Raw genomic sequence first — 105,715 nt, 5'->3', positions numbered from 1 at the left:
CGACGACCAGATCGTGCCGATCGACGGCGCGGCGCGACTGTCGGCCAAGCTGGTGAAGAACGCGACGCTGAAGGTGTATGCCGGCGCGCCTCAGCCATTAACGGCATTAACAGCTAACAGCATCAGCTCTGCAGGAACTCCAGCAGATCGGCATTGACCTTATCCGCGTGCGTCGAGCACATGCCATGCGGCGCGCCGGCATACACCTTCAGCGTCGCGTTCTTCACCAGCTTGGCCGACAGTCGCGCCGCGCCGTCGATCGGCACGATCTGGTCGTCGTCGCCGTGAAGGATCAGCGTGGGCATGTCCATCTTCTTCAGGTCCGGTGTGTAGTCGACCTCGGAGAACTGCTTGATGCATTCATACTGGCCTTTGATCGAGCCGAGCATGCCTTCGCGCCAGAACTCGTCGATCAGGCCTTGCGACACTTTCGCGTTCGGCCGGTTGAAACCGTAGAAGGGCACCGCGAGGTCCTTGTAGAACTGCGAGCGGTTCGCCGCCACGTTCGCGCGAATGCCGTCGAACACGGACATCGGCAGGCCGTTCGGATGCACTTCGGTCTTGACCATGATCGGCGGCACTGCGCCGATCAGCACGGCCTTCGCGACGCGCGCGCTGCCGTGGCGGCCGATATAGTGAACGATTTCGCCGCCGCCCGTCGAATGGCCGACGAGCGTCGCTTCCTTCAGATCGAGCGCGTCGATCACCGCCGCCAGATCGTCCGCGTAGGTGTCCATGTCGTTGCCATGCGACGGCTGGTCCGAGCGGCCGTGGCCGCGGCGGTCATGAGCGATCACGCGATAACCCTTCTGCACGAGGAACAGCATCTGCGGGTCCCAGGCGTCCGCGTCGAGCGGCCAGCCGTGCGAGAACACGACGGGCTTACCGGTGCCCCAGTCCTTGAAAAAAATCCGCGTGCCGTCTTTCGTCGTGACCGTGTTCATGCTGTGTCGCTCTCCGTGATGTGAGTGAGATGAGTTGCCCGCATGGCTCGCGCCGCCGGCCGATGCCGCGGCCATCGCGGCGCCGGGCGCGGCAAACGCGGCAACGGCCGCGCTTGCGCCCGCTGCGAGCAACTGGCGGCGATTTGCCGATGGAACTGCGGATGAGTTAGCCAAATTATTCTCCGTACCTGTGACGTTGTTGTGTGCCGCTTTCAATGCTACGGGCGCGCATAGTCGCCGTACTTCAGATTGCTTAATTGTTGTTAACCTCGTGTTGTTAAGCGCGTGTCGCCCGCCACGCGTCATCACGCATGCCGTCCCGACTCGAACAGGAACCACACGCGCTGTTCGGCTTCGTCGATCCAGTTTTCGAGCAGGCTTGCCGTCGCGACATCGCCATACTCGTCGCACAGCGAATGCGTTTCGCGCATATAGCCGGCAAGCGCCAGGTTGTCCTCGCGCAACTCGGCGAGCATGTCGTCGGGCGTGACGAAGTCCGCGTCGTTATCGGCGATGCGCTGCAGCTTCGTGATGTGTCCCGCCGAGCGCAGCGTCTTTCCGCCGATCTTGCGCGCGCGCTCCGCGATGGGATCGGTGGTCGCGTAGATCTGGTCCGACTGTTCGTCGAGCAGCAGGTGATAGTCGCGGAAGTACGGGCCGGACATATGCCAGTGGAAGTTCTTCGTCTTCAGATAGAGCGCGAACACGTCGGCGAGCAGCGTGGTCAACGCGGCGGCGATGTCGCGCGTCGCGTCTTCGCTGAGGCGGGTCGGCGTCTTCAGCGGCGCCGCGCGATGCGCTGCGGCCTCTTTGATGTCTTTCATGGCGATTCCTTTTTAAAGGCGAGTGAGCAGCGGGTCGAACGTGTCGAAGCATTCGGTTTACCGCGCTGCCAGTGTAAAAACGCCGCCCGCAAAAAGTCCTGCAAAAAAGATGAAAAGTTCTGAGGCGCATCACCGTCTCGCCACGCCTCGCCGGACAGTTCTTTTAAGAACTATTAAGGGCTTGCACAAGGACTCGGCAAAACCCCGCCGATAGACTGCCTCCCAGTTCGACTCGCCGTGAGTGCGAGCCCCGCACTCATCCCAGTCTGCCTGTCCTTTCCCACTGGAGCCCGTCATGTCCCAGGACCCGTCAACCGGATTCACCCCGGCCGAAGTCGTTTTCTTCAACGGCAAAATCGCGACGCAGGACGACAAGCGTTCGTTCGCGGATTCGCTTGCCGTCGCGAACGGCCGTGTGATCGCCGCAGGTTCGCGCGATGCCGTGATGCGTCACGTGAACGACGCCACCCGCCATGTCGATCTGAAAGGCCGCACGGTCATTCCGGGTCTCAACGATTCGCATCTGCACATCATTCGCGGCGGCCTGAACTTCAACATGGAACTGCGTTGGGACGGCGTGCCGTCGCTCGCCGATGCACTCGACATGCTGCGCAAGCAGGTCGCGCGCACGCCGGCGCCGCAGTGGGTTCGCGTGGTCGGCGGCTGGAACGAATTCCAGTTCGCCGAGCGGCGCGGCCCGACGCTCGAGGAAATCAACGCGATCGCGCCGGATACGCCGGTGTTCATCCTGCATCTGTACGACAGCGCGCTGCTGAACGCGGCGGCGCTGCGCGCGGTCGGCTACACGAAGGACACGCCCAATCCGCCGGGCGGCGAGATTCAACGCGACAAGCGCGGCAATCCGACCGGCATGCTGATCGCGCGGCCCAACGCCGGGCTGCTGTATGCGACGCTCGCGAAGGGTCCGAAGCTCGCGCTGGAAGACCAGCGCAATTCGACGCGCCACTTCATGCGCGAACTGAACCGCCTCGGCGTGACGAGCGCGATCGATGCGGGCGGCGGCTATCAGGCCTATCCCGACGACTACGCGGTCATCATGGAGATGGCCAGGCGCAATGAACTGACCGTGCGCATCGCGTACAACCTCTTCACGCAGAACGCGAAGAAAGAGATCGAGGACTTTGCGAAGTGGGTGAAGATGACGAAGCCCGGCGAAGGCGACGACTTCCTGCGCGTGAACGGCGCCGGCGAAATGCTGGTGTTTTCCGCAGCCGACTTCGAAGACTTTCTCGAGCCGCGGCCCGATTTGCCCGACACGCTCGAAGTCGAACTCGAGGCGGTGGTGAGACTGCTGGTCGCGAACCGCTGGCCGTTCCGTCTGCATGCCACGTATAACGAGTCGATCGAGCGCTTCCTGAATGTGTTCGAGCGCGTGAACGCCGACATTCCGTTTAACGGCCTGCGCTGGTTCTTCGACCATTGCGAAACGATCACGCAGAAGAACATCGAGCGGGTGCGCGCGCTCGGCGGCGGCATCGCCATTCAGCATCGGATGGCGTATCAGGGCGAGTACTTCATCCAGCAGTACGGCGAAGAAGCGGTCAAGCACACGCCGCCGATCCGCCAGATGCTCGACGCGGGTCTGCCGGTCGGCGCGGGCACGGACGCGACGCGCGTCGCCAGTTTCAATCCGTTCGTGTCGCTTTACTGGATGGTGTCGGGCAAGACGGTCGGCGGCACGGCGATGTATTCGAGCGCGAACAAGCTCGACCGCATGGAAGCACTGCGCCGCTACACGGTGGGCAGCGCGTGGTTCTCGAACGAGGACGACCGCAAGGGCGCACTCATGCCGGGCCACTTCGCGGACTTCGCGGTGCTGAGCGACGACTATTTCAGCGTCGACGAAACCAGCATCAAGTACCTCGAATCGGTGATGACGGTGGTGGGCGGCAAGGTCGTCTATGCGGCCGACGAGTTCGCGCCGCTCGCACCGCCCGACCTGCCGGTGAGCCCGTCGTGGTCGCCGGTCGCCGAGTTCGGCGGCTACAGCCGTTATAAGCCGACCGCGGTGGCCTGCGTGGACGGCTGCGTGAATCTGTGCGGCGTGCACGCGCATGCGCACGGCTGGGCGTGGCGCAAGAACGTGCCGGTCAGCGATTCGAACGGCTTCTGGGGCGCGCTCGGCTGCAGTTGCTTCGCGTTCTGACGCGCGCCACACGCACCAGGCACTTCATGTTGCGCCCGGCTCTTTAATACATCGTCGCAAGCGGGAACCCTCATGCCGACTCTGACCGATGGCGTGCTCTATGGGCTCGGCATTCTGGTTCTCGACTTCCTCGCGTGGCGCTTCATGGGCCGGCGCAGCGAGCAGGCGCGGCTCGCGTTGCGCGCGCTGATGTTCGGCCTGTCGAGCTACGTGCTGTTTAGCCACGGGATGAATCCGCTGCGTGAGGCGCCGTGGTCCGCGGAACCGGTGCGCCATCTGCTCGCGCAGATTCTCGAGGTCGTGTGGTGGCTGCAAGGCGCGCGGCTTGTCACCGTCGTGCTCGACCGGATGGTGTTGCCCGACACCTGGCACAAGGAGCGTCTCTTTCAGGACGTGCTCGGCGCGCTGGTGTTTCTCGCGGCCGCGGTCGGCGCGATCGCGTTCGTGCTGCAACTGCCGGTGCGCGGGCTGCTCGCCACTTCGGGAGCGGTCGCCGTGGTGCTGGGTCTCGCGATCCAGAGCACGCTGAACGACGTGTTCTCCGGCATCGTGCTCAATGCGACGCAGCCGTTTCGCATCGGCGACTGGATCACCATCGGCGAAGTGGAAGGCCGGGTCGTGGAGAGCAACTGGCGCGCGACGAGCCTGCTCAACTCGCAGGGCAACATCGTCGTGATTCCGAATAGCGTGGCGGCACGCACGAACATCGTCAATGCAAATCAGCCGATGCACACGCACGGCGTGAGCGTGGTGCTGCCGGTCAAGCCGTCGGTTCGTCCCGCGACGGTATTGCAGGCGCTGATGCACGCCGCGGCGAGTTCGCCGGAAGTGCTGACCGAGCCCAAGCCGCTGGTGAGCGTGAAGCGCGCGACCAACGACGCGATCGAGTACGAGATCGTCTGCTATGTCGACGCGTGGACCAAGAAGATCGGCGTGCGCAACGACCTTTACGACCTCGCGCACCGGCATCTGCTATCGCGCGGTGTGGTGTTGCGGCCGTTGTCGGTGGCCGAACCCATAGGCGAGCCCGCCGACGAAAAGCAGCGACTGCTGCGCAACGTGCTGATCTTCCAGACGCTCGACGACGGTGAAATCGCCGAGCTTGCCGCGCAATTGACGCCGCACGAGTTCGACGCCGACGACACCATCTACAGCGCCGCCGACGAGGGCGGCCACGAGTTGCATATTCTCGCGCGCGGCGTCGCGAAAGCGGTCGTGACGAAAGAGGGCGTCGAGGTCGAGTTGCGCAGGCTCGCGCCAGGCGACTCGGTCGGCCAGTCCGGAATACTCGCCGGCGTCAGAACCGGCGTGATCGTGCGCGCACTGACGCGGGCCACGGTGTTCCGGCTCGACAAGGACGCGCTGACACCGATCCTCGCGCGGCGGCCGGACGTGGCGCGCGAAATGTGCCGGCTGCTTTCCGTCCATCACGAAAGCGAAAAGATGCTGCTCGCGCCGTCCGCGAATGCCGATGCGGGCAGCGGCGGTTTGCTGCAATGGATTCGCGACGGCGTGCGGCGTTTTCACGAACTCGCGCTGTGAGCGCGGGTGTGCGCTTGCGCTTATTTCCGCTTCAGGCTTTTTAAGTTTGCGCCAAGGCTTTTATCGGCGGCAATCGTTACGCTGTTCAAGGCTCGGTCGATGGCCTGCCGATGGCAGCCTTTCGCGTGTTCGCAGGAATCGCGCGAGGACTACGGCCCGATGAAGAGGCCCGCGCGGAGGCCCGCGCGATGCGCTACGTGGAGGAGATGAGATGAACAGGACCATAGCGGGCATCGCGATGCCGGACAGTGCGATGGCTCGCGGGGCGACCGAACGGGTCCGCGCGACGGAATCGGCGCTGATGTTCCATCACGCGCAGCGGGCGTTTTTATTCGGCGCGTTGACCGGCTATCGCGAGAACCTGGTGTTCGACATCGAACTGCTGTACGTGGGCGCGATGTTTCATAACGTGGGCCTGAATATCGTGCATCGCGGATCGTCGTGCCGCTACGAGGTCGATAGCGCGAACGCGGCGCGCGACTTCATGCGCGAGCACAAGGCCGCGGCGAGTGCGATCGACGAAGTCTGGCTGGCGGTCGCGTTGCATACGACGCCGGGCATTCCCGAGCATCTCGCGCCGCTCGCGGCGTTGCTTGCCGCGGGTGTGCAAATGGACGTGCGCGGCGCGTGCTACGACGAATTCGCCCCGCAGCAGCGCGACGAAATCGTCGAGGCGTGTCCGCGGGAAGCGGGCTTCAAGAAGCGGATTCTCGAGGAATACGCGCGCGGCATGGAGTTTCGTCCGCATACGACGTTCGGCACCGTGAACGCCGACGTACTGGACCGGTGGGACCCGAACTACCGGCGTCTGAATTTTTGCGGGCTGGTGCTCGGTTCGGAATGGCCGAACTGAGCATGGCCCCGATAGGAGATTGACATGGGCTACATCATTTCATTGGGCGTCGGCTTCGGCGTCGGACTGCTCTACTGGCTGCTCAAGGTGCAGTCGCCGGCACCGCCGTTGATCGCGCTCGCCGGCCTGCTCGGCATGGTGCTCGGCGAACACGCGATCCCTGTCGTGAAGGGCCAGCTCTTCACGCCGAGCGCGGCGGTCCAGAGCGCGCCGCCCGCAGCGGATGGCGCCGCGCAAAAACCGCTCGCGCCGGGTGCCGCGAAAGAGGGTGGTTGATTCCAAGTTAGTGCGCAGTTGATTCCCACGTTAGTGCAGCGATTCCTCCGCTCCATTGCACACGCATTTTTCCAACACGATCAGGTCATGCATATGTTCCATTCGCTCCAGCGTTTTCGTCCTCTCGCGGCGGTGTCCGCCGCACTGCTCATCGGCCTGACCGGCCTCACGCCGTTCACATCCGCATTCGCCGATGCCGGTCCGCCCGAAGTCGCGAGCGCGAAGACCGCGCTTGCCGCGCGTCATCCGGACGTGTCGGTCGGTCCGCAATACGACACGACCCACGTGTATGTCGCTTCCGCGGATCTCGACGCGTTCGTCAACAGCTTCATCGCGACGTTCGGCGGCAAGGCGTCGCCGCGCGCGGTCTTCACCGTCACGCCGACGCCGAGCCGCACCGCTTCGCAATATGTGCAGACGCCGGTGGGCATGCTCTCGGTGTTCGGCTTCGAAACGCCGGTGCCGTATCCGTTCGGCAATGAGCGCACCGGCTACCTCGTTACCAATATCGATCAGGCCGTGAAGGCCGCGCGCGCGGCGGGCGCCGACGTGCTCGTCGACAGCTTCGACGATCCGATCGGCAAGGACGCGATCATCCAGTGGCCGGGCGGTCTGACGATGCAGCTCTACTGGCACACGAAGGCGCCGAACTATGCGCCGCTGCAAAGCGTGCCGGATAACCGCGTGTACGTGTCGCGCTACGAGGCCGACAACTTCGTGCGCCGCTGGGTGCACTTTTCGCACGGCAAGGTGCTGTCCGACAATCCGCGCGCCGATGGCGGCGTGATCGGCCGTCCGGGCGAAACGATCCGCGAGATTCACATCGCTTCGGGCTTTGGCCGTATGGTCGTGTTCGTCACCGACGGCAAGCTGCCGTTCCCGTTTGGCCGCGACACCACCGGCTATGCCGTCGACGATGTCGCGCAGACGCTGCAACGCGCGCAAGCGGCCGGCGCCAAGGTGCTGTATGCGCCGTACGCGTCCAATGGCAGCGCGGCGGGCAAGACCGCGATGCTCGAATTCCCGGGCGGATATATCGCCGAAGTACACGATGGCCGCTAAAGCGACCGCGATGCAGATGACGCAGACGATGCACGCAACGTCGGCGGCGAGTTCACGCAAGGTGGAGACGACGGCGCGTGCTCGAACGGCGCGCCGTACCGCGCTGCGCGCGTGGCTTTTCGCCACGAGCGTGACGACGGGACTGGCGACGGGTCTGACTGCCGCAACGCCGGCTTTTGCCGTGGAGAGCGCATCGGGCAGCGCCGCGAATACGGCGAGCACCGCCACCAACACGGCGCTAGGCAGCGCCGACGACACAGCCCTCGTCAGCGCTCCCGCCACCAGCACGTCGTGCACGCGCCCAGCCGTGATGTTCAACCGCTGGCAGGAAAACTGGTCGGCGCTCGCGAATCCGTGCGTCCCGAAGCGTCCGTTCGATTCGCTGAAATACATCCCGCTGTTCGGCAATCCCGACGCGTACGTGTCGCTCGGCGTGGTGCTGCGCGAGCGGCTCGAAACCAACGACGCGCCGCTCTTCGGTCTCGGCTCGGGGCATGCCGACACGTATCTGCTGCAACGCCTCGAAGTGCATGCGGACGTGCGCCTCGGTCCTCACGTGCAGATCTTCACGCAGTTGGAGGACGCGCATCCCTACGGCAAGAACACGGTCTCGCCAGTCGACAAGAATCCGCTCGACTTGCGTCAGGCGTTTGTCGCCATCGTGGAGCCGCTCGGGCCTGGCGTGATCAAGTTCCGCGTCGGCCGCCAGGAGATGGCGTTCGACTTGCAGCGCTTCATCTCCGTGCGTGACGGCCCGAACGTGCGCCAGGCGTATGACGCGATCTGGGCCGACTACGAGACCGGTCCGTGGCGCTGGATCGCCTACGCGACGCAGCCGGTCCAGTACCGCGACAACAGCGATTTCGACGATGTGTCGAACCGGCATCTCACGTTCAGCGGCGTGCGCGTGGAGCGCCAGGGCGTCGGTCCCGGCGACGTGTCCGCGTATTACTCGCGCTACAACCGCAGCAACGCGCGCTTTCTCGACGCGACCGGCGACGAGCATCGCGACGTGTTCGACGCGCGCTATGCGGGCAAGCTCGGTCACGTCGACTGGGACGTCGAGGGCATGTATCAGTCAGGGCATGTGGGCACGAAGACGATCGGCGCATGGGCGGTCGGCTCGCTCGCCGGCTACACGTTCGCGTCCGCGCCGTGGACGCCGCGCGTCGGCATCCAGGTCGATGCGGCATCGGGCGACAACCATCCGGGCGACGGCCGCGTCGGCACCTTCAATCCGCTGTTTCCGAACGGTTATTACTTCGCGCTCGCCGGCTACACCGGCTACGCGAACCTGATCCACGTGAAGCCCTCGCTCGTCGTCAAGCCGACCAGCAAGCTCTCGCTGCTCGCGGGCGTCGGCCTGCAATGGCGCGAGACCACCGCCGACGCGGTCTATCAGCAAGGCTCCGCGGTCGTGCCGGGCACGGCGGGACGCGGCAGCCGATGGACCGGTTTCTATACGCAACTGCGCGCCGACTGGGCCGTCACCGCGAATCTCGCGGCGGCGCTCGAAGCCGTGCATTTTCAGGTGGGACCGTCGCTGCGCGAACTCGGCGCGCGCAATGCCGACTATGTCGGCGCCGAGCTGAAGTTCGGCTGGTAGGTAAGAGAGAAGAAGAGAGCGGCAACGGGTCACGCATACAAAGGTCATCGCAATGAGCACTTCCGGTTTTTCGCTCGACGCCTCGCAACCGTCGGAGCTCGAGTTTCCTTATTCATCGCTCGAATACCGGCAACATCAAATGTTTCCGCGTTTGTCGGCGGCGGAGATTCAGAGCGTGCGGCGCTTTGCGCGGCCGATGAGCTTCAAGGCCGGCGAACTCATCTTCAAGACGGGCGAAGTCGCGCTCGGACTCTTCGTGCTGCTGCATGGACGCGTGCGGATTTTTTCACGCGACAGCTTCGGCCGCTCGACGCTCGTCACCGAACACGACGACGGGCATTTCATGGCGGAGATGGCGCAACTGTCCGGCAAGCCGGCGCTGATCGACGGTCTCGCGCTGACGGACGCCGAGACGCTCGTGATCGAACCCGAGCGCCTGCGGGCGCTGATCGTCGCCGATGCGCAACTCGGCGAGCACATCATGCGTGCGCTGATCTTGCGGCGGCTCGGACTGATCGAGCAGGGCCTCGGGCCGATCATCGTCGGCAATGGCGACGATGCGCGGCTCGTCGGCCTGCAAGGCTTCCTGCGCCGCAATGCGTATCCGGCGACCGTGATCGACGCGCGCTCGGACCCGGAGGCCGTCGCGCTGCTCGGCGGCATGACGACCGGCCCCGGCGATTTTCCGCTGGTGTTCTGCCCGAACGGACATGTGCTGCGCGCGCCCGATGAAGCGCAACTCGCGTCGTGCCTCGGACTCGTGCCGACCTTCGAGCAGTCGCATCGCTACGACGTCGCGATTGTCGGCGCGGGTCCGGCCGGACTCGCCGCGTCGGTGTATGCGGCGACCGAGGGACTGTCCGTCGCCGTGTTCGATCAGCGTGCGCCTGGCGGCCAGGCGGGCGCGAGCTCGCGCATCGAAAACTATCTCGGCTTTCCCACCGGCATCTCGGGTCAGGCGCTCGCCGCGCGCGCATTCCAGCAGGCGCTCAAGTTCGGCGCGCATCTCGCGATTCCCGGCAAGGTCACGGAGGTGCGCCGCGATGACGGCATGTTCGCGCTGACGCTCGTCGACGGCCAGCGCATCAGTGCGCGCACGGTCGTGGTGGCGAGCGGCGCCGCGTATCGCAAGCCGACGGTGCCCGGCTTCGAGCGCTTCGAGGGACGCGGCACCTACTACTGGGCATCGACGATCGAAGCGAAGCTCGTCAAGGGGCAGGACATCGTGTTGATCGGCGGCGGCAATTCGGCGGGGCAGGCCGTGGTGTTTCTCGCCAACTTCGCGCGCAGCATCCGCATGCTGATTCGCGGCCGCGATCTCAACGCGAGCATGTCGAAGTATCTGATCGACCGGATCGGTTCGCTGCCCAACGTGTCGTTGTGCACAGGCTGCACGCTGAGCGAGCTCGAAGGCGACGAAGCGGGCCTCACTCAAGTGCGCGTGCGTCACGAAGCGAGCGGCGACGAAGAAGTCGTGGCCACGCGGCATCTGTTTCTCTTTATCGGCGCGGACCCGAAAACCGATTGGCTCACGGCGAGCGGCGTCGAACTCGACAATCGCGGCTTCGTCGTGACAGGAATCGCAAGAAGCGACGCGGGCGGCTCCGCGGCGGGCCTGCGCTATCCGCTCGAAACGAGCGTGCCGGGCATGTTCGCGGTCGGCGACGTGCGCTCGGATTCGGCCAAACGCGTGGCCGCGGCGGTCGGCGACGGCGCGGCGGTCGTCGCACAGATTCATGCGTATCTCAGCCAGCCGGCGAAAGTCGCGGCTCATTCCTGACGGAGCAGAAGATGAAGTCGTTTCAACGTAGCTGGACTTTGCATGCGGCCGCGCGTTGCATGATGATTTTGGGCATGGCCGCGAGCTTTTTATGCAGTGCGGCGTTCGCGGCCGCGCCGCAAGTCAAGACACAAGGGCCGGGCTTTTACCGGCTCATGCTCGGCAAGTTAGAAGTCACGGCGCTGCTCGACGGCACGCATCCGTTTCCCATCGACACTGTGATTGAAGACGTGTCGAAGGCGGAGATCGCGCGCGACCTCGAACGCGATTTTCTGAGCGCGCCGGTGCAAGGCTCGATCAACGCGTTTCTGATCAACACGGGTTCGAAGCTGATCCTGATCGACACCGGCGCGGGGGTGCTGTACGGCGATTGCTGCGGCAAGTTGCTCGGGAATCTGCGCGCGGCCGGGTATCGGCCCGAACAGATCGACGAAGTGTTGCTCACGCATCTGCACAAGGATCATGTGGGCGGGATCGTGATCAACAGTGCGAGCAGCGGCACGATGGCGTTTCCGAACGCGCTCGTGCGAGCAAGCCGGGCCGAAGCCGACTACTGGTTGAATCCGGCCAACAAAGCGAAAGCGCCGGCTTTTCTGAGCACCTTCTTCGACGCCGCGAGCGCAAGCGTCGCGCCGTATATCGCGGCGGGCCGCTTCAAACCGTTCGATGTCGACGTCGATAGCGATATCGAACTCGACGCAGGCATCCGCGCCATCGCGTTGCCTGGACACACGCCTGGCCACACCGGTTATCTGATCGAGAGCGGCACGGAGCATCTGCTCGTGTGGGGCGACATCGTGCATGTGGCCGCGATCCAGTTGCAGAACCCGACAGCCTCGGTCGAATACGACACCGACGCCGCCGCTGCACAACGCTCGCGCCGCAGCGCGCTCGAACTCGCCGCGAATCGGCGCTACCTGATCGGCGCCGCGCATATCGCGTTTCCAGGCCTCGGGCATATTCGAAAAAACGGCGGCACGTACGACTGGGTGCCGGTCAACTACGAGGCCGCGCCTGGCCACTGATGCGGCCACTGATGCGGCCACTGATGCGGCCACTGATGCGGCCACTGAAGCAGCCGACGTTGCGAGGCGAGCCGCCTGCAACGTGGACCACCGGCGCATAGTCAACACTCGAGGAGAATCGCGATGCACATCGAATCCCCCGCCAAGCAATGCACGAATGCAGCCAGGCACGAAGCGGGCGTGCATCGTGACGAATGCCGTGCAGCGCGCGACGAGTGCGAGCATGAACTCGAACATGAGCAGGAATACAGGCACGACGGCACCAGCGCGCCCATCTGGAATCACGTGATCGAGCGGCTTCTCGCCGGCTATCGCGGCGACGCCGAAGGCGAGCCGTATCGCGTGCTGCCGCTCACGCGCGAGGCCGCCAACGGGCCGTCGCGGCATCGGCAGGTCGAAGTGATCGAGCGCCTGTCGGAGACGTCGATTGCGGTCCTCTGGCAGGACGCCACGCTCTGCCGTTACGCGGACCAGGTGTGGATCAGTTGCCGCGCGCGACTGAAGGGACGCTGCGCGCTGAGCGGCGCGACGATCCGCCGGAACGACATGATCTACAAGCCGAGAGTGCGCAGCGCGGTGCCGGTCAACGCCGCGGCGATGATTCTCGCGTCGGTGGTCGAGCTTCAGCATCCGCTCGTTCAGTACAAAAATTTTGAACGATAGGTTCAGTTTTTTCCGCGCATGCGTGATTACTGTTGGTCTAGACTTCGGGGACTCATCGCCGGGTAGCCATTGCCCGGCAGCATCTTCATCCCTCGTGCTCTGGATACCGCCTCATGATCCGCATCGGCCCGCTTCAGGTGGACCTGACCAGTCGGGAACTGCTTCTCGACGGACAACCCGTGCGCATCGGCAGCCGCGCATTCGACATGTTCGCCGTCCTGATCGCCGCAAAAGGCGAACTGGTGTCGAAGAACGACATGTTGAAGGAAGTGTGGCCCGACACCATCGTCGAAGAAAATAATCTGCAGGTTCATATGTCCGCGCTGCGCAAGGTGCTTGGCGAGAGCCGCGGACTCATACAGACGGTCTCGGGCCGCGGCTACCGGCTCGTCGCGCGGCAATCGCCGGTGCAGCACGCGAGCGGCGTGACGTTGAGCGGTTTCGGCCGCGACCTGCAGGCGGCCAACGACCGCCAAAGCGCGGCCGCTCACATCCCGCACAATCTGCCCGCGAGCTTCTCGCCGCTGATCGGCCGCGACGACGCGCTGCGCGACGTCGCGCAGGCGCTCGCATCGGCGCGTCACGTCACGCTGCTCGGCGCGGGCGGCATCGGCAAGACGCGTCTTGCGGTCGAAGTCGCGCGCCGCCTGCTCGACGCGTATCCGGACGGCGTCTATCTGATCCCGCTTGCATCGACGTCGGACGCGAACAGCGTGCTCGCGATGTTCGCCGCGAGCGTCGGCGTCAGCAAGGCGAGCGGTCCGCTCACGCTCACGCGCGTCAGCAGCGAGTGGGGCGAGCGGCGCGTGCTGTGCGTGATCGACAATTGCGAGCATGTGCTCGGCCCGGCCGCCGAACTCGCCGACGCGCTGCTGAATGCCGGTCCGGGCGTACGCGTGCTGACCACGAGCCGCGAGCCGCTGCGCCTCGCGCAAGAGCACTTGTACTGGGTCGCCTCGCTCGATGTCCCCGCGCACGACGATCAAAGCCAGCAGGTACTCGAGCGCAGCGCCGTGCAGTTGTTCCTGTCGCGCGCCCGCGCAATGGATGCGCGTTTTTCGTCCGACGAACGCAGCATTCAATTGACCGGCACCGTATGCCGCCGGCTCGACGGCATACCGCTTGCGATCGAACTTGCGGCCGCGCGCGCGGCCACACTCGGCATCGAAACACTCGCGGATCATCTGGACGACCGCTTCGACATGCTGACGGGCGGCAACCGCACGGCGCTGCCGCGGCATCAGACCTTGAAGGCCACGCTCGACTGGAGTCACGGCCTGCTCGACGACGCGGAGCGCGCGACGCTGCGCAGGCTCGGCATCTTCGTCAACAGTTTTTCGATCGACGCGGCCATCGCCGTCGCCGCGGACTCTGGCTTGCAGCAAGCCGCGGTGATCGCGGCGGTTTCAGGGCTCGTCGAAAAGTCGCTGGTGGTCGCGCGCGTGGAGCGCGGCAAGGCGAGCTATCGGCTGCTCGAAACAACGCGTGCGTACGCGCTGCAAAAGCTCGACGACAACGGCGAGCGGCGCGCGGTCACGCTCAATCACGCGCGCTATTTCACCGGCTTGCTCGAGCGTCATATGTCGGCAGAAGCGCGCTTGTCGGAAGGCGATGCCGATGCCGACGCCGACCGCTGGCATGCGCGCATGCGCGGCTGGCTCGACGATCTGCGCGCGGCGCTCGGCTGGGCGCTTTCGTCGAAAGGCGACGACGCGCTCGCGGAAAAACTCGCGGTCAAGGTGGTCGGGTTGTTGTACGAGCTTTCGCTGGTGGACGAATGCTGCGCGTGGGCGCGCCGCGCGCTGGAAAGCGTCGCGCATACGCATGGCGCGTCGGGGTCGACCCGGCATCTGCGGGTGCGCATGCAACTGCTCGCGGCGCTCGGTGCGGCGCTCGTCTACGTCAACGGACCGAACCGCGAAACGCTCGCGGTCTGGGCCGAGGTGCTGGCGCTCGCCATCGCGCTTGCCGATCGCGCATTCGAAGCGCGCGCGTTGTGGGGCATGTGGAACGCGAGCCAGTCGTCGGGCGCGGCGCGCAATGCGCTGGCGTTCGCGCATCGGTTTGCGTCGCTCGCGGCGCAGACCGGCGACACGAGCAACGGCATTCTCGCCGCGCGGCTTCTCGGCATAGCGTGGCACTACGCGGGCAATCAGCAGCAGGCGCGCGCGTCGCTCGAACGCTTTCTGCTGCAAGCGGATACGCTGCAGCACGGTTTGCCGCTCGGTCAATCCATCGATCAGGGCGTGGTCGGCCGCGCGACGCTTGCACGGCTGCTGTGGTTTCAGGGCGCGCGCGACGAGGCGCTCGATCTCGCGCAAGCCTGCGTCGCGAGCGCGTGCGCGGAAGACCAGGCGATCGTCACCTGCTACGTGCTCGTCGAAGCGGAGATTCCGCTCGCGTTGCTGTCGGGTCAACGCGAGCGTGCCGCAGACGCCATCGCGTTGCTGCGCGATGTATCGGCGCGCACGGGCCTCGGTGTCTCTCAAGCGTGCGCGCGCTGTTTCCAGGAGTACCTGCGTTCATTCGACGACGTGAGCCCCGCGCGTCTCCAGGCATTTCGCGCGGCGCTCGACGAACTCGACGCGCTCGAATACGCCGCGCAACGCGCGATGCTGGTCGCGCAGTACGCGCTCGCATTGGGCCGCGCGGGACGGCGCGAGGAAGCCATCGCCGCGGTGACGCGCGCGCTGGCCCAATGCGACGAAAGCGGCGACCATTGGTATGTGGTCGAACTGCGGCGCGTGCAGGGCGAGTTGCTGCTTCAGGATGCCAATGTGTTTTCAATTGGCAGCGCCGCGATGGATGCGAACGCGTGCCTGACGGCGGCCATGGAGGAATCGCTCGCGCAAGGCTGCGCTTCGTTGCAGTTGCGTGCGGCCACCAGTCTCGGCCGCCTGTGGTGCGCGCAAGGGCGTGCTGCCGATGCGGTGCGCCTGATCGAATCGGCGTGCGCGAAACTCACGCAGGGGCTCGATTTCGACGATTTCCAGGCGGCGCTGCAACTGCTCGAAACCGCGAGAGCTTCGGCCGCGATGGTGCCGCAATGCGCGCACAGAGAAGGCGAGGCGAGTGCGCCGCCGCCTGTCGGGCGTTCGCGGCAGCCGAGAGTGAGCGAAGGATGCTAGCCGGCGCGCGGCATTGGCTTTGAGCGGCCTGGGTTATGCCTGAGTCACGCCCGCGTCACGCCCGCGTCACGGGTGCGTCTGCATCACGGCGGACTGATCTGCATGTCGAGCATTTGCCGTTGCACGGCCTGGTCGACCAGGTCGGGATGATCGAGGCGCTCGACCCACCAGCGCAGCGCCTTGCCCGTCTCGTCGTCGCGCCATGCCAGATAAAAATGCGTGATCTCGCGCATGCCGAGCACTTCTTTCTGCACCAGGTCGCCGTTCCTGAGCGCCTCGACGGCGAGACATTCGGGGATCGTGCCGGCAGCGAGCCCGCGCAACTGCGCGGCGAGCTTGGTTCCGAGCGTCGGCACGGTCAGCACTTCCTGATTGTCGGCGAGCGCGATGGTGCGCGGCGCGAGTTTGCGCGACGTATCGCCGATCGCCACCGCGCGATAGCGCGCGACCACGTCGAGCGTCAGCGGTCCGGGCATGCTTGCGAGCGGATGATCGGGCGCGACCACGAAAACGTGCCGCAAAGAGCCGATCGGCTTTGCGACGAGATTCGGAATCGGCGGCGGATCGCCCGCGGCGCCGACAATCAGATCCGCGCGGCGCGTGAGCAGCGCGTCCCACGAACCGCCCAGCACTTCCGTCGACAGATTCAGGCGCGTGTCGAGCTTGAGCTTATAAAACTCGCCGACGTGATCCCACAGCAGCGCGAACGGAATGATCTCGTCGACGGCGACGTACAGGTCGGACTCCCAGCCTTGCTCGATGCGCTTCGCCTTGCATTCCAGATCTTCTGCTGCGGCCAGCAAACGGCGGCCTTCCTCGACGACGACGCGCCCCGCATGCGTGAGCGTGGCGCGCCGGCCACTGCGATCGAACAGCTTGACGCCGAGATCGAGCTCGAGCTTCTGCACCAGATACGTGAGCGACGACGGCACCTTATGCAGCGTTTCCGCGGCGCTCGCGAAGGTGCCGGTTCGATCGACGGCGTCAAGCACCTGAAGGACTTCAAAGGAAAGATTCATGACGAAGAAGGGCGAAGGACGACATCCATTCGAGCCGGGCGGCTGAAGCGCTCAGCATACTGGATTTCATCGCAGGCGCGGTGGCCTGGGCGCCGGCTTCTTCGTTGTTGTCTGTTCTTTTGTTGACGGCGCTATGCCGTGCGATTGTCGGACGACCAGGCCGCGTGCGGGGCGGCAGAGGTGTCGACGGCCCGGCGCGCCGGCATGTTCGCGGGACGCTTCGCGAGCCGTTCGAACTCGGTCACGTCGTGACTGCAAAACACGCTCACCGCCTGGCTCGTCAATGCGAGGTCGCGCAACCGGCTTTGATTATCGAAGCGCGCCGCGCGATCTTTTTCGAGCATCCACTGATAAAAGCGCAGCCCCGGCGTGCAATGCGGCTCTGCATGCATTTCGGCGTGATGGAAATAAGCATCGGCGGCATTGAACAGCCACCGGTCGCCCGTCGTATTCACGGCGATGCCCGCATGACCGAACGTGTGTCCGCGCAACGGCACGACGAGCAATTCGGGCGGCAGTCCGTCGAATTGCTGCACGCGCGAAAAGCCATTCCACGTTTCGCCTTCGCTTGCCTGATACACGCGCCATTTCGCGGACGTCGACCACTGCTGCGGACGAAACCGCTGCCGGTCCATCCACGTTCTTTGCTCGAACGCGTAATCGCGCTCGACGCGCAACAGGTGCACGGTGGCGTGCGGAAAGTCGTCGAGGCCGCCCGCATGATCGAAGTCGAGATGGCTCAGCACGATATGCGTGACATCGCGCGGATCGAAACCGAGCCGCTGAATCTGCCGGATCGCGGTCATTTCCTCGCGGAAATCCGGGCTCACGAGTCCGAGAAAGAAACGGCTGATCCGCGAGCGCGGATCGGCGACGTCGCGCAGACCGAAGCCGGTGTCGACCAGCACGAGCCCCGCGGAAGTTTCGACCAGCAGGCAGTGGCAGGTGAGCAGCCCGCGCTCGGCGAGCGAACGCGTGCGTCCGTCCATCAGGCGGCCGCCCAGCGGGCAGGTCGAAATGCAGTTGAGATGGTGCACGATCATCGCATTCGTCCCGTAACGGAAGGGGAAGGAGTGATGCAACGTCGCGCAAGCGCTATACCTGATCGTGCGAGAGCGGCTATGGGTTCGGCGCGGCTTGCTTCGCGTTCGTGACGTTCGCCGCATTCGCCGCATTCGCGAAATATTCCGCGGCCATCAGGCGGAATGCGGTGACGGCGGGATTGTCCTGATCCGCGCGCCAGGCCATGCTCATTTCCGCGTGAATCGTGTTGCCGGCGATATGCCGGAACTCGACATTGTCGTAATGAAACCGTTGCGCAGACGCCGGCAGAATCGCGAGCCCGAGTCCCGCGCGAACCAGCGACAGAATCGTGGGCGTCTGATCGATGTATTGCGCGATGTTCAGATTCACGCCTTCGGCCGCGAGCATGCCCATGATGCGGTCATGAAAGTACTTGCCTTGCGCGGGCGAATGCATGATGAACGGCTGCTCGTCGAGTTGCTTCAGTTCGATCCGCTCGAACTGGCACAACGCGTGGCGCCTCGGCAGCGCGACGATCAGCGGCTCTTCGTCGACGAGAAGAAACTCGAGCTTTTGCCTCGATTGCAACGGACGCAGAAAGCCGAGGTCGATTGCATTCGCGGCGAACGCTTCGATCTGCGCGGCGGAAACGAGTTCGAGCAATACGACGTCGATCTCGGGCAGCACGTCGGCGGCGGCGACCAGCAACTCGGGAATCAGCTCATAGCCGGCCGCGCCGGTGAAGCCGAGCCGCACGCGCCCGGTCTTGCCCTTGCTCGCGCGCCGCACGGTGCTTTCGGCCTGCTCGGCAAGATTGAGCAGACGCGTCGCGTCGGCGAGAAACACGCGGCCTTCGGTGGTCAGCTTGACGGTGCGGCCAATGCGTTCGAACAGCTTCACGCCGAGGTTGTCCTCGAGCAGTTGAATCTGTCTGCTCAATGGCGGCTGTGTCATGTGCAGCAGCGCGGCAGCGCGTCTGAAATTCAGTTCTGTCGCCGCGGCGACGAAGCAACGCACTTGTCCGAGATCGAGCATTCTTGTATCGGCATGGAAGGGAAGTCGACGCTCATTATAGGTGCGCGCGCTCCCCATCCGATCCGGACGCCGCGGCGAGCCGCGGGCCGGTGCTGCATCACGTTGCTGCGTCAGGTCGCTGCATCACGTCGTGAGACTGCCCTCGGGACGCTGCCCTGCAAGCGCCTGTTCGAGGCTTGCCAGCACCATTTCGCCCATCGCGGTGCGCGATTCGACCGTGGCGCTCGCGCGATGCGCCTGCAAAACAACGCGGTCCGTGTCGAAGAGCGCGGGCGGCACGTTTGGTTCGTCGACGAACACGTCGAGTCCCGCGCCCGCGATCACGCCGCCTTGCAGCGCCTGCACGAGGTCGCTTTCCACCACGAGCTTGCCGCGCGCGACGTTGATCAGGTAGCCGTTCTTGCCGAGCGCATCGAGCACGGCGGCATTGACGATGCCTTGCGCCTTGTCGGCGGCGGCGGCCAGCACGAGAAAATCGCAACCGCGCGCGAGCGACAGCAGATCGGCGACGAACGGATGCGGCACATCGTCCATGCGGCGCAAATCCGTGTAGGAGATCGGGCAGTTGAACGCGCTCGCGCGCTGCGCAATCGCACGCCCAACCTTGCCCATTCCGACGATGCCGACGCGCTTGCCGCTCAAGCGGCGCGACAGCGGCAACGCACCCGGATGCGGATTCTTCTGCCAGTTGCCCGATTTGACGAACTCGTTGCCCGCGCAGATTTCGCGGCATACCGCGAGCATCAGGCCGATCGCGAGGTCGGCGACATCTTCCGTCAACGCGCCGAACGTCGCTGTCACCGGAATGCCGCGCGAGCGCGCGAATGCGAGGTCCACTGCATCGGTGCCCACGCCGTTGACCGCGATCACTTCCAGAGCGGGCAAGCGCTCGATCAGGTCGTTCGAAATGCCGGTGTGGCCGCCTGTGATAACGCCTCGGATCGACGCGCCGTGCTCGCTGATATAGGCATCCTTATCATTTTGTTCAAAGAGGCGATGCACCGTGTAGCGCGATGCGAGCGTGTCGTTGATCGCGGGAATCAGAATGGGGTTCAGTTGCAGAATGTTCGGTTTCAAAGCGGCGCTCCTTGTTGTAGTCGACGATCCGGCCGGCGCGGCGAGCGGCGCACGCATCCAGTCGCGATGTCGGCGGATGATGGGCCCTTTCACGAATCGCGTCCAATCCCAAAACGCTATCAGTTGATCCACGGATCGAAGCGTAACGGCGCACTCGCCGGTGATTCAATCCAGGCATCAATTAATAGCGAGAAAAGATTGGACGGCCCATGACACCGCCCGCAGAATCGAAGCGTCGGAAGGAGCATTCCTTCGCCTGCTTCCTCAAGGGAAGCGGCTAATAAGTTCTAAATACATCGGAGACAAAGCGTGAAAACATGCCGCTGCATGACGCCTCTCGCTGCATCAGGTTTTTTACCGATGCACCCGCTGTTGCACTCGCAATTGCATTCCCGTCCCGACGCAAGCTCGCGAGGGATTCGCCATGAATAATGCGGAGAGTGTCGTCGCGGATGCGAAAGCCGCACCGCTTGCGCAAAAGCGCACGGGCCACCGCTGGATCGTGATGGGGCTGATCTTCTGCATCTGGGCGATTGCCTGCGCGGACCGCGCCAATTTCGGCTTTGCGCTGCCGTACCTGAAAAAGGAATACGGCATCACAAACACGCAGGCGGGACTCATCGTGAGTCTCTTTTCGTTTGCGTACGGCTTCGTGCAGATACCCGTCGGCCTGCTTTACAAGCGGCTCAGTGAAAAGACCACGGGCTTTCTGTTTTCGGTCTTCATGATTCTCACGTCGGTATTTACCGGGCTGATGGGCACGACGTCGTCGGTGTTTCTGCTCCAGGCGTACCGCGTCGGTCTCGGGTTGTCCGAGGGTCCGTTGGGGATCGGCTGCACGAACGTGATCAACCGCTGGTTTCCCGCGAAAGAGAAGGGCACGGCCACCGGCCTGTGGATCGCCGCGTCCAAGCTCGGGCCGCTGATCGTGCCGTCGGTGTGCATCGTCGTGATCCAGTTGTGGGGATGGCGCGAGATCTTTTATGTCTTCGCGGTGCCGGGCCTTGTGCTTGCTGTCGTGTGGATGGTTCTCGTCACGAATTCGCCCAGTGAAAACCGCTTCTGTTCGGAAGCCGAGCAGCGCTATATCGCCGACGATACCCCGCGCCAGGGCCGGGGCGCCACCGCGTCGCGCCGCAATGAAGTCGCGCGTATTCCGTATCTCGATGCGTTCAATCGGACCAAGCCTGTCGCGCAACTCGAGACGATCCGCCAGGTGTTCGGATCGTGGAATATTCTGGGCGTCGCGATCGGCTATGGCTGCATGATCGGCATCAGCAACATCTTCATGTCGTGGATGCCGACGTATCTCGTCACGGTCAAGGGTTTTGCGTCGGTAAAAATGGGCTTTCTCGCGTCGGCGCCGTTTATCGGCGCGGTGGCCGGCAACATGCTCGGCGGCGTCATATCGGACCGGCTGCTCGCCGGCCGCCGCAAGCCGATGATGATGCTCGGCGCGCTCGGCACCATGCTGATGATGCTGCTGCTGATCGACGCGCCGGACAGCGTCGCGTATCTCGGCGTCGCGCTGATGCTCGCGGGCCTCATGCTCGGCATCGGCTTCGCCGGCTATTCCGCGTACCCAATGGGACTCGCGACGAAATCCACTTATCCGACGGCCTTCGGCATCGTGAACTGTGTCGGGCAGATTGGCGGCGCATGCGCTCCGCTTGTCGTCGGCATTCTGCTCGACAAGTTCAGTTGGACGAGCGTGTTTCTGTATATGGTCGGCACGGCGCTGCTGTGTCTGCTGCTGCTCTTCAGCGTGGCCGAGCCGATTGCGACGCGGCGCGGCGACGGGCCGCAAGCGCGCGCGAAGTAGCAGGGCCACGCGAGGCGTATGACGCAGGTTTAAGCGCTCAATCGAAGTCGAACACGTCGAAAATCGAGCGCTTTTTCTTGTGCGTCCGATAACCCGATCGATGATCGTCGTAACGGCGTTGATCGTCGTAGACATGCCCGCGATCGCGATCCCGATAGTCGTCGTGGCTCGGGCGCGCGTGAGCGGGCGCGGCTGGCGCGGCTGTTTCGGCGGCGTCTTGCGCGATCAGCTTGTCGAGCTCGCCGCGGTCGAGCCACACGCCGCGGCACTGGGGACAGTAGTCGATTTCGATCGAGCGGCGCTCGGTCATCAGCAGGTCAGGCGTTTTGCAAGCAGGGCATTTCATGGTGTCGCTCCTTGTTACGAGAGGTGGAAACGCTCATCGAGCGGTGCCCGCAGCGCGCTTCGACTTCGAGCGGCGCACGAGCATGTTCACTGCCTCGACGAACGCGGAGAAAGCCATCGCCACGTAGATATAGGCCTTCGGCACATGCGTTCCAAAGCCTTCCGCAATCAGCGTCATGCCGATCACGAGCAGGAAGCTCAATGCGAGCGTGACGATGGTCGGATTGCGGTCGATGAATTGCGACAGCGGGCGCGCCGCGAACAGCATCGCCATGACCGCGCTGATGACCGCGAGGAACATGATCGGCAAATGGTCGGTCATGCCGACCGCCGTGATGATGCTGTCGACTGAAAACACGATATCGAGCAGCAGAATCTGGCCGATGGCGCTCGCCACGGTCAACTGAACGGTGCTGCCCGCGCTGCGGTCTTCGTGGTCCGCCTGCGCGTGCACGACGTGATGGTGCATTTCACGCGTCGCTTTCCACACGAGGAACAGGCCACCGCCAAGCAGAATCAAATCGCGCCATGAAAACGCGTGGTCGAACAGCGTGATCGCGGGCGCGGTCAGTTGCGCGATCCATGCGACCGTGCCGAGCAGGCCGAGCCGCAGCACGAGCGCGAGCATGATGCCGAGACGCTGCGTGCGCGCACGCTGCGCCACGGGCAGCTTGTTGCTGAGGATCGAGATGAAGATCAGGTTGTCGATGCCGAGCACGATCTCCATCACGACGAGCGTGAGAAGCGCGACCCATGCGGCGGGATCGGCAGCGAGTGTGAGCAGGGTGTCCATGAGTTCGTCGGCGAATGGGGTTGAATAGCGGTGGAATAGCGATGCAATAGCGATCATGATCGCCCAATGCGTGGATCGGATAAACCAGTGTTAAGCTGATCGACATATCGGTTTTTCCGAAGCTAATTTATATCGGCCGTGCCATGCTCAACTACCGTCATCTGTACTATTTCTGGATCGTCGTGAAGGAGGGCGGCTTTGCGCGCGCAGCCGAGCGGCTCGATATGGCGGTTCAGACCATCAGCGCGCAGGTCCGCGAACTCGAAAAATCCATCGGGCGGCAATTGCTGAAACCGGCCGGCCGCGGCGTCGCGATGACCGAAGCCGGCGAGACCGCGTTCAGCCGCGCCGAGCAGATTTTTCAGCTCGGCGAGGCGCTGCTCGACGACATGCAAGAGGCGGGCGGCGAAGGCGTCGCGCGCCTTGCGGTCGGCCTGTCCGATGGCATTTCAAAGCTCGCGGCGCATGCGCTTCTCGCGCCCGTGCTCGGCACGCCGTCGCTCAGGCTGCTGTGTCACGAGGGAGAGCCCGCGCAGTTGCTGTCCGAGCTCGCGCTGCATCGGCTCGATCTGGTGCTCGCTTGCCAGCCGGCGCCGCACAATTCCGATCTGCGTGTGCTGAGTCAGCGGCTCGTCGGCTCGCCCGTCGACTGGTACGGTCCTGCGGAAATCGTGCGCAAATCCGCGCGCGCGAGTTTTCCGCACTGTCTTGCCGATTTGCCCGTGCTACTGCCCACGCGTCACGCCGCGTTGCGCGCGCGGCTCGATCGCTGGTTCGATTCGCACGGCATCCGGCCGCGCGTCGTCGGCGAGTTCGAGGACAGCGCGCTGATGGCGGTGTTCGCCGCGCGCGGCCTCGGCGTGTTTCCGCTCGCCGAACTGGGCGCGGAAGAGTTGTCGCTGCTGCGCGGTTTGCGCCCGCTCGGCCGCGCGGACGGCGTGGTCGAAGAGATTCACGCAATCCGCTCGCGCCGCGGGCAGCATCATGCGCTGGCTTCTCAGGTGATGGCGAGCGCGCGCTCGTAATTGCGCATCACATGCGACGGAAAGCCGTGGCGACGTGCGACCGGTTTCAGTTCGTGTCCCCATGCATCGAACACCGCGGCGAGCAGCGCGATTTCGCCGTCCGCGAGGTAGTCGTCGGCGACCGTCACCGCGACGCATAGGCGGATGACCTTGCGGCGCAGCGCGGGATCGTCGATTTCGTCGATCAGCGTGGCGAGCAACGCGGTGTCCAGGCGGCCCATCGGTGGCGCGGACGATAACTGCGCGATCGAGCGGTCCTCGCACAGCGTCTGCAGGATCTGCGCGAACTGCGCCGGCGCGAGGCCGAGTTCGCCGGCTATGTCGAGCTTCTCGAGCGCGCGCTCTTCCGAACTGCACACATGGCCGTCCGAAGTGAGCGCAAGCGCGACGATACGGGCTGCTGCCTCTTTGCTGTTAAGCGGATAGCTTCGCATGATCGGGTCCTTTCGCGGACAATGTCCGTGTTGATGATGAGCCCAGTCTGCGGCAGTATCCATATCGGATAAACCTGTTAATCGCGAAGTTAAGGTGCGGAAAATGCGAAGTGTCACCAACCGCCGTTGCCGCGCGTTTTTCAGCGTCAGCGTCAGCGTCAACGTGAGCGTCAGCGGCATGCGCGTGCCTGACGCCTACGCGCATGCCTGAAGCCGCAATCGGTTATAAGAGGCCCAGTTGCCGCGCTGTCGCATCGACGGCCTTTTTCGCCTTCGCAACGATCTCGTCGATTTCCTCCCTGCTGATCACGAGCGGCGGCGACAGCAGCATGCGGTCGCCGGTTGCGCGCATGATCAGATTGCCGTTGAAGCAGAAGTCGCGGCAGAGCGTGCCGACATCGCCGCCATTCGCAAAGCGTTTGCGCGATGCAGGTTGTTCCGCGAGTTGCACGCCGGCCACGAGTCCGGCGCCGGCAATCTCGCCGACAACCGGATGATTGGCGAACGTCTCACGCAGTTTTTTCTGGAAGTACGGACCGGTGTCCGTCTTCACGCGCTCGACAATTTTCTCGTCGCGCAGCAACCTGAGGTTCGCTACCGCAACGGCGGCGGCCACGGGATGACCGGAGTAGGTGAGGCCGTGATTGAACTCGCCGTTGTCGATAATCGCGGTTGCGATGCGATCGTGCAAACCGACGGCGCCCATCGGCACATAGCCGCTCGTGAGTCCCTTGGCGAGCGTGATGAGATCGGGTTCGAAACCAAAGTGCTGATGAGCGAACCATTCGCCGGTGCGACCAAATCCGCCGATCACTTCGTCCGCGACTAGCAGCACGTCGTATTTGCGGCAAATACGCTGAATTTCCGGCCAATAAGTCGACGCGGGAAAGATCACGCCGCCCGCGCCCTGGAACGGCTCGCCGATAAACGCGGCCACGTTTTCAGCGCCAAATTCGAGGATCTTTGCTTCGAGTTGCTGCGCGCGAGCCAGCGCGAATTCCTCGGGCGTCTGGCCGCTTTCTGCTTCGCCGAAAAAATACGGTTGATCGATATGCACGATGTTCTCGACTTTCGACGGCATCTGCTCATGCATATAACCCATGCCGCCGAGCGTCGCGCCTGCGATGGTCGAGCCGTGATAACCGTTTCTGCGCGCAATTACGATCTTCTTCGAATGCCGGCGCTGCGTGGCCCAGTATTGATGAACGATGCGCAGCACCGTATCGTTGCCTTCCGAGCCGCTATTGCAGTAGAAAAAGTGATTGAACGGCTCGGGCGCGAGTTCGGCGAGTAAGGCAGACAACTCGATTATCGGCGGGTGCGTGGTCTTGAAGAACGTGTTGTAGTAGGGCAGTTCCTGCATCTGCCGATAGGCCGCATCCGCGAGTTCCTTGCGACCGTATCCGACGTTGACGCACCAAAGACCCGCCATGCCGTCGATAATTTTGTTGCCGTCCGAATCCCACAGATACACGCCGTGCGCTTTCACGATCACGCGACTGCCGCTGCGATTGAGCGCGCCCATATCAGAGAACGGATGAATGTGGTGAGCGGCATCGAGTGCGCGGAAATCGGCGGTAGTGCGTTGCTGCGCGGCAGGCGTGTTCGCCGCGGATTGCGCCGGCTGCACATAAGCGATGTCTTCTGTCCGGTAACTCATGTTGCCTCCAGTGTTTGGCTTGTTGGCTTTGTGTGCGTTAGACGTGCAGCAGCAAATGCCGGCGTTCCCACGAACTGATCACGCGGAAAAACGCTTCGTATTCGGTCTCTTTCAATGCGAGGTAGGCCTTCACGAATTTTTCGCCGAGTACTTCGGCAATGGGTTCGCATGCGCTCATCAACGTTAGACCCTCTTCGAGACTGCGCGGCAATTGATAGGGCAATTCATAGCCGTCGCTAAGCAGCGGCTCGGTGGCTTCGAGTCTTTGCGTGATGCCCAGATAGCCGGCCGCGAGCGTCGCCGCAATCGCAAGGTACGGGTTGCAATCCACGCCCGGAATGCGGTTTTCTATGCGGCGCGCGGCGGGCCCGGAATGCGGAATACGAAAGCCGACTGTGCGGTTGTCGTAGCCCCACGCGACGTTGATCGGCGCGGCCATGAAGCGCGACAGCCGCCGATACGAGTTGATGTACGGCGCGAAAATCGGCATCAATGCCGGCGTGTATTTCTGCAAACCGGCGATATAGCTCGTGAAAAGCGAGGTCGGCTTGCCGTCCGCGGCGGTGAAAAGATTGCGGCCGGTTTCTTCATCGACGAGGCTCTGGTGCATATGCATCGCCGACCCCGGCTCGCTTTCCATTGGCTTCGCCATGAACGTCGCGTACATCTTGTGACGCAAGGCGGCTTCACGCACCGTGCGCTTGAAGAGGAACACGCTGTCCGCGAGTTTCAGCGGATCGCCATGCATGAAGTTGATCTCCATTTGCGCGGCGCCCACTTCGTGAATCAGCGTATCGACTTCGAGTTCCTGCACCTCGCAGTACTCGTAAATATCTTCGAAGAGCGGGTCGAACTCGTTGACCGCTTCGATCGAATACGACTGGCGTCCGGTCTCGGGACGTCCGGTTCGGCCGATCGGCGGTTGCAAGGGCAGGTCCGGGTCCTTGTTCATGTCGACCAGATAGAACTCGAGTTCGGGCGCGATGACGGGCTTCCAACCTTTCGCGCGATACAGCTCCAGCACGCGGCGCAACACGCGGCGCGGCGAGATGGCAACGGGCGTGCCGTCGAAGTGCACGCAGTCGTGAATCACCTGTGCGGTTGGATCGACGGCCCAGGGAATCATTCGAATCGTCGTGGCGTCGGGAACGCACACCATGTCGGGGTCGGTGACGCCGGTCAGCGTGCCGTCGTCCGGATAATCGCCGGTGACGGTCTGGATCATTACCGCTTGCGGCAAGCGCATCGACTCGCCGGATTCGAACTTGCTGCGCGGAATGATCTTGCCGCGCGCGATGCCGGCCATGTCGGGAATGATCGCTTCGATTTCAGTCACATGGTGCTTCTTCAGAAAATCGTCGATGTCATGCATGATTTTTCTCTCGGTTTTATAGCGCTACTGTTAGCCTTGCTTCGCGGCGACGGATGACGCGCCGTAACTCGTCGTCATGCGTAGCCGGTTGCGGCACGCGTCGCCGAAGGCACGAAAAATCGCGGTGGAGAGCGCGTCGCTCGCATGCTTCCACTCGGGGTGCCACTGCACGCCAAGCGCGAAAGCACGCGCGTTTTCTACGCTGACCGCTTCGATCAATCCGTCCGGCGCAGTGGCTTCGATCGCGAGGCCCGCGCCCAATCGCTCGATGCCCTGGCCGTGCAATGAATTCACGCGCGCTTCATTTGCGCCGCATGCGAGGCGCTGCAATAAGCCGCCTGGCGCGAGAGAAATAGAATGAGAGGGCGCGTATTGCACGTCGAGGCTGTCTGCCTTGTTCTCGCGATGGTCGGCAAAGCCCGCACTCGTATGCACGCTTTGGTGCAACGTTCCGCCGAATGCCACGTTCATTTCCTGGAACCCTCGGCATACGGCGAGTACGGGCACGCCCGCTTCGATTGCGGCGCGCAGCAAAGGCAGAGTCGTTGAGTCGCGGGCCGCGTCGTACAGTGTGCCCGGTTCGTGCGGCTCCCCGCCGTAGCGGTGCGGCTCGACATTTGAATAGCTGCCGGTGAAGAGGAGGCCGTCGACAGTGGCCAGTACGTCTTGCGCCGATTGACGCTCGCCGAACGCGGGCAGCAGCATGGCGAGCGCTCGCGAGCCGTCCACGATCGCCGCGATGTATTTTTCGCCGGCCACGTGTGATGGATGCATGCCTATCGTCGTTCTGTCGGCGGTGATGGCAACCAGTGGTTTAGTTCGCATAACGAATAGATGTGTTTATCCGGCCGCGAAATGCGGCGCGACATTCTTCGAAACACGGCGGGGCGCGAGTTCGCGGCCGCGCGGCCTGCTTCAAGGCTGCGGAGCAGGGCAGGCGGTCGCCGTCAACGGAACGCGCCGCGCGTGACGATCTGATGAGCCGTTCGATGCCGCCCGCCGCGATGCGCGAGCGGGCGCACGCGTGCGCGACGGATGGACGTCAGGCAACGGCGCACGCAAGCAAACGCGCGATTCAGGCGAACGCGTTCACGCAGACGGACGGATCGAACGGCAAAAAGGAGGGAGGCGCTAGGGCAACAGCGACGCGACTTCGTCTGTACGCACCGCGATGAAGGCGCGCGCGGAGATAGAGTTGTGACGCCGAACTGAACGGCGGGAGATGATTGTAAAGACGATCTTGAAGACGGACAGGAAGCGGCGGAACGCAAGGCTGCCGCTGCTGCCGTTGGCGATGGCGCCGTCAGCGCGCGGACAACTCGCGTGACTGCGGTTCCATCTCACCAAAGGGCCACGGACTGTCACGATGACACTCGATTAGCGACGTTGAACGTATTGAACACGCTGCCTTGATCGCACGGGGCATTGACAGAAGCTGCGCGTCGGATGATCGTGTATTCGCTGCGTCGGAAAACATGATGAACGTGTTTTCCGACGGCGGTATCACGATCGCCTGTTAACCAGCATATACGAGCCGGTGATGCCGTCAAATTGTTTTCTGGATTGGTGAGCGTGGATGCATTGTTGGGATGTATGCACTCGGCAATTTTGGAGCGCCGAAAAATCGTGCATTACCGACCTAAGTCAGCAAGCCCCCGTCGACCGTGAGAATTGTTCCAGTGACATGCCTTGCCGCCGGGCTTGCGAGAAACGTGACGGCCGCAGCGATGTCAGCCGGCGCGGCGAAGCGCCCCAGCGGCGCGAGGCTGCGTTGCAAGTCCGCGCTCTCGCCATTAGCCGGGTTCATTTCGGTATCGGTCGAGCCCGGTTGAACGAGGTTGGCAGTGATGTCTTTCGGGCCCAGTTCCTGAGCCAGCCCGCGTGTGAACGACTGTAGTGCGGACTTGGTCATGTAGTAGACCGTTCCCGCTGCGCCCACGATGCGATCAGCTCCGGCGGAGCCGATCGTGATGATCCGACCGCCCGCTTTGATGTGAGGGATGGCTGCCTGCGTCGCGAGAATGGGACCGCGGATGTTGACCGCAAGGAGAGCGTCGATGTCCGCCAGGCCGAAGTCGGCGATCGTGTTGTAGCGAGCGATGGCAGCGTTGTTGACGAGAATGTCGAGCCCGCCCAGCGCGCCAACGGCCTCATCGATCGATCGCCTGATGGCGGCCGGATCGGCAATGTCGGCTTTGATCGCGACACCGCGGCGGCCTAGCTTCTCAATTGAAGCCACGACTGCCTGCGCGCGCTCGGCTGAGTTCTGAAACGTTAGCGCAACGTCCGCGCCTTCTTCTGCAAGCGCAAGTGCGATCGCGGCGCCGATGCCCCGGGAGCCGCCGGTGACCAATGCCCGTTTTCCGACTAGATCGTTATTCATTGCCCGCCTTTTATGTAGTGATCGATGCATAAATGGTAAAATCGGCGGCACAGACAGTCAAGATATTTGTGTAGTGATCGATGCAAAAAAAATCAGAGAAATCTCCGAGCACCGTTGGACGCCCACTTCGTGGCCGCGGCAGGCCACGCGCTTTCGATCGCGAGGCTGCATTGGCGCAAGCCATGAGGCTTTTTTGGATCAAGGGTTATGAGGCGACCTCAATCGCAGACCTGACCAATGCGCTCGGCGTCGGCCCGACCAGCCTCTATGCCGCTTTCGGATCGAAAGACGAGCTATATGCCGAAGCGATGCGGTTTTACTCGGAGACCTACGAGCATCTGGTCCTGGGAAGCTTTCGCAAGGCGGTCACAGCACGCGAAGCGGCGTTCGCCTATCTGTGGGACTCAGCCGTGGCGATGACTGGGGCAGATTGCGGTCTGCCGCACGGCTGCATGGTCACACTGGGGAGCGTCGGGAGCGACGGCCATGCCGAGCTCGGCGACTTGATGCGGGCCGCGCGAGGTGGAGCGTTTGATGTGCTCGTGTCGCGCCTGGAAAGGGCCGTTGCCGAGGGTGAGTTGCCGGGGTCCGTGGATATAGCGAAACTCGCGAGGTTCCTGCAAACAGTACAAAGCGGTATGGCGATCCGGGCGCGGGACGGCGCCGAAAGAGCAGAACTCCAGGCCGTCGCTGAGATGACGATGGCGGGATGGGAGGCGCTGGTTCGTCACTGCGACACACGTGCAAAGCCTGATTAACATTGATTCGGGCAGCGAAGTATTTTCGCTGGGCTTGAAAACCGGCTTCGCGTCGCGTCAAGGTGTTTTCAGGCGCGCAGAATTTCGCTATTCCGGCTTCTTTCGACTGGAACGGAAACGTGCTTTAGAGGCACGCTCGCGCGTATCGGTCATTCGACCGATACCTCAGCGATCAGTCGGCTGCCATGATGCCGTTGGAGCCGCGGCGACACAACACGCTACTGACTCGCATCGGAGAATGAAATGAATGACAACGATATTCCGCTTGCCAACGGCAAGGTGCAGTACAAGACGCTATTGCGCGAGGAAGGGTGCTCGATCCTGCAAACGACGGTTCAAGCCGGCGGTGAAACGCAATGGCATCACCACACGAATGTCAGTGACCGGTTTCTCGTGATCCGGGGCGTCTTGACCGTCGAGTTGAATATCGACGGTCAGGTTCAGAGCACCGAGGTGCGCGAATTTTACTCGGTTGATCCGGGCACCGTTCACCACGTCAAGAACGAGACGAATGAGGATGTCGTCTATCTCACGGTCCAGGCGGGCGGCGTCCCGGACATTGTGCTGGCCGGATCGTCTCGCTGAGGGCAGGGCAACGCCATGCAGCTAGATCAGGCCCATCGTCGACGCCTTGAGTGTTGCTGCCGCGCGTGTCGAACACTCGAGCTTGCGAAACACGCTCTCCACGTGGGTGCGCACCGTGCTCGGACTCATCGTCAATTCCTGCGCGGCTTGCTTGTTGCTCGCACCTCGCGAGATCGCACGCAGGACGTCGATCTCTCTCGCAGACAGACGCGGACCATGTGACACACTTCTTGCCGCGCGCCTTGCGACGGGGATCCGTTCCGCCACCAGCGCGTCCACCACCTCGCGGCATAGCCGGCCATTGGCAGCCTCGTCTTGCAGCACGTGTGCGGCCGCCTCATCGGTCAGCGCGGCGCGCCACGGGCGCGGCGAGCGCAACGCAACCCATGCCACCGACGCAGCCAGCACACGAGCCTCCAACGTCAATGCCGGGTCGCGCACGCCGCGAAAATACCCCGAGCCGTCTTGCCGCTCGTACGCATGGGACGCAAGCACGGTGGCTTCGCCGAGCGAGCCGGTTTGCTTGCCGGCGCGCTCCGTCCAGTAGGGCACGAGCCGCACCTTTTCCCAGGCGCTCGGCGACAAGCGAGTAGGTAGGTTCCACACTTCATTCGGCACGGCGGCCCTGCCGATGCCATGAATCAATCCAGCCCGATAGACAAGCGCGCCTGCTGCGTCATCCGACGCGAATCGTGCGTAGCATTCGGCGGCCGTCATTGCGACCGCACGTGAAAAGCCCGTCATCCACGGCAATTTCAGATCGATGATGTCGGCGATCAATTCCGCCGACGTGGTCCGTTGCATATCGGCGGTCGCGAGCACGACGTCAAAATCATTCAGCGCCTGGCGCTCCAGTTCCGTCAGCCAACTGCCGGCGTGGCGTGTCGCGACTGCGACGAGGCTCTCCGGATACCGCGCGCCGGAGCGTTGTTCGATCAGCGCAAGCGCCGCTTCGACTCCATATGTGCGGCTGAACACCTCCAGGTCGCCAGCAAGCGCGACGACGAGTACGGATATCGGCACCGCCTCGCGGGCGAGTTGTGCGGGCACGCCGCTGCCGTCCCAGGTTTCGAAAATGTGGCGCAGCGCCGTTTCGGTCCCACTCGAAAGCCCCATTATTCGCGCGACCTCGCCGGATACTTCGCAGTGAGTTTGCGCGAGAGGCATCATCGCGGCGCCGACGCCGCCAATCGTCTCCGCGATGCCGGGCCTGCTCTCGAGCATCGCTGTCCGGACCGCGATATCGTCGCCGAACACTGTTGCGAACCCTGCCGCGTTTGCCGTGCAACCCGACCAACGTAGCAGCGACACCTCGCGGACCGCGTCGCAGGCCGAGGCCTCGAGTCCGGCCGCTTCTGCGAGCCGTACTGCTAGCCACCCGGTGCGCAACGAATGATCGGTCGGCTGTCCCATGCTCAGATCACCGATGAAAGCGAGGGCTCTCACCGCATCGAAAATACGCAGCGTGGCGTGGCTGGTCTGAAGGTCGAACATCGGATGGGATAGGGTACGTCGCCGGAATGGGCTAACAATCATACGCGACGGTTCGAAGCGCTGCACCGCAGTGCCTGGTGGATCGGAGGTGATGAGATGTGCGCGCCGTCGAATAGTTGATTTGACATAAGATAAATTATCAACGAATCGCATGACAGAGCTTTTTAGAAATGTCCGCCCGCCGACGCGAACTGGCCACCTCAATTTCTCAAAAACCGGTCATTTCCGAAAGCCACTCCAGGCACTAATCTGACATCACCCATTCAACCCTGAAGGAACCGACGATGAAGCTCATGCATGTCGATGCCAGCGCGAAACGCGAGCGTTCGAACTCGCGGGCGTTGAGCCGTTTTTTTGTGGAACGTCTGCGCGCCGGGCACCCGGACTTGGAAGTCGATTATCTCGATGTCTCCGTCGATACGCCGTCGCACGTCGACGAAGCGTTCGCGATCGCAATCTACGCGGCGCCGCACGAGCGCACGCCGGCCATGAAGGCGCGGCTCGCGGCGTCGGATGCGCTCTGCCAGCGCGTGCTCGCCGCCGATGCGCTCGTGTTCGCGATGCCCATGTACAACTGGTCGATGCCGTCCGCATTCAAGACGTTCGTCGACGCGATTTCGCGCGCCGGCGTTACCTATAAGCATGGCGACGACGGCCGCATCGTCGGCCAGCTCGCGGGCAAGAAAGTGCTGTTCATCACGAGCCGCGGCGCGGACTTGCGGCCGGGCTCGCCGTACGCGTCGATGGACGCGCTTACGCCCGCGCTCAACGCCGCGTTCGGATTTCTCGGCGTCGCGGCGCCGGCGTTCGTCGACGCGCAGCCGTTGCAGTTCGCGAATCAGGAAGCACGAGCCGAAGCGCTCGAACGCGCACGCGACGAATTATCGGCGGTGGCGGCTAGCTGGGCCAATTCGGCAAACGCGGCTTCGCATGCGAATAACGCAGACGCCGCACAACATGAAGACGCAGACTCGGAGATGACGCAATGAAACTACACACCCTGATTGCCGCGGCAACGCTCGCCGGTTTCGGCATGCTCGCCACCTCGCAAGCCGCGCTTGCCGCCGACTCAACCGGCCAAGCCGCCGCCGCTGCCGCTGCCGAGACCATCACGCCTGCCTTCGCCGAAGCGATCGCCAACGTGCCCGGCAAGAAAATGACGGCGCTGGTGGTCGATTACGCGCCGGGCGGCAAGTCGTCGCCGCATCGGCACGGAAAGGCTTTCGTGGTCGCGTATGTGTTGTCGGGCACAATTCGCAGCGGCGTCGACGGCAAAGAAGCGCAGGTGTTCCATGCGGGCGAGCACTGGATCGAGAAGCCGGGCGCGCATCACACCGTCAGCGAAAATGCGAGCGATACCGAGCCGGCCCGCCTCCTCGCCATTTTCGTGGCGGACACAAACGACAACAAGCTCGTCACATTCGACCACAAGAAATAAGCTACAAATAAGCCGCAAAATAAGCGCAAACCGCAGCGCAAACCGCGCAACACCCCTGCCGCACGCGCTTCGTTCTAGAACTTCGGATGACATTCGAAGTTCAGCGAAGACGCGTGCGTCGTCAGCATCGCCACCCCGCTCACCGATTCTTCCTTGACACTGCTTTGCATGCCGAGGCGCTCGCAGTAATCGCGCGCTTCGTTCAGCGCCTCGCCGTGTGCGCGGGCCCATGCCATGCGCCCGCCCGTCGCGCTCGCGGCGACCGTATACGTGCCGGGTTTATCGGTTGCGACGACATGCGTCGACGATGCGCAGCCGGCAAGCGCGCCGCCTGTCGCGAGCGCTGCGAGAGCGACGCGCGCCCAATCGCGTAGCTTATTCAACATGATGTACCTGAGTTTGCTGATCGTTGCGTGATCCGCCGACGGAGTCGTCGCGGATCGGTTAGATGGTTTTTCCGCGAATCGAATTATCCTGAATCTGCCGCTGGAGATCAGCCTCATGGGTCGAAAACACTGTTGCCTTCGCCCGGACAATCCGCGTGCGCTTACTGACCGCGGCCTCGACGCATTGGCGCGCGCGGACTGTTTAAAGCACTTCCCGAAACGTGGCCGAGCGACTAGTCTGTAACGGCATCTTCTGAACCATCCGGACAATGAACTGGAGGAGACATCGATGGAACTCGAAGCACGTACCATGAAACGTGTGACGGTTCGGCTCGTGCCGTTCCTGATCGTCTGCTATTTCATCGCCTATCTGGACCGCGTGAACGTCGGCTTCGCCGCGCTGCAGATGAACAAGGCGCTCGGGCTTTCCGCGAGTGCATTCGGTTTCGGCGCGGGGATTTTCTTTATCGCGTACTTCTTTTTCGAAGTGCCGTCCAACCTGCTGCTCGAGAAGTTCGGCGCGCGTCGCTGGATCGCGAGAATCATGTTCACGTGGGGCCTGCTCGCCGGCGCGATGGCGTATATCCCACATATCGCGCAATACACGGGGTTTTCGGCGGCGCATGTTTTTTACGGCTTGCGCGTTCTGCTCGGCGTGGCTGAAGCGGGCTTCTTTCCCGGCGTTATCTTCCTGCTCACATTGTGGTTTCCGGCCGCCTATCGCGGTCGCGTGGTCGGCTATTTCATGGCGGCGATTCCGTTATCCACGGTGATAGGCGGGCCCATTTCAGGCGCCCTGCTCTCCATGGATGGCTTCGGCGGGCTCGCCGGCTGGCAATGGGTTTATCTGATCGAAGCGGCGCCCGCGCTGCTGCTCGCGTTCGCGGTCTGGTTCTACCTGACCGACAAGCCGGCCGACGCAACCTGGCTTGCCGACGACGAACGCGAATGGCTCGTCGCGCGTCAGAAGCAGGAGCGCGAACATCGCGAGGCCGCGCATGCATTCAGCGTGAAGGAAGCGCTTTTCAATCGGCGGGTGCTTGCCATCGCGCTCATCTACTTCGGTGCAAACGCAACGAATTATGGCTTGAGCTTTTTCCTGCCGCAGATCGTGAAGTCGTTCGGCTTGACCAACTTGCAGACGGGCTTCGTGACGTCGTTGCCGTATATCGTCGGCGTGATCAGCATGGTCTATTGGGGACGTCATTCGGACCGCAAGCTCGAACGCAAACGCCATGTCGCTTTCGCGCTGACGGTGGCCGCGGTTGGCATCGCGGCGTCGGCGGGGCTCGATAATCCGGTGCAGAAAATGATCGCGCTGTCGATCGCCGGCTTCGGCATTTTCGGCTGCCTGCCCGTTATCTGGACGCTGCCGGCCGCGTTCCTCTCGGGCGCCGCGGCGGCGGGCGGCATCGCCGCGATCAATTCGCTCGGCAACCTCGCGGGCTTCTTCGGACCTTACGCGATGGGCTGGATCAAGGACAGCACCGGCGGCTTCGGCGCGGGCCTCCTGTGCCTCGGAGGCGCTGGACTCGTCGGCGCGGCGGCCGCGCTGCTGCTGCATCACGATACGGCGCTGGAGACGTCGGCGGGCGGGGCGCAGCGGGAAGCGCCGGGGCGGCCAGGCGTGGCGGAATATTAGGCGAGGCTCACGTGGCTTGTGCAGGCATTCACTCCGACGCACCCGCTCCGCTCGGCTGACCTTCGACGCTCACCGCATCCGGCGGCATCACGTCGTCGGGCGTGGGCGTCGGTGCCGAAGCCGCTGTGCCGGCGCCGCGCGCTTCGCCGTGGACCGGCTCATTCAGAACCGCCGCACCTGAAGCCGCGCCAGGCGCCGTCAGCAACGGCGGCAGCGCCCGCGTGTCTTCGCTCGCCGCCAAAGCCGCCGCGGCACTCGACGCAGCCGCCCCCGCCTCCGACGAAGCAACCTCAACCGGCGCACGCCGCGTCGTATTCCGCGCAGTCACCGCCGCATCCGGCTTGACCGTCGGCGCCGTCGGCGGAAACAGTTGCTGGAACCACGCCCGCAACCGCTCCGAACGCTCGGCGAACCAGCCAGGCTGGTGCTCGGTGTCGAATTTGACGCGCGTGTCGACGAGCTTCGAGCGCTGCGCGCGCTGGAAAAAGTCGCCGACGATCGGCAGCGCGCTATGCGCCCCCTGCCCCCAGTAATCGCTGCGCAAGGTCACGCGGCTGTCGTTGAAACCGACCCACGCGCCAGCCACGAGTTGCGGATGGATCAGGATGAACCAGCCGTCCGCGTTGCCCTGCGTCGTGCCGGTCTTGCCGGCGACGTCGCCGCGCACGCCGAAGCGTCCGCGTATCGCCGATCCGGTGCCGCGATTGACGACGTCGCGCATCACGTCGACGAGCGTGCGCGCCGCATCGGCGGACAGTTCCTGCTGCGGCGGCGTCGGCGCGAAGTCGGCCAGCACCTCGCCGTTGCGGTCCTCGATGCGCGTGACCATCACCGGCTCCACGTATCCGCCGAGGTTGGCGATCGTGCCGTATGCCGAGACCATTTCCTTCAGCGTGACCGGGCTCGTGCCCAATGCCAGCGACGGCACCGCCTCGAGCGGACTGTCGCGCACGCCCATCGCGCGGGCGAGCCGCGCGACCTTGTTCGGACCGACTGTCTGCATCAGTTGCGCGGTGATGCGGTTGCGCGAATACGCGAGGCCGTCGCGCAGCGTGATGGGCCGCTCGCTCGGTTCGTCCTCGTCGCCCGGACGCCAGACTTCGCCGCCCGCGAGTTGAATTTCGACGGGCTGATCGAGCAACGTGTCCGACGGTTTCGCGCCCGCCTCGAAGGCCGCCGCGTAGACGAACGGCTTGAAGGTCGAGCCCGGCTGACGCCGCGCCTGCTGCACATGATCGAACGGGTCCTGGCTGAAATCGCGGCTGCCGACCCACGCGCGGATCTGGCCGTTGCGCGGGTCCATCGCGAGAAAATCGGCCTGCACGCGCGTTTTCGATTCGCATACCGACTGCACGAGGCCGCGGTTCGCCGACACGCGCTTGAGCGCGTCGTCGTCGGAGAGGCCCGTGTCTTTCGCGGCGCGATAGTCGGGCGTTTCGCGCAGGAACGTCGCGAGCAGGTCCTTGCCGTTCGAACAACCGGCACGGCTGCCCCACGCCGCATTCGCGATGCCCTGCAACTGGTTGCCCTGCAAAATCACCGCCTGCGTGGCCATCGTCTGCAGACGCGAATCGATCGTGGTGCGCACCACGAGGCCGTCGGAGTAAAGGTTGTAGTCGTTCCGGTCGGCCCATGCCGCAAGCCATTTGCGCAGTTGCTGCGCGAAGTGCGGCGCGGGTCCGGGCGGCTCGGTCTGCCGCTCGAAGTCGATGCGCAACGGCTTTTTACTGAGCGTCTGATAGGCGGCGGGCGTGAGCTTGCCGAACTTCACCATCTGCCCGAGCACGGTATTGCGCCGCTGCAATGCGCGCTCCGGATTGAGCACCGGGTTGTAATAGCTGTTGCCCTTCAGCATGCCCGCGAGCGTCGCGCTTTCGAGCACGTTCAGCTCCGACGCCGACTTGTCGAAGTACGTGCGCGCGGCCATCTCGATGCCGTATGCGTTGTACAGAAACGGCACGGTGTTCAGGTAGGTTTCGAGGATCTCGTCCTTCGTATAGAGCGCCTCGATCTTGAAGGCCGTGATCGCTTCCTTGAGCTTGCGCGTGAGCGTCGGCGCGCGGCCGATTTCGTCGGGATAAAGATTGCGCGCGAGTTGCTGCGTGATGGTCGAGCCGCCCTGCCGGTCGCCGGAAAACGTATGCAGCGCGGCCGATGCCGTGCGCCGCCAGTCGAGCCCGAAATGCTGATAGAAGCGATGGTCTTCGGTAGCGATCAGCGCATTGACCACGTTCGGCGAGATGTCCTTCAGCTTGACCCACTCGCGGTTGGACGGCTTGAACTCGGCGAGCAGTTTGCCGTCCGCGGAGAGAATGCGCGCCGGCTGCTCGATCTTCGCCTTGCGAATATCGCCGATGCCCGGTGTGAACGGAATCAGGACCAGCACATACAGCACGAACAGCAGCGGAAGCGCCGCGCACGCCTTGAGTACGCCGCGGCGGGTCGGATGGCGCAGGTGCCACAGCGCCGCGGCCACGAGCGGGTTCACGCGGGTCAGACCTCGGTCGAGTGTCTCCAGAATCAGGGGAATAAGGCGCTTCACGCTGGCTACCGTCTGCGGGAAAAGGCTGAATCCTACCAAGATGTGCGGGTTGGGCTGATTTTTGCCCGTGCAGCCGTGGGACGGCGGTGGCTTTGTTGCGGGTTTGTTGCTGCTTTGTTGTGCGTTTGTTGCTGCTTTGCCGATGCTTTTCGGCGGCTTTGCCGGTTCTCGCCGCGGCTCGCCGCTCGTTTGTTGCTCGCTCGCCGCTCGTGTGCCGCTCGTCTGCTGCCTGTTTGCCGCTCCCCGCAGCCGATCCCGCGTGCCGCGCCAGCAGCCGCGCGGGCCACTATAATGTCGCCAATTCCGACAAGAGGTGCTTCATGATCATCAAACCGCGCGTGCGTGGCTTCATCTGCGTAACCACCCATCCGACGGGCTGCGAGGCCAACGTCAAGGAACAGATCGACTACGTCAAGGCACGCGGTCCCATCGCCAACGGCCCGAAGAAGGTGCTCGTGATCGGCGCATCCACGGGCTACGGACTGGCCGCTCGCATCAGCGCGGCGTTCGGCTGCGGCGCGGACACGCTCGGCGTGTTTTTCGAGCGCGGCGGCAGTGAATCGAAGGCCGGCACGGCAGGCTGGTACAACAGCGCGGCGTTCGAGAAGTTCGCCGCCGCCGAGGGCCTCTACGCGACGAGCATCAACGGCGACGCGTTTTCCGACGAAGTGAAGGCGCGCACCATCGAAGTCATCAAGCGCGATCTCGGCCAGGTCGACCTCGTGGTCTACAGCCTCGCCGCACCGAAGCGCACGCATCCGAAAACCGGCGAGGTGTTCACGTCCACGCTCAAGCCGGTCGGCAAGGCAGTCACGCTGCGCGGCATCGATACCGACAAGGAAGTGATCAAGGAAACCGTCCTCGAACCCGCCACGCAAACCGAAATCGACCACACGGTCGCGGTGATGGGCGGCGAGGACTGGCAAATGTGGATCGACGCGCTGCTCGAAGCGGGCGTGCTCGCGGACGGCGCGAAGACCACCGCGTTCACCTACCTCGGCGAGAAGATCACGCACGACATTTACTGGAACGGCTCGATCGGCGCGGCCAAGAAGGACCTCGACCAGAAGGTGCTCGATATCCGCGCGAAGCTCGCGGCCAAAGGCGGCGACGCGCGCGTGTCGGTGCTGAAGGCGGTCGTCACGCAGGCGAGTTCCGCGATTCCGATGATGCCGCTCTATCTGTCGCTGCTCTTCAAGGTGATGAAGGAGAAAGGCACGCACGAAGGCTGCATCGAGCAGGTTTATGGCCTATACAAGGACAGCTTGTACGGCGCGGCGCCGCATATCGACGAAGAAGGCCGTTTGCGCGCGGACTACAAGGAGCTGGACCCGGAAGTGCAGCAACGTGTGGAAGCGCTGTGGGGCCAGGTGACGAACGACACGATCTACGAACTCACGGATTTCGCCGGCTATAAGACCGACTTTCTGCGGTTGTTCGGCTTCGAGATCGCGGGCGTCGACTATGAGGCCGACGTGAATCCCGACGTGCAGATTCCGCGGCTTGTTCAGGTCTGAGTTTTTGCGGGTTTTAGCCGCGTTTTGAGAATGCGGGGCCGCTGCGCCCCGCATTGTTTGTCTCGTTTGCTTCCTCCTCTGCTTTTTCTCCCCCTCGTTCGCTGATGCTGTCGCGCTTACGGCGTGCCGTTGCGGCAGTACTCGCGATACGCATCGCGCGACGCAAGGCGCGTCATGTATGCGTCGACCGCGGGCAGATCGTCGCGTGCAATTGGGGTTTCGAGCCAACGGTTGATCGATAGCGCGATCGGAATGTCCGCGAGCGAGAAGGCGTCGCCCGCGATGAATGCGCCGGTGCGCTGCAATTGTCCTTCGACGATTGCCATGTGCTTCGCCCAGTTCGCGCGCGACGCCTCGATCTGCTGCGCATCGCGATGAGCCGGCGATTGCCGCACGAGCGCGAGAAACGCGTAGCTCCACGAGCGGTTCAATTCGCTTGCCTGCCAGTCGATCCACTGGTCGCAGCGCGCGCGTTCGCGCGCGTCGGCCGGATAAAGCCACTCGCCGCCATAGCGCCCCGCGAGATAGCGGATGATCGAGTTCGACTCCCACAGCACGAAGTCGCCGTCCCTGATGACGGGAACCATCGCGTTCGGATTCAGCGCGAGAAATTCGGGGACGTTGGTTGGACGGAACCCCGCGCCCCAATCTTCCCGTTCGAACGCGAGCCCGAGTTCCGCGCAGGTCCACAGCACCTTGCGCACGTTGATGGAGGTAGGTTTGCCGAGAATCTGCAGCATGGGGCGTGGATGCGATGGTGGAAGGAAACGTTACGTTAGCGCGTTGGCGGATTTTCCGCTGGGGCGCGGCGGGTGCCTGCGCGGTTGGGCGCGTTGCTTGCCGGGCGCCTCGTTACCGGCTCCTGCTGCTTGCTTGCCGGGCGTCTCGCGCTCGTGTCCGGTTTTGTGCCAACGGGGCGAGTGGCCCGCCGTTAAACCAGCGCCCGAACAAAGCGCCGCCCCGCGTGCGCCAGGGTACGCCCGGGAATTGCCGCTGATGAATTCTGCGTGATATTGTTAATCCATGCGGAGGACGGCTGCACGCCGCCTCCCCCGGAAAGCAATTTACCGCAGCGAGCGTCGCCATGAGTGATGTACGCCACCATCTGAGTCCGCGGGACCGTCTGGAGCTGTTGTGCTGGCTCACATGCGGCAGCCTCGGCGCTTACTACCTCAACGAGGACTGGCCCGACGCGGCGTTCCACGTGCAGGCCGCCCACAAATGGCTCGACCGGCGCGCGCGCGAGGCTGACTGGCTCGCCATCGCCAAGCTGTCGGCCACCGCGCTGGAAATCGCCCGCCGGCACGCGCGCTTCGTCGACACCGACTGGGCCCGCGACGCCGTCGAGGAAATTCTCGACACCGACGAACTCGATCCGCAAGCGCGGCTCGTCCGGCAGGTTCTCGCGGACTGCGAGAAGGCGCTGGCGGACCGGCGGACGGCGGACTGATTGGTATCGAGAGGGCAAGCTGGCGCCGCCGCGCGTTTTTTGCCCGCAAGTCTAAAAACGAACGTTTCGCACGAATCCCGACGCCGAACTCTGGCGGTGCGGGAAGCCGTTTCAGCAGCAAGTCCGCATCTCGCGCTTCGCCCTGCTCGCCATCTCTTCAAACCCGCGAAAACACCTGCGCGACACGCCTTCCCTCCCGCGTCCCCTCCGTAAAAAACACCCGCCCAAACCACCTCGCCTCCCACACCCCAGCCGCTAAAATACCGGGCACATCGCGCGTCGCGCTTCCCTCTCCCGGTCGAACATCTTGAAACGCAAAATGCCGGCGCTGAACGCGCTCAAAGCCTTCGAAGTGGCTGGCCGCACCGGCAGCTTCACGCGCGCCGCGGAATTGCTGAACGTCACGCAAAGCGCCGTGAGCCGGCAAGTGCGTCAACTCGAGGCGCAAATCGGCGAGACGCTGCTGCAACGCCATCATCACCATCTCGAACTGTCGGCGGCCGGGCGCGTGCTGTTGCAGGCGCTGCAGCAATCGTTCGACCGTATCGAACTGACGGTGCGCAGCCTGCAGGAGAAAACGCATCGCAACCGGCTGCGTATCAACGCACCGCCCACCTTCACGAGCCGCTGGCTGATGCCGCGTCTCGGCCGGCTGCGCGACGCGCACCCGCATCTCGAACTGAGCCTGTCGACGCGCATCGACGACAAGCTCGCGGAATCCGGCGTGCTCGATTGCGCGATCCGCTTCGGCAACGGCGAGTGGGAAGGTTTCGACAATCGTCTGTTGATGAACGAGCGGCACGTCGCCGTCTGCGCGCCCGCGCTGCTCGCGCGCCAGGCGGGGCGCGCGTCGATCGATCTGAACGAATTCACGCTGCTGCACGTATTGGCGAGCGCGGATCAGCGTTACCTGACCTGGCAACACTGGCTGAAGGCGGCCGGAATCGACAATGTGGATACGCGCGGCGGCTATGAATTCGATCTGCTCGACCACGCGATTCGTGCCGCCATCGACGGCCTCGGTGTGACGATTGCCGACCGTCACATGGTCGCGCGTGAACTCGCCGACGGGCAACTGGTGCAGGTGCTGAACGTGCACGTCGACGGCCATCAGTCGTACTGGCTTGTGACGCGCGCCGGGCAGGAGGAATTGCCGCACGTCGCGCTGTTTCGCGACTGGCTGCAACAGGAAATCTGGCTGGGCGAGCGGTCGTTCGAAGGGTCGGAGGCGATGCCGCTCGGCGACGTGTAACGTGTAGTGAAACGCGCGGCGTCAACCGCGTTTGTTTTTCACAGAGTGCCGATAAAAAACGCGCCGACCGCATTGCATCGGCGCGCTGTCCTCGTCAGCTTGAACACAACGCCACATCCCTCAAGCGGCGCTAGCCCACTCCGCCACCTCAGCCTCGCGCGCGCCCTGCGCGGCGGCGTCTTCGAGAATCATGTCGGCGCCCTTCTCCGCGACCATCATCGTCGGCGCATTGATGTTGCCGGATGTGATGTTCGGGAAGATCGACGCATCGACGACGCGCAAGCCCGCCATGCCGTGCACGCGCAAACGCGCATCCACCACCGACGTCCGCGGATCGTCGCCCATCGCGCACGAGCCGCACAGGTGATAGATCGAGCCGGACTGCTCGCGGAAATATTGCAGGAAGTCTTCGCGCGACGCGACCTGCGGCCCCGGCGAGATTTCCTCGACTGTGATCTCCTTCAGTGCCGGCGAGCCCATGATCTTGCGCACGAGTTCGCAACCCTGGATCACTTCGTCGATGTCCTTCTGCGTGCTGAGCGCGTTCAGGAGAATCTTCGCGGCGTCGGCCGCGCGATTCGACGCGATTTCGATCGAGCCGCGGCTCGTCGGCCGGCAAGGGTTGAATGCGAGCAGGAAACCCGAGTACGGCTCCGGTTCGAGATTCGCCTTGCTGCTCTTCGGAATGCGGTACGACAGCGGATTGAAGTAAAGCTGCAAGTTCGGCTGCGCCTCGCGTTCACTGCCTTTGAAAAAACCGCCCGACTGATTCACGCTCATTGCAAGCGGCCCCTTGCGCGTGAGCAGATATTGCAGCCCGAGCTTGAGCTTGCCGAGAAGCGGCCGCATTTCGTCGTTGAGCGTTTTGACGTTCGCGCGGTAGTAGAAGCTCACGCACAAATGGTCCTGCAAATTGCGGCCGACGGCGGGCAACTCATTGACGGTGGCGATGCCGTGTTTCGTGAGCAGCGCACTGTCGCCGACGCCGGACAGTTGCAGGAGCTTCGGCGAATCGACCGCGCCCGCGCACAAGATCACCTCGCGGTTCGCCATGAAACGCCGCACGACACCCTCCTGCGTGACGCTCACGCCAATCGCGCGCCGCTCGCCGTCGAACAGCACACGATCGACCAGCACGTTATGCTCGATCGTGAGATTTTTCCGCGCGAGCGCCGGATGCAGATACTCGAAGCTGCTCGACGAGCGCTGCCCATTGCGCGTGTTCACATCGTAGATACCGGCGCCTTCGAATTGCGCGCCGTTGAAGTCGTCGCTGCGCTGATAGCCGGCCTGATCGCAGCCCTTCAGAAAGACGTGGCAAATCGGATGCACGGCGTCTTTCATCGGCGAGATGCGGATCGGCCCATCGGCGCCGTGATATTTCGTATTGCCAAGCGGATGCGATTCGAGCTTGCGGAAATACGGTAGCACGTCGCGAAACGCCCAGCCGGAGTTGCCCGCTGCCGCCCAATCGTCGAAATCGCCCGCTTGCCCGCGCACGTAAATCATCGCGTTGATGGAGCCGGAGCCGCCCTGCACCTTGCCGCGCGGACAATAGATAGGCCGGTTATCCAGTTCCTTTTCCGGCTCGCTGTAATACATCCAGTTATAGGTTTCGTTGTAGTAGGTCTTCGTAAAGCCCACTGGAATCCTGAACCAGAACGAACTGTCCTTGCCGCCCGCCTCGAGCAGCAGCACCGAATATTGGCCCGACGCCGACAGGCGATTAGCGAGAATGCAGCCCGCCGAACCCGCGCCGACGATGATGTAATCGTAGTTCATGCTCTAACCCTTGGCCGGCGCGAGATCTTTCACGTCGGCAGGTTGTGCGGCCATTTGCAGATGCAGACGCTCGCCCGTGTACGGCGTGTGCTGTGCGACGACTTCCATGTTCAGCTCGACGCCAAGCCCAGGTTCGCGCGACGGAATGATGTAGCCGTCTTCCCATTGAATCGGCTTCTTTAGAACCGCTGCATGAAAACCGTCCCACGTGCCGATGCTTTCCTGAATCAGGAAGTTCGGCGTGCATGTCGCCAACTGAATGCTTGCGGCCGCACCAATCGGACCGTTGTACAGATGCGGTGCGATCTGCGCGTAATACACCTCGGCGAGCGCGGCCACTTTCTTCGCTTCGAGCAGACCGCCCACGCGCGCCACGTTCAATTGCAGAATCGATGCGGCGCCCGCTTGCAGCAGCCTGAAAAATTCGTACTTCGTAGTCAGCCGCTCGCCGGCTGCAATCGGAATGCTCGTGTGCCGCGAGACTTGCGACATCGCGTCTTCCTGGCCGGGCGGCACGGGTTCCTCGAACCATAGCGGATCGTATTTTTCGAGGCGCTTCGCAAGCCGGATTGCCGATGAAGGCACCATCTGTCCATGCGTACCGAACAGCAGATCGGCCTTGCTCCCCACCGCTTCGCGCACGCGCCGGCAGAATGTCTCGCAGCGGTCGAGTACTTCCATCGACAGTTGATGCCCCGAGTACGCTGTGTACGGCCCGGCCGGATCGAACTTCACCGCGGTAAAGCCGCGCTTCACATTCCCGGCGGCGCATTCGGCGGCAAGATCGGGATCGTCGTAGTCGTATTCACCGAGGCTGTTCTTCGGGTACAGGTACGTGTATGAGCGCAGACGCTGATTCACCATGCCGCCGAGCAATTCGTAAACCGGCTTGCCTGCCGCCTTGCCGATAATGTCCCAGCACGCCATTTCGAGGCCGCTCACCACGCCCATCATCGTCAGATCGGGACGTTGCGTGAAGCCGCTCGAATAGGCTTCGCGCCACAAGCGCTCGATATGATGCGGGTCCTTGTCGAGCAAATAGCGCGCAAAGACATCGTCGACGATATGCGTCATTGCTTTCGGATGAAACGTCGCCGAATAGATTTCGCCGACGCCTTCAATACCGCAATCGGTCTTCAGCTTGACGAAGATCCAGTACATGCCGCCCACGTGCGGCGGCGGTACGGCAACGATATGCGTTTCGAGGGAGACAACTTTCATTTACGCAACCTCTTTCCTGTTAAGCATGTTTCTCAACGCGAGCCCCGCAAAACCGCCGAGCGCAGCCATCGCCGCCACATAACCGAAATACAGCTGATAGCCGAATACGCCGGGGAACGTCTGCGTCAGATAACCGTTGACGAGCGGCAGAAATACGTCGGGCGAATAACCGAGTACGGAGATGAGGCCGATGGCGAGGCCCATCGTCGAAACGGGAATGTTGCAGCGGTCCAGCAGCGACCAGTAAAGCCCGCGAATCGCATAGGTCAGAATGCCGATGAACAGCACGAGGAACACCAGCAATACGTGGCTCGCAATGCGCGGTGCGGCCATCAGTCCGAGCAGCGACAGCGCGGCGAGGAACAGCGCGATGACCAGCACCGATACCTTCGAGTAACGGTCGCCGAGAAAGCCGCCGCCAATGCCGCCAATCGGCCGCATCCACAGTTTGAGCGTGGTGATCGTGCCGGCCATGACGACGGTCAGGCCGATTTCGCCTTCGTGCAGATAGGCGGAAAAGCTATACGTCGCCCAGAACACCTGGTAGCCGCAGAACACGATCGCCGCGACGAGCCACAACTCCGGAATCTTTGCGAGCGTGGCGAGATCGGCGAGCACGTTGTTGCGCCGGCGCGCAGCGCGATTGGCCGCGTCGTCACGCGCGCCCTGCTCGCCTTGCGGGTCTTTCACGAGAACCAGCACCACACCGAGCGCAATGCACAAGAACGCGTACATGTAGACGACCATTCTGAAACCCGCGGCGACTGACTCGCCCTTCGTCTGCGTCGCCCATGCGAAGAGCGTGATCGCGACCGTCGCGAGCATCGCCTCGATGAGCCCGCGCCCGCCGTCGAGCAGACCGAAGAAGCGGCCTTGCTCGTCGGCGCCGGCGATCATCGTCACGCGTTTGATGACAGCGGCCCAGAACGTCAGGCCCGTCGACAAGCCCCAGCCGCCGAAGATCAGCATCAGCATCTGAAACGAAGGCGCGGTCGAATACCAGAGCCCGAGTACGCCGGTTGCGATCAGCGAAAAGCAGATCAACAGGCGTGGCGCAATGCGATCCGCGAGCCAGCCGCTCGGCAGATAGCTGAGCAGAAAAATGGTGCCGAGCGACGAATACAGATAGCCGAGTTGACTATCGGTGATATGAAACACTTCGAGCATCGTCGGCTGATAAACCTGCCGCAGATACAGGATCGGATAGATCGCGCCGGCTGCGAGAACCAGCAACATCAGTTGCGTATAACGGCGCGCTTTGGTGTTTTGCAGCGCGGTTTGCAGGTCGTTTTCGTTTAACGCCAGCGCTGCGGCGTTCGAAGCGGATCGGACGGGTTGAGATGACACGTGAGCCTCCTGAGAGACCCCGCGCCGCATGAGCGGCCCGTGAGTCTCCAATATGTTTTGATGTTTTGTTATGAATGCGCAGCGGTTTTGCTGCGTGTTTGCATCAGTACTTCATGACGACAAGACGCGTCTGCGTGAATTCGAGCATGCCGTGCTTGCCGTCGTCGCCGCCGAGCCCCGAGCGTTTCCAGCCGGCATGAAAGCCCTGATAAGGATCGGCCGGCGTGCGGTTCACATACAGCTCGCCCGCCTCGATGCCGTTGGCGATCTTCATCGCGCTGCGATAGTTCTCGGTGTAAAGCACCGACGACAAACCGAACTGGTGATCGTTGGCCATCTCGAGTGCTTCGTCGAGCGTGCGGTATTTGACGACCGGCATCACGGGGCCGAAGGTCTCTTCCTGCACGATCTCCATGTCCTGCCGGCAGTTCGACAGCAACGTGGCCGGATAGAAGAACCCTTTGCGTTCCGTCGACGCCGGCAGCGTGCCGCCTGTTTCCAGCGTCGCGCCTGCTGCAACCGCGCGCTCGACCATCGCGTGAATCGACTGACGCGAGGCTTCATTGACGAGCGGACCCATCAGCGACGGCTGTTCGCTGCGGTCGCCGAACTCGACTGCGCTCATGTGGCGCTTGAGCAGCGCGACGAAGCGGTCATGCACGCTTTCCTGCACATAGACGCGTTCGATTGCCGTGCAAAGCTGGCCGCAGTGCGTGGTTTTCGACGCGACCAGTTCACGCGCGGCTTTTTCCAGATCGGCGTCGGCTTCGATAATGGCCGGCGTCTTGCCGCCCAATTCGAGCGACGGCTTGGCGATATTCGCCTTGCAGTAATCGAGCACCTTGCGGCCCGCGCCGACGCTGCCCGTCAACGTGATCATGCCGACCTTGGGATGCGTGCACAGCGCCTCGGCGGTCGCATGATCCATCGCGAGAATGTTGACGACGCCTGCGGGCAAACCGGCCTTCTCGACGGCCTTCGCGATTTCGAATGCCGAAGTCGGTGTGTTGTTGCTCGGGCGCACGACGACCGTGTTGCCCGCGATCAGCGCGGGCGCCACCTTGCGCATGAACGTGTAGACCGGGTAGTTGAACGGAATCAGGCACGCGACCACGCCGATCGGCTCGCGATGCAGCACGAGGTTTTCGTCGGGCGTATCGCTTGGAATCACTTCGCCTTCGATGCGCCGCGCCCACTCTGCGTGGTAACGCGTGATCTGCGCGGCGTAGATCGCTTCGTTGGTGGCATCGGCGAGACTCTTGCCCGATTCGAGCGCGAGCGCCGCGCCGATGGCCGGCGCGCATTCGGTGAGCGCGTCGGCGAGCTTGTGCAGCCACGCGCCGCGTTCCACCGACGGCAGCTTGCGCCACGCCTTTTGCGCGAGCGCGGCGGCATCGACGGCGGCCACGGCTTCCGCGCGAGTCGCGGCGGTGACGTGCGCAATGAGCGCTTCGGTCGCTGGGTTGTGGACGGCGATCAACGCCTGATGCGTGGGTGAACCGGCATCGGCGGCCGGTTCGAGAAAGCGGCCGTTCACATAGTTCCGGTCGAGTCGCATGTTCGTCTCCTTCGTTTTCTTGCCTGCGGAAAACGCATGCCTTGCGTTTCCGTCTTCATGAAAAAGTGCATGGACGGAATTTTTGTCGGCCTGATTACCGGCCACAAGCGAATAATTCGCGGGACAAACATTCGAAAAAATCACGTTTATCCAGGGATGTGCCTCATACGCGAGCCGCTTCTCGAATAGCAGAATCCGGGCTTCGCCAAAAAGCAGCGGCCGCGCCGAGTCCTGGCATCGGGCCGCTCATTACCAACGTCTGGAGTTCACGATGATGAGAAAGAACCTGTTCGCCACGGCTAATGCCAAGGCCATTGCGGGCGCTATTGCCGCCCTCGCCTCGCTGGCCAGTCCCTGCGCGTTCGCGCAAAGCAGCGTGACACGCTGTACGGCGTGCTCGACGAAGGCCTCGACTACACCAACAACGCCGGACACGGTGCAGTGTGGGAAATGGCGAGCGGCTACGCGCAAGGCAGCCGCTGGGGCCTGAAGGGCTCGGAAGATCTGGGCGGCGGGACGCAGGCCGTGTTCCAGTTGGAAAACGGCTTCGACATCAATTCGGGGCGGCTCGGCCAGGGCGGCCGCATGTTCGGCCGCCAGGCGTACGTGGGTTTGAGCGACAACCGGTTCGGCACGCTCACGTTCGGACGACAGTACGACTCCGTCGTCGACTACCTCGCGCAGACGACGGCGAACGGCAACTGGGCCGGCTATCTGTTCGCGCATCCGTACGACAACGACAACACCGACAACTCGTTTCGCCTCGGCAACAGCGTGAAATACGCGAACCCGAATTTCGCGGGCCTGCAGTTCGGCGGCGTCTACAGCTTCAGCAACGACACGAACTTCGCGAACAATCGCGCGTACAGCTTCGGCGCGCAGTACGCGACCGGCGGCCTTCTGATTGCGGCCGCCTATCTGCAGGCGAATAACCCCGGCGTGGGCGCGACCGGCGCGATCACGGCGAACGACGCGAGCTTCATCGCCGGACGCATGCGGATTTTCGGCGGCGGCATCAACTATACGTTCGGCTCGGCCACCGCCGGTTTCGCTTATACGAACTCCAGCTACAGGAGCCCAACGGGCAACGGCTATATCGGCGTGCCGCTCGCGGCGGCGGGCGTGACGTTGAACACGCTGAAGTACCAGAACTTCGAAGTGAACGGCAAATACCAGTTCACGCCCGCGTTCTTCGTCGGTGCGCAGTACGTGTACACGATGGAGAATTACGACGCGTCGTCAGGCGGCGTGAAGCCGAAGATTCATTCGGCCGGTCTGATGGCGGACTACAACCTGTCCAAACGCACGGACGTTTACGTGCAGGGCGTGTATCAGAAGGTCACGGGAGACTCGACGCATTCGATCCTCGATAACGCGTTTATTCCGGGCGTGCAGGCGCCGTCGTCGACGGGTACGCAGGTCGCCGCGCGAGTCGCGCTGCGTCATAAGTTCTAACGTCGACGCACGCTTATTTTCGTGGATGCGCGCGGCCTTTCACGAGTCGCGCGCTCGAGAGAATCAGCAGCGCAATGACCACGCTCAGAATCGCGGTGGCTTCGCGCCCAAGGCCCGCCGCCATGCCGACACCCGCGCTCAGCCACAGGCTTGCGGCCGTCGTCAGGCCGCGCACCTCGCGCTGCGCACTGAGTTTGATGACGGCGCCCGCGCCGAGAAAGCCGATGCCCGACACGAGCCCTTGCAGCACGCGGCTCATATTGTCTTGCGAAAAGCCGGCTTGCAGCGGCACCACGACGAATAGCGCCGCGCCCACGGCGACCATCATATGCGTGCGCATGCCGGCATCGCGCCGCGAGATCTCGCGCTCGAAACCGATCACGCCGCCGAGCACGAGCGCGATGCCGAGACGCATCAGCACCTGAGTCAGATCGGCCGCGCTGCCGAGGTCCGAGAACTCACCCTTGGCCGTCTGCCACACCGTTTCCCACACCGTTTGCGATCCGCTGTTCATATGGCTGACCCGACGTTGGCGAAAACGTCAAGCATAGCCGGGATAGCATCGGGTGGGCAGACCTCGGCGCGCGGATCAGGCGGACGCAGTCTTCTTCACGAAGGCGCTCACCACGGACTCGAGTTCCTTCGTGATCGAAGTCATCACGCCCGCGACGACCGCGAACTCGCGACCGGTCACATTCGTGCGGCTCGCCACGATCTGACCGTTGAAGGACACGATATGCGCTTCCTTCGCGATCGACTTGATTCGTTCGATCAATTGCTGCTGTTCTTTTTTCTGCAAGCGGGCAATGCGCCGGCTCTCCTGTTCGTAGACCGCCGTGATGCCATGCAGGTCGTTCAGCAACGGATCGGCGCACGCGATCAACGCCTGCACGGCGTCTTCAGCGCGTGCCGAGTCGCGTGCCGAGTTGCGTCCTATCGCGTCGAGCGCCGCCGACGCCAGTGCGATGAAGTCGGCGATTTTCTTCGCGGCGTGTCCGTTGCCGTTGCCCTTGTCTTTGTCATTGCCCGTGCCGTGAAAGGCCTCGCGCAGCGCCGGTGAAAAGAGCCCCGGCAAACCATCGCGGCCTTGCACGAGCGCCGCGTGACTGTCCGCGAAAGTGCGCAGCGTGTCTCGCGCGATCGCGAGCGCGCCGTCGCTTTGACGCAGCGCGAGCATCGCCTTGAAGACGATGCGCTGCGAGAGCATCCGTTGACGCCCAGCGATGTTGATCAACGAGCTCAACACTTCGCTGGACACGTCGGTTTGCGCTGCGTCGGCCCGCACTGTCTGAATCCGTTCTATCGTGCTCACGCTATTTGTTTGTGAAGGTTCAGATCAAAGCGTCGCATCACTCCGTTGCATGCGCGTGCATGCCGGCAGATTGCATCGACCACGCCATCCACGGACGGCGCAGCGCGACGATCGCGAGGAACGCGCAGGCGGCAAGCGCGCCGAAGGTCGCAAAGCCCATCTGATACGAACCGGTGCTTTCCTTCGCGATACCCATGACGACCGGCAGATAGAAGCCGCCAATCCCGCCCGCCGCGCCGACGATGCCCGACATCAAGCCCGTGCGGCCCGCCCAGCGATGCGGCACGAGCTGGAACGTTGCACCATTGCCGAGTCCGAACGCCAGGTACAGGCACACCAGCAGCGCGATGCCGCCTGCGAGCGAAGGCATGACTGCCGCGAACACAAGGTCGCACAGCGAAATCGTCGCGAGCAGCACCGTCAGCGCACGCACGCCGGACACCTTGTCGGCGATCAGGCCGCCGAGCGGACGCACCAGCGCGCCGGTTGCGGCGAGCAACGCCATGAAGAGGCCGGCGTCGATCTTCGAGAGCTGATAGAGGTTGGTGAGCAGCAGCGAAACATACGAGGACATGCCGACGAAACCGCCGAACGTGATGCTGTACACGAGCATGATGACCCACGTATCGCGCTCCGCGAGCACTGAGCGATAGCGCTTGGGCAGCACCGCAATCGCGAGCAGCGCGCCGATCACCGGCAACAGCAGCACGCCGGTCTTGCCCGAACCGAAGATGCCCGCTTCGACGAGCAGCACGAGCACGATCAGACCGACGAGCGTCACCGCGAAACCGCCGAAGGCACGCAGTACGCTGCCTGTCTTCACGCCGGAGTCGTTGGCCCAGAAGTACAGCGTGATCGCGGCGATCGCGAGCAGCGGCAATGCGCCGCCGGTTGCGACCTGCCAGCCGTAGTGCGTGGCGAGCTGCGGAAACAGGAAGCCGTCGAGCACCGCGCCGATGTTGCCCGCAGCGGCAAGCCCCAGCACGAGGCCCTGCACTTTCGGCGGATAGTTGCTGCCGGCCATCGGCAACGCGACTGCGAAGCTCGCACCGCCCACTCCGAGGAACACGCCGAGCACGAGCAGCAGCGTGTACGACGGAACGAACGGCAGCACCGGCAACACGATGGTCGGCACCGCCGAGAGCAGCACGCCGAGCAGCGCAATGCGCTTGCCGTGCGCCGACTGATAGAGGTTGCCGAGCGTCACGCGCAGGATCGCCGCGGAGAGCACGGGCACCGCGACGAGCAGGCCCTGCTGCGCCGGCGTCATCGAAATGCTTTTGCTGATGAACGGCGCGAGCGGGCCATACAGCACCCACACGGTAAAGCCGGTGTCGAAATATAGGAAACACGCCACCAGCGCGCGCCAATCGCCGCTCTTAAGCGAGCTCATCACGTTTTTCATCAGACATCCTCATTAAACTGATTTTCGATCACCCGGCTGGCCGCATGCTTCGCCGCGCACCGGAATGATCACTCTGTTTGGACCCCGCGCTGTCAATGCAACGTCTGTGCCATGCGGGCCGTTCTTAATACAGCGGTGAAACGTACCGGCTCAAACGGCGACCCACACCTGGCCGTTTTCGACGCGCGCGGGAAATGCGCTGACGGAATGCGCGGGCGCTTCGAGGCACTCGCCGGTGCGCAGATCGAAGTGATGCTTGTAGATCGGCGAAGCCACCACGACGCGCTCGCCGAGACTGCCGATCAGCCCGCGCGAAAGCACGGCCGCGCGCGAGCCCGGATCGAAGTTTTCGATCGCGTACACGGCGGCCTGATCTTGGTCCGTGTTCACGTGAAATACGGCGACCTGTTCGCCTTTGACGAGCGCGCAGACGCCCGTGTTCGGAACGATGTCGTCGAGCGTGCAAACAGGGGTCCAGGTTTGCGGCAAGCGGTCGTTACTCATGGCGGAGCTCCTCATTTTCGATGACGCTAAGAATCAAACGGTTTCGACTACGACAGGAATCGCGGCGAGCTTCGACTGACGTTCCTCCGGCGTGGCCGGGCGAATCTGTCCGCGCTCCTGAACGAACGTCACGGTGCTGTCGGCCTGATCGCTGTTGACGAAGTGACGGAAGCGCTTGCGCGTCTCGGGATCGGTGACCGCTTTCTTCCACTCGCATTCGTATGTGTCGACCACGCGCTGCATGTCCGCTTCGAGTTCCGTGGCGACGTCGAGCTTGTCGTGTACGACCACGTCGATCAGATACTGCAGGCCGCCTTCCAGGCTTTCGCGCCACACGCTGGTGCGTTGCAGACGGTCGGCGGTGCGTACATAGAACATCAGGAAGCGGTCGATGTAGCGCACGAGCGTCTCGCGATCGAGGTCCGACGCGATCAGTTCCGCATGCCGCGGCTTCATCCCGCCGTTGCCGCACACATAGAGATTCCAGCCCTTCTCGGTCGCGATCACACCGACGTCCTTGCCCTGGGCTTCCGCGCATTCGCGTGTGCAGCCCGACACGCCGAACTTGATCTTGTGCGGCGTGCGCAAGCCCTTGTAGCGGTTCTCGAGTTCGACCGCGAGCCCGACCGAATCGCCGACGCCATAACGGCACCACGTCGAGCCGACGCACGACTTCACCGTGCGCAGCGATTTGCCGTACGCATGCCCCGATTCGAAGCCGGCCGCGATCAGCTCTTCCCAGATCAGCGGCAACTGCTCGACGCGCGCGCCGAACAGGTCCACGCGCTGACCGCCCGTGATCTTCGTGTAGAGGCCGTATTTCTTCGCGACCTGCGCGACGGCGATCAGCCCGTCGGGTGTGACTTCGCCGCCCGGCATGCGCGGCACCACCGAATAGGTGCCGTCGCGCTGGATGTTCGCGAGGTAGTAGTCGTTGGTGTCCTGCAACGACGCGTGCTCTTTCTTCAGCACGAATTCGTTCCAGCACGACGCGAGAATGCTCGCCACCACCGGCTTGCAGATGTCGCAGCCCAGACCGTGGCCGTGCCGTGACAGCAGTTCGCCGAAGCTGCGCACGCCTTCCACTCGCACGATGTGATAGAGCTCCTGGCGCGAATAGGCAAAGTGCTCGCATACGTGATTGTTCACGGCGAGGCCCTGCTTCTTCATCTCGGCCTTCATCACCTGCGTGACGAGCGGCACGCAACCGCCGCACGACGTGCCCGCGGTGGTCGCGCATTTCAATGCGCCGATGTCGGTCGCGCCCGCGCAAACGGCGGCGCACAGTTCGGCCTTCGACACGTTGTTGCACGAACAGATCTGCGCCGTGTCGGGCAACGCGTCGACGCCCAGGCCCGGTTTCGCGGCGCCGTCGCTTGGCGGCAGGATCAGGAATTCGGGCGACTCGGGCAGCTCGATACCGTTGAGCATCATCTGCAGCAGCGTGCCGTATTCGCTCGCGTCGCCGACCATCACGGCGCCCAGCAACTGCTTGCCGCATTCGGAGACGACCAGCTTTTTGTAGACCTGCTTGCGCTCGTCGCTGAACTGGTACGCGCGGCTGCCCGGCGTCGTGCCGTGCGCATCGCCGATGCTCGCGACGTCCACGCCCATCAGCTTCAGTTTCGTGCTCATGTCGGCGCCCGCGAAGGCCGCGTCGTCGCCGAGCAGATGTTTCGCGGCCACGCGCGCCATGTCGTAGCCCGGCGCGACGAGGCCATACACCATGCCGTTCCATGCGGCACATTCGCCGATTGCGTAGATGTCGGGATCGCTCGTGCGGCACGCCGCGTCGATGGAAATGCCGCCACGCGCGCCGACTTCGAGGCCGCATGCACGCGCCAGTTCGTCGCGCGGACGGATGCCTGCGGAGAACACGATCATGTCGGTGTCCAGATGCGAACCGTCGGCGAACTGCATGCGGTGCGTGCCGGCTTCGCCGTCGACGATTGCCGTGGTGTTCTTCTGCGTGTGGACCGTCACGCCGAGTTCCTCGATCTTCGCGCGCAGCACGCGGCCGCCGCCTTCGTCGACCTGCACGGCCATCAGGCGCGGCGCGAACTCGACCACATGCGTTTGCAGGCCCATGTCGCGCAGCGCCTTCGCGCATTCGAGACCGAGCAGCCCGCCGCCGACGACGGTGCCCGTCTTCGAGCGCGCGCCGCATTCCTGCATCGCTTCGAGATCCTCGATAGTTCGGTAGACGAAGCAATCGCGGCGCTCGCGGCCTGCCACGGGCGGCACGAACGGCGACGAACCGGTGGCCATCACGAGCTTGTCGTAGGCAAGCGTCTCGCCACTGGAAAGCGCGACCGTGTGCGCGTCGCGATCGATCGAAACGGCCTTCGCGTTCAGTTTGAGCAGCACGTTCTCGCGCTCGAAAAAGCCGGGCTCGACAAGCGAGAGGTCGTCTGCGGACTTGCCCGCGAAGAATTCGGACAGGTGCACGCGGTCGTACGCGGGACGCGGCTCTTCGCACAGCACGGTGATGTCGAGGCCGTGCGCGGCGTCTTGCGCCAGACACTCGACCAGTTTGTGACCGACCATCCCGTGACCGATAACGATGATTTTCATGACCGCGGTTTCCTCAATGTGCTGGGCATCGGCTGCCGCGCTGCCGTCATCGGCAAAGCGGCGCCGGAAATAAAAACGGCGTCCCGCGAACCCAGTCGATGACTGAATTCGGGGGACGCCGTTGTCCTGACCTAGGTGCTGCGGCGAGCGCTTTGTGTGCGCTCACGGCGGATCGTCGTTGATCCGATGGGACCGTTAAATGCAAGGGCTGTGCCAATCGGGTTTTATAGGCTCGTGAGCCTTGCAGCGCGTGGTTTTGCGAGGAATCGCGGCATCGTATGAAGGACTCGAGGCGCGACGTATTTCGATGCACGTCAGCACAGCGATGGTGCGACGCAGCACTGTGTGCGTGCGAAACGTGCGTGGATCGGCGGCGCGGGAAGCGCGCTCCCTACCGGCTTTTTCAAGCGTGCGAGGGCGACTCGAATGCGGGAGCGCGAGCGTCGGCGCGCGAGTCATCGGCGCTTTGCGTCGAACGAATACGCATGCCATTACCGCGCAAGCGCTCCGTTGGCCTGCTCCTTGCATAAACACGATGCGCGTCGCGTTCAACGTTCGACTGCGGCAACGCAGCCGGAGCGCAACACGCGACCATCGCGCGAGACACAACGCAGTGCCTCGCGACGCATCGAACAAGTCAGCAACACAGCAAGCAACGCAGCAGCATCGGACAACGGCGTCCCCTCGTGATCATCACGGGCGGACGCCGTTTTTGTTTTTGCGCCGGCGGCACGCGAGGCACACCAAAGCCGCCGGCCACCAGAGAATCAAAAGGACATCGCGATGAACACGAACTCCGGCAAGGTCACGTTATTGAGCGCCGGCCCAGGCGAACTCGATCTGCTCACGCTGCGGGCCGCGAAAGCGCTCGCCGCCGCCGACGTCGTGCTGCTCGACGACCTGGCCAATCCCGAGATCGTGTCGCTCGCGCCGCAAGCGCGCGTGATTCGCGTCGGCAAACGCGGCGGCTGCCGCTCGACGCCGCAGGCTTTTATCGAGCGCCTGATGCGGCGGTACGCGCAGAAGGGCTTGGATGTGGTTAGGGTGAAAGGCGGCGAAGCGCTGCTGTTCGGCCGAGCGGGAGAAGAACTCGCGAGCCTGCGCGAGGCCGGCATTCCGGTTGAGATCGTGAACGGCATTTCATCGGGCTTCGCTGCCGCAGCGGGCCTCGGCATTTCGCTCACGCATCGCCGTCATTGTCATGGCGTGACATTCGTCACCGCGCACAAAGAGGACCACGGCGAACCGGACTGGGCCGCGCTCGCCGCGACGCGCACCACGCTTGCGATCTATATGGGCATGCGGCGGATCGAGAGCCTCGCCGCCGCGTTGCTCGCGAGCCTGCCCGCCGACACCCCCGCAGCGGTCGTGCAGTGGGCCGGCAGCGCGAATGAACGGCGCTTGCTGACGCGCCTCGATCGTCTCGCCGCGGATGCCACCGACGAGGGCTTCGGCAGTCCCGCCGTGATCCTGGTCGGCGATGCGATCGGCGAAAGCGTGGAAGCGATGTGGGTGCAAGACGCGGCATCGCACGATGAATCGGCGCGTGCTCGGGCTGCGTGACGCACGTCACGCGCGCGGCCGCGCTGCAAAACCCAGCTAATCGCCGAAGCCCAACTCCGCTTCGACCGTCTGCCCCACGCGCAGCCACGTGCCCGCCCCGCTCGCGACGACCGCGTTGTTGCCGAACGTGACCGCGCCGTTGCGCTGCGGATTCGCGCGATAGGCGCTCATCGTGTCGGTCGGTTCGTTCGGCCATTCGGGATCGCGCTCGCCCTTCGCCTGGTCGATGGTCGGCATCGGACAGCGCGAGCATGGCTTCACAAGGCGCAGCTCGACGCGCGGCTCTGACGTGTGCTCGCCGTCGATGCCGAGCGTCTCCACATAATCTTCCTCATACGCATCGAGCCCGTTCAGCACGATGTTCGGACGAAACCGGTCGATCGGAATCGACGGCGCGCCTTTCGCGTTCAGACGCGTGTTCAGATCGTCGAGCGAGGCCTGGCCGATCACGAGCAACGGAAAGCCATCGGCGAAATAAGTCGTGGCGCCGCCCACGCTCTGCGTGTAGGTGGGATCGACAATGCGCTCGCGCTCGGGATCGAAACGCAGCAGCCGCACCGGCATGCCGAGAAACGCGGTGAACCAGGCGGCGCATTCGTCGCCGGTGTCGAGTCCGTAAGCGGCGTCGCGCCATACCTTCGTGGTGAATTTGTCCGCAGCGCCGAGTTGCGCGACGTCGAGCGGCGTGCGTAACTCGCTCATGCCCGGCGCGCGGATCACGAGTTCATGATCCGCAATCTCCACCTTGATGAGCGCCATGCGCGGATACGCGCGCTGCGTGAGCATCTCGCCGTTTGAATCGACGGCCATCCAGTAACGATCGTATTCGAGCCCCGTGGCCAGCAGACGGGCTTCATTCAGCGCAATGCCCGCGCAGGATTTGATCGGATAGACAAATAGCTCGCTGATGGTCGGCATGATGTGGGGTTCTCGCTGGTTTTTATGAGGCACTTGGGCGATTGTAAATCGGCAAATCGCGCCGCTTGTTCCTTTCGAGCCGCAAGCTTGGGACGGCGGCCGTTTCCTCCCGTCGCTCGTGGAAGTAAAATCCCAAAGCTTGGCACGGCAGCATGGCTGTCGACGCGGCCCGCGCTTTATTGCTGCGCTTCATAGCCCCGTTTGATAGCCACTGCAAGCATGAACATGCGCACGAGCCGGAAGAAGTGGCACAAAGCCTCCCTACCATGAACGAGACAGGAACCTGATTATGCTGAGCAAACCCGTACTGACCATCGCCGAAACGACCCGCATCCTCGAAGCCGCGCGTGCCGAAGCCGAGAAGAACCGGTGGGCCGTCGCGATCGTCGTGTCCGACGACGGCGGCCATCCGCTCGGCATGCTGCGTCTGGACGGCAGCGCGCCCGCGAGCGCCTATATCGCGACCGAAAAGGCCCGCACCGCGGCCATCGGCCGTCGCGAAACCAAGGTATACGAGGACATGATCAACAATGGCCGCACCGCGTTTCTCAGCGCGCCGCTCTCCGGTACGCTGGAAGGCGGCGTGCCGGTGATCGTCGAAGGCCAGGTGATCGGCGCGGTCGGCGTGTCGGGCGTAAAGTCCGATCAGGATGCGCAGATCGCGAAGGCCGGCATTCAGGCGCTCGGCGTCTGATGTCGGCAAGGCCATGAGCATGGCCCGTGCGTCACGAATGCCGTCGTGACCGCATGATCCGCGAACCGAACGCAGCAACAGCAGCAGACAGCTTGTCAGCAGTAGCCCCAACGCGGGCCGATACCCCACATCGGCCCCACTCAGACAGATGGAGCAGTCGATGACTCAGATGAACCCGCGTGGCGGCTTGCAGGTCGCCGCCAATCTCGACCAGTTCGTCGAAACCGAAGCCCTGCCCGGCACCGGAATCGACAGCGCCGCGTTCTGGTCGGGTTTCGACGCCCTCGTGCACGAGCTGGCGCCCAAAAACCGCGCGCTGCTCGCCGAGCGCGATCGCCTGCAAACGGAACTCGACAACTGGCATCGCGCGAATCCGGGCCCGGTGCGCGACTTGCGCGCGTATCGTGCGTTTCTTGAAGGCATCGGCTATATCGTGCCCGCGCCGGCCGGCGTGAAGGCGACAACCGCGAACGTCGATACTGAAATCGCCGAACAGGCCGGTCCGCAACTGGTGGTGCCGTTGTCGAACCAGCGCTATGCGCTGAATGCGGCGAACGCGCGCTGGGGCAGCCTGTACGACGCGCTCTACGGCACGGACGCGATTCCCGACACCAACGGCGCGGAGCGTCAGAAGAGCTTCAACCCGGTGCGCGGCGCGGCGGTCATCGCCTATGCCCGCAAGTTTCTCGACGAAGCCGCGCCGCTCGCGAACGGCTCGCATGCCGACGCGACGCGCTATAGCGTGCAGAACGGCAAGCTCGTCGTCGCGCTGAAAAACGGCACGAGCGAGCTTGCTGCGCCCGCGCAATTCATCGGCTATCAGGGCGACGCGAGCGAGCCCTCGGCGGTGCTGCTCAAGCACAACGGTCTGCACCTCGAAATCCAGATCGACGCGAACGACTCAATCGGCAAGACCGACGCCGCGCATGTCAAGGACGTGGTGGTCGAAGCGGCGGTGAGCACGATCATCGACTGTGAAGATTCCGTTGCGGCCGTGGACGCGAGCGACAAGGTTCAACTCTATCGCAACTGGCTCGGCCTGATGAACGGCGATCTGACCGAAGAGGTCACGAAAAACGGCAAGACGTTCACGCGCCGTCTGAACGCGGATCGCGAATACGTCGGCGCGGACGGCAAAACGCCGGTCAAGCTGCACGGGCGATCGCTGCTTTTTATCCGCAACGTCGGCCACCTGATGACCAATCCGGCAGTGCTGACGAAAGACGGCGCCGAGATTCCCGAGGGCATTCTCGATGCGGTTATCACGACGCTGTGCGCGCTGCACGACCGCAAAAACAGGCTCAATTCGCGCACCGGCTCGATCTATATCGTGAAGCCGAAAATGCACGGTCCGGCTGAAGTGGCGTTCGCGAGCGAACTCTTTGCGCGCGTCGAAGACTTGCTGAAGCTGCCGCGCAACACGATCAAGATGGGCATCATGGACGAGGAGCGCCGCACCAGCGTCAATCTGCTGGCGTGTATCGGCGAGGCGTCGGAGCGCGTCGCGTTCATCAATACGGGCTTTCTCGACCGCACCGGCGACGAGATGCACAGCGCGATGGAAGCCGGCCCGATGATGCGCAAGGGCGATATGAAGTCGAGCACCTGGATTGCAGCGTACGAGCGCAGCAATGTGCTGGTCGGTTTGCATGCCGGGCTGCGCGGCCGCTCGCAAATCGGCAAGGGCATGTGGGCGATGCCCGATCTGATGCACGCGATGCTCGAGCAGAAGATCGGGCATCCGAAGGCCGGCGCGAACACCGCGTGGGTGCCCTCGCCCACGGCCGCGACGCTGCATGCGCTGCACTATCACCAGATCGACGTGCAGGCGGTTCAGCAGGAACTCGAGCGCACCGATTACGCGAAGGTGCGCGACGAATTGCTCGACGGCCTGCTGACGATTCCCGTCGTCGAAACGGCGAAGTGGAGCGCCGATGAAATCCGCGCCGAGCTGGACAACAACGCGCAAGGCATTCTCGGCTACGTGGTGCGCTGGATCGATCAGGGCGTGGGTTGTTCGAAGGTGCCGGACATTCACGACGTCGGCCTGATGGAAGACCGCGCGACGCTGCGTATCTCGAGCCAGCACATCGCCAACTGGCTGCATCACCGCGTAGTCACGCGCGAGCAGGTTGAGGAGACCTTCAGGCGCATGGCGAAAGTGGTCGATCAGCAGAATGCCGCCGATCCGTTCTACACGCCGATGGCGCCGGGCTTCGACACGATTGCGTTCAAGGCCGCGCAGGCGCTCGTGTTCGAAGGACGTCAGCAGCCGAGCGGCTACACCGAGCCGTTGCTGCACAAGTTCCGGCTCGAAGTGAAGCAGGACCGGGCGTGAGGTTCGCCGCTGCGCGAACAGCGTTGAAGTTCGAGTAGCGGCAGCCGCAAAAAAAGACGGGCGCCTCGTTGCTGCGAGGCGCCCGATTTCAATGCGCGCGATGTATTGCGCGCTTTCTGCGTGATTTACGTGTGGACCGCAGCGATCGCAGACCGTAGCGAGCGTTGCGACCGCCGCCCCAATCAGGCCGCTTCAGCCGTGTACTCCGGCGGCACGCCGTGCGCGTTCGCCTGCAAATAAGCCTGCAAATAGGCTCCAAACTCGTCTTTGACTTCCGGATGACGCAGCGCGAACTCCACCGTCGCCTTCAGATAGCCGAGCTTGCTGCCGCAATCGAAACGCGTGCCGAAGTAGCGATAGGCGAGCACCTGCTCTTCGGTGAGCAGCGACTGCACGGCATCGGTCAACTGCAATTCGCCGCCCGCGCCGGGCTTCAGCGCGCGAATATGCTTGAAGATGGTCGGCATCAGCACGTAGCGGCCCACTACGCCGAGGTTCGACGGCGCCTTGTCCGGCGCCGGCTTCTCGACGATGCCCGAGAGCTTGATCACGTTGTCTTCCCACTCGCGGCCGTCGACCACACCGTATGAGCGGCTGTCTTCACGCGCGATGGTTTCCACGCCGATCACCGAGCTGTGATAGTGATTGAACGTATCGACAAGCTGGCTCATGACCGGCTTCGAGCTATGCAGCAGGTCGTCCGCGAGAATCACCGCGAACGGGCTCTGACCGACCAGCTTTTCCGCGCACAGCACTGCATGACCGAGACCGAGCGCTTCGGCCTGGCGAACGTAAAAACAGTCGACATTAGCGGGCTTGATGCTGCGCACGAGATCGAGCAGCTTCTGCTTGTTGCGCGCTTCGAGCTCGGCCTCGATCTCATACGACTTGTCGAAATGATCTTCGATAGCGCGCTTGCTGCGGCCCGTGACAAAGATCATTTCGGTGATGCCGGCAGCAATCGCTTCTTCGACAGCATACTGAATCAGCGGCTTGTCGACGATAGGCAGCATTTCCTTCGGACTTGCCTTGGTAGCCGGCAGGAATCGTGTCCCGAGGCCCGCTACGGGAAACACGGCTTTGGTGACTTTCAGCATGGTAGGCATTCCCAGATCGGTTAGAAATTGGTGTCGCGGGCATGGCGGCCGCTCGACGTCGCCGGAAAGGCTAACAAAAAAGCCACGCGAGATCACGCGTGAAATTTCTCAAACAATGCTTAATAAAACCGGTTTGCATCCATTGGAGCGGCGGGTAATGCGCAAGACAGGCAACAATTACATTGCAAAATCGAATTATTTTTAAGCAGTTGCGAAAAATTTACTCGTGGATTTTCTCGCGCCGCGCGCGAGTCCGTGCGCAACGAGGCGTGCCGCGGCCGGCTTTACGAACGGGCTTCTTCGTTTTCGTCGAGTTGCGGCAGCTTGCCCGGATTGATGCGAAAACGGCGGATCGGCTCATTACGCAGCGCTTCCCGGTAGGCGGAGGCGGCGACGAGGATCAGCAGCACGGCGATGCCGGCCAGCAAATGCAGGTTCATGACTTCACCTCTCATCAGGAGAATCCGTGCTTCAAAGTAGCATGACAAAACGGATAAATAATTATTCGATACGGCTCGTCATGTGTAATTACAATTCGTCACAAAATGGCCTTTTTAATGGAGAATATGGCCGATTTTTTATCCATTTTTGGTGCGCGCGGTGCACTAGCATGTGATGCACCGCGCGCGCATCGCGCGAATCCGCATTGCACCACTTCGAATAAAGGACCGCGCATGAGCGACTCAGCACTGGATGCCGCCGGCTCATCCCTGCCCCTGTCTCCTACCTCAAAACCCGCGGCAAAACTTGCCGCGCCGCGCGCGCAAAGCGACGCGCGCGCCGACAGCGCCGGCAAGGAACATGTGATCGACGCAATGCGAGGCTTCGCCGCGCTGCTCGTCGCGTACTTCCATTGCCGGCAGATCGAATGGGTCGGCATGCAGGCCTTTCACCAGAACGCCGGTCATTCATTCAGCCTGAATACGATTGCCGCCTATCTGACCTTTCCGATTGCGTGGGGCTCGGCCGGCGTGCCGATTTTCTTCGTGATCAGCGGCTACTGCATTCATCGCAGCGCTGCATTGCGGCTCGCCGCCAATCCCGCTTACCGGCTCGGCGCGGCGAACTTCTGGGTGCGCCGCTTTGCGCGCATCTATCCGGTGCTGCTCGCGGCATTGCTGCTGACGTTCGCACTCGACTGGTTCAGTCTGCAATTGCCGCCTGTGAGCCACAAGATTCGCGAGATCGGCCTCGAGGCATTTCTCGTCAATCTGTTTTCGCTGCAAGGCGTGGCCGGCAAGACCTATGGATCGAACGGCGCGCTGTGGACGCTCTCGCTCGAAGTGCAGTTCTATGCGATCTATCCGCTGCTGTTCGCACTGCGCCGGCGCATTGGCATGACGTCGGTGCTCGCGATAGTCGGCGTGGTCAATGTCGTGTCGGCTTATGCGCTCGAGCGGCACGACATTCAGTTCTTCACGTCATACTGGTTTTCGTGGACGCTCGGCGCATGGATCGCCGACGCGAAGGCGCACAGCGTGTTGCAAACGCGTTCGTCGCGGTGGCTTTACGCGCTCGCGGCGGCCTGCATCGCGCTCGGCTGCGCGGCGTTTCATTTCGGTCAGTACGGTGCGTTCCAGTTGTGGGCGATCGGCTTCGCGTTCTATCTGTACAAGGCGTTGGAACCCAACGACCGCAATAAGGGCAACGGCAGCGGCCGCGCCGGTTGGGGCCTGCGGCTGCTGTCGCGCTTCGGCGACTTCAGCTTCTCGCTGTATCTGATTCATCTGCCGATCTTCGTGCTGCTCTCGTCGCTGCTGTTCCGCTCGTCGTTGCAGATGTCGATCTGGCCGTCGTTCGGGTACATGCTCGTCGCGGTGCCTGCCGCGTATGTGTTCTATCGTCTCGTCGAATTGCCGGCGATGAAGTGGTCGGCCAGTTTCAAACCGAAAACGAAAAGCGCGCTGTAACGTTCCTGAAAAAAAACGGAGCAAGGCCGGCGAGTTCGTCGCTGACTCATGCTCCGCTTTCTTTCTTTCACGCAAGCGGCGCTCAAAATCGCGAGCGCCGTCCCTTCCTCAAGCGTCACGCATCCGCAGACTTCTTCGCCGACGCCGCCACGCGCCTCAGAATCCGCTCGACGCTCTCGACATACGCTTCCGTGCCGAAACGGCTCAGCGCCGTCCTGTAGCCGTTTTTAACGAGCCTCTCGCGCAGTTCCGCATTCGAGCGCAGTTCGGCCAACGCGTCGGCCAGCGCGTGCGCATCGCCCGGCGTGCACAGCACGCCGTTCTCGTAGTCGTCGACGATCTCCAGCACGCCGCCCGCGCGTGCGGCCACCACGGGCCGCTGCGCGAGCATGCCTTCGACGATCACGCGGCCGAACGGCTCGGGCGTGATCGACGTATGCACGACCGCATCGACGGCACACATGCACGCCGGAATATCGTGCTGAAAGCCGAGGAAATGCACGCGGCCACCGAGCTTGTTCGCCGCGACGAACGCATGCAGTTCGATCTCGTACTGATCCTCGCCGAAGAGCGGCGCGCCGACCAGCACCGCGTGCATGTGCGGATTGAGGACCATCGCTTCGAGCAGCACATGCTGGCCTTTCCAGCGCGCGAGCCGGCTGAACGAGCCGACCAGAAACGCATCCTGCGGCAGGTTCAGGCGCTCGCGCAGCGTCGCTTGCGGCACGTCGCGCAACGCGTCGAACGGGGCTGCGGAAATGCCGTTGAATACGACGTCGATACGCTTGTCGTCGAACTGCGTGAGTTCGGCAAAGGCACGCGCCGATGCCGCCGAATTCGCGATCACATGGCTAAGGCCGAGGCGCGCGCACCACTTGATGATCGCAAGCTGCTTGCCGCCGAAATGCTCGGGACTCACGATGTCGCGCAGATGCCAGACCACCGGCCGCCTCGCGAGCTTGCCCGCGACCGCGCCGATCACCATCGCGCGCTGCGTGTTCGCATAGATCACCTGCGCATTGCGCGCGCGTTTGGCCGTCGCCCGAACGAGCGACAACAAACCCTTCAGCGCCGCGCCCTTCGGCAGCGAGCCGCCCTGCTTGCGCACGTTGCGCAGCGCGCCGGCGTCGAGCACCTCGACGCTCACGCCCGCTTTGTCGAGTGCGGTGCGGAACGGGCCGTCGTCGAACAGCACGACCTCGATGCGCGAACGCAGCGCCTTGACGATCTCGAGCAGCGACAATTCGGCGCCGCCGAGCACGCCGCTTTGATCGACCGCGAGAATGCGCGGCGCGTTCGCCGTAGGCCCGGCGCGCTCCGGTACATACGGCATGTACGGCGACAGCGTCGCGTTGCGCAGCGCGGGGACAGCAGCGCGCACATGGGCGAAAAGGCGCTCGCGGAAATTGGCCGCGGAGAAACGCTCGGCGTTCGCGCGGCAGTCCAGCGGCGAAAAACGCTTCACGTGTGCGTCGAAACGCTCGACCGCGGCAATGATCGAGTCCGCGCTTTGCTCGTCGAAGAACATGCCGGTCGCGCGCGGCTCGGCCACGTCGCGCACGGTTTCGAGCGCTCCGCCCTTGCCGTACGCGATCACCGGCGTCCCGCACGCCTGCGCCTCCACCACCGAAATGCCGAAGTCCTCCTCGGCGGCGAACACGAACGCCTTCGCGCGGCTCATCCGGTCCTTGAGCACCTCGAACGGCTGATAGCCCATGATCTCGACATTCGCGCCGGCCTTCGCGCGGATCTTCTGCATCTCGGGACCGTCGCCGATCACGACGAGTTTGCGCTCGGGCATACGCGCGAACGCCTCGACGATCAGATCGATCTTCTTGTACGGCACCATGCGCGACGCGGTCAGATAAAAGTCGTCCTTCTCCGTGCATAGCGTGAAAGCATCGACGTCGACGGGCGGAAAGATCACTTGCGCATCGCGCTGATAAACCTTCTTGATGCGCCGCGCGATGAACTCCGAGTTCGCGATAAAGCCATCCACGGAATTCGCCGTGCGGATGTCCCAGTTGCGGATGTAATGCAGAATCAGCCGCGCCATCGCGGACTTGAGGCCGCTCGTCAATTTCGACTGCTGCAAGTACTGATGCTGCAAATCCCACGCATAACGAATCGGCGAATGCACGTAGCTGATATGCACCTGGTCGGGACCGGTGAGAATGCCCTTCGCCACCGCGTGGCTGCTCGAGATCACGACGTCGTACGCGGACACATCGAGTTGCTCGATGGCGAGCGGCATCAGCGGCAGATAGGTGCGGTACTTCGTGCGTGCGAGCGGCAGCTTCTGGATAAACGACGTGGTCACGGGCTTGCCGCGCAGGAAGCTGCGGTCGTCGAGAAAATCAACGAGGCTGAAGAGGTCCGCGTCCGGAAAGCACGCGACGATCTGTTCCAGCACCTTCTCCGCGCCTGCATAGGTGACGAGCCAGTCGTGCACGATCGCGACGCGCACGGTTTTATTGTCGCGCGATGCGGTGCGCGAAGGCGTGCCTATAGCGGGAGCCGTGGTCAGTTCGGCCAGTGCGCTGCGCGTCGGCGGTTGCAGCACGGCTTCTTCAAGGACTTCGTGGTTCATGCGCTTTTCCTCGGATTCAGTCGCAACAGCAGTGAACGCGCTAGATCGCGCAATGCGGGAGTCATCGTGATGGACCAGGCGATGTTCGCGCCGACCATCAGCACGCCGGCGACAATCGCCATCGCGAGGCCGGGCAGGAAGCCGGAGAGCCAGAGGCTCGCCAGCAGGAAAACGAGGTGAGCGAGCATGTCGAGCGCGATCTGCCGCGCGCGGATTGCGGAGAGCCGCAGCAGCACGACGTAGTCGAAAAGTGCGCGGCCGGCCACCGCGATCGCCGCGCCGGTCAGTCCGAAATGCGCGATGCCGAACCACAAAGCCCCTGCAAACAAGGGCAATTCGAAGAGACCGACGCGTGCGGCCGTGGCCGGATTGACCTGCGACTGGATCAGGATGCGCGTCACGTTCGCCTGGCCGACGAGCCAGACGGCGACGATCATGATGCGTCCCACCGGCGCCGCGACGGTCGCAATCTCATTGCCCACCCATAGATGCAAAAACGGTTCGAGCACGAGCATCGCGATCAGCGCGACGGGCGTGAACACGCCGTTGAGAAATTCGAGCGATTGCTGCGTGATGGTGTCGGCGTCCGCGCGGCCGACAGCGGAGAGCCTTGGAAACAGCGTGCGCACCATCGCGGTCGGCACGATGTTCAAACGCGTGACGAGGTTTTGCGGCACCGTGTAATACGTGACGAAGCGCGCGCCGAGACTAGTGCCGAGCATCACGCGGTCGAGCGATTCGGCGATCATGTTGGTGACGCTCGCAATCAGCATCCAGCCGCCGAAGTTGAAAAGCCCCTTCGCCACGCCGAGCTGCGGCGGCAGAATACTGCGTATTTCAAGCACTTTTAGCGCCGAACGGCCGAGCAGGATCGCGGCGAGTATGCGTGCGAATACTGCGGCCGCGAGCACGTTCTGCAAATTCGCGCCGAGCCAGAGCGCCGCGCCGAGCGGCAGGAGCTGGAACAGGAAAGTGCCGATCGTCTGATTCGTGTTGTAGACGCCGAAGCGTTCCGCGCCGTTGATCGCGCCTGCGAATACCCACGAGACATTGGCCAGCGGAATCGCCACCGCGAGCCACGGCAACGCCATGTAGACCTCGTGCTGCAGTTCCGGCGATACCTTCGTGAAATACGCGGTGTACAGAAACGCGCCGAAATAAATAATCAGTCCGCCGATTACACCGGTCCCGAGATTGAGCCACGTCGCGCTCCAGAACACGCGCGCGCTTTCGTCCTTGTCGCCCGATGCGCGCGCTTTCGAAATGTGATTCTGCGCGGCCATGCTCATGCCGAGATCGAGAATGCCGAAGTAGCCGATCAGCGTCCACACGAGACTGATCACGCCATAGCGCTCGACGCCCAGCAGTTTGATATACGACGGCACGGTCACGAGCGAGACGAAAGTCGGCAGCACGAGGCCGAAGAAATTGATCGCTACGTTCTTGAGAATGCCTTTGTCCATCGGATGCCCTGGGTTCGACTGCGATTGGTAATTCGTCACGGTTTCCAGCGGTACATGAGCACCTTGCCGCGCGCGTCTTCCTCGACGAACACGAGGTACTCGCCGTTGCTCCGCTTCGCCGCGCTGATGCCGTTGGGCACGTCGACCCAGCCCGACGCGCGGCCTACTTCTGGCCCCGGCCGAATCACGCCGAGTTCACGGCCGTTGTCCTTGTCCCACACGTGCACGGCGCCCACGGGTTCGACGCCGAAGATGTATTGCCCTTCGACCGTGAGGCCGATAATCGTCGCGATGGGTTTGCTCTGCGTCTGCCAGGGGAGCGTGATCGAATAGCGCTGCACCGGCTTGCCGCTCGACCACTTGTCGTAGCGCACGAGCACGCGGCCCACTTCCTTCCAGAAGCCGCGGTCGGCCGGCGTGTCCGGCGTATAACCGGTCACGTACAGCGTGTCGGTGTCGGGTTCGTAAATCGCGCGATGCAGCTCGGCGAACGGTTGCGGCACCGGGTATTGCGTGAGGTCCGAATACGAATAGAGCGGGTTGCCCTTCGCATCGATGCCACCGAAGCGGAAGCGATAAATGCCCTTCGTATCGCGTGTGCGCCAGATGTCGCCGGCGCTGTCGACCCACCAGCCCCAGCCACCCGCGAGCTTCGTGCCGGTTGTGTTGAGCGCGAACTCGTCGGAATTGAATTTGCCGTCGCCGTTTGCGTCGCGCCAGATCCAGTCGCCGCCCGGCGGCGCGTTCGGCACCTTCGCGACCGCACGCTCGCGGCCCGCGATAAAGCCCGACGGAATCGCAGTCTCGCCGTCGCGTTGCGGATCGAAGCGATAGATCTTCAGATGATCCGCATACATGTCCGTCAAATACAGAAACGTGCGGCCCTTCAGCTTGCGGGCAATCGGCAGGCCCGGATACTGGTCGGTGTGAAAGACCGGATCGTCGGGATACTTGAATCGGTTAGACAGGAATCCGACATATTTCCAGTCCTGCCCCGCGGGTTTCGAGAGGTCGAGTTGGAAGCGCTTATTGCCGGTATAAACGCTGTCCGGTCGCGACGGATCTATCCACGCGCCGTCGACGAAAAGCAGTCCCTGAACGAGCCAGTTCTGTTTGCCGTCCGGCGCGTAGCTTTCGAGCGTCGCGCCAAGGCCCGCGCCGATCGGCTCATAGCGCGGACCGATGCCGTTGGTCGACACGTACACATTGCCGCGCGCATCCACGCCCACACCGGTGAGTCCGTTAAAACGCCGCGGTCCTGGCCTTCCGACGACGCCGCTAAAAATGCCGCCGCGCTCGCCGAGCGAACCGCTCTCTTCGTAGCGCCCTTCCTTCTTGCTGAAGAACAGCACCTGCTGACGCGGGCCGTTATCGGCGATCAGCACACGGCCTGTTGCATCGACGGCGACGTCGACCGCGAGCGTATCGGCGGGCAGTTCTAAGTTCTCGTCGATGCGTTTTCCGCTCGACGTGTAGTGCTCCACATGCGGCGCGCGATCGTTGCGCGTGCCGCTCAGCACCCATAGCGTGCCGTCCGGCGCAAGCGCGAGGCGGCCCGGTTCGTGCACGCTCCACGTGGTCTTCTGCTGCATCGATTCCGCGTCGTACACCTCGATGCGATCGCGCGCGGTGTTCGCCGCGTAGAGCGTCGTTTCGCTCGCCGCGAGTCCGCCGATTTCGGCGCTCGTGCCGGTCGGCACTTCGTTCATCATCAGGAAGCCGGCGGCGAGTTGCGCATGCGGATCGGCGCTCTTCGCCGCAGGCTGAAACGGTGCGGCGCGTTTCGGATCGGCGATCTGCCGGCGCGAGATGCCGAACCACTGCTTGCCCTTTTCCGGCCACACGCCCGGCTGTACGAGCCGGCCTTTTTCGTTGCCGACTGCAATTGCGACAAACGCGTACTTGCGATTGATCGCGATTGCATTGCCGCCGCTGTTGCCCCAGCCGTGCGTGCCGCCTGCGAAGCCGAGCATCTTGCCGTTCTGATAGACGCTCGCCTCCGCACCGCTTTCGTCCCACGGCGCATTCGTATAGACCTTGCCGTCGGGCGCGACGGCAATTGCCGTGATGTTGATTTGCGTCCAGGTGCCGTCGCCGAAGCCGAACGTATTGCCGATCCACGACGTCTTAGCGTTCAACGCCGTTTCGGCACGCGCGATCGAGCCGGCCGATAGAGCGGCCAGCCCGGCAGCGCACGCGAATATCGCGAGACGGCGTTTGAACGTGAAGCGCAGCAAGGTATGTCCTCCAGTCGATGCGGATCGATGCTTTAAAACCATGAGGCTGATAGGCGAGCGCGCGCGAGCGTCACAGACTTACGCTGCTATCCGCACACACAGGCATTCAATGAAGGTGACGGCATGCGCCGCAAGTTGCCGATGAAAGACGAAGCGCGAACGTTCGCCTATGCCACGCAGGCCGCATAAGCCACGTCGAAATGCGGTGCTCGGCGCACGCGCCGTCCTTGGCCGCCCAATCCGCACGGTTCACATTACGCGTACAAAAGTCGGCGACGAAAATCAAAAATAATTCAAAAATATTCCCGGCTTTATACCGGGATAAAGAAATCGATTTAAAAATGGATTAAAAGAAAATTTGGCCGTGCCATGCTGTATAAGGAGCACGCTTGCGGATGCATGAGCCCATGTTTTACCGACTCCGCTTCACCGATCCGGCGAATTCACGCATGAACTCGGACTCGGGCTCCGGGTACAAGACAAGCATGAAAACCGCCTTCAAATGGATAACGAAACACCCTGTTGCAATCTGATTCACTTATCCATTTCATTCGCGTTTTTTCGCGATTTTCTTTTGCCTAGAATCGATTGCAGCCGGATTGCATTCCGATTGCGCTCCGGATCGCGGCCGTTATCGGCGCGACGCGTCTTTCGCAATGCCTTGCGGCTTCTCGCGGCTTTATCCGCTTCACACCATGGACGGTTCATGACTGCTAGCGCCCTGCCCATAGCGCCTTCTCATTCACGCCGCATCGTGCAGCTCGACGGCTTGCGTGCGATCGCCGTGCTCGCGGTGTTCGCGCAGCACGCATTGAAAGCGCCGCTGTGGATGGGCGTCGATCTGTTCTTCGTGCTGAGCGGCTTTCTGATCACCGGCATCCTGCTCGAACGCAAGGCGCGCGGGCAGTCGTACTTCGGCTATTTTTATGCACGCCGCGCGCGGCGCATTCTGCCGCCGTATCTGCTGCTGATGGTGGTGTCGTCGATCCTGTTCGGCTTCGGTTGGGCGCAGCACTGGCAGTGGTATGCGTTCTTCGCGACCAACATCGGCGATGCGCTCAACCAGAGCGGACACGACAGCCTGAATGTGCTGTGGTCGCTTGCCGTCGAAGAGCAGTTCTATATTGTGTGGCCGTTCGTGATTCTGCTCGTGCCCGAGCGTGTGCTCGCATGGGTCGCGGCCGCGCTGATCCTGCTCGTGCCGGTGCTGCGCGCGGTGGCCACGCCGTGGTTCGATTCGTTCTGGCCGATCTATTACCTGACGCCCTTTCGCATGGATCTGCTGGCGGCGGGCGCGCTGCTCGCGGTCGCCGTGCGGCGCGATCGTGACGCGCTCGAACCGTTCAAGGGCGTTGCGGTGCTCGGCGTGATTGCCGCACTCGCGGCGCTCGCGTGGCTGCATCTGCATTTCCCGCGTTTTCGCGCGGCCAATACGCCGCTGTCGAACGCGGGGCTTTACAGCATTTCGTTGGTGCTTTGCACGTCCGTCGTGGTCATCGCCCTGCAAAGCCGGGGCATCGTCAAACGGCTGTTGTGCAATCCGGTGCTGGTGTACATCGGTACGATCAGCTACACGATTTACCTGATTCACCTGAGCGTGCTGTATGCGTTGTGGCCGCTGAACATGAGCCGCTATGCGACCGCTGCGCTTGCGCTCGCGATCACCCTCGCCTATGCAAGCGTCACATGGTTCGCGTTCGAAAAGCGGCTGATTTTCGGCTCGCGCGGCAGGGCGCACGCGACGGCCGGTGCGGGTGCGAGTGTGCCGCGCGCCGCGCCGCAAGCACCGCACGGCCGCGCATGAAGTGGCACATGAGGTGGCACATGAAGTGGCGCATGAGGTCGCACGCATGAAGCGCCGCGCATGCGCCGCCGCGGCAGCGATGCTCGCGCCGCTTACCGCACTCATCACGCTCACGGCATTTACCGCCGCAACGACCGCGCATGCTCAGGCCGCGCAGCACCAGATTGTGATCGATGCCTACGGCGACTCGACGACGCTCGGCATTTCATGCAGCGAAGGCCGTTGCGCGCCGCAAGCGCAAAACGCCGTGGCCTATCTGCAGGACAAGCTGCAGATGCATTTCGGCGAGCGCGTGCACGTCGTCAACTATGGCGTCGGCGGGACGATGGCGACGCAATTGCGCGACGGCACCGGCAACCGCCGCGCCGGGCCGACGGCCGGTTTGCCGTGGCGCGAACGGCTCGCGGCATCGCCCGCGCAGATCGTGCTGATCAACTACGGCATCAACGAAGTGATGCAGGACCAGACGCCCGAGCAGTTCTACGCAGCGCAGAGCGCGCTCGTGCAAACGGCTCGCGCGCTCGGCAAGGAGCCGGTGCTGGAGACGTCGAATCCGATGCCCGATAACCGGCTCAACGCACGGCTCGCGTCGATGGTCGCGGTGACGCGCCGCGTCGCCGCCGAGCAGCACGTGCCGCTCGTCGACCAGTTCGCGTACATCAGCAGCCTGCCGGACTGGAAGACGCTGATGTCCGACGGCGCGCATCCGAAGCCGGGCTTGTACCGGCTCAAGGCCGAGCAGGATGCCGAGGTCGTCGAACCGCTGGTGCGGCGGCTCCTGGATGGCACGCTCTGAGGTGCTCTTTTTTTCTTTTACCCATATCGAAGGCAAGCTATGAGCCAACCACGCAAAGCGATCATCACCGGTGTGTCCGGACAGGACGGCGCCTATCTGACCAAGCTGCTGCTCGACAAGGGCTATCAGGTGACCGGCACCTACCGGCGCACGAGTTCGGTGAACTTCTGGCGCATGCGCGAGCTGGGCGTGCTCGATCATCCGAATCTGCGTCTCGTCGAGCACGATCTGACCGATCTCGGCTCGACGCTGCGTCTGCTCGAAGGCGCGCAGGCCGACGAGCTGTATAACCTGGCGGCGCAAAGCTTCGTGGGCGTCTCGTTCGATCAGCCGGTCACGACCGCCGAGGTGACCGGCATCGGCGCGCTGAATCTGCTCGAAGGCATCCGCATCCTCAATCCGAAGATGCGTTATTACCAGGCGTCGACGTCGGAAATGTTCGGGCTCGTGCAGGCGGTGCCGCAACGCGAGGACACGCCCTTCTATCCGCGCAGTCCGTATGGCGTGGCGAAGCTGTTCGCGCATTGGTCGACGATCAACTATCGCGAGTCGTATGGTCTATTTGCGAGCAGCGGCATTCTGTTCAATCACGAATCGCCGCTGCGCGGCCGCGAGTTCGTGACGCGCAAGATCACCGACACCGTCGCGAAGATCAAGCTCGGCAAGCAGGACGTGCTGGAGCTCGGCAATCTCGGCGCGAAACGCGACTGGGGCTTCGCGCTCGAATATGTCGAAGGCATGTGGCGCATGCTGCAAGCCGACGAGCCGGATACCTTCGTACTCGCAACGGGCCGCACTGAAACGGTCCGCGACTTCGTGCGCATGGCGTTCGCAGCGGCCGGTTATCAACTCGAATGGTCGGGCAAGGAAGAGCGCGAAACGGGTATCGACGTGGCGACCGGCAAGACGCTCGTGCGCGTGAATCCGAAGTTCTACCGGCCGGCCGAAGTGGATCTGCTGATCGGTTGCGCGGACAAGGCGCGCGAGAAGCTAGGCTGGGAGCCGCGCACGAGTCTCGAGCAACTGTGTCACATGATGGTTCACGCGGATCTTGGGCGGAATGAGCATCAGGAGACGTTTTGAGGTAAGGGGCGCGGGGACGGCGTGACGGCTGTGGGGGCGGCACGCGAGAGCCGCGCGTCGCGGTCGGAGAGCACGTCGTAAGCTGGTAAACGACATTTATCCGCGTTCCTTAGCTGGTTTACGACAAATTCGCCAATCCGCCCGTGCCGATTAGCTGGTAAACGACACGCCTCCCGGATAGCGTTTTAGCTGGTAAACGACAAAACCGGTAGAATGGAAGCTGGTTAACGACAAATTCCCGGCTCCATGCCCTCCCTCGAAGTCGAAAAACGACAATCCGATGAAATTGTCTTCGCGGCCGGTGACACCGGCTTCGACCGCACGCTTCAAAGGCGCGCGAAGGAAGGCGGCCTGTTGCGCGTCGCGCGAGGCGTCTACGTCGAGCCCGGTAATCAGGAAGAGGTCGCGGGGCGGATTCGCCGAAACTGGCAGAAAATCGCCGCGCACGCGGTGCCTGGCGCGGTAGTCTCCCACCGTAGCGCATTCGCCGGCGGCATCACCGCGGCCAATGAAGTCGTACTCTCCCATCCCACGCGGTTTAACCGGCGTATCACCTACCCCGGCCTCACGCTCGTGCTGATGAAAGGCCCTGGGCCTATGCCCCGCGATCTGCGGCTTGGATCGCTCGATCTTTACTGGGCCTCGCAGGAACGTGCGCTACTCGAAAATCTCGCGCGGGGGGCGGCCGCAACCCGGGCGTCGCGCGAGGAGATTGAAGAACGCCTCGTTGCCTGCCTGAGCGCGAACAAAGAGCCAGGCCTCAACCAGATTCGGGATCGCGCTCGCGAACTTGTCGAACCGCTCGGCGCAGCAACGAGCTATGAGACGCTCAACGGACTGATAGGCGCGCTGCTGAGCACGCATTCAAAGGGCGTGCTCAAAACGAAGGCTGGATTGGCTATCGCCCAGGGCGCGCCTATCGACATGGCGCGCATGACGCTCTTCGGCACGCTGGCAACCGCGCTACGCACGGCGGTGTTGCCCGACATCGTGGACGTGGCCGTTGCGGGCGACAGCCGCATCCATTTCGCGTTTCTTGAATCGTATTTTTCCAACTATGTCGAAGGAACACGGTTCTCTGTCGAGGAAGCGGAAGGCATCGTCTTGCGCAATCAGATCGTTGCGCAAAGACCCAAGGATTCACACGACATCCTGGGCGTATTCAATCTGGCGTATCGCACCGAGACCCGCGCAATAGTGCCGCCAGTCGGTGAAGATTTCATCGACGTGCTTCAGGAGCGCCATCGGATCATGCTCGAGCGCAGACCTGAGGCAGACCCTGGCAATCTGAAGCTCGAGGCAAATTATGCGGGCACCACGCAGTTCGTCGAGCCCTCTCACGTTCGCGGCACGCTCGCCGAAGGATCTCGCCTCGCGTTGACCGTCCCCGAGGGCCTCGCGCGGGCCATTTTTTATCTCTTTCTGATCGCGGAAGTTCATCCCTTCGCGGACGGCAATGGGCGTCTGTCGCGGCTGATCATGAATGCGGAGCTTTCGCGGGGCGAGCGCGCTCGCATCATTATCCCCACGCTTTTCCATCCGCAGTTCGTGGACTGCCTGAGAGCCCTCACACAAAGCGGACGTCCCGAGCCGCTCATCAGTTCCCTCGCACGAATGGCAGCGTGGTGCGCGGGCTTCGACTATGCCGAACTTGAAGCAGTCGTGCCCGCCATGCGCAGCGCACACGCGTTCGAAGAGTCGCCGGCGGAATTCCGGCTGCTCAATGCGGACGGCAGCCGGGCCACGTAGTAGCGTCTCGTCCCGTCACAAAGCTCAGTGCACCCCACCTGCCCCAATAGCCTCCCCATAAACCGCAGCCACGCGCTTCGCGATCACCGAATTATCGAAGTTCTCACGCGCATAGCGCCGGCACGCGTCGGCGTCCGGCAGCTTCAGCCTGCCGCTTAGCGCGCCTGCGAGACCCGCCGCGATGGCTTGCGCGCCCGTCTCCGGCAACACGAGATCGGGCGACAGCCCCGCCACCGCTTCCGGCAAGCCGCCGACCGGCGTTACCAGCACCGGCGTGCCCGACGCGAGCGACTCGACCGTGATAAGCCCGAAGCCTTCGAGCGCCACCGTCGGCACCACGCTGATATTCGCCGCACGATACAACGCCGCGAGATGCTGATCGGGCACGAAGCCGAGCAGCTTCACATTGTCCTGCAAACCGGCCTCGTCGATGCGCGCCTGCAATTCGTCCGCGAGACGCCCCTTGCCCGCGATCAGCAGCAGCACGTCCGGATGGGCCGCCTTCAGCAGCTTGACCGCATCGATCAGATCCTCCAGACCCATGCGCCGCACGAGACGCCGCACCGCCAGCACGATCGGACGATCCTGCGGCAATTGCAGCTTCAAGCGCGCTTCGGCGGGTGTGATGGGCAGATTGAATTGCTCGACGTCGACGCAACCCGGCACCACGCGCACGCGGTCCGGCGAAATGCGATAACGCGAAGTCAGAATCTTGCCGAACGCCTCCGACAAGACGATGAGCCGCGACGAACGCGCATACACGGACTGCTCGAGATAACGCTTCGCGCGCTGGCCGAGCGAATCGGCGCCTTCGACGTGGCTCTCGTCCGCCCACGGTCCCTGAAAATGCGAGACCTGCGGAATGCCGCGCGTCACGTCGAGCCCAGGAAACGTATAGAGCGCGAAGTGCGACGAGATCACGTCGGGACGCGAGCGGCCGATCTCCTCGCGCAGCGCGCGGCGTGCGGCCATCAAGCGCAATGGCAGCGATTGCCCGGCCGAGCCGAAGCCGTTGATCGCACCGCCAGTATCGGCGGCCACTTTCGGCGAGCCGGCCACGACGCCGCGCACCGCGACGCCCGCGCCCGGCAGCGCGCCGACCAGCGAGTAATACATGCGGTCGAGGCCGCCCGCGCGCTCGGGGAACCAGTGCATCCCGATCTGCAGCGATTTGATTGAGCTCGTCGTCATTGTCATTGCCCCTTGTTTGTGTCGTGAGGTATTCGTTGGATTGCGATGGTCGCGTGTCCGACGCGCCGTCGCTTCATTCGCCGCTCTTGTGGCCGGCCAGCGAGTTGAGCGTCAGCGCGTCGGTCTTCGCGACCGCCGCCGCGTCGGCCTCGCTGCGCCGGCGATTTTTCTGCTGCCCTTCGAGCTGCCGATACAGCGCAATGTATTGCGCGGCCATGCGCGCCCAGCCGAAGCCGGTCGCGAGTTCGTTGGCGGCTTTGCCCATGTTGCGGCGCGCGTTGTCGTCGGCGGCAAGGCGCGCGACTGCGGCAGCGAGCAAGCGCGGATCGTCGGGATCGTCGAGCACGATGCCGCATTCGGGCGTGATGATCTCGGCGCCGCCCGCGGTGCGCGCGGTCACGACCGGCAGACCCGCGGCCATCGCTTCGAGCAGCGACAGGCTCATTGCCTCATAACGTGATGGAAACACGAACGCATCGACGGAATGCATCAACACGGGCATCTCTTTCACGAGCCCGAGAAAATGCACGCGATGCGCGATGCCGAGCGCCTTCGCTTCGTCCGGATAAGGACTGCCCGGCAGGAAACCGGCCACCGCGATATGCACATGCTCGGGCAAATGCTTGAGCGCAGCCAGCACCGTACCGAGGTTTTTGCGCGGCGTCCGCAAATCGCCGACGAACAGCAGCAGGAACGCATCGGAAGGCAGACCGAATTTCGCACGATCGCCGGTGGCCGCCGCAAAGCCTTGCGTATCGACGCCGTTATAGATCACGTCCACGCGGTTATCCGGCGTGAGGCCGATCGCGCGGATTTCGTCGGCGACCTTCTGCGAGACCGCCGTGATCACCTTCGAGCGCCGGTAAGCCCAGCGCTCGAGCAGCGCATTGCAGCGCGTATAGATCGACTGATACGCGGACCACACGCCCTTCAGCAGCCCGAACGGGTAGTACTTGCTGCCGAGCCAGCCGCTATGCACGAAGTGCGATGTGTTGACGTCGGCGGGCATCCACGTAATGAAGCCGTTCACATGCAGCACGTCGTATTCGCGGCGATGCGCGCGCAGCCACAGCGCGCTCTTGAACGCGAACACCTGCTGGCGCAACAGATTGGTGGGCCACCAGCGGCCGATTTTGATCGGCGCCCAGCGGACATTCGGATGAACGAGCAGCTCGGGCGCCACATGCGAAGCGATCAGCGTCACGCCGATGCCTTCGTCGAGCGCCGCGCGCGCGATCTCGTGGTTGACGCGCCCCTGGCCGTCGTTATGGCGCACAACGTGCGTGACAATGGCGACTCTCAATCAGTGCCTCCGTGAAAAATTGGCGTGCGCGATGGGCTATTGACCGCGTTGACGCGGTTGATCTTGTCGTAATGCACCGCGGAAAGAATCGAAAAAACGCTCATGAAAAGCAGCAGTCCGCCGGTGCCGACGAGCGAATTGGTGAACACGAGCATCGCGAAGGTCGCGAGGCACAGGCTCAGGCACGCGGACACGTATTTGTCGTGGCGCAATCTGAACGACGCGAGGACCGCGCGCGTGAGCAGCCACACGATGCCCGACATATAGAGCAGCGTGCCGGGCCATCCAAGCACGAACGGTATGTTCATCACGCCGCTATCGAAGTTGCCGTACTGGCCGAGTTGGCCGCCGTCGTTCGAGAGTTTCGTCGAGGTGCCGGTCGCGCCCATGCCTTCGCCGGAGACATCGGTGAAGGCGGTCTTCGCGAAGGTCGCGTAGAACTCGTTGCGCGCGGCATAGCTCTGGTCGTCGTTCAGATTGACGATGGTCGACAGACGCGCCTGCATCCGCTCGGCCACCGGACCCACCGCGAGCAGCGGCACGCATAACCCCGCAAGCAGTACCGCGCTCGCGACGATCCGCAAGCGCACCTTGTTGTTCGACTTGATCAACTGGATCAGCAGCGCGATGACCCAACCGCCCCAGGTGGAACGCACGAGGCTCAGCGCAAACGAGAAGAAGCCGAGCGCCGCCGCGACCCAGCGCACGCGATGCGTGGCGGCCATCACGTAGACCATCGCGCCCATCATCGCGAAGGCGAACGGTCCCGACGAATTCATCGTGCTGAAGACGCGCACGCCCATCGGCACGGGGTCGCCTTGCGAGTTCATCTGCGAGCCGAGCATCCACAGCGCATCCCACTGCGGCATGATGAAAAACTGGATCAGGCCGTAGCCGCCCATCACGAGCATGCCCCAGATAAACGTGTTGACGATGATGTCGCGATACTGCGGATACTGGCGCGTGTTCGCCATGATGTGAAAGCCGATCAGGATCGGATAGAGCCAGTTCGCGAGGTCGTAGGTGGCCGCGAGCGGACCGCTCGACACCACGCCGACGAGGTACGCATAGACGAGGCCGAGCAGGATCAGCAGCACAGGCAGACCGCGTCGCTGGCCGAGCAGCCGGTAGTAGCGCAGCAGCGAGAACGCGCTGATCATCGTGACCGCGAGCGGCGCGACCTGGATCAGGCTCGTCGGCGTGAACGAGCCTTTGGACCAGTCGGCAAGACGCCGTACTTCCGGGCTCAGAAACCACAGCCACCACATGAAGCCGATGTAGCGTGCGGGGCTTTTGAAGTAGAGCCACAGGCCCGTGAGAATCGCGAGGACGGGAAACGCGAGCGTCAACACCGTGCCTTGATGCGCGACGATCAGCACCGCCGTGATGAGCCAGAGCATCGCCGATGGTAGCCATTCGCGGCGGCCTCGCCTTGCGCCCTGCACGGCCGCCGCCTCTACAGCGCTGGACATGCCAGGTATGCCGGGCGTAGGCGGAAAGTCCGCTCGCGGGAACATCGACATCGCTTACAGACCTCCGCGCGATTCTTGCGCGGCGCCGGCCTGCGCTTGCCTGCTTGCGGCGTTATTCGCGGCCTTGCTCGCGGCCTTGTCCGCGTCGGCGCTCTGCGCGCCCCGGCCGCGCACTCCAGCGCGTGCACGCAGCATCTCCTGCGTGATGCGTACATGCTGCATCGCGTAGTGCTCGGTCGTGAGATCGCGCGCGAGCAAACCGGCGGCGGCCGCTTGCGCCTGTCTCAGTGCATCCATTGGCGCGGCGGCGAGCTGATCGACGGCATCGCGCAACGCGGGCGGATTGAATGGCGGAATGTAGAAAGCCTCGCTCGCCGGAAAATAATCCTGCAAGGCGCCGACGTTGGTCACGACCATCGGCTTGCCGACCGCCGCCGCCTCGAGCATCACCGTAATGCCCGACGCGTGCGTATTCGGGCGCAATGGCACGACGATCACATCGGCCCAGTCATACAACTCATGCTGTTTCTTGATGCCGGAGAACAGCGCGATTTCGACGTTCGGCGCGCGCAGCGAAGCGGGAATCCGGCGACGCGTGGCGAGCTTCACCGTGTAGCGCGCGTCGTTGCCGAATGCCTTGATGAGCGTCTCCCAGTCGCGGTCGCGGTCGTTGCCGATCGCGGCGATGCGGATCGGCGAATGCGGCTTCCATTCGGTCGGCGTCTTCACGGGGAAGTCGCGCGTGTTCAGTCCGTACAGCAACGGCTTCGCGTCGCGATCGAAATAGCGCTTGCACAGCGCGGCGTTCTCGCTGGCGAGCGTGGTCAACTGATCGGCGCGAGTCATCAGCTTGCGATACAGCCAGCGACGCACGATGCCATACGAAGGCCACTTGTCGAGCAGCCACACGCTTTGCGCGAGCAATAGCGGCGACGCATTCGCGCCGGCCTTGCGGCCGCTCAGCAGAAGCATCAGCGCGGCGGAAAGCCATTCCTGCTCGGTATGCGTCCAGATCACGTCGGCACTCAACATGTCCGCGCGATTGCGCCACGTGTGAATGAAATCGAAGCCGAACGCCGCCTTCAGTGCCCGGCGCGCGAGGCGCACCGGTTTGTTTTCGCGCGCGTCTTGCGAATAGCTGAGCGCGAACGCGTCGGACTCGGCGTGGTGATAGCCGTACAGGCAACCGATGTTGTCGCCCGGTCGATAGAAACGCGGATCGGCGCCGTAAAACAGATGAACGTGAACCTTGGTAGTCATGTAGAGATTCCCTTTGCCGATGCCGATGCCGATGCCGATGCCCATGCGTCCCACCCGCTGCGTGCCGCTTGCATGAACCGCCGCTTCACGCGGTCCGCGACAACGCGCGCCGCGCTTCGTGCGCGCCGGTCCGCACCGCGCGCCAGCGCGAGAGCTTCAAACGCGCCTGTTTCGACAGCAGCGCGAGCGCCGCATGCGTGAGCCCCGGATACACCTTCGTGCCGACGAGCGTCCACCACCACCACGCGGTTTCGCGGCGCAGCGGCGGCAACTGGTCGCGCAGAATCAGATGGAAGTTGAACGCGGCGTTGCGCAACGCGGCCATGGTCTGCGCGTCGCGGCGGTCGTCGTCGAAACGTTCGGCGGGGAAATGATCGACCGCCACGCGCGGGTCGTACATCAGCTTCCAGCCGGCGTTCTTGACCGCGAGGCTGAACGCCATGTCGTTGTGAACCTGGGCGCCCGCGCCGCGCAGCCGTGCATCGAAACGGATGTTGCGCACCGCGTCGCGCCGATAGCTCATGTTGGCGCCCTTCAGGATGTCGACTTCGCGTGCGCCGCCCACGCCGAGATGATGATTGCCGATGATCTTGCCGTGCGCGGTGACCTTGCCGACCAATGGCCGCTCGCCGTCGAGCACGCGGCCTTTTTCGTGCACCCAGTCGCGGCCGCCGAGCGCGCCGAGCCGCGCGTCGCTTTCGAACGCGGCGGCGATGCGCTGCACCCAGTCGGGATGCGGCGCGGCGTCGTCGTCGGTGATCGCGATCACATCGCCGCTCGCGGCGTCTAGTCCGCGATTGAGCGCGGCGACCTGGCCGGGCACGTCGACGAGCGCCACCGACAGCGGCAACTTGCCCGGCACCGCCGGATCGCGCAGACAGGTATGCGTCGCGTCGTCGTCGGCGCGAGCAACCACCACGACTTCGTCGGGCGCGCGCGACTGCCGTTGCAGCGCCGCGAGGCAACGCGCGAGGTCGGCCGGGCGGCGGTAAGTCGGAACCAGTACCGTCACTTTCATTGCGATGTCCTTGTTGCTGAGTCCTTGATGCGATGCGTTTCGCTAGCCGAGGCCGTTACGGTTACGTGCTCAGATATTCCTGCACCGCCGCGTAACTGCGGTCATAGCCGCCGCGAGCGCGCGCCGGCATGCCGTTGAAGATGCCGCCCTGCACATGCACGCCGGCCCCGCGCAGACGCTTCAGCGAGTCGATGATCTCGCCCTCGCTGTGCATGCCCGAACGCATCACGAAGAACGTCGAGCCTGCATACGCGCCGATGATCGACGCATCGGTCACCGCGAGCACCGGCGGCGTGTCGATCAGGATCACGTCGTAGCGTTTCGCGAGGGCGTCGAGGTATTGCGGCAGACGCGGCGACATCAGCAATTCGGACGGATTCGGCGGACGGCGCCCGCACGAGATAAAGCTGAGGTTCTCGATCTCCGACGCGCGGATCGACTCCTCCAGCGAAATCTGACCGCTCAGCAATTCCGACAAACCGTTTTCCTGCGTGCCGCCGAGGTAGCGTTCGAGCACACCGCGGCGCATGTCGCCGTCGATCATCAGCACGCGCTTGCCCGAATGCGCGAGCAGCACGGCGAGGTTGACCGTGAGGAAGCTCTTGCCGACACCCGCCATCGGTCCCGTGAGCATGACGATGCGGTTCTTTGCATCCATGATCGTGAACTGCATCGACGTCCGCAGACTGCGCAGACTCTCCACGGTGACGTCCTTCGGCCGCGCATTGGCGAGCACGGAACGCAGGCGCTCGCCGCCACGCTGGAACCCATTTTCTAGCAGCGTCTGCTCGGCGCTCATCGGCACGAGGCCGAACACCGGCAGACGAAATGCGCGCTCGATATGCTCGGGGTCGTCGATGCCCTTGAACATATTGCGGCGCAGGAACACGAAGCCGGTGCCCGCGATCAGCCCGAGAATCGTCGCCGCCGACAGAATCAGCGCCTTCTTCGGCTTGACCGGCGATCCAGGACGCAGCGCGGCGTCGACGATATGCACGTTGCCGCCGGTGCCCGCCTTCTGCACCGACAACTCCTGCACGCGATTGAGCAGCAGCACGTAGATGTCTTCCGCGACCTTCGCATCGCGCTGCAATTGCACGGCCTTGACCTCGGTGGCCGGCAGATCGCGGAAACGGTCCGCGTATTTCGTGCGCTGCGCCTGCAGCTCGGCCATTTGCTCGCGTGCGGCCTTCAGCATCGGATGGTCGTCGCCGTAACGTTCGGTGAGCTGCGCCATCTGGAGCCGCAAGCCGGCAATCTGCTGTTCGTACTGCACGCTGCCTTCGAGATAAACCTTCGCCTCCTCGCTCGCGTTGATCGAGCCGGACTGACGCTGATACGCGGTCAGCGCGGCCTCGGCGCGTTCGAGATCGGACTTCAGGCGCGGCTCTTCGCTCTTCAGGAAGTCGAGCATCTTGCTTGCATCGGACTGCTTGTTCGCGATGTGCTGACGCACATACGACTGCGCGAGCGCATTGGCGACGAGCGCGGCATGCTCGGGGTTTTTGTCCTCGAGTGAAATCTGGATCACGCCGGTCTGCTTGCCCTGCTCCTGCACGCTGATCGCGGATTGAAAGGCGCTTATCGCGTCGAGATCGTTCGCCCGCATCACGGTGAATTCCTCACCCGGACGCGCGACCAGCTTGCTGACCAGCATCGTCACGCCGCCGCCTTGCGCCTGCTGCCCGACCTGACCGCGCAGCAGCAGCGCGCCGTTCTCCGCATGCAGTTCGTAGCGGCCGCCGTCGAGCGCCTTCATGGTCAGCTTCTGGCCTTCGAGCGCGGGCAGCACGTCGATCGAATCGACGTCGACAACCTCGCCGCCCCATGCATACGACGACAAGCCGAGCCACGGCTTCGCCGGCTCGCCAGGCGTCGCGACGCGCGCGGCGATGCTGCCGAGCAGCGGCAGCGTTTTCGGCGTGACGCTGAAGTTCAGCTTCATCTGCTCGACGACCGGCGCCACCACGCCGCGGCTCTTGATGATTTCGATTTCGGCGTCGGTCGGCAGCGAACTGGAGCCGCTCGTGATCGCGGCGCCGGTCTGCGTTTGCGTGAGCGCCTGCGACGTGTTGTCGGCCTGCTCGACACGCACATGTGCATCGGCCGAATAGATCGGCTTGGCGAGCAGGCAGTACGCGCCGGCAATCGCGACGACCGCCGCCGCGATCGCGATGAGCCACCAGATGTCGTCGAGGATCACCTGCACCAGTTGCCCGAGGACCACGTCCTCTTCTTCGGTCCTGATCGGGCCGGCCATGTGTGGAGAAATTTGATTGCTCACAGTTCGATCCCGTATCTGGTTAGCGCGTCAGTTGCTTCAGGTAGAACAGCGTCTGCACGCTCGGCAACACCTGCTGCAACACGCGGTTGAACGTGGTCGAGGCGGCGGTGCCCACATACACGACATCGAGCGGCTGCAACTGGAACTGCGCGGACAGCATGATCGCGTCGGGCTGCGTCATGTCGAGGCGGTACACGTCCGGCGTGGTCGGATGCTCGCGCATGCCGCGCATCACGAAGATCTGCCGCGGATTGGCGTCGGTGTCGAGAATGCCGCCGGCTTGCGTGAGCGCGTCCGCGATCGTCAGACGGCCCTTGATCATCGGCACCTGAATCGGCGTCTTTACTTCTCCCATCACGAAGATGCGGCTGTTGCTGCGGTCCGGCACGTTGATGACGTCGCCGTTTTGCAGCATCACGTTCTGCGTGGTGTCGCCCGCATCGAGCATGCGGTTCGCGTCGAGCACGTAAAGCGTCTTGTTGCGCGTGAGGCGCACGCGCTGGATGTCGGCGTCGGCAGTCGTGCCGCCCGAGCGCGTGAGCGCATCGACGAGCGTGAGCGGCACGTCACTGACCGCGAGCGGACCCGGCGTTTTGACTTCGCCGGTGACCTGCACTTTCTGGCCGCGATACGACAGCACGCGCACATCGACTTGCGGATTGCGGATATAGCGCACGAGGCCGCGCGCAAGCTGATCGCGCAACTCGCCGACGGTCTTGCCCGCGGCCATGATGCGGCCGACGAACGGGAAATAGATGGTGCCGTCGGCGGCGACGGTCTGGCCGTACGGATCGGCCTGGCCCGGCAACGCGGCCGTGTACGGCTGCTGCAACGCGCCGGCGATGGTCTGCGTGCTGGTGCCGCCCGCCGACAGCGTGCTGCCCTGCGGCGTGGTCAATTCGGGGTGATCCCACACGGTGATGCCGAGAATGTCTTGCGGCGACAGCCGGTAGACGTACTGCGAAGGATCGCTGAAGGTCGAGGTCGGCAACGGACGCGGCGGTGCACTGGCTTCGGCCTGCGCCTGGGCGGCGACGACGCTCGCGTCGATCACATGGACCGGATAGGTTTCGGCGGACTGGCTCTGACTCTGGTGCTGGCCGTCGTCTTTCAGACGCGACGTGTCGAGGTAATTACCCGGTGCGGTGGCGCAGGCCGACAGAAAGGACGTCAGCAAAAGCGTGGCGGCGAACTTCGTGATGAGCTTCGTTTTCGGGTTCGCGAATGTAGGTGTAGCGAGTGTTTTCATCAGCATATTTTTTTCAGCCATCCCATGACCAGATGTTCGATGAGCACGAGACTTTCCCTGTAAGCGGATTCCTCGCCGCCGTGCGGATCGGCGACGTCGGCCAGGTCTTCCCACTTGCCGAGCGGAAAGACCTTGCCGCGCGAAGCCGGATCGAGTGCTTCGACTTCGCCGATCTGCGCGCGCTCGCTCACGAGCACGAGATCGGCGGATCGCACGAGCCGGCGGTCAAGCCGCCGCGAGTGATGCGCGCCGGATGCGACGCCGCGCTCGGCGAGCAGGCGCCGCATCACCGGGTCCATGCCGTGGCCGTTCATCGCGCGAATGCCCGCCGAATGAAACGCGATGGACGCCGACGCCTGGCGCGCCTTGAACAGCATTTCGGCGGCCGGCGAACGGCACACGTTGGCGTGGCAGACGATCAGAACATTGGCGAACATGTCGGGCTCCGTGATGAGGCGCGTGGTGCGTGCGGGCGGCGTGACAGGCAGGCTTATTGGCCGGCCTGGGCCACGGCGAGCGCATCCGCTTGCGTACCGCCGTGCGTGTCGCCATGCACGGGCGGCAGGCCGTTCACGCCGACTCTTGCGGGGCGCATTGCGCAGCGCATGCTGACGTCCGATCGCGTGATACTCGATGCCGAGTTCGAGCAGCGCGTCCGGTTCGTACAGATTGCGGCCGTCGAAAATAAGCGGCGTTTTCAGCATCGTTTTGAGCGCATTGAAGTCCGGGCTCTTGAAGACTTTCCACTCGGTCAGGATCACGAGCGCGTCGGCGTCTTGCGCTGCTTCCATCTCTTCGTTCACGAACTGCAGACGCGCGTGCTGCTGCGGCACGTCCTTCAGATCGAGCGCGAACACGCGCTTCGATTCGTCGATTGCGACCGGGTCGTACGCCTTCACGCGCGCGCCGCGGCGCAGCAGTTCGGCAATCAGCGGGCGGCTCGGCGCTTCGCGCATGTCGTCGGTATTCGGCTTGAACGCGAGGCCCCATACGGCGAACGTGCGGTCGGACAGGTCCTCGCCGAGACGCGCGACGATCTTCTGACCGAGCACTTTCTTCTGCGTGTCGTTGACCGCTTCCACGGCTTCGAGAATGCGCAGATTCGCGTGGTGATCGGCGGCTGTGCGGATCAGCGCCTGCACGTCTTTCGGGAAGCACGAGCCGCCGTAGCCGCAGCCCGCGTACAGGAAGTCGTAGCCGATGCGCGGGTCCGATCCGATGCCGCGGCGCACGGCCTCGATATCCGCGCCGACGCGGTCGGCGAGATTCGCCAGCTCGTTCATGTACGAGATGCGCGTGGCGAGCATCGCGTTGGCTGCGTACTTGGTGAATTCGGCCGAGCGCACGTCCATGTACAGCGTGCGTTCGCGATTGCGGTTGAACGGCGCATAGAGACGCTTCATCAATTCGCGCGCCTTTTCTCCGGGCACGTCTTCATCGCAACCGAGCACGATGCGGTCGGGCCGCGTGAAGTCTTCCACTGCCGCGCCCTCTTTCAGGAACTCCGGGTTCGACACCACCGAGAACATGTGACTGAGGTTGCGCGCGGCAAGCTCTTCGGCGATTGCGTCGCGAACGCGTGAAGCCGTGCCGACCGGCACCGTCGATTTGTCGACGATCACCTTGAAGCCCGTCATATGGCGGCCGATATTGCGTGCGGCGGCGAGCACGTATTGCAGATCCGCTGAGCCGTCTTCGTCCGACGGCGTGCCGACCGCGATGAACTGGATGTCGCCGTGCGCGACCGCCGCTTCGACGTCGGTCGAAAACGTGAGGCGTCCGGCCTTGCGATTGCGCGCGATGATCTCCTGCAGGCCCGGCTCGTGAATCGGCACGCCGCCGCCGTTGAGCACGTCGATCTTGCGCCGGTCGACGTCGAGACAGAACACGTCGTGGCCGATGTCGGCCAGACATGCGCCCGTCACGAGGCCTACGTAGCCGCTACCGATGATCGTCAGGTTCATGTATTACCTCGCAGGAGTTTGGAGTGAGTGTTCAATATGCGTTGCTGCCGACAAAGCCCTTCCACAGCGTCAGCACGACGATCTTGATGTCGAGCCAGAAGGTCCAGTGCTGCATGTAGTAGAGATCGAGCTTGACGCGGCCCATCATTTTTTCGATGCGGTCGGTTTCGCCGCGATAGCCGTTGATCTGCGCCCATCCGGTGATGCCCGGCTTGATCCGGTAGCGGTGCATGTAGCCCTTCACCAGATCCTTGTAGATGTCGTCGTGTTCGAGCGCATGCGGACGCGGCCCGACCACCGACATCTCGCCGCGCAGCACGTTGATGAATTGCGGCAGCTCGTCGAGGCTCGTGCGCCGCAGGAATGCGCCGACCGCGGTGATGCGCGGATCGCGCCGCGTGGCCTGCGTGATCTTGCCGGCCTCTTCCTTGTGTACTTTCATCGAGCGGAACTTGTAGATCTCGAACTCGTTTCCGTCGATGCCCTTGCGCTTCTGGCGGAAGAACACCGGACCCGGCGAGCTGAGCTTGACGAGCACCGCGATTCCGAGCATCAGCGGCGCGAGCGCGGTCAACGCGGCGAGCGCGAACAGCCGGTCGAAGATGCGCTTGGGCAGCACGCGCAAATCGGTGATCGGCGAAGCCGCGAGGTTGATCGCCGGCACGCCGAGCAGTTCCACCATCGGCTGATTGAAGAGCGTGAGGCTGCGCACGTCGGGAATAAAGCGGATGTTCACGAAGTCGTTGCGCAGATCCATCACAATGCGATGTATTTCCTTTTCCTTCGAGATGGGCAGCGCGAGCCACAATTCGCGGATCGCGCGCTGACGCACGAGCTGGATCATGCGCTGATAGTCGCGTTCGACGGGCACGCCTTCTATCGCAGCGGCCGCGTCGGGATCTTCATAGGGGTTGATCGTGCCGTTCTCGTCGAACACCACGACGGGGCTAAAGCCGGCGTCCGGACGGCTGCGCATCTGCTGGATCAGAAAGCGCCCATACGGTGCGCCGCCGACGATCGCCACCGCGCGCTGATTGAAGCCTTCGCGGCGCAGCCCGCGCAGAATCGAGTAGACGATCACCTTCGTGACGATCAGCAGCACGATGGTCGCGGCCGCCCAATAGACGAGCCACAGCCGCGACAGACTGTCCGCGCGATGCAGGCTGAAGCTGATCAGCACGCCGGTGACTTCGACCATCGCCCAGCCGCCCGCGACGCGGCACAGCAGGTCGTAGAGCGGCTTGCCGCGCCATGACTGATAGATGCCGAGCGCGGGAAAGAACACGACCACGAGCAGCACGTCGAAGGCGAGCGACACGCTTTGCATGTCGTCCAGCCACACGACTTCTCCGTTGTGCACGGCCGCCGCGATCGCGGCGCCGAGCGCGACCATCGCGATGTCGATCAGTCTCGATAGAACGCTCAGCATGTGCTGCCCCTCAGTTCGTCAGTCAAGTGCCATCCTGCTGTTAGTCCGTTGCGTGCATCCGCCGGCCAGTTGCAATGCGCTGCACGGTCGTTTGGGCGTGGCACGCAAAAACGCCGGCAGCCGCGCCGGCAAATGAATTGCCCGACGCGAATCCGATTGAAGCCGTGCTAATTGCAATTACGCTTTCCGCTTTGCTAAACCGGACGCTCGGCCGCAGCGAAAAACGTGTCTCGGAATGAGTGAATGTCCTTCTACAGGTATAGATAAAGCGTTATTAAAATTCGCGCCGCAAGGCTGCAAAAATCTCAAAATGTATCGGTCAAAATTTCGGAATTTTTTGTGAATTTTGTGGGGTGTTTTTACCGGAATAGTGGCTTTGACCATGCTTTTGCGCCTTCCTGACGGGCAACGGCGGCCTTTCTGTCGCTTTCCGGCGATGCACGCCCGGTCTCGCGGCGTCGTCATTCTCGTGCAGGCGCCGCGGTAAAAAAATAGCCCGCCGTTAATTTCCGCATAATTTTTCTTTTTATAAAATAGCCGCGACATTTTTTGTTCATCAAGACGTTAGCTCTATTCGGCTTATATATAGTTTCCAATTAACGGGCTTTTATTCATTTCGGTCTTCGTGATAAAACTGGACGCATCCATCCAGTCCCGAGGAGTCCATCATGACCGCTCCGGTTACGGCCACGTCCGCCGACACCCGGCCCACCCAGACGACGTCCGCGCACGTCAAACTGAAGGTTCATCCCGTCATTCTCGCGGGCGGCTCAGGCACGAGGTTGTGGCCGATGTCGCGCGAGCAGCATCCCAAGCAGTTGATCGGCCTGCTCGGCGAAGACTCGCTGCTGCAGTCCACCACGCGCCGTCTCGACGCGCTCGAGGCCGGCTATCCGCTCGCCGGGCAACTCGTCGTGGTGGCCAACGAGGAACAACGCTTCACGACCGCCGAGCAATTGCGCACGAGCGGCAAACCGACTCGCCTGATTCTCGAACCGGTAGGCCGCGATACGGCGCCGGCGCTGACTGTGGCCGCGCTATCCATTGCTGCGCAGGACGAGGACGGCATCATGGTGGTGATGCCCGCGGATCACGCGGTCACCGATCTCGAAGGCTTTCACGCCGCAGTCGCCGCGGGCGTGCAGCATGCGGCGGCGGGTCAGATCGTCACAATGGGCATCGTGCCGACGCGCGCGGAAACGGGCTACGGCTATATCCGCATTGGCGCGGCTATCGGTACGCCTGGTAATCCTGATGAAACGCAAGCGGCTGACGCTGTGGATGCGAGTGCTTCGGTCACCGCGCACAAGCTCGATCGCTTCGTCGAAAAGCCGCATCTCGAACTCGCGCAGCGCTATGTCGAATCGCGCGAATACTGGTGGAACAGCGGCATTTTCATCATGCGTGCATCGACGTGGTTGAAGGCGATCCGCCACTTTCAGCCGGCGATTCACGACGCCTGCGAAGCGGCCTACGCGGGCGGCAAGGCTGACGGCGATTTCTTCCGCCTGCAACGCGATGCGTTCAGCGCGTCGCCGTCCAATTCGATCGACTACGCCGTGATGGAGCAACTCGGCCAGGACCAAAGTGCGGCCGCGGGCGTGGTCGTGCCGTTGCAGGCGGGCTGGTCGGACGTGGGCTCGTGGGACGCCATCTGGGACATCTCCGAGAAAGACGCGGAGCAGAACGTGGGCCGCGGCCGCGTGATGTTCGAAGGCGCTTCCTCCACCTTCGCACATTCGGAAGGACGCCTGATTGCCTGCGTCGGCACGCAGGATCTCGTCGTCGTCGAAACGGCCGACGCGATTCTCGTCGCCGACAAATCGCGCGTGCAGGACGTAAAGAAAATCGTGGGCCGCATTCGCAGCGAAGGCGGCATCGAAGCGGCCAATCATCGCAAGGTGCATCGCCCGTGGGGCAATTACGATTCCGTCGATACCGGCGAGCGTTTCCAGGTGAAGCGCATTGTCGTAAAGCCGGGCGCTCGCCTCTCGCTGCAAATGCATCATCACCGCGCCGAACATTGGATCGTCGTGCGCGGCACCGCGCTCGTCACGCGAGGTGAAGAGCGCTTTATCGTCTCCGAAAACGAATCGGCTTATATCCCGCTCGGCGTCACGCACCGTCTCGAGAACCCGGGCAAGATGCCGCTCGAAATGATCGAGGTGCAATCCGGCTCGTATCTCGGCGAAGACGATATCGTGCGCTTCGACGACACGTACGGACGCCAGTAAAGCCCTGGGTCACACATCAGGCACGCGAGGTCGGTTGCGGGAACAGCGTTGAATCACAGCGAATGAAGCGGGAACCTGCGGCGGTTGCTCCAGACTGCCGCGGGGTGCTGCGTGCTCATCCCGCGTGGGAGATGAGTTCTGTGTACGACGGATAACGTTCTGCTCGATCTGCTGCGGCTGGATTGGCGGGCGTTGCGGTTGCTGCGCCTGGTGCTGCGCCTGCGCCTGATGCTGCATTGGCTGATGCGTTCGCGCTAGTCATCCCGCCATTCACCGCGCTGCCGACGGCAGCAGCGGCGGGTTCGCTCGTGTAGCGCCGCAGCGGTCCGCGAAACGCATTCAACGGACCATGCAACGGAGCTCCATGATGCGCGGCGACGGGCTCCGGCACATGACGCATGCCCGCCATCGGACGAGCCGGCGGCGCGGTATACGGCGAGTGAGCGGCAGACACGTCGGACGTGTACACGGGCTTGTGCATCTGCCCATGCATCGGCGCGCCGTACGCTTGCGGTGCCCGTACCTGCGGCGCCGCATAGGCCGCGGCCTGCGCCGCGCATTCGCGATCGATCCACTGCGCGGCCCACTCGAACGCATAATGCTCGGCCGCCTCGGCGTCCGTAAAGCGCGGACCGACGAGGCCCGAACGCTCGACGCGCTTGCCGTCCTTCATGATCTCCGCCCACGCCCGATACATCGCGTTCGGCACCCGCTCGGCGGCGACATAGATCAGATAGCCGTGCCGTTCGGCGACTTGCCGCCCGCGCGGCGCGAGAGCCGTCGACAGCGGGCTGCGTTGCAGCGCCGCTCCCGAGATTCCGCGCGCCGATGCAATGGCCGCGTCCAAGCCCTGCATCGCGGCACCGACCGCGCCGGCTTCGTTCATCGCGCGCAAGTCGGCGCGCAGCGCCGGGCGCGGCGCATAAGCGACCGATGGAGTCGGCAAAGCCGGCGCACGCGCGATGGCATGTGCGGCTTGTGCAGCGTAGGCATCTTGCCGGTCCTGCGCGACGACGGGCGCGGCATGGTCGAAACCCGCCAGTTGACGCGTGATATCCGCGATCGGATCGGCCGAACGCCAGGGCCGCGCGTGCGACGCCTGCGTCTCATGCAGCGCGTTAGCCGCGTGGCCGTTCGTGCCGGGCGCCTGCCACGACTCGGGGCTTTTCCACGACACGCCGCGCGGACTCTCGTCACGCATGCTGGTTGTATCCGCGACAGGCGCTGCGGGTTTCGACGCGACGGGCGGCGCCGGCTGCGGCACGTAGGCGAACGTGCGCCCTGTTCTGGACAGAAGCCGAACCATCTCGAGCAGCGTGCCGTTCAGTTGCCATTCCTCGAAACGGCGCCGGCAAGTGGGCCCCGACGGATAACGGCCTGGCAGCTTCGACCAGGGCTCTCCGGTAGTGAGGATCCACAAAACCGCATTGGCCACGACACGTGGGTCGGCGCGAGGCCGCCCACGTCGGTTCAGACGGACGGCCGGCTCATCGGAGACAAGCGCAGATAGCAGCGCCCATTCGTCATTGCTTAGCTCATCGAAAAACATGGATTTTCTCCACGCAGCCTGGCCGGGCCGCGGCTTTGGGTGGACCACAGATTCAGCCTTCACGATCCGTGTGTCACCCTCGGTTGCACAAATATGTCTTGTACGTTCTGTTGGCTGGTCAACCCCGCCCTGTGTTAGTGCGGTTTATCCCTATTGCGAAGCACAAAACGTGGTCTCACTCGTGCATGGGAGAATTGTGCACGAAGCATACCATCACCAGGGTTTGCGTGAATATGGGCGAGACAAGTGTTACGGATAGAAACAAACTTATGCTTTTCACTCGCTTAATTCACGTCATGCCGTAACGGAAATGCTTCATGCGATAGCGACGGAATTGCTATTGCCCACTCGACAGCCCACAAAAAAGCACAGCCAATGCGCGCTAAAGGCCTGCTAAAAAATGCGGCAGACACGCCGAATAAGCCGCCCGAATTCGACCGCATCACGGCGCAATAATTCAGGCATTCTTTGTCTGTCTGCCGGTGTGGCCGGTTCGTTGCACGCGCATCGAGTCAACGGTGCCAACGCTTGATGACATCGATGTGGCAACGCAGGCGAGCCGCTCGCTTGAGGCGTCGCCCGCGTGGTGTGTGGAACGGCTAGCGCACGGGATTCGCCGCGCCCTCGCCGGCCACGGTTTTCCATTCGCGTACGCGCCAGCGTGTAACAAGCCCCGCTCGCACGTACGGATCTGCCTCGGCGAAGGCTTCGGCGACGCGAGGCGTGTCGCCGTTAAAAAGCAGCATGGCGGTGTCGACCGGTTCGGTCAGCGCACCGCCCAACATCAGTTCGCCGCGCCCCGCCGCTTCCCATGCGAGTTTCAGATGCGCATCGCGGTACTCACCACGCCGTTCCAGATAGTCGGGCACGAGGTCATAGATCAATAGATAGTGCATGACGAATTCCTCCTTAAAAAACACTACAGCGCCGGTGGTGAACGGACACGGCAACCTGTCAATAGCCGTTAAGGATTTCCCTGCGAATTTCCTTACCAATTGCCATTCATGTGCTACCGCAGCAAATGGACAATGCAGAAAAACAATGCAGCGCGAATTTTTCAACCGCTCGCATTGGCGATACGGTAGCGAATTGCAGCTCGATTGCATCATCGTTTAATCTGCAATGCATAACATAATCGCGTGTCCGGATTCGCTGCAATTCAACGCCAATCGACCTGAAATACGCACTCACTCCGCCTGGTCAGGGAAAACCAGCGGGCGCGGCTGTCAACGCAAACGCGCTTTTGACCGTTGATGCAGACAGCATTTGCCATAATGGACTTGCCGAGGGCCGGATGCCGGATCCCGTCGACGCCCACGTGCATGAAGACCAAAAACGTTTCCACACCGATGGAGTGTCACATGAAAATCCAATCCGCAATCGCTTCCCTGGTACTCGGCGCCGTCCTCGTTTCGCCGGCATTCGCGCAGAACAGCCAGCAGACGAAGATGGCCGACTGTAACAAGCAGGCCGGCGACAAAAAAGGCGACGAGCGCAAGGCGTTCATGAAGACGTGCCTGTCGGCGAAACCGGCCGCCGCGCCGATGAGCCAGCAGGACAAGATGAAGGTATGCAACACGCAAGCCACCGGCAAGAAAGGCGACGATCGCAAGGCGTTCATGAAGAGCTGCCTGTCGTCGGCGCCGGCTAACTGAACTTGGCTTAAACCCAACCAGATTCGACCAGGCGGGTTTCCAGCACGCTCGCCCATGCGCCGCGCGCTTCGCGCGGCGCATGCTTTGCGCATCGGACTCCAGCATCCCACTCTCGCATCCGATTTTTCGCGCCACACCCTCTACGCTTTTCCGCTCCGCGCTTCGCCCGCCCTTCACAGTCCTCTCGCCCGAACGCGCCGTTTTTCTTCTATGATGGCTGCGGAGACGGCCCACCCCACACAACATTCATACGGGCCGCCATCTTGTCGTTGATGCCGCAAAGCATCGATTGGAGGCAAGGATGGTATCGAAGCATAAAAACCGCTGGTTGAGGCGGTGGCTGGTCGTCATCGTGTTCTGGGCGGTGCCCGTGGCGATCGTTGCAGTCAGCGAGATTCGCGAGGAGATGGCGTACAACGCCGTCGACCTGGAGCGCGCGCTGACCACCTGGAATTTCACCGACGCGCAACGTGCGGCCGGCGCCCCCGCGCGCTGCCACGGCAAGCCGGAAGAGGCGCAAGCCGCCGGTTGTCCCGCCGACGTGCTCGCGGCCAACGCGCCGCGTCAGCAGGACGCCCGCAATGAATACAGCGTGCGCCGCTCCACCCTGATGGCTTATCTCTGGCATGCGTTCGTCGGCTACTGGATCGTGCCGGCGCTCACGCTGTTTGTTATCGGCGTGTTGATCGGCGCGGTGCGCCGCGCGCTCAGGCGGCCACCGGCGGTCAAGAGTCCGGCCAATCACGGCGGATAGTGCGCGCATCTGACTTCGGATTTGCGGCGTCGAGACAACAGTTTCGAGCCGGTCGCGACAGAAAATGCGAAGCGCTTGAGTCGGTAAAAATGGGCGAATCCGGCGATTTCGGCTCGCGTGCCCGGCGGCTCGACCGAGCGCGATCCGCAGCACGGCGGCCCGGTTTCTGCGTGTTGATGCGGTCGGCGAGCGTCGCCCGGCAGCCGGTCAAATTTACAGAAGACTCTTTTCGATTTGCCTCAAAGCCCCGCCGCATAAGGCTTTGAGGCTTGCGACCGAGGGCGCGTTTTGGCGTGCCGTGTGATATAACTCAGAGGCGACCGCGCGATTTGTTCGCGGTCGCGCCCCGGAACCATACGGAGAAAAACGATGCAAAGACGACACTTCATGTTGAAGACTACCGCTGCGCTCGCTTTCGGAGGCCTTGCTCTCGCCGGTTGCACAACCAACACCGGCGGCCACGACACCGCCGCCACCGATTCGTCCAAACGCCGCTCGATCGACGCCGACGTCGACGGCACCATGTCGCGGCTGTACACGACCGTGAAGGGTTCGCGCGAACTCGTCGCCAAGGCGCGCGGCGTGCTGGTGTTCCCGTCGGTGCTGCAGGCGGGCTTCATCGTCGGCGGGCAATACGGCGAAGGCGCGCTGCGCGTCGCCGGCACCTCAGTCGGCTACTACAGCACGGTTTCCGGCTCGTTCGGGCTCCAGGCGGGCGCGCAATCGAAGGCCATCATCTTCCTGTTCATGACGCAGGATGCGCTCGACAAATTCCGCAATGCCGACGGCTGGTCGGTCGGCGGCGACGCCTCCGTTGCGCTCGTGAAAATGGGTGCCAACGGCGCGATCGATTCGAACACGGCAACCGCGCCGGTCGAGGTCTTCGTGCTGACCAACGCCGGGTTGATGGGCGACCTGTCGTTGCAAGGCACCAAGGTTTCGCGCCTGAAGATTTGACGCCGAAGGGTTGGCCCCGGCGGTTTGTGTCCGCGGGCCGACTCTGTGAGCGTGACAATGGCTCGACGAGCCGCCGCCGCGTTGGTTGAGGCGGTATAGCGTCTTTGCGGCGGGACACGCAATGTGTCCCGCTGGGCCTAGGGTTGTGGAACGCAACCGTAGTAATGCAGCCATCGCGACAACTGAGTTGCCGCGAGCGCGCCTAGTGCGCTATGCCGGCATCGGCTCATCGCACACGCGGCACAGCCTCTCGCAGTAAAAAAGCCGGCGCTCGCCACGAGCGCCGGCTTCGTTTCTCTCTACTGTTTTCGCCCAATCCCGCTTTGTCTGATCGCGCGAGCAAACCAGACAGCAGCACCGCGCGCCCACTCGCCGCGATCAACGCCCCGAGCTGTCCACCACCTTGAAGCGCGAACGTTTCTGCGCGCGAATCACCGACTGATACGCATCCACGTACTGCTGCGCCATTCGGTGCGACGTGAAGCGCTCCTCGAAGCGCTGTCGCACGCCCGCACGCGACATCTTGTGCAGACGGTTGACCGCCGCGACCGCGCCGATCTCGTCTTCGACGATAAAGCCCGTCAGCCCGTCTTCGAGCACTTCCGGCACCGAGCCGCGGTTGAACGCGACGACCGGTGTGCCGCACGCCATCGCCTCGATCATCACGAGGCCGAACGGCTCCGGCCAGTCGATCGGAAACAGCAGCGCATGCGCGCCCGACAGAAACTCCGCCTTCTGATTGTCCGCGATTTCGCCGATGAACTCGACGTACGGCAAGTCCAGCAGCGGCCGGATATCGCGCTCGAAATATTCGCGATCGGCGGCGTCGACCTTGGCGGCGATGCGAATCGGCATGCCGCAGCGACCGGCAATGCGGATCGCCGTATCGACGCGTTTTTCCGGCGAAATACGGCCGAGAAATGCCAGGTACTTCTGCTCGACCGGCTGCGGCGTGTAGAGATGCTCAGGCAAGCCGTGATAGACGGTGGTGAGCCAACGCGCCTGCGGCAGCGGATGGCGCTGCGCATTCGAAATCGAAATTACCGGCGCCGAGCTGAACGTGTCGAACACCGGCTGCTGTTCGGGTAGGTCGAGACGGCCGTGCATCGTCGTGACGAACGGCGTGTCCTGGCGCTGAAACACCGAGAACGAGTAATAGTCGAGGTGAAAATGCAGGACGTCGAACTGCTCGGCCTGGCGGCGCACCAGTTCCATCAGCAACATATGCGGCGCGACGCGATCGCGAATGCCTGGGTCGAGGCGCAGCGCGCGCGGCCACACCGGCTCCAGTTTCGCACTCGTAACGGAATCGCCGCTTGCGAACAGCGTCACATCGTGGCCGAGCTCGACGAGCGCCTCGGTGATGTACGACACGACGCGCTCCGTGCCGCCGTATAGCTTCGGCGGCACCGATTCGGTCAAGGGGGCGATCTGCGCAATCTTCATAGTTGTCTCCGTGAACTGACGGCTCGTGGCCCGGCTTGTTCCGAGGCCGCGTTTTGCGGCGCCGTCAGTGGCGCCCTTTTGAGCGCCGGTCTTCGATCAGTGCACCGCGGCAGCACGCGCGCACCATAGGCATCGGAGCATTATTCCCTGGCAGGGACTAAAAAGCGCCCGTTATTGCATTTCCTGGGCGCTGTTACATTCAGCTTACAAGCCGCCTGGCACCGAAATAAAGGCCGCATCGCACCGCGCGATTCAGCGCGACGGCCACTTCCAGGCCGGCATGTCGCGCTCGTCGGCGTCCGCGAGACGCGTGGCGCCGAAATGCTTTTCCAGCACCAGCGATTCGCTCGCGTCCTCGCGTTCGAGCGCCGCGATCAGCCGCGCTGCATGCGATACGACGAGGACCTGCGAGTGCGCGGCGGCCCGCGCGATCAGCCGCGCGAGCGCCGGCAGCAGATCGGGATGCAAACTGGTTTCAGGCTCGTTCAGCACCAGCAGCGCGGGCGGGCGCGGAGTCAACAGCGCGGCGACCAGCAGCAGATAGCGCAAGGTGCCGTCCGACAATTCCGCGCCCTTCAGCGGACGCAGCAGGCCGTGCTGCTGCATCAGCACTTCGAAGCGGCCGTCCTGCGAGGCAATCTCGAGCCGCGAGCCGGGAAAGGCGTCGTCGATCGCAGCGTCGAGCGCCGTCGAATCGCCGATTTCGCGGATGGTTTGCAACGCGGCGGCGAGGTCCGCGCCGTCGTCGGAGAGCACCGGCGTATGCGTGCCGACTTGCGGCATGCGCGCGGGGGCGTCGACGTCGGTCCGGAAGTGATCGTAGAAGCGCCACGAGCGGATCTGTTCGCGCACCGCGATCATCTCGGGCGCGGAGCGCGGGTCGGCGAACTCCGTCATCATGCTGTCGAAACTCGCAACCGGCTGCGGCACCGTTTGCCACTCGCCGCTTTCGTCGCGCGTGCGTAACGCCGGACCCTGCCTGTCGACGAGCAATGCGGACGGCCGCAGCACCGGCCCGCTCCAGATGCATTCGCGCTTGACGACGGGATCGAGCATAAAACGGGTGCTCTTATTGAGCAGCGGCAGCCCGAGATCGATCGCATAACTAAACTGCTCGCCCGCGAAACCGAGCCTGAGACTCACCGGCGTCTTGCGTGCCGTGGGTTCAACCTCGAATTCGCCGCTCAGCACGCCGCGCGAAAAGCGTTCGGGACCGGCCCATAAGGTGGACGGCAGGCCGCCTTCCCGCGCGAGCGACGTAATCACGCCGCCGCGCGCCGTTTCCGCAAGCAGACGCAGCGAACGGTAGACGCTCGATTTGCCGCTGCCGTTCGCGCCGGTAATGACGTTCAGCCGGCCGAGCGGCACGATTAATTCGCGCAAAGATCGGTAGCCCGCGATGGCGAGCGCACTCAGCACGCGGCCATCCGAAGATACGAGGCTTGCGGGCGCACGCGCGCCTTGCTGGCCGACAACCTCCGCTGCCCGAGGCTGAAGGTTGCGTATTGCCGCAAGCTCATTACCTGTGCCCTCCGCCCGCGGCCGGTCTTTGTATCGGCACGCTGCGCAGGTCGCGCAGGAAGCTGTCGCGCCACACGCCCAGGTCGTTCTTGCGCAGCGCCGCCATGTTGATCTCGTGACGCCGCTGCCGTGCATCGAGCGGCATTTGCAGCGCCCGCTGCAACGCCTCGCACATGCCGATCGCATCGTGCGGATTGACGAGCAGCGCGCCCGTCAACTCCGCCGCCGCGCCCGCGAAAATCGACAGCACGAGCACGCCGGGATCGTCCGGGTTTTGCGCGGCGACATATTCCTTTGCGACCAGGTTCATGCCGTCATGCAACGGCGTGACGAAACCGATCTGCGACTCGCGAAACAGCGACATCAGTTTCCAGCGGTCGTATTGCTGATTCAGATAACGGATCGGCGTGTAGTCGAGGCCCGAATAGCGGCCGTTGATACGCCCCGCTTCGTACTCCAGATCTTGGCGGATCTTCTGATAGGTCGCGACGTCCGACCGCGTGGGCGGCGCGATCTGCACGAGCGTGACGTTGCCGCGCCATTCCGGAGAACGTTCCAGCAGATGCTCGAACGCGCGAAAACGTTCGACGAGCCCCTTCGAATAATCGAGCCGGTCCACGCTCATGATCAGCTTGCGGCCTTCCAGGCTCTGCTTCAGGTCGAGCACGTGCTGACGGCTTTCGTAGCGCTTGGCCTGTTCGGCGATCTCGTCGGGAAACACGCCGATGCGGTAAACGCCCGTGCGCAGCTTGCGGCCGAACGCCTCCACCATGCCGTTCGACACCGTGCCGCGCGCGTGGCGCGTCACGTAGTCGTGAAACGCCTCTTCGTCGGTCGCGGTCTGGAAACCGAGCAGGTCATAGCACGACAGCGACTTCACCAGCTCCTCGTGCGGCGGAATATTCAGCAGGATTTGCGGCGACGGAAACGGAATGTGCAGGAAAAAGCCAATGCGATTCGTGATGCCCTCGCTGCGCAGCGCCTCGGCGAACGGGATCAGATGGTAGTCGTGAATCCAGATGACGTCGTCGGGCTCGAGCAGCTTGATGAGCTTGTGCGCAAGCCACGCGTTGACGCGCCGGTAACCGGCATATTCCTCGCGCTCGTAGCGCGCGAGGTCGTTGCGATAGTGGAACACCGGCCAGAGCGTCGCGTTCGAAAAACCGCGGTAGTACTGGTCGTAATCCTTGCGCGTGAGGCCCACGGTCGCGAAGGTCACCGCGCCGTCCTGTTCGAGCGTGGGTCCCGCGTTGGCGACGGTCTCGCTGACCACGTCGCCGCTCCAGCCGAACCACACGCCTCCCGCGTCTTTCAGCGCGCCGAACACGCCGACGGCGAGGCCGCCCGCCGATCCTTTGGTTTCCGTCGGCGTAGCGACGCGATTCGACACGACGATCAGTCGGCCCATGTTGCAAGTCCTCCTTGTTTCGCGCGGCATCTGCCAGGGTGCAGCCCGCGCCCGCCACGCAGCGGACGCGTCGACATCGTTTTGCATGGTGCACGCCATGCCGCGCCAGGTTTATTCAATGAGTGGACGGTTCGACCCTTTGGCGAACGATCGGTTGCATCGTTTAGCCGGTTGGCCAGGGCAGATAGCGCACGGCGCGCACATTTCAGCGAATTCGGTTGCGCGCTTCCGATCGTCGCAGCACTGCCTGCCAACGTTCCGCGCAGCGTCGCGCGGATTCTGACTTCGCGCTAGGCCGTTTCCTTCACTTTGTGCGGCGACCCAGCCGCCGACGACGGCACAGGCCCAGGCCGGCTTGCCACCGGGTCCGCCTCAGTATGCGCCGCCGTGCTGCCGGCCGGCGTGCGCGTGCCGCGCGGCACCCAGTCGAGCGGTTCGCCCTTGCCGTTTTCGAGTTCCGCCGACACCTCCGCGCGCGCCCGCGGCAAATACTGCGGATAGTGCTTCTGGATGAAGTCGAGCAGCCCCTCGCGCACGCGGCAGCGCAGGTCCCAGTTCAGACCCGAATCGAGCGAACTGACGAGCGCGCGCAACTGCATCGAGCGCTCGGTGCCCTCGGTGACTTGCAGCACCTGCACGCGCCGGTCCCACTCGGGCGCCGCCTCCACAATGCGCGCCAGCTCCTCGCGCAACGGCGCGAGCGGCATCCGGTAGTCGACATACAGAAACACCGTGCCGATGATCTGCGAACTGCTGCGCGTCCAGTTCGAAAACGGATTCTCGATGAACCATTGCAGCGGCACGATCAGCCGCCGCTGGTCCCACAGACGCACCGACACATACGTCCCGGTAATCTCCTCGATGCGCCCCCACTCGCCCTGAATCACGACGACGTCGTCGAGCCGGATCGGCTGCGACAGCGCGATCTGCAAACCCGCGATCAGATTGCCGAGCACCGGCCGCGCGGCAATACCGGCGACCAGACCGGCGACGCCCGCCGACGCCAGCAGGCTCGCTCCGATCTGCCGCACGTTCGGAAACGTCATCAATGCGCCGCCGACGCCGACGATCACGATCACCAGCATCACCGAGCGCGCCAGCACCCTCGCCTGCGTATGGATGCGGCGCGCGTGGAGATTGTCGGCGGTATCGAGCGGATGGGCCTGAATGATCGCCTCGCCGATCGCCGCCGCCGAGCGCACCGACAGCCACGTCAATGCGCCGATCAGCGCAATGGCCGCGGCGTCGCGCAACGGGCCGATAAAGGTGAGCGTGTCCGGCGCCTCCCACCAGACGGCTTCGAGCGAGAGAATCAGCAGAACGAACAGCGACGGCTTGTCGATGTAGCGCAGCACGACACTCGTGAGCGGATAAGGCCGCGCGATCCGCGTGACGATGCGCGCGCCCACGCGGTGCACGCCGATCGCGATCAGCACGGCGATGACCGAGACCAGCAACGCGCCGGGCCAGGTATGCAGCGGCGCTTCGGCGATGTGGTCCAACTGGTCGAGTCGATCGAAAAAAGCCATATAGGACAGTTTCCTCCTCGCTTGGATGGGGACAGGCCGGCCGCGTGTGACGCGGCGACGGCGTAGAGATGAGGCGCCCGGCCGGCACGCCCGCGAAAGCGCGGATCAAACGATGCGCCCCGCTATCAAAGCCGGCTGCGACCGCGCAAAGCGGCGCCCCGGCTCATGTTGAACGCGTGCACGGCATTCGGCGCACGCGGTGAGCAAACTCAGTGACAAAAAACCCGTGACAAAAACCCATGACAAAACAACAAAGCTGGCACCCCGCACGCCCCGCGGCACGAGGCCGCAAACCGCGCCAGCTCGAATCAAATCAACTCAAATCAGCTTCCGCTTTTGCAAGGAAACGCCTTGCCGAGCCCCAGCGAAATCGCCGTGCTCGCGTTATAGCCCGCCACAATCGGATTTTCCGCGATGTACTTGCGCACCGCATCCGTCAACTGCGCCGAACGCGCGTCTTGCGGCAAGCAGAAGTATTGGCCGACGCGCGGCCCGGTCGTGCCGCCGATTGCGTCGATCGTGTTGAAAATGCCGTCGGCGGCGCCTTCGATGTACGCGGCGCACGCACTGCGCGACGCCACGTCGGTCTTCGTGCACAGCTTGTTGAGGTCGCCTCCCGTAAACGCGGCCGCCGACAACGGTACGGCAAACGCGCTGGCGAAAATCAAAGCCCGCAGCATGGTGTTCCTTTCCAGGTCGTTTATCAGGCGGTCTGTTGCCGCATCCCGAGGGCGCGCACACGAGAGGCGCGCCAAAGTCGTCATTCTGCACTGTTTTACGGGGCCGCAGCAGGCAGCCGCCGCTATCTTCAGGCATATAAAGCGGCAAAACGCGCACCAGCAGCGTCGCCGTGCGCCTTACTTCTGCTGCATCTGTTGCAGGCGGGCGGTGAGGCCCTCGACCACGTCCGGCTCCTTGTAGGTCTTCGCGAAATCGAGCGCGGTCAGGCCGATCTGGTTCTTCACGGTCAGGTCCGCGCCGTTGTCGAGCAGCAGCTTCACCGTCGACACATGGCCGCCGCGCGCGGCCATCATCAGCGGCGTGGTGCCGTTCGGGGAGCCGGCGTCGACGTAAGCCGAATGGTCGAGCAGCAGTTTCACGATGTCGTCGTGGCCGTTCGCGGCGGCGTAGTGCAGCGGCGCCCAGCCTTTCTTGTTGACTTCGGCGTCTTTCGCGATCAGTTGCTTGACGAATTCCAGGTCGCCGTTCAGCGCGGCCATCATCATCGCGTTCTCGCCCGCCTTGTCCTCGATTTCAACGTTGGTCTTCGGATTCGCGAGCAGCGCGGCGCCGACCTTGTCCGACTTCTCGCGCGCGGCGAGGACCAGCAGCGGCATGCCCTGGTTGTCGACGCTGTTCGGATCCATGCCCTTCGCGAGCAATTTCTTCACGCCGTCCACGTCGTCGAATTTCACCGATTTGATCAGCGAGTCGATCGGCGCGGCTACAGCCGGCGCGGCGATCAGCGAGCTCAGCGCGGCACAGGCGAATGTGGCGGCCAAGGCGGCGCGCGACAAACCGCGGCGGACGGACGAGCTTGCCGTGGCCATCGCGTCAGCGGGATGCGGTGTGCGGGTTAATGTGAAATATGTCATATTTTACTTTAGGGCTAAGCCCTATCCTATTGATTTATTTACCTTTTCTACGCGCCAGCCGGCGCGGGAATCTTGAAAAGGCGGAAGAAGTTTCGCGTCGTCGCGGCGGCGAGCGCCTCGTCCGTCATCTCGCGCTGCTGCGCGATGAAACGTCCGACATAACTCACGTACGCAGGTTCATTGGGCTTGCCGCGATACGGCACGGGCGCCAGATAAGGCGAATCGGTCTCGATGAGCAGCCGCTCCAGAGGCACGCGACGCGCGACGTCCTGCACGTCCGTCGCGCTCTTGAACGTGACGATGCCCGACAGCGAGATGTAAAAATTTTGCGCAAGCGCCTGCTCGGCGACGCTCCACGGCTCCGTGAAGCAATGCATGACGCCGCCCGGCTCGCTCGCACGCTCCTCGGCCATGATGCGCAGCGTGTCTTCCGACGAAGAACGCGTATGGATGATGAGCGGCTTGCCGGTCGCATGCGCGGCGCGGATGTGCGTGCGAAAGCGCTCGCGCTGCCATTCCATATCGGCGATCGAGCGGCCTTCCAGGCGGTAATAGTCGAGCCCCGTTTCGCCGATCGCGACCACTTTCGGATGTTCGGCCAGCTCGACCAGTTCGGCGACGCTCGGCTCGCGCATGTCCTCGTGATCGGGATGCACGCCCACCGACGCATAAACGTTGTCGTGCCGGCTCGCGATCTCGAGAACCGACGGCAGCGTTTCCAGATCGACCGACACGCACAGCGCATGCGTGACCGCGTGGCTGCGCATGTTCTCGAGCACCTGCGGCAGACGGTCGGCGAGTCCTTCGAAATTGATGTGACAGTGTGAATCGACAAACATGACGATGTCCTGCAAAGGAATGCCTGAGGCGGATCAGCTTGCCGCGCCGTGCGCGTCGAGCCGCTTGCCGAGAATCACCAGATCGCGCTCGACGCCGTCCAGCACGGCCACGCGCGGCAGCGACCCCCACGTGTCGAAGCCGAAACCCCGAAAGAGCCGCAGGCTCGCGTCATTGTGGCCGAAGATGAAACCGAGCACGGTGTCGATGCCGAGCGCCGGCGCCGCCGCGAGCGAAGCCGCCAGCAACTGCTTGCCGAGGCCCTTGCCGCGCGCGCGCTCGTCCAGATAGATGCTGACTTCCGCGGTGCGCTGATAGGCCGGACGGCCGTAAAAGTCCGAAAAGCTGAGCCAGCCGAGCAGGCGGCCGGGCGCTTCGGCGTCGTCGACGACCCACAGCGGACGTTTCTGCGGCCCGTGCGCATGAAACCATGCCAACCGGCTCTCGACGCTGACCGGCTCCAGATCGGCCGTCACCTGGCGCGACGCGACCGTCGAGTTGTAAATGGCGACGATCGCGGGCAGATCGTCGAGCGTGGCATCGCGGTAAGACAGGCTCATGGTGCTTTCGGATTGGAATGAGAGGCTGGGTAAAAAAATCAGAAACGGTTCTTCAGACGACGCTTGCGGCATGGACGGCATGGCGCTTCGTGAGCGTCATGCAAAAAGCTCGCGGTAGCCCAGAAACAGCTCCTCGAACACAAGCCGCGCGTTCAACGGATGATTTTCGACCGCGCGC

At 63.4% G+C, this 105,715-nt stretch carries 86 protein-coding genes and 2 pseudogenes (1 of these 88 running past the window's edge); 33 read left to right on the top strand and 55 right to left on the bottom strand.

Annotation, left to right across the window (positions count from 1 at the left end):
• Positions 1-122: 122 nt before the first annotated feature.
• Positions 123-944, bottom strand: coding sequence for an alpha/beta fold hydrolase (locus tag BGRAMDRAFT_RS12275; protein ID WP_006049062.1), 822 nt, complete (start codon positions 942-944; stop codon positions 123-125).
• A 305-nt stretch (positions 945-1,249) separates the two neighbouring features.
• Positions 1,250-1,768 (bottom strand): Dps family protein, encoded by a 519-nt coding sequence (locus tag BGRAMDRAFT_RS12270; RefSeq protein WP_006049061.1) that lies wholly within the window; start codon positions 1,766-1,768, stop codon positions 1,250-1,252.
• Positions 1,769-2,063: 295 nt separating this feature from the next.
• Here BGRAMDRAFT_RS12270 and BGRAMDRAFT_RS12265 point away from each other — a divergent pair, with 295 nt between their 5' ends.
• The 10 genes from BGRAMDRAFT_RS12265 (at position 2,064) to BGRAMDRAFT_RS12220 (ending at position 15,870) form a co-directional block, all read left to right on the top strand.
• Entirely contained in the window at positions 2,064-3,935 is a 1,872-nt protein-coding gene (locus tag BGRAMDRAFT_RS12265; RefSeq protein WP_006049060.1) for an amidohydrolase, read from the top strand.
• 72 nt (positions 3,936-4,007) lie between these two features.
• Entirely contained in the window at positions 4,008-5,477 is a 1,470-nt protein-coding gene (locus BGRAMDRAFT_RS12260; RefSeq protein WP_006049059.1) for a mechanosensitive ion channel family protein, read from the top strand.
• Between the two features lie 211 nt (positions 5,478-5,688).
• Positions 5,689-6,330 (top strand): hypothetical protein, encoded by a 642-nt coding sequence (locus BGRAMDRAFT_RS12255; protein ID WP_006049058.1) that lies wholly within the window; start codon positions 5,689-5,691, stop codon positions 6,328-6,330.
• A 24-nt stretch (positions 6,331-6,354) separates the two neighbouring features.
• A complete protein-coding gene (locus BGRAMDRAFT_RS12250) occupies positions 6,355-6,606 on the top strand; it encodes a DUF1427 family protein (RefSeq protein ID WP_006049057.1) in 252 nt (83 codons plus the stop codon).
• Positions 6,607-6,699: 93 nt separating this feature from the next.
• A complete protein-coding gene (locus BGRAMDRAFT_RS12245; protein ID WP_006049056.1) occupies positions 6,700-7,668 on the top strand; it encodes a VOC family protein in 969 nt (322 codons plus the stop codon).
• Positions 7,658-9,274: an alginate export family protein gene (locus BGRAMDRAFT_RS12240; protein ID WP_006049054.1), complete on the top strand. Its 1,617-nt coding sequence runs from the start codon at positions 7,658-7,660 to the stop codon at positions 9,272-9,274. Before BGRAMDRAFT_RS12245 ends, BGRAMDRAFT_RS12240 begins: the two co-directional genes overlap by 11 nt.
• A gap of 52 nt (positions 9,275-9,326) precedes the next feature.
• Positions 9,327-11,054, top strand: a complete 1,728-nt coding sequence (locus tag BGRAMDRAFT_RS12235) for an FAD-dependent oxidoreductase (RefSeq protein ID WP_006049053.1) — start codon at positions 9,327-9,329, stop codon at positions 11,052-11,054.
• Positions 11,055-11,065: 11 nt separating this feature from the next.
• On the top strand, positions 11,066-12,079 hold the full coding sequence (locus BGRAMDRAFT_RS12230; protein WP_006049052.1) for an MBL fold metallo-hydrolase: 1,014 nt from the start codon (positions 11,066-11,068) through the stop codon (positions 12,077-12,079).
• A gap of 123 nt (positions 12,080-12,202) precedes the next feature.
• Positions 12,203-12,742 (top strand): DUF3331 domain-containing protein, encoded by a 540-nt coding sequence (locus BGRAMDRAFT_RS12225; RefSeq protein WP_006049051.1) that lies wholly within the window; start codon positions 12,203-12,205, stop codon positions 12,740-12,742.
• 113 nt (positions 12,743-12,855) lie between these two features.
• Positions 12,856-15,870 (top strand): winged helix-turn-helix domain-containing protein, encoded by a 3,015-nt coding sequence (locus BGRAMDRAFT_RS12220; RefSeq protein ID WP_006049050.1) that lies wholly within the window; start codon positions 12,856-12,858, stop codon positions 15,868-15,870.
• Between the two features lie 83 nt (positions 15,871-15,953).
• On the opposite strand, the gene BGRAMDRAFT_RS12215 is transcribed toward BGRAMDRAFT_RS12220, so the two are convergent.
• From BGRAMDRAFT_RS12215 to BGRAMDRAFT_RS12200, 4 genes are all read right to left on the bottom strand, one after another.
• Complete coding sequence (locus BGRAMDRAFT_RS12215) at positions 15,954-16,889, bottom strand: LysR family transcriptional regulator (RefSeq protein ID WP_006049049.1); 936 nt, start codon at positions 16,887-16,889, stop codon at positions 15,954-15,956.
• A gap of 131 nt (positions 16,890-17,020) precedes the next feature.
• Positions 17,021-17,932: an MBL fold metallo-hydrolase gene (locus BGRAMDRAFT_RS12210; protein ID WP_006049048.1), complete on the bottom strand. Its 912-nt coding sequence runs from the start codon at positions 17,930-17,932 to the stop codon at positions 17,021-17,023.
• A gap of 76 nt (positions 17,933-18,008) precedes the next feature.
• On the bottom strand, positions 18,009-18,947 hold the full coding sequence (locus BGRAMDRAFT_RS12205; RefSeq protein WP_006049047.1) for a LysR family transcriptional regulator: 939 nt from the start codon (positions 18,945-18,947) through the stop codon (positions 18,009-18,011).
• A gap of 123 nt (positions 18,948-19,070) precedes the next feature.
• On the bottom strand, positions 19,071-20,024 hold the full coding sequence (locus tag BGRAMDRAFT_RS12200; RefSeq protein WP_006049046.1) for a 2-hydroxyacid dehydrogenase: 954 nt from the start codon (positions 20,022-20,024) through the stop codon (positions 19,071-19,073).
• 424 nt (positions 20,025-20,448) lie between these two features.
• Between BGRAMDRAFT_RS12200 and BGRAMDRAFT_RS12195 the strand changes: the two genes are divergently transcribed.
• Positions 20,449-21,846: an MFS transporter gene (locus tag BGRAMDRAFT_RS12195; protein WP_006049045.1), complete on the top strand. Its 1,398-nt coding sequence runs from the start codon at positions 20,449-20,451 to the stop codon at positions 21,844-21,846.
• Positions 21,847-21,883: 37 nt separating this feature from the next.
• Here the strand turns inward: BGRAMDRAFT_RS12195 and BGRAMDRAFT_RS12190 are convergent, their stop codons facing one another.
• Together BGRAMDRAFT_RS12190 and BGRAMDRAFT_RS12185 are read right to left on the bottom strand one after the other, a co-directional pair.
• On the bottom strand, positions 21,884-22,192 hold the full coding sequence (locus BGRAMDRAFT_RS12190; RefSeq protein WP_006049044.1) for a TFIIB-type zinc ribbon-containing protein: 309 nt from the start codon (positions 22,190-22,192) through the stop codon (positions 21,884-21,886).
• A 33-nt stretch (positions 22,193-22,225) separates the two neighbouring features.
• Entirely contained in the window at positions 22,226-22,984 is a 759-nt protein-coding gene (locus BGRAMDRAFT_RS12185) for a TerC family protein (RefSeq protein WP_044020922.1), read from the bottom strand.
• A gap of 143 nt (positions 22,985-23,127) precedes the next feature.
• On the opposite strand from BGRAMDRAFT_RS12185, the gene BGRAMDRAFT_RS12180 reads away from it, so the two are divergent.
• A complete protein-coding gene (locus BGRAMDRAFT_RS12180) occupies positions 23,128-24,009 on the top strand; it encodes a LysR family transcriptional regulator (RefSeq protein WP_006049042.1) in 882 nt (293 codons plus the stop codon).
• Here the strand turns inward: BGRAMDRAFT_RS12180 and BGRAMDRAFT_RS12175 are convergent.
• From BGRAMDRAFT_RS12175 to BGRAMDRAFT_RS12150, 6 genes are all read right to left on the bottom strand, one after another.
• Positions 23,982-24,443, bottom strand: coding sequence for a tellurite resistance TerB family protein (locus BGRAMDRAFT_RS12175; protein WP_006049041.1), 462 nt, complete (start codon positions 24,441-24,443; stop codon positions 23,982-23,984). The two genes, BGRAMDRAFT_RS12180 and BGRAMDRAFT_RS12175, sit on opposite strands and share 28 nt — an antisense overlap.
• 223 nt (positions 24,444-24,666) lie before the next feature.
• A complete protein-coding gene (locus BGRAMDRAFT_RS12170; protein ID WP_006049039.1) occupies positions 24,667-26,103 on the bottom strand; it encodes an aspartate aminotransferase family protein in 1,437 nt (478 codons plus the stop codon).
• 37 nt (positions 26,104-26,140) lie between these two features.
• A complete protein-coding gene (locus BGRAMDRAFT_RS12165) occupies positions 26,141-27,475 on the bottom strand; it encodes a glutamine synthetase family protein (RefSeq protein ID WP_006049038.1) in 1,335 nt (444 codons plus the stop codon).
• 30 nt (positions 27,476-27,505) lie between these two features.
• Positions 27,506-28,300: a gamma-glutamyl-gamma-aminobutyrate hydrolase family protein gene (locus tag BGRAMDRAFT_RS12160; RefSeq protein WP_044020894.1), complete on the bottom strand. Its 795-nt coding sequence runs from the start codon at positions 28,298-28,300 to the stop codon at positions 27,506-27,508.
• Between the two features lie 306 nt (positions 28,301-28,606).
• On the bottom strand, positions 28,607-28,840 hold the full coding sequence (locus tag BGRAMDRAFT_RS35350) for a hypothetical protein (protein WP_232292258.1): 234 nt from the start codon (positions 28,838-28,840) through the stop codon (positions 28,607-28,609).
• Positions 28,841-29,114: 274 nt separating this feature from the next.
• A complete protein-coding gene (locus BGRAMDRAFT_RS12150) occupies positions 29,115-29,858 on the bottom strand; it encodes an SDR family NAD(P)-dependent oxidoreductase (RefSeq protein ID WP_006049036.1) in 744 nt (247 codons plus the stop codon).
• A gap of 182 nt (positions 29,859-30,040) precedes the next feature.
• Here BGRAMDRAFT_RS12150 and BGRAMDRAFT_RS12145 point away from each other — a divergent pair, with 182 nt between their 5' ends.
• Entirely contained in the window at positions 30,041-30,616 is a 576-nt protein-coding gene (locus BGRAMDRAFT_RS12145; RefSeq protein WP_198143916.1) for a TetR/AcrR family transcriptional regulator, read from the top strand.
• Positions 30,617-30,859: 243 nt separating this feature from the next.
• Complete coding sequence (locus BGRAMDRAFT_RS12140; protein WP_006049034.1) at positions 30,860-31,201, top strand: cupin domain-containing protein; 342 nt, start codon at positions 30,860-30,862, stop codon at positions 31,199-31,201.
• 21 nt (positions 31,202-31,222) lie between these two features.
• Here BGRAMDRAFT_RS12140 and BGRAMDRAFT_RS12135 read toward each other — a convergent pair whose 3' ends face one another.
• Complete coding sequence (locus BGRAMDRAFT_RS12135) at positions 31,223-32,695, bottom strand: HD domain-containing phosphohydrolase (RefSeq protein ID WP_006049033.1); 1,473 nt, start codon at positions 32,693-32,695, stop codon at positions 31,223-31,225.
• A gap of 284 nt (positions 32,696-32,979) precedes the next feature.
• On the opposite strand from BGRAMDRAFT_RS12135, the gene BGRAMDRAFT_RS12130 reads away from it, so the two are divergent.
• Together BGRAMDRAFT_RS12130 and BGRAMDRAFT_RS12125 are read left to right on the top strand one after the other, a co-directional pair.
• Complete coding sequence (locus BGRAMDRAFT_RS12130; RefSeq protein WP_006049032.1) at positions 32,980-33,684, top strand: FMN-dependent NADH-azoreductase; 705 nt, start codon at positions 32,980-32,982, stop codon at positions 33,682-33,684.
• On the top strand, positions 33,681-34,133 hold the full coding sequence (locus tag BGRAMDRAFT_RS12125; protein WP_006049031.1) for a cupin domain-containing protein: 453 nt from the start codon (positions 33,681-33,683) through the stop codon (positions 34,131-34,133). Before BGRAMDRAFT_RS12130 ends, BGRAMDRAFT_RS12125 begins: the two co-directional genes overlap by 4 nt.
• A 74-nt stretch (positions 34,134-34,207) precedes the next feature.
• Here BGRAMDRAFT_RS12125 and BGRAMDRAFT_RS12120 read toward each other — a convergent pair whose 3' ends face one another.
• The gene (locus BGRAMDRAFT_RS12120) at positions 34,208-34,519 is read right to left on the bottom strand and encodes a hypothetical protein (RefSeq protein WP_006049030.1); all 312 of its coding nucleotides are present in this window, start codon (positions 34,517-34,519) and stop codon (positions 34,208-34,210) included.
• Positions 34,520-34,808: 289 nt separating this feature from the next.
• Here BGRAMDRAFT_RS12120 and BGRAMDRAFT_RS12115 point away from each other — a divergent pair, with 289 nt between their 5' ends.
• The gene (locus BGRAMDRAFT_RS12115) at positions 34,809-36,161 is read left to right on the top strand and encodes an MFS transporter (protein ID WP_006049029.1); all 1,353 of its coding nucleotides are present in this window, start codon (positions 34,809-34,811) and stop codon (positions 36,159-36,161) included.
• A gap of 28 nt (positions 36,162-36,189) precedes the next feature.
• On the opposite strand, the gene BGRAMDRAFT_RS12110 is transcribed toward BGRAMDRAFT_RS12115, so the two are convergent.
• Positions 36,190-38,703: a penicillin-binding protein 1A gene (locus BGRAMDRAFT_RS12110; RefSeq protein ID WP_044020885.1), complete on the bottom strand. Its 2,514-nt coding sequence runs from the start codon at positions 38,701-38,703 to the stop codon at positions 36,190-36,192.
• Between the two features lie 320 nt (positions 38,704-39,023).
• On the opposite strand from BGRAMDRAFT_RS12110, the gene fabV reads away from it, so the two are divergent.
• A complete protein-coding gene (fabV, locus tag BGRAMDRAFT_RS12105) occupies positions 39,024-40,220 on the top strand; it encodes an enoyl-ACP reductase FabV (protein ID WP_006049027.1) in 1,197 nt (398 codons plus the stop codon).
• Between the two features lie 116 nt (positions 40,221-40,336).
• Here the strand turns inward: fabV and BGRAMDRAFT_RS12100 are convergent, their stop codons facing one another.
• Entirely contained in the window at positions 40,337-40,960 is a 624-nt protein-coding gene (locus BGRAMDRAFT_RS12100; protein ID WP_006049026.1) for a glutathione S-transferase family protein, read from the bottom strand.
• 344 nt (positions 40,961-41,304) lie between these two features.
• On the opposite strand from BGRAMDRAFT_RS12100, the gene BGRAMDRAFT_RS12095 reads away from it, so the two are divergent.
• Complete coding sequence (locus BGRAMDRAFT_RS12095) at positions 41,305-41,670, top strand: hypothetical protein (protein ID WP_006049025.1); 366 nt, start codon at positions 41,305-41,307, stop codon at positions 41,668-41,670.
• A gap of 319 nt (positions 41,671-41,989) precedes the next feature.
• Complete coding sequence (locus tag BGRAMDRAFT_RS12090; RefSeq protein WP_006049024.1) at positions 41,990-42,922, top strand: LysR substrate-binding domain-containing protein; 933 nt, start codon at positions 41,990-41,992, stop codon at positions 42,920-42,922.
• Positions 42,923-43,042: 120 nt separating this feature from the next.
• Here the strand turns inward: BGRAMDRAFT_RS12090 and BGRAMDRAFT_RS12085 are convergent, their stop codons facing one another.
• From BGRAMDRAFT_RS12085 to aldA, 4 genes are all read right to left on the bottom strand, one after another.
• Positions 43,043-44,704 carry a GMC family oxidoreductase gene (locus BGRAMDRAFT_RS12085; RefSeq protein WP_006049023.1) on the bottom strand — a complete coding sequence of 554 codons (1,662 nt, stop codon included), beginning with the start codon at positions 44,702-44,704 and terminating at the stop codon, positions 43,043-43,045.
• Positions 44,705-44,707: 3 nt separating this feature from the next.
• Positions 44,708-45,925, bottom strand: a complete 1,218-nt coding sequence (locus BGRAMDRAFT_RS12080; protein WP_006049022.1) for a mandelate racemase/muconate lactonizing enzyme family protein — start codon at positions 45,923-45,925, stop codon at positions 44,708-44,710.
• Positions 45,926-47,272 carry an MFS transporter gene (locus BGRAMDRAFT_RS12075; protein WP_006049021.1) on the bottom strand — a complete coding sequence of 449 codons (1,347 nt, stop codon included), beginning with the start codon at positions 47,270-47,272 and terminating at the stop codon, positions 45,926-45,928. It lies immediately after the preceding gene.
• 103 nt (positions 47,273-47,375) lie between these two features.
• Positions 47,376-48,830: an aldehyde dehydrogenase gene (aldA, locus tag BGRAMDRAFT_RS12070; protein WP_006049020.1), complete on the bottom strand. Its 1,455-nt coding sequence runs from the start codon at positions 48,828-48,830 to the stop codon at positions 47,376-47,378.
• A 274-nt stretch (positions 48,831-49,104) separates the two neighbouring features.
• On the opposite strand from aldA, the pseudogene BGRAMDRAFT_RS12065 reads away from it, so the two are divergent.
• Positions 49,105-50,285, top strand: a pseudogene (locus BGRAMDRAFT_RS12065) (porin).
• A 13-nt stretch (positions 50,286-50,298) separates the two neighbouring features.
• Here BGRAMDRAFT_RS12065 and BGRAMDRAFT_RS12060 read toward each other — a convergent pair.
• The 5 genes from BGRAMDRAFT_RS12060 to nirB form a co-directional block, all read right to left on the bottom strand.
• A complete protein-coding gene (locus BGRAMDRAFT_RS12060; protein WP_006049018.1) occupies positions 50,299-50,799 on the bottom strand; it encodes an MgtC/SapB family protein in 501 nt (166 codons plus the stop codon).
• Positions 50,800-50,874: 75 nt separating this feature from the next.
• Entirely contained in the window at positions 50,875-51,597 is a 723-nt protein-coding gene (locus BGRAMDRAFT_RS12055) for a type IV pili methyl-accepting chemotaxis transducer N-terminal domain-containing protein (protein WP_044020882.1), read from the bottom strand.
• A gap of 37 nt (positions 51,598-51,634) precedes the next feature.
• Positions 51,635-53,002: an MFS transporter gene (locus BGRAMDRAFT_RS12050; protein WP_006049016.1), complete on the bottom strand. Its 1,368-nt coding sequence runs from the start codon at positions 53,000-53,002 to the stop codon at positions 51,635-51,637.
• A 150-nt stretch (positions 53,003-53,152) separates the two neighbouring features.
• A complete protein-coding gene (nirD, locus tag BGRAMDRAFT_RS12045) occupies positions 53,153-53,506 on the bottom strand; it encodes a nitrite reductase small subunit NirD (RefSeq protein WP_006049015.1) in 354 nt (117 codons plus the stop codon).
• Between the two features lie 33 nt (positions 53,507-53,539).
• Positions 53,540-56,080 carry a nitrite reductase large subunit NirB gene (nirB, locus tag BGRAMDRAFT_RS12040; RefSeq protein WP_006049014.1) on the bottom strand — a complete coding sequence of 847 codons (2,541 nt, stop codon included), beginning with the start codon at positions 56,078-56,080 and terminating at the stop codon, positions 53,540-53,542.
• Positions 56,081-56,863: 783 nt separating this feature from the next.
• Between nirB and cobA the strand changes: the two genes are divergently transcribed.
• Positions 56,864-57,643, top strand: coding sequence for a uroporphyrinogen-III C-methyltransferase (cobA, locus tag BGRAMDRAFT_RS12035; protein ID WP_006049013.1), 780 nt, complete (start codon positions 56,864-56,866; stop codon positions 57,641-57,643).
• Between the two features lie 36 nt (positions 57,644-57,679).
• On the opposite strand, the gene BGRAMDRAFT_RS12030 is transcribed toward cobA, so the two are convergent.
• On the bottom strand, positions 57,680-58,561 hold the full coding sequence (locus BGRAMDRAFT_RS12030; protein ID WP_006049012.1) for an MOSC domain-containing protein: 882 nt from the start codon (positions 58,559-58,561) through the stop codon (positions 57,680-57,682).
• A gap of 289 nt (positions 58,562-58,850) precedes the next feature.
• Here BGRAMDRAFT_RS12030 and BGRAMDRAFT_RS12025 point away from each other — a divergent pair, with 289 nt between their 5' ends.
• Both BGRAMDRAFT_RS12025 and BGRAMDRAFT_RS12020 read left to right on the top strand, forming a co-directional pair.
• The gene (locus tag BGRAMDRAFT_RS12025) at positions 58,851-59,255 is read left to right on the top strand and encodes a GlcG/HbpS family heme-binding protein (protein WP_006049011.1); all 405 of its coding nucleotides are present in this window, start codon (positions 58,851-58,853) and stop codon (positions 59,253-59,255) included.
• 160 nt (positions 59,256-59,415) lie between these two features.
• Positions 59,416-61,593: a malate synthase G gene (locus tag BGRAMDRAFT_RS12020; protein ID WP_006049010.1), complete on the top strand. Its 2,178-nt coding sequence runs from the start codon at positions 59,416-59,418 to the stop codon at positions 61,591-61,593.
• A 182-nt stretch (positions 61,594-61,775) separates the two neighbouring features.
• On the opposite strand, the gene galU is transcribed toward BGRAMDRAFT_RS12020, so the two are convergent.
• Both galU and BGRAMDRAFT_RS34510 read right to left on the bottom strand, forming a co-directional pair.
• The gene (galU, locus tag BGRAMDRAFT_RS12015; RefSeq protein WP_006049009.1) at positions 61,776-62,690 is read right to left on the bottom strand and encodes a UTP--glucose-1-phosphate uridylyltransferase GalU; all 915 of its coding nucleotides are present in this window, start codon (positions 62,688-62,690) and stop codon (positions 61,776-61,778) included.
• 284 nt (positions 62,691-62,974) lie between these two features.
• Complete coding sequence (locus tag BGRAMDRAFT_RS34510) at positions 62,975-63,130, bottom strand: hypothetical protein (protein ID WP_006049008.1); 156 nt, start codon at positions 63,128-63,130, stop codon at positions 62,975-62,977.
• A gap of 234 nt (positions 63,131-63,364) precedes the next feature.
• Here BGRAMDRAFT_RS34510 and BGRAMDRAFT_RS12010 point away from each other — a divergent pair, with 234 nt between their 5' ends.
• The gene (locus tag BGRAMDRAFT_RS12010; RefSeq protein ID WP_006049007.1) at positions 63,365-64,600 is read left to right on the top strand and encodes an acyltransferase family protein; all 1,236 of its coding nucleotides are present in this window, start codon (positions 63,365-63,367) and stop codon (positions 64,598-64,600) included.
• Positions 64,601-64,715: 115 nt separating this feature from the next.
• Here BGRAMDRAFT_RS12010 and BGRAMDRAFT_RS12005 read toward each other — a convergent pair whose 3' ends face one another.
• Genes BGRAMDRAFT_RS12005 through BGRAMDRAFT_RS11995 form a run of 3 tightly spaced genes read right to left on the bottom strand, consistent with a single transcriptional unit; the run spans position 64,716 to position 70,890 of the window.
• A complete protein-coding gene (locus BGRAMDRAFT_RS12005) occupies positions 64,716-67,190 on the bottom strand; it encodes a glycosyltransferase family 4 protein (protein WP_006049006.1) in 2,475 nt (824 codons plus the stop codon).
• Positions 67,187-68,653: a flippase gene (locus tag BGRAMDRAFT_RS12000; protein ID WP_006049005.1), complete on the bottom strand. Its 1,467-nt coding sequence runs from the start codon at positions 68,651-68,653 to the stop codon at positions 67,187-67,189. The genes BGRAMDRAFT_RS12005 and BGRAMDRAFT_RS12000 overlap by 4 nt, the downstream gene beginning before the upstream one ends.
• A gap of 35 nt (positions 68,654-68,688) precedes the next feature.
• Positions 68,689-70,890 carry an NHL repeat-containing protein gene (locus BGRAMDRAFT_RS11995; RefSeq protein WP_006049004.1) on the bottom strand — a complete coding sequence of 734 codons (2,202 nt, stop codon included), beginning with the start codon at positions 70,888-70,890 and terminating at the stop codon, positions 68,689-68,691.
• 706 nt (positions 70,891-71,596) lie between these two features.
• Here BGRAMDRAFT_RS11995 and BGRAMDRAFT_RS11990 point away from each other — a divergent pair.
• From BGRAMDRAFT_RS11990 to gmd, 3 genes are read left to right on the top strand one after another with little or no spacing between them, the layout of a single operon-like run.
• The gene (locus BGRAMDRAFT_RS11990; protein ID WP_006049003.1) at positions 71,597-72,694 is read left to right on the top strand and encodes an acyltransferase family protein; all 1,098 of its coding nucleotides are present in this window, start codon (positions 71,597-71,599) and stop codon (positions 72,692-72,694) included.
• A gap of 46 nt (positions 72,695-72,740) precedes the next feature.
• Positions 72,741-73,490, top strand: a complete 750-nt coding sequence (locus BGRAMDRAFT_RS11985) for an SGNH/GDSL hydrolase family protein (RefSeq protein ID WP_006049002.1) — start codon at positions 72,741-72,743, stop codon at positions 73,488-73,490.
• 39 nt (positions 73,491-73,529) lie between these two features.
• Positions 73,530-74,573 carry a GDP-mannose 4,6-dehydratase gene (gene gmd / locus BGRAMDRAFT_RS11980; protein ID WP_006049001.1) on the top strand — a complete coding sequence of 348 codons (1,044 nt, stop codon included), beginning with the start codon at positions 73,530-73,532 and terminating at the stop codon, positions 74,571-74,573.
• 150 nt (positions 74,574-74,723) lie between these two features.
• Here gmd and BGRAMDRAFT_RS34970 read toward each other — a convergent pair whose 3' ends face one another.
• Positions 74,724-75,101 carry a hypothetical protein gene (locus tag BGRAMDRAFT_RS34970; protein WP_198143912.1) on the bottom strand — a complete coding sequence of 126 codons (378 nt, stop codon included), beginning with the start codon at positions 75,099-75,101 and terminating at the stop codon, positions 74,724-74,726.
• 69 nt (positions 75,102-75,170) lie between these two features.
• Here BGRAMDRAFT_RS34970 and BGRAMDRAFT_RS11975 point away from each other — a divergent pair, with 69 nt between their 5' ends.
• Positions 75,171-76,322, top strand: coding sequence for a Fic family protein (locus tag BGRAMDRAFT_RS11975; RefSeq protein ID WP_198143910.1), 1,152 nt, complete (start codon positions 75,171-75,173; stop codon positions 76,320-76,322).
• A gap of 24 nt (positions 76,323-76,346) precedes the next feature.
• Here the strand turns inward: BGRAMDRAFT_RS11975 and BGRAMDRAFT_RS11970 are convergent, their stop codons facing one another.
• The 10 genes and pseudogenes from BGRAMDRAFT_RS11970 to BGRAMDRAFT_RS11930 form a co-directional block, all read right to left on the bottom strand.
• Positions 76,347-77,513, bottom strand: a complete 1,167-nt coding sequence (locus BGRAMDRAFT_RS11970; RefSeq protein ID WP_006048999.1) for a glycosyltransferase family 4 protein — start codon at positions 77,511-77,513, stop codon at positions 76,347-76,349.
• Between the two features lie 73 nt (positions 77,514-77,586).
• Positions 77,587-78,816 carry a glycosyltransferase family 4 protein gene (locus BGRAMDRAFT_RS11965; RefSeq protein WP_006048998.1) on the bottom strand — a complete coding sequence of 410 codons (1,230 nt, stop codon included), beginning with the start codon at positions 78,814-78,816 and terminating at the stop codon, positions 77,587-77,589.
• Positions 78,813-80,339 carry a hypothetical protein gene (locus tag BGRAMDRAFT_RS11960; RefSeq protein ID WP_006048997.1) on the bottom strand — a complete coding sequence of 509 codons (1,527 nt, stop codon included), beginning with the start codon at positions 80,337-80,339 and terminating at the stop codon, positions 78,813-78,815. The genes BGRAMDRAFT_RS11965 and BGRAMDRAFT_RS11960 overlap by 4 nt, the downstream gene beginning before the upstream one ends.
• A gap of 3 nt (positions 80,340-80,342) precedes the next feature.
• Entirely contained in the window at positions 80,343-81,548 is a 1,206-nt protein-coding gene (locus BGRAMDRAFT_RS11955) for a glycosyltransferase (RefSeq protein WP_044020920.1), read from the bottom strand.
• 85 nt (positions 81,549-81,633) lie between these two features.
• Positions 81,634-82,566 carry a glycosyltransferase family 2 protein gene (locus BGRAMDRAFT_RS11950; protein ID WP_006048995.1) on the bottom strand — a complete coding sequence of 311 codons (933 nt, stop codon included), beginning with the start codon at positions 82,564-82,566 and terminating at the stop codon, positions 81,634-81,636.
• A gap of 61 nt (positions 82,567-82,627) precedes the next feature.
• Positions 82,628-84,826, bottom strand: coding sequence for a polysaccharide biosynthesis tyrosine autokinase (locus BGRAMDRAFT_RS11945; RefSeq protein WP_006048994.1), 2,199 nt, complete (start codon positions 84,824-84,826; stop codon positions 82,628-82,630).
• Positions 84,827-84,869: 43 nt separating this feature from the next.
• The gene (locus BGRAMDRAFT_RS11940; RefSeq protein WP_044020876.1) at positions 84,870-86,105 is read right to left on the bottom strand and encodes a polysaccharide biosynthesis/export family protein; all 1,236 of its coding nucleotides are present in this window, start codon (positions 86,103-86,105) and stop codon (positions 84,870-84,872) included.
• Complete coding sequence (locus BGRAMDRAFT_RS35930) at positions 86,099-86,476, bottom strand: arsenate reductase/protein-tyrosine-phosphatase family protein (RefSeq protein WP_232292259.1); 378 nt, start codon at positions 86,474-86,476, stop codon at positions 86,099-86,101. The genes BGRAMDRAFT_RS11940 and BGRAMDRAFT_RS35930 overlap by 7 nt, the downstream gene beginning before the upstream one ends.
• 113 nt (positions 86,477-86,589) lie before the next feature.
• A pseudogene (locus BGRAMDRAFT_RS11935) lies at positions 86,590-88,063 on the bottom strand (UDP-glucose dehydrogenase family protein).
• Positions 88,064-88,094: 31 nt separating this feature from the next.
• Complete coding sequence (locus tag BGRAMDRAFT_RS11930; RefSeq protein ID WP_006048991.1) at positions 88,095-89,492, bottom strand: undecaprenyl-phosphate glucose phosphotransferase; 1,398 nt, start codon at positions 89,490-89,492, stop codon at positions 88,095-88,097.
• A gap of 668 nt (positions 89,493-90,160) precedes the next feature.
• Between BGRAMDRAFT_RS11930 and BGRAMDRAFT_RS11925 the strand changes: the two genes are divergently transcribed.
• Entirely contained in the window at positions 90,161-91,726 is a 1,566-nt protein-coding gene (locus BGRAMDRAFT_RS11925) for a mannose-1-phosphate guanylyltransferase/mannose-6-phosphate isomerase (protein WP_006048990.1), read from the top strand.
• Positions 91,727-91,841: 115 nt separating this feature from the next.
• On the opposite strand, the gene BGRAMDRAFT_RS11920 is transcribed toward BGRAMDRAFT_RS11925, so the two are convergent.
• Positions 91,842-93,275, bottom strand: coding sequence for a transposase (locus BGRAMDRAFT_RS11920; protein WP_006048989.1), 1,434 nt, complete (start codon positions 93,273-93,275; stop codon positions 91,842-91,844).
• A gap of 599 nt (positions 93,276-93,874) precedes the next feature.
• Positions 93,875-94,171 (bottom strand): YciI-like protein, encoded by a 297-nt coding sequence (locus tag BGRAMDRAFT_RS11915; RefSeq protein WP_006048988.1) that lies wholly within the window; start codon positions 94,169-94,171, stop codon positions 93,875-93,877.
• A gap of 465 nt (positions 94,172-94,636) precedes the next feature.
• Between BGRAMDRAFT_RS11915 and BGRAMDRAFT_RS11910 the strand changes: the two genes are divergently transcribed.
• From BGRAMDRAFT_RS11910 to BGRAMDRAFT_RS11900, 3 genes are all read left to right on the top strand, one after another.
• Positions 94,637-94,930, top strand: a complete 294-nt coding sequence (locus tag BGRAMDRAFT_RS11910; RefSeq protein ID WP_006048987.1) for a PsiF family protein — start codon at positions 94,637-94,639, stop codon at positions 94,928-94,930.
• 301 nt (positions 94,931-95,231) lie between these two features.
• Entirely contained in the window at positions 95,232-95,684 is a 453-nt protein-coding gene (locus BGRAMDRAFT_RS11905; RefSeq protein ID WP_006048986.1) for a membrane protein, read from the top strand.
• 369 nt (positions 95,685-96,053) lie between these two features.
• Positions 96,054-96,641 carry a BPSL1445 family SYLF domain-containing lipoprotein gene (locus tag BGRAMDRAFT_RS11900; protein ID WP_006048985.1) on the top strand — a complete coding sequence of 196 codons (588 nt, stop codon included), beginning with the start codon at positions 96,054-96,056 and terminating at the stop codon, positions 96,639-96,641.
• 378 nt (positions 96,642-97,019) lie between these two features.
• On the opposite strand, the gene BGRAMDRAFT_RS11895 is transcribed toward BGRAMDRAFT_RS11900, so the two are convergent.
• The 9 genes from BGRAMDRAFT_RS11895 to BGRAMDRAFT_RS11855 form a co-directional block, all read right to left on the bottom strand.
• Complete coding sequence (locus BGRAMDRAFT_RS11895) at positions 97,020-98,087, bottom strand: glycosyltransferase family 4 protein (protein WP_006048984.1); 1,068 nt, start codon at positions 98,085-98,087, stop codon at positions 97,020-97,022.
• A gap of 252 nt (positions 98,088-98,339) precedes the next feature.
• A complete protein-coding gene (locus BGRAMDRAFT_RS11890) occupies positions 98,340-99,506 on the bottom strand; it encodes an AAA family ATPase (RefSeq protein ID WP_006048983.1) in 1,167 nt (388 codons plus the stop codon).
• Between the two features lie 100 nt (positions 99,507-99,606).
• Entirely contained in the window at positions 99,607-101,016 is a 1,410-nt protein-coding gene (otsA, locus tag BGRAMDRAFT_RS11885) for an alpha,alpha-trehalose-phosphate synthase (UDP-forming) (protein WP_006048981.1), read from the bottom strand.
• A 290-nt stretch (positions 101,017-101,306) separates the two neighbouring features.
• Positions 101,307-102,545: a mechanosensitive ion channel family protein gene (locus tag BGRAMDRAFT_RS11880; RefSeq protein ID WP_006048980.1), complete on the bottom strand. Its 1,239-nt coding sequence runs from the start codon at positions 102,543-102,545 to the stop codon at positions 101,307-101,309.
• Between the two features lie 323 nt (positions 102,546-102,868).
• The gene (locus BGRAMDRAFT_RS11875; protein WP_006048979.1) at positions 102,869-103,225 is read right to left on the bottom strand and encodes a Rap1a/Tai family immunity protein; all 357 of its coding nucleotides are present in this window, start codon (positions 103,223-103,225) and stop codon (positions 102,869-102,871) included.
• A gap of 177 nt (positions 103,226-103,402) precedes the next feature.
• A complete protein-coding gene (locus tag BGRAMDRAFT_RS11870; RefSeq protein WP_044020874.1) occupies positions 103,403-104,095 on the bottom strand; it encodes an ankyrin repeat domain-containing protein in 693 nt (230 codons plus the stop codon).
• A gap of 92 nt (positions 104,096-104,187) precedes the next feature.
• Positions 104,188-104,979 (bottom strand): TatD family hydrolase, encoded by a 792-nt coding sequence (locus BGRAMDRAFT_RS11865; RefSeq protein ID WP_006048977.1) that lies wholly within the window; start codon positions 104,977-104,979, stop codon positions 104,188-104,190.
• A gap of 33 nt (positions 104,980-105,012) precedes the next feature.
• Positions 105,013-105,537 (bottom strand): GNAT family N-acetyltransferase, encoded by a 525-nt coding sequence (locus tag BGRAMDRAFT_RS11860; RefSeq protein WP_044020915.1) that lies wholly within the window; start codon positions 105,535-105,537, stop codon positions 105,013-105,015.
• A gap of 96 nt (positions 105,538-105,633) precedes the next feature.
• Positions 105,634-105,715 carry the 3' portion of a DNA polymerase III subunit delta' gene (locus tag BGRAMDRAFT_RS11855; RefSeq protein ID WP_006048975.1) on the bottom strand. Its footprint extends 962 nt past the window's final position, so only the last 82 of its 1,044 coding nucleotides appear in the window; its start codon lies beyond the right edge, outside the window — the gene reads right to left on this strand; its stop codon occupies positions 105,634-105,636.

The organism is Paraburkholderia graminis C4D1M (genome assembly GCF_000172415.1).
Lineage (GTDB): Bacteria > Pseudomonadota > Gammaproteobacteria > Burkholderiales > Burkholderiaceae > Paraburkholderia > Paraburkholderia graminis.
Note: the sequence above shows the minus strand (reverse complement) of the source record. Positions and strands in the feature narration are given on the sequence as shown.

Excerpts from the sequence above, each read along its gene's own strand:
- BGRAMDRAFT_RS12165 (WP_006049038.1), bottom strand. The coding sequence starts at position 27,475 with ATGCATGACATCGACGATTTTCTGAAGAAGCACCATGTGACTGAAATC.
- BGRAMDRAFT_RS12160 (WP_044020894.1), bottom strand. The coding sequence starts at position 28,300 with ATGCGAACTAAACCACTGGTTGCCATCACCGCCGACAGAACGACGATA.
- BGRAMDRAFT_RS12180 (WP_006049042.1), top strand. The coding sequence starts at position 23,128 with ATGCTCAACTACCGTCATCTGTACTATTTCTGGATCGTCGTGAAGGAG.
- BGRAMDRAFT_RS12050 (WP_006049016.1), bottom strand. The coding sequence starts at position 53,002 with ATGAAAAACGTGATGAGCTCGCTTAAGAGCGGCGATTGGCGCGCGCTG.
- BGRAMDRAFT_RS11970 (WP_006048999.1), bottom strand. The coding sequence starts at position 77,513 with ATGACGACGAGCTCAATCAAATCGCTGCAGATCGGGATGCACTGGTTC.
- BGRAMDRAFT_RS11910 (WP_006048987.1), top strand. The coding sequence starts at position 94,637 with ATGAAAATCCAATCCGCAATCGCTTCCCTGGTACTCGGCGCCGTCCTC.
- BGRAMDRAFT_RS12260 (WP_006049059.1), top strand. The coding sequence starts at position 4,008 with ATGCCGACTCTGACCGATGGCGTGCTCTATGGGCTCGGCATTCTGGTT.
- BGRAMDRAFT_RS12270 (WP_006049061.1), bottom strand. The coding sequence starts at position 1,768 with ATGAAAGACATCAAAGAGGCCGCAGCGCATCGCGCGGCGCCGCTGAAG.
- BGRAMDRAFT_RS12100 (WP_006049026.1), bottom strand. The coding sequence starts at position 40,960 with ATGCTGCAGATTCTCGGCAAACCTACCTCCATCAACGTGCGCAAGGTG.
- BGRAMDRAFT_RS11905 (WP_006048986.1), top strand. The coding sequence starts at position 95,232 with ATGGTATCGAAGCATAAAAACCGCTGGTTGAGGCGGTGGCTGGTCGTC.
- BGRAMDRAFT_RS12130 (WP_006049032.1), top strand. The coding sequence starts at position 32,980 with ATGAAGCTCATGCATGTCGATGCCAGCGCGAAACGCGAGCGTTCGAAC.
- BGRAMDRAFT_RS11930 (WP_006048991.1), bottom strand. The coding sequence starts at position 89,492 with ATGCTGAGCGTTCTATCGAGACTGATCGACATCGCGATGGTCGCGCTC.
- aldA (WP_006049020.1), bottom strand. The coding sequence starts at position 48,830 with ATGCGACTCGACCGGAACTATGTGAACGGCCGCTTTCTCGAACCGGCC.
- BGRAMDRAFT_RS12215 (WP_006049049.1), bottom strand. The coding sequence starts at position 16,889 with ATGAATCTTTCCTTTGAAGTCCTTCAGGTGCTTGACGCCGTCGATCGA.
- galU (WP_006049009.1), bottom strand. The coding sequence starts at position 62,690 with ATGCTGAAAGTCACCAAAGCCGTGTTTCCCGTAGCGGGCCTCGGGACA.
- BGRAMDRAFT_RS12095 (WP_006049025.1), top strand. The coding sequence starts at position 41,305 with ATGAGTGATGTACGCCACCATCTGAGTCCGCGGGACCGTCTGGAGCTG.
- BGRAMDRAFT_RS11915 (WP_006048988.1), bottom strand. The coding sequence starts at position 94,171 with ATGCACTATCTATTGATCTATGACCTCGTGCCCGACTATCTGGAACGG.
- BGRAMDRAFT_RS12190 (WP_006049044.1), bottom strand. The coding sequence starts at position 22,192 with ATGAAATGCCCTGCTTGCAAAACGCCTGACCTGCTGATGACCGAGCGC.
- BGRAMDRAFT_RS11925 (WP_006048990.1), top strand. The coding sequence starts at position 90,161 with ATGACCGCTCCGGTTACGGCCACGTCCGCCGACACCCGGCCCACCCAG.
- BGRAMDRAFT_RS12025 (WP_006049011.1), top strand. The coding sequence starts at position 58,851 with ATGCTGAGCAAACCCGTACTGACCATCGCCGAAACGACCCGCATCCTC.
- BGRAMDRAFT_RS12170 (WP_006049039.1), bottom strand. The coding sequence starts at position 26,103 with ATGAGTTACCGGACAGAAGACATCGCTTATGTGCAGCCGGCGCAATCC.
- BGRAMDRAFT_RS12000 (WP_006049005.1), bottom strand. The coding sequence starts at position 68,653 with ATGGACAAAGGCATTCTCAAGAACGTAGCGATCAATTTCTTCGGCCTC.
- fabV (WP_006049027.1), top strand. The coding sequence starts at position 39,024 with ATGATCATCAAACCGCGCGTGCGTGGCTTCATCTGCGTAACCACCCAT.
- BGRAMDRAFT_RS12175 (WP_006049041.1), bottom strand. The coding sequence starts at position 24,443 with ATGCGAAGCTATCCGCTTAACAGCAAAGAGGCAGCAGCCCGTATCGTC.
- nirB (WP_006049014.1), bottom strand. The coding sequence starts at position 56,080 with ATGAAAATCATCGTTATCGGTCACGGGATGGTCGGTCACAAACTGGTC.
- BGRAMDRAFT_RS12125 (WP_006049031.1), top strand. The coding sequence starts at position 33,681 with ATGAAACTACACACCCTGATTGCCGCGGCAACGCTCGCCGGTTTCGGC.
- BGRAMDRAFT_RS12140 (WP_006049034.1), top strand. The coding sequence starts at position 30,860 with ATGAATGACAACGATATTCCGCTTGCCAACGGCAAGGTGCAGTACAAG.
- BGRAMDRAFT_RS12020 (WP_006049010.1), top strand. The coding sequence starts at position 59,416 with ATGACTCAGATGAACCCGCGTGGCGGCTTGCAGGTCGCCGCCAATCTC.
- BGRAMDRAFT_RS12115 (WP_006049029.1), top strand. The coding sequence starts at position 34,809 with ATGGAACTCGAAGCACGTACCATGAAACGTGTGACGGTTCGGCTCGTG.
- BGRAMDRAFT_RS12185 (WP_044020922.1), bottom strand. The coding sequence starts at position 22,984 with ATGGACACCCTGCTCACACTCGCTGCCGATCCCGCCGCATGGGTCGCG.
- BGRAMDRAFT_RS12265 (WP_006049060.1), top strand. The coding sequence starts at position 2,064 with ATGTCCCAGGACCCGTCAACCGGATTCACCCCGGCCGAAGTCGTTTTC.
- gmd (WP_006049001.1), top strand. The coding sequence starts at position 73,530 with ATGAGCCAACCACGCAAAGCGATCATCACCGGTGTGTCCGGACAGGAC.
- BGRAMDRAFT_RS11990 (WP_006049003.1), top strand. The coding sequence starts at position 71,597 with ATGACTGCTAGCGCCCTGCCCATAGCGCCTTCTCATTCACGCCGCATC.
- BGRAMDRAFT_RS11895 (WP_006048984.1), bottom strand. The coding sequence starts at position 98,087 with ATGAAGATTGCGCAGATCGCCCCCTTGACCGAATCGGTGCCGCCGAAG.
- BGRAMDRAFT_RS12090 (WP_006049024.1), top strand. The coding sequence starts at position 41,990 with ATGCCGGCGCTGAACGCGCTCAAAGCCTTCGAAGTGGCTGGCCGCACC.
- BGRAMDRAFT_RS35930 (WP_232292259.1), bottom strand. The coding sequence starts at position 86,476 with ATGCTGTTCAAGGCGCGCCAGGCGTCGGCGTCCATCGCGTTTCATTCG.
- otsA (WP_006048981.1), bottom strand. The coding sequence starts at position 101,016 with ATGGGCCGACTGATCGTCGTGTCGAATCGCGTCGCTACGCCGACGGAA.
- BGRAMDRAFT_RS11880 (WP_006048980.1), bottom strand. The coding sequence starts at position 102,545 with ATGGCTTTTTTCGATCGACTCGACCAGTTGGACCACATCGCCGAAGCG.
- nirD (WP_006049015.1), bottom strand. The coding sequence starts at position 53,506 with ATGAGTAACGACCGCTTGCCGCAAACCTGGACCCCTGTTTGCACGCTC.
- BGRAMDRAFT_RS12275 (WP_006049062.1), bottom strand. The coding sequence starts at position 944 with ATGAACACGGTCACGACGAAAGACGGCACGCGGATTTTTTTCAAGGAC.
- BGRAMDRAFT_RS12145 (WP_198143916.1), top strand. The coding sequence starts at position 30,041 with ATGAGGCTTTTTTGGATCAAGGGTTATGAGGCGACCTCAATCGCAGAC.
- BGRAMDRAFT_RS11870 (WP_044020874.1), bottom strand. The coding sequence starts at position 104,095 with ATGGCCACGGCAAGCTCGTCCGTCCGCCGCGGTTTGTCGCGCGCCGCC.
- cobA (WP_006049013.1), top strand. The coding sequence starts at position 56,864 with ATGAACACGAACTCCGGCAAGGTCACGTTATTGAGCGCCGGCCCAGGC.
- BGRAMDRAFT_RS12220 (WP_006049050.1), top strand. The coding sequence starts at position 12,856 with ATGATCCGCATCGGCCCGCTTCAGGTGGACCTGACCAGTCGGGAACTG.
- BGRAMDRAFT_RS12240 (WP_006049054.1), top strand. The coding sequence starts at position 7,658 with ATGGCCGCTAAAGCGACCGCGATGCAGATGACGCAGACGATGCACGCA.
- BGRAMDRAFT_RS12005 (WP_006049006.1), bottom strand. The coding sequence starts at position 67,190 with ATGAACCACGAAGTCCTTGAAGAAGCCGTGCTGCAACCGCCGACGCGC.
- BGRAMDRAFT_RS12205 (WP_006049047.1), bottom strand. The coding sequence starts at position 18,947 with ATGCTCGATCTCGGACAAGTGCGTTGCTTCGTCGCCGCGGCGACAGAA.
- BGRAMDRAFT_RS11960 (WP_006048997.1), bottom strand. The coding sequence starts at position 80,339 with ATGTCGATGTTCCCGCGAGCGGACTTTCCGCCTACGCCCGGCATACCT.
- BGRAMDRAFT_RS34970 (WP_198143912.1), bottom strand. The coding sequence starts at position 75,101 with ATGGGAGAGTACGACTTCATTGGCCGCGGTGATGCCGCCGGCGAATGC.
- BGRAMDRAFT_RS12245 (WP_006049056.1), top strand. The coding sequence starts at position 6,700 with ATGTTCCATTCGCTCCAGCGTTTTCGTCCTCTCGCGGCGGTGTCCGCC.
- BGRAMDRAFT_RS12120 (WP_006049030.1), bottom strand. The coding sequence starts at position 34,519 with ATGTTGAATAAGCTACGCGATTGGGCGCGCGTCGCTCTCGCAGCGCTC.
- BGRAMDRAFT_RS11940 (WP_044020876.1), bottom strand. The coding sequence starts at position 86,105 with ATGCTGATGAAAACACTCGCTACACCTACATTCGCGAACCCGAAAACG.
- BGRAMDRAFT_RS11950 (WP_006048995.1), bottom strand. The coding sequence starts at position 82,566 with ATGAAAGTGACGGTACTGGTTCCGACTTACCGCCGCCCGGCCGACCTC.
- BGRAMDRAFT_RS11865 (WP_006048977.1), bottom strand. The coding sequence starts at position 104,979 with ATGTTTGTCGATTCACACTGTCACATCAATTTCGAAGGACTCGCCGAC.
- BGRAMDRAFT_RS12225 (WP_006049051.1), top strand. The coding sequence starts at position 12,203 with ATGCACATCGAATCCCCCGCCAAGCAATGCACGAATGCAGCCAGGCAC.
- BGRAMDRAFT_RS12235 (WP_006049053.1), top strand. The coding sequence starts at position 9,327 with ATGAGCACTTCCGGTTTTTCGCTCGACGCCTCGCAACCGTCGGAGCTC.
- BGRAMDRAFT_RS12030 (WP_006049012.1), bottom strand. The coding sequence starts at position 58,561 with ATGCCGACCATCAGCGAGCTATTTGTCTATCCGATCAAATCCTGCGCG.
- BGRAMDRAFT_RS11985 (WP_006049002.1), top strand. The coding sequence starts at position 72,741 with ATGAAGCGCCGCGCATGCGCCGCCGCGGCAGCGATGCTCGCGCCGCTT.
- BGRAMDRAFT_RS11860 (WP_044020915.1), bottom strand. The coding sequence starts at position 105,537 with ATGAGCCTGTCTTACCGCGATGCCACGCTCGACGATCTGCCCGCGATC.
- BGRAMDRAFT_RS12080 (WP_006049022.1), bottom strand. The coding sequence starts at position 45,925 with ATGAAAGTTGTCTCCCTCGAAACGCATATCGTTGCCGTACCGCCGCCG.
- BGRAMDRAFT_RS12060 (WP_006049018.1), bottom strand. The coding sequence starts at position 50,799 with ATGAACAGCGGATCGCAAACGGTGTGGGAAACGGTGTGGCAGACGGCC.
- BGRAMDRAFT_RS12250 (WP_006049057.1), top strand. The coding sequence starts at position 6,355 with ATGGGCTACATCATTTCATTGGGCGTCGGCTTCGGCGTCGGACTGCTC.
- BGRAMDRAFT_RS11900 (WP_006048985.1), top strand. The coding sequence starts at position 96,054 with ATGCAAAGACGACACTTCATGTTGAAGACTACCGCTGCGCTCGCTTTC.
- BGRAMDRAFT_RS11975 (WP_198143910.1), top strand. The coding sequence starts at position 75,171 with ATGCCCCGCGATCTGCGGCTTGGATCGCTCGATCTTTACTGGGCCTCG.
- BGRAMDRAFT_RS12210 (WP_006049048.1), bottom strand. The coding sequence starts at position 17,932 with ATGATCGTGCACCATCTCAACTGCATTTCGACCTGCCCGCTGGGCGGC.
- BGRAMDRAFT_RS12255 (WP_006049058.1), top strand. The coding sequence starts at position 5,689 with ATGAACAGGACCATAGCGGGCATCGCGATGCCGGACAGTGCGATGGCT.
- BGRAMDRAFT_RS34510 (WP_006049008.1), bottom strand. The coding sequence starts at position 63,130 with ATGAACCTGCATTTGCTGGCCGGCATCGCCGTGCTGCTGATCCTCGTC.
- BGRAMDRAFT_RS12195 (WP_006049045.1), top strand. The coding sequence starts at position 20,449 with ATGAATAATGCGGAGAGTGTCGTCGCGGATGCGAAAGCCGCACCGCTT.
- BGRAMDRAFT_RS11875 (WP_006048979.1), bottom strand. The coding sequence starts at position 103,225 with ATGCTGCGGGCTTTGATTTTCGCCAGCGCGTTTGCCGTACCGTTGTCG.
- BGRAMDRAFT_RS12135 (WP_006049033.1), bottom strand. The coding sequence starts at position 32,695 with ATGTTCGACCTTCAGACCAGCCACGCCACGCTGCGTATTTTCGATGCG.
- BGRAMDRAFT_RS12150 (WP_006049036.1), bottom strand. The coding sequence starts at position 29,858 with ATGAATAACGATCTAGTCGGAAAACGGGCATTGGTCACCGGCGGCTCC.
- BGRAMDRAFT_RS12085 (WP_006049023.1), bottom strand. The coding sequence starts at position 44,704 with ATGAACTACGATTACATCATCGTCGGCGCGGGTTCGGCGGGCTGCATT.
- BGRAMDRAFT_RS11945 (WP_006048994.1), bottom strand. The coding sequence starts at position 84,826 with ATGGCCGGCCCGATCAGGACCGAAGAAGAGGACGTGGTCCTCGGGCAA.
- BGRAMDRAFT_RS12010 (WP_006049007.1), top strand. The coding sequence starts at position 63,365 with ATGAGCGACTCAGCACTGGATGCCGCCGGCTCATCCCTGCCCCTGTCT.
- BGRAMDRAFT_RS11955 (WP_044020920.1), bottom strand. The coding sequence starts at position 81,548 with ATGACTACCAAGGTTCACGTTCATCTGTTTTACGGCGCCGATCCGCGT.
- BGRAMDRAFT_RS11920 (WP_006048989.1), bottom strand. The coding sequence starts at position 93,275 with ATGTTTTTCGATGAGCTAAGCAATGACGAATGGGCGCTGCTATCTGCG.
- BGRAMDRAFT_RS12230 (WP_006049052.1), top strand. The coding sequence starts at position 11,066 with ATGAAGTCGTTTCAACGTAGCTGGACTTTGCATGCGGCCGCGCGTTGC.